This window comes from Saccharothrix sp. BKS2, from assembly GCF_047689505.1.
Lineage (GTDB): Bacteria > Actinomycetota > Actinomycetes > Mycobacteriales > Pseudonocardiaceae > Actinosynnema > Actinosynnema lopnurensis.
In genome coordinates, this window is the sequence record NZ_JAUQOL010000015.1 from 1 (window position 1) to 113,995 (window position 113,995).

Genomic DNA, 113,995 nt, shown 5'->3' on the forward strand with positions numbered 1-113,995 from the left:
GCGGAAAACCCACCCTGCCACCTGTTCTGCACCACGTAATCGACCCCACAGCCAGGAGCGGCCGACGCCACTCCCGCGACCAGGAGGCCGCCCGTCAGCGCGCCGACCGCCGTGGCGGCGGCGATCGCCCGTGCTCTGAACGAGTTGGTGAGCACCGTTGCTCCATTCGTCCGCAGATATTCCGGGAGCGCTCCCAGACGGCGGCAGGGTAACGCCCTGAGCGACATCACAGCACCGCACCCGAACCGCCGTCAAGGATGAAACGATTCATTCAGCGTCTCACCCTGACGCCGACCCACTCATCCGGACCAGCGCTTTCCGCCGTTACAACGGTTCAACGGCTGAACCAATGCGAGTGCACGCGCGGGAGGGTCAGTCGAGGTGGAAGACCTCGGTGAGCGGTCGCATGGCCTCGTCGGGGTCCCGGCCGTCCAGCGCGGTGAAGAACTCGGCCATCTCCGCCTGCCACCGGTCGTTGACCTCGCGGGCCCGCATCCCGCGCTGGGCGGCGTCCCAGTCGGGGGTCTCCAGGTAGCCGACGAGCAGCCCGTCCTCGGCCAGGAAGAGGGTGTAGTTGCCCCAGCCGGTCTCCCGCAGCGCCTCGCGCATCTCCGGCCACACCTCGCGGTGCCGCTCGCGGTACTCCGCCATCCGCTCGGGGCGGACCCGCAGCAGGAAGCACACACGTCGCACGACTACCTCCGGGATCGGGTGTTGGCACGGGACTGTCGGATCAGGACGGTGGCCACCGGGGTCGCAGGTCGTCCGGGACGCGCACGCCGTCGTGGAAGGCGACCCGCACGGTGATCTCCCGCCGCCGGCCGGGTCCCAGCACCAGCGGCCGGTCCCAGGCCAGTGCCGAGCCGATGCCCTGGTACTGCCCGACCCGGACGAACCAGGGGTCGGTCGGTCCGGAGAGCAGGGCCGTCCAGGGCCGGCGCGGGTCGGTCACGACCACCGCCAGCCACGGCGCGGGGCGCCCGTTGACCTGCTCCTCCCCCGTGCCGCCGGGGGTGAGCACGTGCACGGTGGCCGGGTCGAGGTCGGGCAGCCGCCAGAACCAGCCGCCGTAGCCGGCGCCGGCCCGGCCCTTGCTGCCGGGGCTGTGCAGCACGGTCTCGGCGTCGGCGGTCAGCACGCTGGTCCACTCCAGCTCCCAGCCGCCCTCGACCAGCCGGCGGCGCACGCGTCGCCGTTCCGCGAGCAGCACCGTCCCGGCGGAGTCGCACCAGTGCAGCTCGTCGGGGCCGACCTCGCGGACCACGCCCAGCTCGCCGGGCACGTAGCCCCGGCCGGGGACGTAGTTGCGGCCGCCCCAGAGGTTGACGCCGTTGACGTCGGGCAGGGCCAGGCCGATGCCGCGGTGCCAGGGGTGGTCGGCGGGGTGCTCGCCGGTGACCACGACCCCGCCGAGCGTGCGCACCGGGTGCAGCGCGGGTCGGGGCACGACCAGGGGCAGCCGGGCGGTGTCGCGGCCGTGGTGGGCGGCGGCGCCCAGCGGTGACCACGGCACCTCCAGCTCGCCGAAGGTGCGCAGCCCCTCGGTGGCCCGGGTGACGGCGTGGTCGACGCCGTCCACGTCGACCCGGTTGCCGTTGCGGCGCAGCCACGCCGGGTCGACGGGCACGGGGTCGGGGGCGGTGCGCACGGCCTCCACCACGCGCATGAACGCCCCGGTGTCGGCCAGCGGGGCGTTCAGCGGCACGGCGGGGTCGGCCAGGTGGTCGAGCAGGTTGACCAGCGGGGTGTCGTGCCCGAACCGCTCCTCGACGCCGTCGACGACGAGCCGGTGGCGGGTGTAGTGCAGCTCGGCGCGCTTGCGGGTGCCGTGCACGACGAGCACCGGGTCCGCGGGGACCTCGGCGCACAGGGTCACCGCGACCACCACGGTCGTGCCGCGGCGGGTGCGCAGCCGCAGGCAGGAGGTGTCGTCGGCCTCGATGTCGCGGGCGCGCAGCAGCTCCAGCTCGAGGTCGGCCACGTCGTCCACGCCGGTGCTGCCGTCCAGGGCGAGCGCGGTGGCGATGCCGTGGGCGAACGGGTTGGTCAGGGCGCCGTCCACGACGGGGACGCCGTCGAGGGTGCGGCGGCCCGCCCAGGGCGCGCGGGTGTAGTAGGAGTCCTCGCGCGACCACGTGCCGCGCACGCCGATGCCCCGGACCGCGCCCAGCGCGCCCGAGCGGATCAGGTGCGCCAGGCGGCGCACGGCGGGCGAGCCCAGGCCCTGGAAGCCGACCTGCACCACCCGGCCGGTCGAGCGCCGCAGCAGGTCGCGCCAGTCCTCCAGGGTGGCCGTGGGCGGTTTCTCCAGCAGCAGGTGCGCGCCCGCGCCGAGCACCCGGTGGGCCAGGTCGACGTGGGTGTGGATGGGGGTGGAGACGATGCCGATGACGGGGCAGCCGCCGGCCGCCGGCAGCAGTTCGCCCAGGTCGGCGGACACGGGCCGGTCGCCGACCAGGCGCCGGGCCTCGGCGTCCAGCGGTTCGACCTCGCACACGCCTGCCAGCTCCAGCCGCCCGGCCGCCTCCAGGGCGGCGATCTCCCGCAGGTGGAACCGCCCGTACCCGGCGGCCCCGGCGAGCACGACGCGGGGGGTCACCGGCGTTCCACCGCGACCGCGGCGAACACCAGCAGGCCCGGCGCCACGACCGCGAACGCGGGCGCCTGGAGGAGCACCAGCACGATCACGGCCAGCGCGACGACCAGGTAGGCGTGGCCGGCGGGGTCCAGCGGGGGTCGGGTCAGCAGCGCGGCCCAGCGCTCCCCCGGCCGCCACCGCGCGGCGGTGCGCAGCAGCACCAGCGCCGCGGCCGCCAGCGCCAGGCCGATCGCCGGGCCCAGGACCGCCGCGCCGGGCAGCCCGCCGGCCAGGGCGAGCAGGTCCAGCGCGCCGACGGCGAGCACGGCGAGCGGCGCGAGCACGGCCACCGGGTCGCGCAGGACCCGCCCCAGCAGCACGGCGAACCGCCGCGCGGTCGGCGTGCGGCCGTCCTCCACCAGCTCCCGCAGCAGCACCGCCCCGGCCGCCAGCGCGGGCACGGCCGTGACCAGCGGCAACGCCGCCAGGCACACCAGCACCCCGATCAGCAGCACCTCGGCCAGCAGTGCCGGCGGCCGCGCCCACGCGTTCATCGCTACCCCTTCAACCCGGAGGTCGCCACACCGTCCACCAGGAAACGCTGGAAGGCCAGGAAGAACAAGCCGATGGGCAGCAGCGCCAGCACCGACATGGCGAACATCGGCCCGAACGCCGACTCGGTGGCCTGGTCGATGAACAGCTGGAGCGCCAGCGGCAGGGTGAACTTCTCCGCGTCGTTGAGGTAGATCAGCTGCGAGAAGAAGTCGTTCCAGGTCCAGATGAAGGTGAAGATCGCGGTGGTGATCAGCGCCGGGCGCAGCAGCGGCAGGATCACGTGCCGGAAGGTGCCCACCGGGCCGCAGCCGTCCAGGGTGGCCGCCTCGTCCAGCTCGCGCGGCAGGGTGCGGATGAACTGCACCATCAGGAAGACGAAGAACGCGTCGGTGGCCAGGAACTTGGGCAGCACGAGGGGCCAGAACGTGTTGACCATGTCGAGCTGCTGGAAGATGACGTACTGCGGGATGAGCACCACGTGGTGCGGCAGCATGATGGTGATCATCATGAAGCCGAACAGGGGTCCCCGGCCGCGGAAGTGCAGCCGCCCGAACGCGTAGGCCGCGAGCGAGCAGGACACCACGTTGCCGATCACCGCGCCGACGGAGATCAGCAGGGAGTTCCCGAAGTAGTGCAGCACGCCGAACTCGCCCACCCCGTCGAACACCCGGGCGTAGTTGTCCCCGGTCGGCTCCCGGGGCAGCAGCGAGAGCGTGGACAGCACCTCGGTGGCGGGTTTGAACGAGGTGGACACCAGCCACGCCAACGGGTACAGCAGCACCAGCAGCGCGCCGATCACCACGACGTGCCACAGGACCTTCCTGGACAGCGTCACCGGTCCTCCCCCGCGTAGAACACCCAGCGCTTGGAGCTGCGGAACACCAGGGCGGTCAGCAGCGCCACCACGACCAGCAGCACCCACGCCATGGCCGAGGCGTAGCCCATCCGGAAGTCGGTGAACCCGCGCTGGTACAGGTACAGCGGGTAGAGCAGGGTCGAGTCGCTGGGCCCGCCGCGCCCGCTGCTGACCACGAACGCGCCGGTGAACGCCTGGAAGGCGTTGATGGTCTCCAGCACGAGGTTGAACAGGATCACCGGCGAGAGCATCGGCAGCGTGACGCTGAGGAAGCGCCGGGCCGGGCCCGCGCCGTCGATGGCCGCCGCCTCGTAGAGCTCGCGCGGCACCTGCTTGAGGCCCGCCAGGAAGATCACCATGGGCGCGCCGAACTGCCACGCGGCCAGCGCGACCAGGGTGAGCAGCGCGTACTGCGGCTGGTCGACCCAGCCGCCGGTGTCGATGCCGATCCGGGCCAGCAGCCCGTCCACGGTGCCGTCGGTGGAGAACAGCGCCCGCCACGCCAGCGCCACGCTCACGCTCGCGCCCAGCAGCGACGGCGCGTAGAACGCCGACCGGTAGAGGCCGACGCCGCGGCGGGGCCGGTTGAGCAGCAGCGCCACGGCGAGCGCCAGGGCCAGCTTGAGCGGCACCGACAGCAGCACGTACTTGGTGGTGGTCCACGCCGCGTGCCAGAACCGCTCGTCGCCGGTGAACATGGTGACGTAGTTGTCGACACCCACCCAGTCCGGGTCGTCGAACAGGTCGTAGTCGGTGAACGACAGGTACAGCGAGGCGGCCATCGGGCCGATGGTCAGCAGCACCGCCCCGACGATCCAGGGCGACAGGAACAGGTAGGCCACGCCCTGGCCCCGCCGCCGGCGCGCGGGGAGCGCGGGTGCCGGCGGCGGGGTGTCGGGGGTGCCCGCTCGGGCAAGCACGGACTGCGTCATCTCGGTCAGGACCCCAGTGAGGTCTCGGCGTCCTGGACGACGCGGGCGGCGGCCTCGGCGACGCCGACCCGGTTGAAGATCACGTCGTCGTAGGTGCGCTGGAAGTCGCGCTTGACGGCCGAGGAGCCGGTGGGCCAGGCGCCGAAGGCGGGGCCGATCTTGTCCTGCTGGGCCTGCTCGTAGTCGCACACCGCCTTGCTGGCCTCGGTCGAGCCCGCGCAGACCTGCGCGCGGACGTCCTCGTTGGGCGGCACGCCGCGGGAGGCGCCGAGCAGCTTGCCCGCCTCGGGGTCGTTGAGCAGGAAGTCCAGCAGCTTCACCGCGGCCTCCCGGTGCTCGGAGCGGCGGGCGACGGCGAAGGACACCGGGGGCAGCGCGGCCATGCCGCTCTCGGCGACGTCGCTGGGCACGGGGGCGAGCCTGAGGTTCGGGCCGAACGCGCCGAAGTAGCCGGTGGCGGTGGAGTCGTAGCCGATCTCGGAGGCGGACTGCCCGGTGACGATGCCGGAGTTCTGCACCGAGCCGTCCATCTTGGTGGTCACCTCGGCCGCGGACACGCCCTTGCCGGCGCGCATGGCGCCGATCATCTCCCAGTACCCGGCGAGGTCCTCGGCGGTGAAGCCGAGTTCGCCCTCGGGGGTGTAGAGCTGCTTGTCGTGCTGGCGCAGCCAGACCTCGAACCAGTCGATGGCCCAGCCGAAGTCGGTGGTGCCGGCGACGGTCCCGGCCGCGCCGACCCTGCCCATGGCCTCGGCGAACTCGGCCCAGGTCCACTTCTCGCCGGGCGCGGTGGGCACCTCCGCGCCGACCGCCTCGAAGTGGGTGGGGTCGAAGACCAGCACCTGGGTGGTGGCGCCGGCGGCCACGGCGTACTGCTTGCCGTCGACCTTGCCGCCCTCCAGCAGGTTAGCCGGGATCCGGTCGAGCCTGAGCGGGCCGCCCGCGTACTCGTCGAGCTCGGCGAGTACGTTGCGGCCCGCGTACTCGCCCAGGGTGGCCCGGTCCAGCTGGAGCAGGTCGGGCCCGGCACCGCCGGCGACCTGGGTGGACAGCTTCTGGAAGTAGGCGTCGTACCCGCTGTACTCGGTCTCCACCCTGATGTCGGGGTTGCGCCGCTGGAACTCCTCGACGGCGGCCTTGGTCACCTCGGCGCGGTCCTCGTTGCCCCACCAGACGAACCGCAGCGTCACCGGTCCGTCGCCCTGGTCGCCGCCGCACCCGGACAGCGCGGCGGTCGCCGTCAGCAGTCCGACCAGCAGACCGGCCGCGCTCCGGCGAGACACTCGTCCCATCGCCCTCACCTCTCGTTTGAATCGGTTCAAACAACGTAGGTGAGGTGCATCACGGCGTCAAGGATAGCGCTTTCCTGGGAGAACGCCGAGAGGTTCCGGAGGGCTTGCCTTTCGGCTTGAAACGGTTCATCGTGTGGCCTCGTCACGCACCTCGCGCACCGTCGCGCCCCGGGAGGCCCGATGACCCGCTCGCGTTCCCGCCCTCTGCTCGCCGTGCTGGCGGCGACGGCCCTCCTGCTCACCGCGCCACCGGCCGGCGCCACCGGTGGTGGTGGCCCCCGGCTGGAGCGCCTGGACCGGGGCCTGGTGGCCGTGCGCACCGACACCGGGGTGTTCCTCAGCTGGCGCCTGCTGCGCCACGAGGCCACCGGCCACACCGCCACGGGCCTGGCCGGCCCGGCGTTCGCGGTGTACCGCGACGGCCGCCGGGTCGCCACGGTCACCGACAGCACCAACTTCCTGGACCGCCAGGGCGGCTCGCACTACCGGGTGGCGCCCCTGGTGCGGGGCGTGCCGGTGGGCGTGAGCGGGTCGGTGTCGCCGTGGGAGGGCGGTTTCCACGACCTGCCGCTGCGCAAGCCCGCGGACGGCGTGACCCCGGCGGGCGAGTCCTACACGTACTCCGCCAACGACGCGAGCGTCGGCGACGTGGACGGCGACGGCAGCTACGAGTACGTCGTGAAGTGGGACCCGTCCAACTCCAAGGACGTCTCGCAGGTCGGCTACACCGGACCCACCTATGTGGACACCTACCGGTTCGACGGCACGCTGCTGCACCGGGTCGACCTCGGGGTGAACATCCGCTCGGGCGCGCACTACACGCAGTTCCTGGTCTACGACTTCGACGGCGACGGCCGGTCGGAGATGATGCTCAAGACCGCGCCCGGCACCTCGGTCACCTCCTACGACCGGCGCGGCCGGGAGATCTCGAAGCGGCACGTGACCATGCCGCGCGAGGACGTGCGGGCGGGCTACTCGCACCGCGACGACTACCGGCTCGACGCCGCCGGGTACCACGAGCACCTGGTCCGGGTCTTCCGCGGCTGGCACGAGCACCCCGAGGTGGTGGCCGGGCGGTGGCCGGCCACGCTGGAGCAGGCGTTCGGCATCCCCGTGCGCCACACCTACCCCCTCTCCGACGCCGACGCGCGGGCCCTGGTCGACCACTTCGTGGACGTCTACGCGCCGAGCCGCAGCGCGCGCAACAACCTGCGGGCGTTCGCCGGGTTCGTGCTCTCCGGCCCCGAGTACCTGACCGTGCTGGACGGGGCCACCGGCCGGGAGCTCACGACCGCGCGCTACGAACCGGGCCGCCACGACGACGGGCTCATGTGGGGCGACTACGCGCTGGCGCGGATCGAGCCGGGCAACCGGGTGGACCGGTTCCTGGCCGGGGTGGCCTACCTCGACGGCAGGCGCCCCTCGGCGGTGTTCGCCCGCGGCTACTACACGCGCAGCACCCTGGTGGCCTACCGCTGGGACGGCCGGGAACTGCGGCGGGACTGGTTCGTCGACAGCGGGTGGGTGCCGATGGCCAACCCGTTCAACGACCCCGTGCACGGCCGCGACGGCACCTCCCCGGAGTACGGCACGCTGACCACCCAGGGCGCGCACTCGCTCAGCGCGGCCGACGTGGACGGCGACGGCAAGCAGGAGATCGTCTACGGCGCGGCCACCATCGACCACGACGGGTCGCTGCGCTACAGCTCCTTCGCCGAACTGCCGCCGGGCAGCGCGAACCCCGGCGAACGGGCCCGGCTGGGGCACGGCGACGCCCTGCACGTGACCGACATCGACCCGGCCCGCCCCGGCCTGGAGATCTACATGGTCCACGAGGGCGCCCGCTCCGCGCCCTACGGCTACACCCTGCGCGACGCCTCCACCGGTCAGGTGATCTACGGCGGCTACACCGGCGTGGACACCGGGCGCGGCATGGTGGGCGACGTGCTGCCGGCCGAACCGGGGCTGGAGACCTGGGCGTCGGTGCCGGGCGGCGCGGGCGCGGTCGGCCTGTGGTCGGCCGACGGGCGGCGGCTGTCCGAGGCCATCCCCGGCACCAACCAGAGCATCCGGTGGGCGGCGGACCTCACCACCCAGGTCGTCGACGGCTCGGGCACCGCCGAACCGACCGTGCGCGACTGGCGGCGCGGCACGCTGCTGACCGCCGCCGGCACGCTGACCAACAACGGCACCAAGGGCAACCCGTCGCTGGTCGCCGACGTGCTCGGCGACTGGCGGGAGGAGCTGGTGGTGCGCACCGCCGACAGCTCGGCACTGCGCGTCCACGTCAGCACGGAGGTGACCGGCCACAAGATGTACACCCTGATGCACGACCCCCAGTACCGGGTCGACGTGGCATGCCAGCAGACCACCTACAACCAGCCCGCCCACCCGGGTTTCCACCTCGCGTCGGACACCGACTGGGCCCGGGTGCCGCGCTAGGGTTGGCCGGGTGATCACCGTTGCGGTCGCCCAGCCGCGCTGCACCGCCTACGACGTGGCCGCCAACGCGGCGGCCCACGCCGAGGCGGTGCGCGCGGCCGCCGCGCGGGTGGTGGTGTTCCCGGAGCTGTCGCTGACCGGCTACCACCTCGACGCGCCCGAGGTGTCGTTCGACCTGCTCGCACCCCTGGTCGAGGCGTGCGCCGAGACCGGCGCCACCGCGCTGGCCGGCGCCCCCGTGGCGGAGCGGCACATCGGGGTGCTGGAGGTGACCGGCTCCGGGGTGCGGGTCGCCTACCGGAAGGTGTGGCTGGGCCCGCTGGAGGCGGTGTGCTTCGACCCCGGTCCCGGACCCGCGGCCGTCGAGGTGGACGGGGTGCGGCTGGGCCTGGCCGTGTGCCGGGACACCGACGTGCCGCGCCACGCCGCGGACACCGCCGCGCTGGGCGTGCACGCCTACCTGGCGGGCGTGCTGGAGCACGACGTCGACGCCGACGTGGTGGCGGCGCGGGCGCGGCGGATCGCCGTCGGGCACGGGCTGTGGGTGGCGGTGGCGAGCTTCGCCGGCTCGACCGGCGAGGGGTTCTCCCGGGCCGCGGGCGGTTCGGGCATCTGGGACCCGTCGGGCGAGCAGGTGGTCTCGGCGGGCACCGCGGTGGGAGCGGTGGTCTCGGCGGTCCTGGACCGGCGGTGAGCGGCGGAACTCGGTCGATCAGCGGGGACCGCGGCGTCCCCGCGCGGGAGGGTGGATGACGAACTCCGACTTACCCGGCTTCTTCCACGACGCCGACGGCGCGGCACGCCGCGGGCAGCGGCGCACCCTGCGGTGGAACCGGGTCAGGCTGGTGGCGACGGTGGTGGCCGCGATCGGCGGGGCGCTGCCGTGGAAGATCGGGTCGTTCGGGTTCTGGGCCGCGGTGTCCGTCGCGGGCTTCGCGGTCGCGCTGGCCGTGGAGATCCTGCTGCTGGCCACGCACCCCGAGCGGGACTGGTTCAACGGCCGCGCGGTGGCCGAGTCGGTCAAGACGCTGGCCTGGCGGTTCGCCGTCGCGGCCGACCCGTTCCCGCCGGGCCTGCCGCCGAAGCAGGCGCGCACCGAACTCAGGCGCCAGGTCGCGGCCGTGCTCCCCGCCGGCGAGGGCCGGGTGACCACGGGCTCCGACGACCCCTGCGCCACCCCCGGCATGGTGGCGCTGCGGGCCGGGCCGTTCCCCGAGCGCCGCGCCGCCTACCTGACCGGACGGGTGCTCGACCAGAAGCAGTGGTACGCGGACCGGGCCCGCGACAACGAGCGGCAGGCCCTGGTGTGGCGCCTGGTGCTCATCGTGGGCGAGCTGACCGCGCTCGGGCTGGCCGTGTGCCGGGTGTTCGGGCTGTGGGACCTCGACCTGTCCGGGGTGATGGCCGCGGCCGTGGCGGGCGGCGCCGCGTGGCTGGGCCTGCGGCGGCACTCCGGGCTGGCCACCACCTACGGCAAGGCCGCCGCCGACCTGGCGCTGGTCCACGACCACCTGCGCGACGTCGACGAGGACGAGTGGCCCGCCGCGGTGGCGCAGGCCGAGGACGTGATGACCGACGAGCGCACCCTGTGGCTGAACACCCGCCCCGCCGACCAGTGAGCAGGACGGCCGCGGCGTCGTTAGGGTCGCGGGGTGGACGTGGCGGTGGTGACCGGGGCGGCGCGCGGGTTCGGGCTGGAGATCGCGCGGCGGTTGCGCGGACGCGGCTACCAGGTGGTGCTGACCGACGTGGACGACGCCGTGGGCGGCGCGGCGGCCGGGATCGGCGGGCACGGGCTCGTGGCGGACGTGCGGGACCCCGCGGCGCACCGCGCGGCGGCCGCCCGCGCCACCGACCTGGGACGGCTCGCGCTGTGGGTGAACAACGCCGGGGTGCTGGCCACCGGCCCGGCCTGGGAGCACGACGACGACGCGGTGCGGCGGCTGGTCGAGGTCAACGTGCTGGGCGTGGTGCACGGCAGCCGGGTCGCGGTGGAGGCGATGCGCGGGCACGGCGGCACGGTGCTCAACGTCTCCTCCATGTCGGCGCTGGGCCCGGTGCCGGGACTGGCCCTCTACGCGGCCACCAAGGCGGCGGTGCTGAACTTCGGACTGGGCCTCCAGGGCGACCTGAGGCGCGCCGGGGTGCCGGTGCGGGTGCTGACCTGCTGCCCCGACGCGGCGGACACCGACATGGTGCGCGAGGTCCGACCGGACCCGGCCTCGGCGGTGCTGTTCTCCGCCCCCCGCGGGCTGCTGACGGCCGCCGAGGTCGCCGACCGGGCGGTGGGGATGCTCGACGGGCGCCGCCTGGTGCGGGCGGTGCCCGCGTACCGGGCCGCGATGGCGCGGGCCGGCGCGGCGGTGCCGACGATCGGGCTGCGGGCGATCGAGGTGCTGCGGCGGCTGGGCGAACAGCGGCGCTCGGGCGGGTGACCTCGGGCGTGACCACCGGGAGGTGGCTGCTCCGGGGTGACCGCTCGGGCGGGTGACCTCCGGGCGTGACCGCTCGGGCGTGACCTCCCGCCGAGGTCACCGCAACGCGCGAGGACGACGGCGGCCCAGGGCGATGCCGTTGTCGACGTGGTGCCGGGCCTCCCGACCGGTCCACCCCTCCACGCCCTCGTGCACCGAGGCGGCGTCCAGCAGCAGGTCCGCGGCCACGTGCGCGTCCAGCCAGCCCGCGCCGACCAGCTCGCCCAACCGGCAGGCGGCGGTGAACACCACGTGGGCGCGAACCCCCGGCCGGGCCTCCCGCACCCGCTCCAACTCCCCCGCCACCACGGCGTCCCGGTAGGCGCCGACGCGCCGCGGCGAGGGCCGCTGGACCGGGATGTCCAGCTCCTCGGACGGCGGCGGGGCCAGCACGTCCACCAGCCAACCCGGCACCGGCGCCACCGGCAGGTCCCGCAGCACCCGGTAGCGGCGCCCGCCCACCCGCGACCCCGCCGCCACCACGTAACCGCCGATGCCGCGCGTGTCCACGTGCGGCGCGACCCGGCCCACGCTGTTGCCCAGCGGCACCTCCGGGGCCAGGAAGTAGCGGTGCTCTCCCCCGCCCGCCGTGGCCACGGTATAGGTGTCGCGGGGGTCCTCCGCACCGTGCTGCCACGCGCGACGGGCGAACGCCTCGCGGCCGTGGGGCACGTCCAGGTCCACCACCAGCAGCCCGGCCGGACCGCACGCGATGCCGATGTTGTAGGGGCGGTGCACCCACCACTGCCGGATCCGGTCGCGGTCCGTGGTGGCCTCGTGCTCCCAGCCGCGCAGGGCGGGAGCCTTGTCGTGCGGGCGCAGCGGCACCACCGGCCAACCGCGCGCGGCGGCGGCCAACGCCTCCCGGTACCTGGTCACGCGCTCCCCCTCCGGCCGGTGCGGCGGGGGGAGCACCGCTGCACCCAGTGTGCCCGCCCCGACCGGTCCGCGACACCGCCGGGAGAGCGATCCGCGCAGGTGGGCGCGGGTCCCCGGCTCACCGTCGGTCATCGGCCCCACGCCCGGTCCACCGGGAGCACCGCCGCCAGACCGGAACCCCCGGCCGTGCGACCCGGCCGGCCGCTCGCCGAGGGCGGCGGCGCCACCGGGCTGACCTCCGGCACGCCCCGGGTGGCGTTCGAGGACGAGATCGCGGGCCACGAGCCGCGCGGCCTGCGCGTCGCGGTCCACCCCGGCGCGGTTCACCGCACCCCGCTCGGGTAACCGGGCGAGGGGTTCACTCTTTCAGGGAATGGATGGGTGGATCGACACGGAGCGCGCCGACGTTGTGGCACCGTGAGTCGCGATGGGGTTGTTCATGGCAGAGGGCGACCTGGTCGCACGGTTCGCGCGCCGGCTGCGGTTGTTCGACGCCAACGCCGACGGCGCGGTGCGCCACCGGGACGTGGTGGCGGTGGCCGAGCGGCTCGTCCGCGGGTTCCGGCTCGACCCGGCGTCCACCGGCGCGCAACGGGTGCGGATCGCCTACGAAACGCTGTCGCTGGTGCTGGTGTCGGACTACGGCGACCCCGCGCGCGACGAGGTGACCGGGACCGGGCTCGCGGCCGCGCTGGAGGCCGACCCGCGGCGCACGGCCGAACTGGGCGGGCGCCTCGCCCGCGCCGACGCGGTGGCGGTGCGCGAGTGCCTGGCCCGCATCGGCGCGCAGGTGAAGGCGGAGCAGGTGGCCGAGGTCGTGGTGGCGCTGGGGGCGCACCCGGGCGACCTCCCGGTGATCCAGCGGGTGTTGGAGCGGGACGGGGCGCTGCTGCCGCTCGCCTCGGTGGACCGGGTGTTCGCCGACTACTTCGCCGGCTGCGGCGACCCGCGCCTGTACGGCCGCCGGTAGGACCGCCGGCGGGCTTCCGGTGGCGGACCGGGTGTTCGACCAGTAACACGATCGAGTTCACTCGCGCCCGAAAAACCCTGCCGCACACACCCCCACGCTAAGATCACAGCAGGCGCACCCCTGCCACGGCGCCGATTCCGAGGGCGGTCGTCCTCACTCCCCTTCCTGCTCGATCGCGGTCCTCGACCGCCCGAAACCTCCTACGCCGCAACGCTTCCGGCCACGCCGCGTCGGACGACTCCCACCCGTACCCGGATCCCCCCAGGAGACCACCGTGTCGCGCAGGAGAAGGTCCACCGTGGCGATGCTGCTCGGCCTGGGGGTCGGCGCGCTCACCGCAGGCACGTGCACCACCGTGTTCACAATGGACGGTCCACGACCGGCGGAGGCCGACCGCGGGTCGTGGGTCACGCCGGCCGTGCCCCGGATCGACCCGATCGACCGCGTCCCGAGCCGTGAACCGGCGCGGTGGAGCCAGTCCCGGGAGGCATTACCGTGACTCCGCTCCCCGCCTTGTTGAACAGCGTTGCTTTCGAGCAACACTGAAGTTATCGAGCGTACTGACGAAGGGTGGTGGCGACACGGCGGCGGACGACGGCCGGCGGTTGTCAGCCGGTGGTCATCCGGCAGCAGTCGCCGGTCAGCGACCGTCAGCGATCAGTCCCGGAAGGGGATCTCGGCCCACACGGTCGTGTTGCGTCCCTGCGACACCACTCCCCAGCGCTCGGACAGCGCGGCCACCAGCATCAGACCCGCCGCCGTCCGCCACGGCCCGCTCGGGCGCAGGGACCGGTCACGCACGCTGACGACCAGCCGTTCGCGCCAGTGGTCGAGGACCAGCTCGATCACGAAGGGCGGAGCGCCGTGCCGCCGGGCGTTGTCGAACAGCTCCCCCAGGACGACGCCGATCAGCAGCACGTCCGGCGCGGGCCACCCGTCGATCCGGTCGCGCAGCCACGCGGCGACGTCGGCGGGCGAGGTCGTGTCCTCGTCCTGGACGACCAGCACGGCGGTGTCGTTGCCGGCGGTCACAGCTCGCGCTCGGTGGTGTCGAGCGGGCGGACCGGGTGCACCGGCACCGGCGTCGGCTGGTGGGCTGGCGGGGAGGACACGTACGAGCCTCCCACGCACCCCCGCGACCGCACCTGACGATCACCTTGCGATCCCGCGCCACCCCACCGCTCACCGACCCACCGCCTCCCTGCGCCACTCCCTCCCCGCGCCACTCCCTCTCTGCGCCTTCCTCCCTGCACCACTCCCTCCCCGCGCCGTCATCTGGCCGGCCCGCGACCTCGCTTCCCTCCACCTCCCTCCCCGGCGAAGGCGTCTCCCATCGCCTCCGCCGCCGGCACGTCGTGCGTTCGAGTGGTCATCCCGCAACCCCACGTGGAAGGGTCGGGTCCGCTCCCCCTCACGGGGGAGCGGACCGGTTCGCGGCGGGCAGGGCCGTGGTCGCGGCCATAGGGTGGGGTGATCATGGATCCCGATTCCAAGTCGGCGCTCACCCCGGCGGGCGACCCGGCGTCCGTCGTGGCCTGCTTCGAGGAGCTGCCCGCCGCGGTGTGGGCGTTCCGCGGACCCGACCTCGTGGTGGTCGCGGCCAACCGCGCGGCACGCGCGTCCGTCGGTGACCGGCCCGGTCTCGTCGGCCGGCCGGTGCGCGAGTCCGTGCCGGAGGCAGCCGGTCAGCAGGTCTTCGACCTGATCGAGCAGTGCTACACCGGCGACCGGGTGGTGCTGGGCAGCGAGCGGCGGGTGCTGGTCGACCGGGACGGTGACGGGCGGCTGGAGGAGAGGTTCTTTACCTTCACCTGCCTGCCCTCGCGCGACGAGCACGGCGTGGTCACCGGGGTGGTCGCCCACGCGGTGGAGGTGACCGGGCAGGTGACCGCGCGCCGCGACGCGGAGCAGCGCCACCAGGCCGCGCAGCACGTCGTGCACGTGCTGCAACGCGCCCTGCTGCCCGACGCCCTGCCGGTCCTGCCCGGTGTGCGGCTGGCCGCCCGGTACGTGGTCGCGGGTGACGAGCGGGCGGCGGGCGGCGACTGGTTCGACGTGGTTCCGCTCTCGGGCGGTGGGTCGGCGGGGCGGGAGGGTGGCCGGGTGGTGCTGCTGGTCGGCGACGTGGTCGGGCACGGGCCCTCGGCCGCCGCCGCGATGGGGCAGCTGCGCACGGTCGCGCTGCACGCGCTGTGGTCGGGCGCGGGCGTCGAGGGGGCGGTGGCGCAGCTGGACGCCTTCGCCGCCCGCCTGCCGGCGACCCGCGCCGCGACGATGTGCCTGGTGGAGCTGGACACCGCGACCGGGGACCTGTGCGGGGTGAACCGGGGTCACCCGCCCGCGCTGGTGGTCGCCGCCGACGGCTCGACCCGGTTCCTCACGGGCTCCGGCCACGACGCCCCGCTGGGCGTCGGCAGGCCCGCGAGCACGCCGTGGCGAGACCGGCTCGGGTCCGACGACGCGCTGCTGCTGTACTCGGACGGCCTGGTCGAGCGCTCGGGCCGGTCCCTGGCGGCCGGGCTGTCCGCGCTGGCGACCGCGACCGCGGCCGCGGTGTCCGAGACGGTCGACGAGGGCGGCACGCTGCCGAGGAACCCGGCCGACCGGCTGTGCCTGGCCGCGGTGGAGCGCATGGGTTGGCTCGGGTACGAGGACGACGTGACGGTCCTCGTCGCCCGGCGTCCGGGCCTGCGGCAGCCGCCGCTGCACCTGGTGCTGCCCGCGACGCCGGCCGCGCTGGTGTCGCTGCGGCACGGGATCGCGGACTGGCTCGCGGACCTGGACGTCGACCGCGACCGGGTGTTCGCGGTGCAGCACGCGATCGGTGAGGCGGTCACGAACGCCGTCGAGCACGCCTACGCCGGCGGGCCGGGGCCGGGGCCGGGTGAGGTGGTGGTGGTCGACGCGCACCTGTCCGACGACGGCTTCGCCGAGTTCGCGGTGACCGACCGGGGTCGGTGGCGGCCGGTGCCCGAGTCGCCGGGCGGCCGGGGCCGGGGGCTGGCGCTGATGCGCCACTTCGCCGACCGGGTGGAGATGACGCCGTCCGAGGGCGGCACCACGGTGCGGATGGCTTTCCGGCTGACCCGCGTGCCGCACCTCGACCACCCCGAACACCCCGAACAGCCCGCCGCCCGACCGGCGGACGACCTGACCAGCGAGCTGCGGCGCGGCGCGCACCCGGTGCTGACGGTGCGGGGGGCGATCGACGCCCACACGGCGGAACTGCTGCACACCGCCCTGCTCGACGCCAGCCGTGGTGGCGGGCGGCCCCTGGTGGTGGACCTGACCGGGGTGACGCACCTGGCCAGCGCCGGGGTCCGGCTGCTGCACGAGGTCGCCGGCGAACTCGACGCGGAGCTGGTCGCGCCGGTGGACAGCGCCGCCGGGCAGGTGCTGGCGCTGACCGACCTGAGGCACCGACCCGACCTGCCCGAACCGGCTGGTCCACCCGAACCGCCCGCTCGGCCCGGTGGCGACTGAGCGGCGGGCCGGCAGTCCCCGGCCCGCCCCGCCACCACCCCGCCTACTGCGAATCCACAGTGGACATCTTCGGTTCGCTGTCGTCCAGGAACCCGCCCGACTGGTGCCGCCACAACCGCGCGTACGCGCCGTTCGACCGCAGCAGTTCGTCGTGCGTCCCCTGCTCGACGATCCGGCCGTGGTCGAGCACGATCAGCCGGTCCAGGCGGACCACGGTGCTGAGCCGGTGGGCCACCACGAGCGCGGTGCGCCCCTCCATGAGCCGCCACAGGGCTTCCTGGACGAGGAGCTCGCTCTCCGAGTCCAGCGCGCTGGTCGCCTCGTCGAGCAGCAGGATCGGCGCGTCGCGCAGGATGGCCCGCGCCAGCGCCACCCGCTGGCGCTGCCCGCCGGAGAGCTTGACGCCCCGCTCCCCCACCAGCGTGCCGAACCCCTCGGGCAGGGCCTCGGCGAACTCGAACACGTGCGCCGCCCGCGCCGCGTCGCGCACCTCGGCGTCGGTGGCGCCCGGCCGGGCGAAGGCGATGTTGTCCCACAGGGTCCGGTGGAACATGGCCGGTTCCTGCGGCACGTACGCGATGAGGCTGCGCAGGTCCGCCTGGCGCAGCCGGGCGATGTCCTGGCCGCCGACCAGGATCCGGCCTCCCTGGATGTCCATCAGCCGCAGCAGCAGCCGGGTCAGGGTGGTCTTGCCGCCGCCGGAGCGGCCGACCAGGCCGATTGTGGTGCCGCCGGGCACGGTCAGGTCCAGGCCGGCGAACAGCGGCGGCGCGCCGGCGTGGGCGAAGGTCACGTCCTCGAAGCGGACCTCGGCGGTGGACGGGCGCAGCGGCACCGGGTCCGCCGGGTCGACCACCTGCGGCGGGGTGAGCAGCAGCTCGGTGAACTGGGCCGCCTCGGTCAGGGAGCTCTCCAGCCGCCGGTAGATGTTGTTGAACTCGAACATGATCCGGGTCGCGTTGGTGAAGTAGGTGAAGGCGACCACGATCGCCTCCACCCCGAGCGCGCCGCCGCCCAGGCTCACCGCGAGCAGCAGGCCCAGCGCGTTGGTGATCACCAGCATCGGCGCGATGGCGGTGTCGATGCGGAGGTTGGCGTAGTCCCACGACCGGATGGCGATCCTGCGCTGCTCGGCGGCGCGCTCGCGGTGCTCGGCGTTCTCGCGCTCCTCGGCGGCGAAGGCCCGCACCGCGTCCATGTTCGACAGGGTGTCGGCCACGCGGCCCGACACCCGCGCGATGGCCGCCTCCCGCTCGTCGACCAGGCGCTGGCGGCGGCGGATCAGCGGGGCCACGACCAGGGCGGTGACCAGGATGAAGCCGATCAGGACGACCACCAGCAGCGGGTCGTAGCGCCACAGCACCACCGAGGCGAACACCAGCGGTATCAGGTTGGACAGCACGGAGAACGCCATGGCGTCGATGAACTGCTCGAACCTCCCGGCGAAGCTGAGCACCCGCTTGGTGAGCGAGCCGGCGAAGTTGTCGTGGAAGAACGCGGCGTCCTTGGCCAGCAGCTCCTCCATGCCGAACACGGACAGGTGCTCGATGCCGCGCCCGTCGGCGCGGTTGAGGCAGTGCAGCCCGACCCGCCACAGGGCTTCCCCCGCCAGTGCGAGGCCGGCGAAGGTCAGCACGTAGGGCAGGGCGGTGGCGACGTCGACGGTCGCGCCGTCCGCGATGCGGCCCGCGAGCGCGGCGACCACCAGCGGCGGCAGGTAGTAGTGGCAGATGTTGCCCAGCGCGGGCAGCAGGAGCGCCGGTGTGGCGGTCTTCTTCTGGCGGACCAGCTCGCGCAGGTAGTAGCGCAGCGCGAGCAGCACCGCTGTTTTCCTGGTGGTCGGGTCCTCCGCGTCGCCACGTGCTCCGGGCGCGGTCATCCGTCTCCCTCCCGGGGATTACGAACTCGGACCGGCCATGCTGCCGCAGCGGGTGCGGTCGCAGCGATCGATTATCGGCGACGCGGACCCGCCCGTGCGGTCGTGGGCCGGTCCGCGCCGCGCGTGCCTCAGCGGGCGCCGCCGTCCTCCTCGTGGTTCGGGCGGCGGGCGCGCAGCGAACCGGGGTGCGCCTTGGCGGCGGGGTCGCGGCGGGTCTTGAGCAGGCTCGCCACCGTGACCACGACCAGGATCGCGATGATCACCCCGAGGCTGAGGGGGGTGGGGATTTCGGGCACGTCGGGCGAGAGGTCCACGTGGGCCCAGTGCAGGATCAGCTTCACGCCGATGAACCCGAGGATGACGGCCAGGCCGGCGGAGAGGTAGACCAGCCGGTCGAGCAGGCCCTTCACCAGGAAGAACAGGGCGCGCAGGCCGAGCAGCGCGAAGGCGTTGGCGGCGAAGACGATGAACGGCTCCTCGGTCACGCCGAACACGGCCGGGATGGAGTCCAGCGCGAAGAGCAGGTCGATGCCGCCGATGGCGACCAGCACGATGAGCAGCGGCGTGCCGACCCGCCTGCCGTTCTCGCGGGCGAACAGCTTGCCGCCCCGGTACTCGGTGGACAGCGGCAGCAGGCGGCGGGCGGTGCGCACGACCGCGTTGTTCTCCACGTCCGGGTCCTCGTTGCGGTGCCGGAACAGCTGCACGGCGGTGAAGATCAGCAGCAGGCCGAACAGCAGGAACATGAACGAGAACAGCGAGAGCAGGGTCGCGCCGACCGCGATGAAGATGGCGCGCATGACCAGCGCCAGCACGATGCCGAAGGTCAGCACCTTATGCTGGTGCTCCTCGGGCACCGCGAACGTGGTCATGATGATCACGAACACGAACAGGTTGTCGACCGAGAGGGACTTCTCGACGATGTAGCCCGCGAAGTACTCGGTGCCGAACTCGCTGCCGTGGGCCGTCCACATCCAGATGCCGAAGCCGACGGCCACCAGGATGTAGAACACCGACCAGGCGGTGGCCTCGGCGAAGCCGACCTTGTGGGGGCGGACGGCCGCGAGCACCAGGTCCACCGCGAGCAGCACCAGGATCAGCCCCACGGTGACGACCCAGGTGAGGGTGTCGATCTCAAGCACCGGGTTCCTCGCTTTCCTGATCACCCGTCATGTACGAATCGGACATTAGAGGCAAACGGTACCGGCGCGCGAACCGGCACACCGGAATCCGACCCCATCCCGTGCCGGGGCGCATCTCGTGGTGCCCGGCGACCTCACGGTTCACCCGTCGGCACGGGGTCGCGTGACCTCCACCGCCCCGACCGCCGGGCGCCGTGACCCGGCGGGGTGACGCGGCGACCGTTTTCCCGGGCACCGGTCGGGTAGCCGACCGGGTATGAGCAACGACTTGCCGATCCCGGACTACGACCAGCTCCCCCTGGGTGACCTGCGGCACCGCGTCCGCTCGCTGAGCAGGGACGAACTGGCCCTGGTGGTGGAGCACGAACGGGGGCACGGGAACCGCGTCCCGGTCCTGGAGGTGCTCACGGCGCGGTTGGCGGAGCTGGACGACGGCGCCGAGCCGTCGGGCGGCGACCCGCGCAACGCGCCGGGCGCCGGCTCCACGCCCGGCGGCTCCCCCGTGACGCCCGCGACCTCACCCGAGCCGAGCATGCCGCTGCGCCACGCGCAGCCCGGGCAGACCGCCGCGCCCGGCCGGCCCTGACGCGCCGGCCGGGCCGGTCGCTCAGGGGCGCGGGCGCACGCGCGCCCACCGGCGGCCGCGCTGCGACCTGGGCGTGGTGGCGGCCGAGCACTTCGGGCACAGGTGCAGCCCGTGGTCCGTGGTCTGCTCGATCCACACCGCGTCCGCCCAGCTCACGTGCTGGAACCTGCCCAGCCGGCTGCGGCTCAGGGCCAGGCCGCACAGGGTCTGGTTGGTGCCGGGCGTCCACGCGTGCACGTCGCCCGAGGGCTGCCGCACGCCGTCCTCGTCGACCCACAGGCTGGACGCGGCGACCGCTGGTGCTGAACTCATGGTGGCGGTGTACCCGCTGCCCGCCCCGTGACGCGCCGGTGGCCCGGACGGCGCCCGCCGTCCGGGCCACCGGGGCCGGTCTCGGGTTTCTCGTCGGCGGGGCTCCTCGGCAGCCGGGGCTCCTCGGCAGCCAGGGGTCCCCGGCAGCCGGAGGTCCCCCGCGACCGGGGGTCCTCAGCAGCCGAGGGTCCTCAGTAGCCGGGGCCCGTGAACTTCTTCCGGTCGACGAAGTCGCGGACCCGGGCCTCCAGGTCCGACGCCGGGGCCGGGCGCTCGGCGTCGGCGGTCGCGGCGAACGCGCCGTCGGCCGGGACGTCCGGGCGCGGGGCGCCGGGGCACTCCACGCGGCTGCCCGGCAGCACGCCGTCGACCAGGTAGCGGTCGACCAGCGCGGTCACGCACTCGTTGCGGGCGTACAGGCCGTGCGTGCCCTCGTCCGAGACCGAGACCAGCGCGTCGTCGAGCCTGGTCGCCATGGCCGGCCCGCCGTCGTAGTGGGTCTGCGGGTCGGAGTCGGCCTGGACGACCAGGCCGACCGGGTACCTCGTCCGCTTCAGGTCGGTGACCCGGTCGGTGGTCTTGAAGGTGCGGAACGTGCACTCGGTCGGCGCGGCGCGCAGCACGCCGAACCCGTACGGGTACTGGACCCGGTACCGCCGCATGTCGTCGTAGTAGGTGTTCAGGTCGGTCGGCCAGTCGGCCTCGCAGGTGACGGTCTGGAACACGCCCGGCACGGTCTGGGCGATGCCCAGCTCGTAGAGCGCCCTGGTCGCCGCGACCGCGTCGGCCACCCGCTCGGGCGCGACCTCCTGACCCAGCACGTCGCGCCGGATCAGCGCCATGTCCTCGGCCAGCAGGTCCCAGATCTCGCGGTACCGGGCGTTGGCGCCGACGACGACGTCCCAGGTGCTCTGGTCGAGGTACCCCTCCCACGGCTCCACCGCCAGGCGGGCCGACAGCTCCTCGCTGGTGGCGAGCACCTCGGCGGCCGTGGTGCCGAAGCCGTAGCGGCTGTCGCGCTCGGCGACCCAGGCGAAGAAGGTGTCCACGTTGTCGCGGATGGCCCGGGACTGGGCCTTGAACTGCTCGCGCCAGATCCACTCCGGGTGCACCGAGGAGTCCAGGACGTTGCGGTCGAGCCTGGTCGGGAACAGCGTCCCGTACACCGCGCCCAGGTAGGTGCCGTAGGAGAAGCCCAGGTAGTTGATCTTCTTCTCGTCCAGCACGGCCCGGATGACGTCCATGTCGCGGGCGGTGTTCGGGGTGTTGACGTAGGGGCGGATGCCGCCCGCGGCCCTGGCGCACGCCTCCTCGGCGGCCCGCGCGGTGGCGGTCCAGTTCGCGAACTCGGCGTCGGTGGGCCGCGTGGTCAGGGTGCCGACCTGGTCGGCCGCCTCGCACAGCAGCGGGCTCGACCTCCCCACGCCGCGCGGGTCGAAGCCAATCAGGTCGTAGGTCTCCGCGATCCGGTTGGTCGCGAAGTACAGCGGCAGGTCGAGCCCGGGGCCGCCGGGTCCGCCGGGGTTGAGCAGCAGCACGCCGCGGCGCTTGGCCGGGTCGCTCGCGGGCCGCTTGCTGATGGCCACCTGCAACCGCTCGGCGTTCGGCTTCCGGTAGTTCAGCGGAACGGTGATGGTGGCGCACTGCAACTCGGCGAACCCGTCGCACGCGGCCCAGTCCACGTCCTGCTCGTGGAATTCGGTCAGGTTGGCGGCCGACGCCGTCGGCGCGACCGCGATCAGCCCGGACGCGGCCACCACAGCGGTGCCCAACGCCGCGACGAGCCGTTTCACCTTGCTCTTCACCCTGGTCTCCCCCTCATCCAATCGGACGGCACCCGCAAACTAAGGAATTCGGGAAAGGCTCCGGCAGGTCCGAAAGTCACATGGCCGGTGTGACGCCGAACTCATCGGATGGGCGGGCGAAAGGGCGTCCGCACGGATTGCGCCGGAGCGCCATATCACTTTTTCCGGCGGAATTCATCGTCCCCGGGACCTTTTCGGCGACCGCTTTCGACGGATGTCCGCCCGACCCGTCATGATGTCGGGGTGAGGACGTCGCGCGAGGTCACCGTCATCGGTGGTGGGGTCGTCGGGTACACCTGCGCGCACGAGCTGGCGCGGGCCGGGCACGAGGTCACGGTGATCACCGCCGACCCGCCGGGGCGGACCACGTCCGCGGTCGCGGCGGCGGTGTGGTTCCCCTACGAAGCCGCCCCGGCGGACGCGGTGCTGAGGTGGGGCGCGGAGTCGCTGCGCGCGTTCGGCTCGCTCGCCGGGGACCCGCGGACCGGGGTGTCCCTGCGGTCGGGACTGGTGCTGCACCGCAGCGCCTCGCCGGACCTGTGGTGGACGGCCGCCGTGCCGTCGGCGGAGGCGGTCGGGACCGGGCTGCCCGCCGGGGTGGTGAGCGCGACGCGGTGCACGCTGCCGGTGGTCGAGATGGACCGGTACCTGGCGTGGCTGGTGGCGGCGGCCGGGGTGCGCACGGTGGTGGGCGAGGTGCGCGACCTGGCGGAGGTGCCGGGCACGGTGGTGGTCGCCGCCGGGCTGCGGTCGGGCGTGCTGGTCGGGGACGACGACGGGCCGGTGCCGGTGCGCGGCCAGGTCGTGCGGGTGGCCAACCCGGGGCTGACCGACTGGCTGATCGACGACGACAACCCGGCCGGGCTGACCTACGTGGTGCCGCGGGCGGTGGACGTGGTGTGCGGCGGCACGGCGGACCGGGGCGAGCACTCGCTGGAGCCGTCGGCCGAGGTGGAGGCGGCGATCCTGGCGCGGGTCGGGGACCTGGTGCCCGAGCTGCGCGGGGCGGCCCCGGTGAGCCGGGCGGTGGGGCTGCGGCCGGCCCGGTCGGTCGTGCGGCTGGACCGGGTCGTCCGCGACGGCCGGGTGGTGGTGTCCTGCTACGGCCACGGTGGCGCGGGCGTCACGCTGTCGTGGGGGTGCGCCGCCGACGTGGTCGCCCTGGTGTGACCGCCCCGGGGGTGACCGCTCAGGTCGCGCCCAGGTCGCGGGCGCACCGGTCGGCCGTCGGTCTGCGGCGGGCGGACAGCGAGGTCATCAGCGTCAGCAGCCGCACCAGGTCGGCGGGCAGGTCCCGGGGCACCTCCGGCGGCCGGTGCAGCCGGGCGTTGGCGGCGGCCACCACGCCGCCGCCGTACTCGCGCCGCCCGGTCAGGCACTCCAGCAGCACCAGGCCCAGCGCGTAGACGTCGGCGGGCGGGCCCACGTCCTCGCCCCGGATCTGCTCGGGCGCCAGGTAGGCGGCGGTGCCGACGACCTCGTCCACGCGGGTGAGCCGGGTCGCGTCGGCCGAGCGGGCCAGGCCGAAGTCGGCCAGGTGGGCGGCGCCGTGGCGGTCGAGCAGGACGTTGCCGGGCTTCACGTCGCGGTGCACCACGCCGCGCGAGTGGACGTGGGCCAGCGCGTCGGCCAGCCGGGCGCCCAGCTCCCGGACCCGCCCGGTCGGCAGCGGCCCGGCGGCCAGCAGGTCGCGCAGGGTGCCGCCGTCGAGCAGCCGCATCACCACGAACGGCGTCGGGCCGGACTCGGCCAGGTCGTAGACGGGCACGAGCCCGGGGTGGACCAGGGCGGCGAGGGTCCGCGCCTCGTGCGCGAAGCGCCGCACCCCGACCTCGTCGGTCGCGGTGCACACCTTCACCGCGACCGGTCGGCGCAGCCGCAGGTCCCAGCCGAGGTGGACCCGCGCCATGCCGCCCACGCCGAGCACCCCGTCCAGCCGGTACCGGTCCACCAGCACCCGAGCACCGCCCACACCGCTCCCTCCCCCGCCTCCCGGACCCCGGCACAGGTTGCCCGATCGGCGGCCGGTCGTGCTGCGGAGGTCCGAAGCGGTGTCGGACGGGCGCCGGGCGCCACCGCGCACGGGTGGTGTGCGGTGGCGCCCGGCGGCGGTCAGCGGTTCGCGTGCAGTTCGGCCACCTCGGCGTCGCCGAGGGCCCGGTCCACCGCGCGGACCTCGTCCACCGACCCGCGCCAGTGGTCGGTGGGCTGCCCGGCGTACCGGGCCCGGCCGAGGGTCAGCGGACCGGTGCTCACCTCGTCCGGGCCGGCCGGGATGGTCGCCGCCCGCTGCCCGTCGACGTACAGGCGCAGCTCGCCCGCCGCCTCGTCGCGCACGCCGACCAGGTGGTACCAGCGGCCGGGTTCCGGGTTCACCCCGTGGGTGGCCCGCCGGCCGCCCGGCACGCTGAACGCGAAGTTCCCGTGGCCGTACTGGAGGTAGAACGGGTTCTCGGTGCGCCGGCCGTCCTGGCTGACCGCGGTGGCGTAGTTGCCCGGCAGCGAGTCCAGGGCGACCCACGCCGAGACGGTGTAGCTGCCGCGCGTGTCCAGGACCGGTCCCGCGGTCCGGGCGGAGTCGCCGTCGCCGTCGAACCTCAGCGCCTGCCCGCGCACGCCCGGCGCGTACGCCGCGTCCCCGTCGAGCGCGACGGGGTTGCCGCCGCCGCTGGTGTCCTCGCCGCTGCCGTCCAGCGACCACGTGCCGCGGCCCGGGTACACCCGCTGCCCGGCGCCCGCGCCCGCGGCGAGCACCCGGCTGTTGACCTCGCGCACCGGACCGGGGTCGACCTTGATCTCCCGCCGGTCGTAGGTCCAGAAGCCGTTGAGCTCGGTCTCCACGTCGGTGATCTGGGTGTAGACCGAGCCGGACAGCTCGGCGCCCGCACCCTCCAGGTAGTGGGTCTCGGTGTTGGAGACGTACTTCGCGGTCAGCGCCGCCTTGTCCGCCACCCCGCTGTAGATCGCGGCCGGCGCGCCGGGCCACTGGTGGCCGGGCGTGCGGAGGGTGAACCCGCCGTGCTCGCCGTCCATCGCCGCCCGGGTCGCGTCCGGCCACGGCGCGTCGTTGTTGAGGTAGTCGTGGTGGTCGATGACCTCGCCCTTGCCGGAGTCGCCCTTCGACGCGCAGCAGTTGACGCCGCTGTGCGCGTTGACCACCCGGGACGGGTCGGCGGCCTTGACGGACTCGGCGATGCGGCCCGTCTCCTCCCGGTCCCACTCACCCCAGCCCTCGTTGAACACGATCCAGCCGATGATCGAGGGCGAGTCGTGCAGCTGCTCCCGCGCGCGGGCGCCCTCGGTGAGGAACGCCTGCTCGCCGGTCTCGTCGGTGACGTTGACGTTGACGAAGTCCTGCCACACCAGCAGGCCCAGCTTGTCCGCGTGGTGGTACCAGCGGGCGGGTTCGACCTTGATGTGCTTGCGCACCGCGTTGAACCCGAGGTCCTTCTGGGCCTTGAGGTCGAACAGCAGCGCCTCGTCGCTGGGCGCGGTGTTCAGGCCGTCGGGCCAGAAGCCCTGGTCCAGCATGGACAGGGAGAACACCGGTTTGCCGTTGAGGACGAGCTTGGGGAAGCCGCCGACCTCCTGGACGCCGACCGAGCGCATCCCGAAGTAGCTCTCCACCGCGTCGCGGCTCGACCCGTCGACCAGGCTGACGTCGAGGTCGTAGAGGTAGGGGTCCTCCGGGCTCCACAGGCGCGGGGCGGGCACCGGCAGGGTCAGGTCGGCGTTGGGGCGGCCGGTGACCTCGCCGACGCGCTTGCCGCGGTGGTCGCGGGCGGTGACCTTGACCGCGGCGCGGTCCGTGGCGGTCGCGGAGGACACCCGGACGGCGAGGGTGCCCGCGGTGATGTCCGGGGTGGTCTTCACGTCGTCGATGGCCCGGTCGGGCACCGGCTCCAGCCACACGGTCTGCCAGATGCCGGAGGACTGCGTGTAGACGATGCCGCCGGGTCGGCGGGACTGCTTGCCGATCGGCTGGTTGTCGCCGGTGGTGTCGGTGACCGCGACCACCAGTTCGTGCCGGCCGCGACCGCGCAGCGCGTCGGTGACGTCGGCGGTGAAGGCGGTGTAGCCGCCGGTGTGCTCGGCGACCGGCGTGCCGTCCACCCACACGCGCGCGTGGTGGTCGACCGCGCCGAAGTTGAGCTTCAGCCGCTCGCCCCGGCCGATCCTCCAGTTCGCCGGCACGGTGAACGTGCGGCGGTAGAACATGTGGTCCTCGTGGCGCTCCAGCCCGGACAGCTGCGACTCCACCGGGAACGGCACGATGACGCGCTCGGGCAGCCGTTGGCCGAAGGTCGGCTGCTGCCCGGCGGTGGCGGCGGCGAACTCCCACGGGCCGTTGAGGTTGAGCCAGTCCTCGCGCACCTGCTGCGGGCGGGGGTACTCGGGCAGCGGGTGCTCGGTGTCCACCTCCTCGCCCCACGGCGTCCGGAGCCGGTGGGTGGAGGTGTTGGTGGCGTTGCGGATGATCCCGGGCACGACTTCGCCGCCGACGGTCAGGCCGCCCTCGCCGTCGTAGGTGACGCGGACGCGCTGGCCCCGCTGGATCGCGGCGGGCACCTCGACGAGCACCCTGGTCCGGTCGCCCCGGGCGAGGGTTGCCCGGCCCAGGGGGAACGGGACGGTGTCCACCTCGACCTTCAGGTGGGCGGTGAGGTCGCCGAGGTCGGTGACCTCGCGGTCGAAGTCGAGTTCCAGGCGGTCGCGCGAGACGGTCGGCCGCACCGGGTAGACCGGGAAGTCGGCGGGCGGCAGGAAGGCCGACTCGGGCACGGGCTGCTTGGCCAGTGTCGGGGTGGACCAGCGCAGGTACATGTTCGCGCCGCCGACGTCCTGGAACAGCTCCAGCCGGAAGTCGTGCTCCCGGCCCGCTTCCAGGCGGACCGGGGCGCTGTGCTGCTCGACGTCCCAGTCGCCGACCCAGTGGTCGATCACCGGGTTGTCGTCGAGGAACAGGCGGAAGCCGTTGTCGCCGATGGCGTGGAAGGTGTAGTCGCCGGTGGCGGGGGCGGTGAGCCGGCCGGTCCAGCGGGCGGTGGTGTGCTCGGTGCGCCCGGTCAGGGCGGCGAACGTGCTGGTCAGGTCGCTGAAGTTGATGTCGGGGTCGAGGGTGGTGCCGCCGGGTTCGGCGAAGTCGCGCGCGCCGGGCGCGGACATGCGGAAGTACTCGCCCTTCAGGCCGTGCACGGGTGCGGGGTCGGCTCTCGCGGGCTCGGTTCTCGCGGGCAGGGCGGTGGCGGGGAGGAGGAACAGGCTGAGGAGGAGGACGAGGAACCGGCGGGCAGGGCGCATACGGGTTTCTCCTGGACTCGGCGGTGAGGCCCATCACAGCTTTGCTCATCTATCCACACCGTCGCGCAGAAGACAACAACAAAGCTCACTTTGGGAGCGCTTCCACGGGGGAAACGCTCAACTTCCCGCAGAGGTCCGGCCAGGGGGTGACGGTTGGGGTGGTTGGGCAAACAGGCCGAGGTCGAGCAGGCAGGCCGAGGTCCGGGTGCCGGAAAGCCAAAGGGCCGGTGCGACCAGCTGACTGGTCGCACCGACCCACGCGCAAGGGGTGGCCCACCGGGCGAGAGGTGTCGCACCAGGCCCGAGAGGTGGTGCACCGGGCGCGGCCGGGGGTGCTGTCCGGCCGCGCCCGGTCCGGCGGGTCAGGTCGCGGTGCAGCTCACCGCGGTGACACCGCCGGTCGCCTGGCCGTTGGCGACGAACCCGAACGTCGCCGAGGCCGAGGGCGCCAGGGAGCCGTTGTGGGCGGCGTTGGTGACCGTGCCGCCGGTCAGCGTGCCGTTCCACAGGCTGGTGATGGTCCGCCCGCCGGCGACGGACAGCTCGACGCTCCAGCCGCGGGTCGAGGCGGTGCCGGTGTTGGTCACCGCGACCTCCGCCTGGAAGCCGCCCTGCCAGCTGGTGGCGGTGCGGTAGGTGGCGGTGCAGCCGGAGCCGCCGCCGCCCGTGCCCGGCTGGGTCGTGGCCGTCACCGCGGCCGTCGCCGGGGAGAGGTTGCCCGCCGCGTCCTTGGCCCGCAGCGCGTAGCTGTAGCGGGTGTTCGGGGTGAGCCCGGTGTCGGTGTAGCCGGTGCCCGACGCGGTGCCGACCTTGGCGCCGCCGCGGTAGACGTCGTAGCCGACCACGCCGACGTCGTCGGTCGACGCGCCCCACGACAGCGCGACCGAGGAGGAGGTGGTGGCGCCGACGGTCACCGCGGACGGCGCGGTCGGGGCCGTGGTGTCGGCCGGGGCGCCGTCGGTGTAGCGCTCGCCCAGGCTGATGCCGGTGGTGCCGCCCCCACCGCCGAGGCGGACCTGGTGGTCGAGGCCGACGAACTTGCCGGCGTGCTGCCACAGGGCGGGCTTGAGCAGGGCGTACTTGGTCTCGTCCCAGGTCTTCCAGTCGTCGAGCAGCAGGCCGCCCGTGTCACCGGAGTTCGGGTTGAGCACCCAGAACGTCTGGTGCAGGCCCTCCTCCACGATGAGGTCGCGCAGGGCGGCCATCCACCGGTCCTGCCGCTCGTCCTGGCCGAGCCGCCCGCCCCACTCCCCGATCAGCAGCGGCGCGGTGCCCTGCTCGTGGAGGTAGAGCCAGTTCGGCCGCCACACGTCGGCGATCAGCGACTCCTTGGTGAACGGCTTGTCGAACCACGGCTGGTTGAACACCAGCGGGCCGTAGTCGTGCGGCGAGTAGACCAGCTGGTCCTGGTGCGCGCCGAGGTTGACCGGGTGCTCGGCCACGCCGCGCAGGTTCCCGCCCCACCAGGTGTGGTGGTAGTTCGGGGACAGGTCGGGGTCGGTGTCGGGCGACTGCCACGTCTCACCGGCGCGCGGGTAGACCTCGACGCCCTCGCACAGGATGAGCACCTTCGGGTTGATCGCCAGGATGCGCCTGCCCGCGGTCTCGCAGACGTGCTTCCAGTTGTCGACGTCGGTGGAGCCGTCCCACTTGGCGCGCGGCGGCTGGTTGGGGGTGCCGTGCGGCTCGTTCTTGACGTCCATCGCCACGATGGTGTCGTTGTCCCGGTAGCGCGCGGTGACCCATTCCCACGCCTGGTGGAACAGCTCGGTCGTGATCGCGCCCTTGTACCAGACGGGGTGGACGTGGCCGGAGTTGTCGGCCTCGGCGCTGTGCACGTCCAGCAGCACCTTGAGCCCGTAGCGCTCGCAGAGCCCGAGCCAGTGGTCCCAGACCTGGAGGCTGTTCAGGCCGGCCAGCTCGGGGTTGACGTAGGTGTTGACGTTGGGGGCGGTCGCCTGGCCGTTCTTCCACTCCAGCAGCAGCTGGGTGGAGATCGGCACCCGGACGATGTTGATGCCGCGGTCGGCCATCGATCTGGTGACCTCGGCGATGTTGGCCGACCACAGGCCGTGGAACACGCGCTCGGTGGCGTTGAAGCCGAACCAGTTGGCGCCGGTGAGCCACACCCGGTTGCCCGCCTCGTCGACGATCTGGTTGCCCTCGACGTGCAGCCAGTCCTCCTGCGGGGCCGCCGAGGCGGCGGGGGTGGCGGCCGCGCAGGCGAGCGCGGTCAGCGCCGTCGCCGCGACGAGTGCCGCCGCCCGGCGCCACCGCGCCCGGCCCGGTCGTGTCGTCCTCATGTGCTGCTGTCCCGACCTTCCGACGTTGGAACCCGGTTTCGGCGCGGCTGCGGCGGGGGCGCTCCAGCGGCGGCGATTCTTTCTGGGAGCGCTCCCAGTCCTGGCGTAGTGTAGGCATTCGAGGCCGGTTGGCAACATCCCGCACGCACAGTTGTCCACTGTGGACGTGTTGGGCCGATCAGGTGACGAGTGCCGGTCACGTTCGGGTGTTTTGTCGGTCGGGGTCCGGGTACCTGACGGGTCCGACGCGACATCGCAGGAGGTACCTGGTGGAACTCGGCCCGGCCCTGTACGCCGGGGCGGGCGTGGTCACGCTGACGGCGGCGTTGCTGCCCCGGTTGCTGGCCAAGGCGCCGATCTCGATGCCGATGGTGTTCCTGGGGGCCGGCGCGCTGGCGTTCGGCTTCGCGGAGCCGCTGCCGGAGCTGGACCCCGGGTTGCACGGGTCGGTCGTGCTGCACCTGACCGAGCTGTGCGTGATCATCTCGCTGATGGGCGCGGGGTTGGCGCTCAACCGGCCCGTCGGTCTCAGGCGGTGGGGCACGACGTGGCGGCTGCTGGGCGTGACGATGCCGTTGACCATGCTGGCGGTCGGTGTGCTCGGCTGGGGGCTGCTGGGGGTGGGGGTGGCGGCCGCGGTGCTGCTCGCGGCGGTGGTGGCGCCCACGGACCCGGTCCTGGCCGGTGAGGTGCAGGTGGCCGAGCCCGCCGAGCACCCGGAGTCCGACGAGGACGAGGCGCGGTTCGCGCTGACCTCGGAGGCGGGCCTGAACGACGGGCTGGCGTTCCCGTTCACCTACGCGGCGGTGGCGATCAGCCTGGTCGGGGTGGCGCCGGGCGGCTGGTTGGCCGAGTGGGTCCTGGTGGACGTGCTGTGGCGGCTCGCGGCGGGTGTGGGCATCGGGGTGCTGGTCGGCTGGCTGCTGGGCCGGTTGTTCTTCTCCGCGCCGTCGCAGAAGTTCCGGCTGGCCGAGCACGCCGAGGGGTTCGTGGCGCTGGCGGCGACGTTCCTGGCCTACGGGGTCGCGGAGCTGGTCGAGGGCTACGGCTTCATCGCGGTGTTCGTGTGCGCCTGCACGGTGCGGGCCGCGGAGCGCCGCCACGACTACCACCACGTGCTGCACCAGTACGTGGAGCAGGCCGAGCGGATGCTCACCGTGGTGATCATCCTGCTGCTGGGGGGTGCGGCGGCGTCCGGGCTGCTGGCGGGCACGGGGTGGCGCGAGGTGCTGTTCGCGGCGTTGGTGCTGCTGGTGGTGCGGCCGGTGGCCGGGTTGGTGGGCCTGGCGGGCGGGAGCACGGGGCCGCGCGAGCGGATGGCGATCTCGTTCTTCGGCGTGCGCGGGGTGGGGTCGCTGTTCTACGTGGCCTACGCCCTGGAGGAGGGCCACTTCGCCGAGGAGGGCGTGATCTGGCGGGTGGTGGCGCTGGTGGTGATCGGTTCGGTGGTGCTGCACGGGCTGTCGGCGACGCCGGTCATGCGGCTGCTGGACCGGCGGCGCGACCGCGAGGCACGGCGCAAAGGCCACCCGGACGAGGCGGCGGAGACCCCCGTCTGACAGGTTCTCAGGGGCCTCGGGCCAATGCGCTCGGGCCCGAGGCGGTGGCCGAGGGCCGGTCACGCGTAGGCCGGCCGCACAGGCCGATCACGCACAGGCCGATCACTCCGGGTGGTTCCCCGGCTCCGGCGCGCCCTGGCCGTTCCAGCCCAGCAGTTTCGCGCCGAGCACCGCGGTCTGGAGCGTGAACCCCTGCCCGGGGTCGTCGGCGGCGTAACCGGTGAGCTCCCGGACCCGCTGGAGCCGGTAGGTCACGGTGCGCACGCCCACGTGCAGCTCGCGGGCGCAGGCGGTGGCCACCCGCCCGGCCGCGAAGTAGGCGGCGAGGGTGTCCAGCAGCGGTCCGGGGCCGCCGCGGGCCCGCCGCAGCGGTTCCAGCACCGCGTCGACCAGGTCGGCCAGCGCCGCGCTGTCGCGCAGCAGCACCCGGTAGACGAGCAGGTCGGCGGCCCGGTGCACGCGGCCGGGCAGGTCGAGCCGCCGGGCGATGTCCAGGGCGTTGCGGGCCTGCTCGAACGAGCGCACGGGACCGCCGGGGCCGGGCTGCGGGCGGCCGAGGCCGACGCGCCAGGTCGGTTCGGTCCCCAGCGCCGCCGCGACCTGGCGGGCGAACTCCTCGGGCGCCTCCCCCATCGCCTCGGGCGCCACGCACACCAGCAGCCCGTCCTTGGTGGTGACCAGCACGTCGCGGGAGCCCAGCCGCAGGTGCAGGGCGGTCTCCACGTCGCGGGAGACCTCGCCGCCGTCGACGACCGGTTCCGCGGCGCGCGCGGCGGCCACCACGGTGCTGCCGGCCAGCCGCAGCCCGAACCGCTCGGCGCGCTCGGCGAGGTCCCCGGGGTTGCGGCCGTCGAGCAGGTCGTCGACGAACTCGCGGCGGAAGGACTCCTCGCGGCGCACCGCCCAGCGCTGGGCCTCCTCGTAGCCCTCGGCCAGGGCGGTGACCGCGATGTCCGCGGCCCGGAACACGGCCTGGCCGACCGCGCGGACGGCGTCGGCGCCGGTGGCGCGCCGCACGCCGGGCAGCGCGGGCCAGGCCAGCCAGGTGGCGCTCAGGTAGAGGTCGACCAGGTCTCGCAGCGGCACGCCCAGGGTGGCGGCGCGGGCGCCGGTGCCGTGGCGGGCCCGCAGCCGCTCCGGGCCCAGCTGGGCGCCGGTGGCGCTGACCTCGGTGAGGTCCTCCAGGTAGCCGTCGAGGAGTTCGGGTGGCGCGTCCCGCGCGTCGCGGCTCGCCCGCGCCACCACGGTCGCCACGTCCAGCCCGCTTCCGGTTCGGCCGCTCATGGCGCCCAGTCTCGCAAGGGGATCTGCACGGTTTCCGCACCTCCCCACCCCGGTGCGCGCACACGGGTGGTCGAGCATCGGTCGGGTGGAGCACTGGTGGCGGGTGACGGTGGTGTCGACGGCGGTGGCGCTGGGGGTGTTCGCGGCGGGGGTGGCGCCGACGGTGTTGTTCGGTGTGGTGCCGGTCCTGGTGTGGTGCGCCGACCCGCGGCGGTCCCGGCGGGTCGGGGTGCCGGTGGGAGTGGTGCTGCTGGTGCTGCTGGCGTGGTTCGCGCTGCCGCACGGCCTGGGGTGGTCCGGGCGGTGGGTGCCGTCGGCGGCGGAGGTGTGCTGGCTGTACCCGCTGTCGGCGGCGGTGGTGTGCCTGGTGGGTGCGCGGGTGGAGCGGCGGCCGGCGGGCTGCGTGCCGTGGGCGGTGGTGCTGTGCCTGGGGTTCGCGCTGGCCCTGGGCGACCTGGTGCTGCTGGACGAGTCGCCGCCCGGGAACGAGGGGGTCCTGCCGGGTCCGGTGGGGCTGCGGGCCGTGGAGGCGGATCCGGTGTGCGGTTCGGGCGGCTGCGCCCGGGTGGTGGGGTTCGGCGGGGACCGGGCGGCGGTGCGGGCGCACCTGGGGTCGCGTGGCTTCACCACGCCCTCGGGACGCGGCGGCGGGTGGGTGTGCCGGGTGACCGGGGTCGTGGTGGAGCGGCGGGCCTGCGCGGGGCTGCGGGAGCGGGCCGGGGTGGTCGAGGTCACCTGGTACGTGGGGTGAGGGTGCTCAGCCGGCGGCCAGGGCCTGGTCCAGGGTGGGGTGGACCACCAGCAGGTCGCCCAGGCCGGTGAGCTGCACCGAGCGCATCGCGGGGGTGGTGTCGGTGGCCACGATCCGCAGCCGGGTCTCGGGCACCGCCTGGTCGTGCGCGGCGATGAGCGCCGCCAGGCCGGCCGAGGCCAGCAGGGCCACCCCCCTGAGGTCGACCACCACCACGGCGGGTGGCTCTCGCAGGACTTCGCCGAGCACGCGGCGCAGTTCCGGGGCGGTGACCGCGTCCACCTCCCCGGCGACCGACACCACCACCGCGTCGGCGCGGCGGGTGACGTCGAGGGCGAACCGCTGCGGGTCCGTGGGCTGTGTCGAGGCGTGCACGTCGTGGTCGCCTTTCGTCCGGGTCCGGCCGCCCGGCGGGCCTGGTGAGCCGCCCCGGGCCGGTCCCATCGTCACCCGTCCGGACGCGTACCGCCATTCAGCGGCTCGCCACCGGGCCGCCGGCGGCCCGGGATCTCCCTGGTCTCAGGGATGTTCGGGGCGGTCGGGTCCGCGAGGCTTGGGTACATCGCCCGGCAGGCGGGCGGACGAGGGGAGGACGGATGATCGGGAGGAAGGTGCGGCTGGCCCTGGCCGGCGGCCTGGCGGTCGCGGCCCTGGTCGGGGGGTCGGGCGCGGCCCAGGCCGACAGCGGCGGCGAACGGGCGGGCGTCGAGCGGGCGTCGGGCGAGGTGGCCGTCGCCGCGGTGTGGCGCGGCGGCTACTACAACTACTACGACTGCGACCTGGCGGGCTTCCAGGGGATCTACCACGGCTGGTGGACCGGCTACATCTGCTCGTACCGGGCGGGTAGCTCGCCGGCGATCTGGGACCTGTACGCGTGACCGAGAACGGGGGAACGACCATGTGGATCAGGAACGTGGCGGCCGGTGCCGCCATCGCGGCGGCCGTCGGCCTGACCGGGGTGCTGGGCGCGGGGGCGGCGACGGCGGCACCCGCCCCGACCGCGGCGGTGTCGGCGGAGGCGGCGGAGCTGCGCGCGGCCGCCTCGTGGCACCAGATGGAGATGTGGTACGACCTGAGCGCCTGCATGTTCTCGCAGCAGTTCAAGGCGTACCCGACCTACTGCGCCTACGGGCAGTGGGGCAGCACCGGCAGCTACGGCTACGTGCTGTGGGGCTGGTACTGACCTGACCGGCGCGGGGAGGCGGACCGGTTCCGCCTCCCCGCTCACCCGCGTCGGGCGAACTCCGCGGCCAGCGCCGCCCGCGAGGTGATGTCGAGCTTGACGAAGACGTGCTTGAGGTGGGTCTCCACGGTGTAGCGGGACACGTGGAGCCGCTTGGCCACCTCGGTGTTGGTGAGGCCCTCGGCGACGTGGCGGATCACCACGAGCTCGGTCCTGGTCAGCGAGTCCCAGCCGGTGGTGGCGGGGCGTCGGCGGCCGCGCGGTCCCCGGCGCAGGCCGTGGCCGCGCATCATGGCGTGGACGCGCCGGGCCTCGCCGACCGCGCCGCGTTCGTCGAGGGCGTCGAGAGCCCGGTGGAACAGCGGGCGCGCCGCGTCGACCTGCCCGGCGGCGGCGAGCGCGGTGCCCGCCTGCTCGCACGCCAGGGCCAGTTCCACGGGACGGGGCGAGTCGCGGTAGGCGTCGACCGCCTGGAGCGAGTGGTGCGGCGCGTTCTCGACCAGGCCGCGGCAGCGCAGGGCGGCGCCGGCGGCGGAGGCGGTGCCGAAGCGCCGGGCGGCGGCCTCGGTGTCCCCGGTGACCCGGTGCGCCAGGGCGGTGTCGGACGCCGCCAGCGCGATGCGGACCAGGTCCGGTGGCGCCATCCAGTTGGTGTGCAGGAAGCGCAGCTCGGGCAGCAGGTCCCAGGCGCGGGCCGCGGTGGCGGCGGCGTCGGCGGGCCGGCCGCGCTGCTCCAGCAGCAGCGCCTCCACCCACAGCACCCAGTCCGCGCCCAGGACCGCGCCGCAGGCCCGCAGTTCGGTCCGGGCCCGTTCGACGAGGTCGGCGGCGGTGTCCGGTTCGCCTCGGGCGAGCGCGATCCTGGCCAGCACCGCGAGGACGTGGAAGTTCCAGCGGGTCGCGGTGTCGCGGGCCAGCGCCAGGCAGGCCCCGGCCCCGGTGGCGGCGTCGTCCCAGGAGCCGGCGTGCAGCTCGGCGATGGCGAGGTTGGCCTGGTAGTACGGCAGGACGCTGGCGTTGCCCGAGCGGGAGGCGTCGGCCAGACCGCGGTGGTGGGTGGCGCGCGCGTCGGCGAGCCGGTCGGCGTCGGCCTGGGCGACGCCCAGGCACAGGTCGGCGATGAGGAACCCGTCGAACGAGGTGGCGGCCGGTGCGGCCGTGGCGGTGCCCTCCCGACCCAGGACCAGGGCCTGGTCGACCGCGCCGCGGGCGGCGGCGCCCAGGGTGAGCGTCATCAGCGCGGTCGCCTCGGCCACGGCCTTCCCGGCGCGCCGCGCGGCGTCGAGCGACCGCTCCGCCTGCGCCACGGCCTCGGTGACCTCCCCGGTCATCAGCCGCAGGAACGCGCCGGGGCCCAGGGTGATGTCGCGGGCCAGCGGGTCGGCGCACTGCTCGGCGGCGAGGGTGATCCGGTGGCCCGCCTCCTGCCACCGGCCCTGCCGCACCAGGGCGTGGGCGACCAGGACGGCCAGCCGGGCCCTCGCGGGCCGGTCGAGGGTGGTGGTGAACACGGTGCCGGCCAGCGCCTCGGCTTCGGCGACGCGGCCGGACAGCACCAGCAGCGGGGCCAGTTCGACGACCAGGCCGGGTCGCGCGGGGTCGTGCTCGGGCAGCGCCCCCAGGGCGCGCTCGTACCAGTGCAGGGCCGAGGGGACGGAGTGCCGGGCGCACTCGCGGGCGGCGCGCCAGTACCAGGCCGCCGCGTCGGGTGCGGTCGTCTCGGGCGAGGCCGCGCCGGCGACCTCGACGTGCTCGGCGACCCGGGCGGCCGGCGCGCCGGCGGCGGCCAGGGCGCGGACGACCTCGTGGTGCAGGCTGCCGCGCAGCGCGGGCGGCACGTCCTCGTAGAGGGCCTGGCGGAACATCTCGTGCCGGAACGCCAGGCGCTCGCCGGAGCCGTCGACCACGCCGGTGGCCACGGCGGGGCGCAGCTCGGTGAGCAGGTCCACCGCCTGCCGGCCGCTGACCGCGGCCAGTTCGCCCGCCAGGCAGGAGGTGCCGAGCACGGCCATGAGGCGCAGCAGGTCCAGCGTGGTCTCGGGCAGGAAGCTGTAGCGCAGCAGCAGCGTCTGGCGCAGGTCGGGCGGCACCGCACCGGCGGAGGTGTCGACCTGGTTCCCGGCGCGGCGCAGCACCTGCCGCTGGTCGAGGGCCCGCAGCAGCTCCAGCAGGAACAGCGGGTTGCCGCCGGCGGCCCCGGCCAGCCGGCGCAGGCCCGCGCCGGGTTCGGCGTCCAGGGCCCGGTGCAGCAGCTCGACCGCGGCGTCGGGGGTCAGCCCCGCCAGCCGCAGCACCTTCCCGTCGGCGGCGGTGAGCCGGTCGAGGAGCCGGTCCACCTCCTTGCGGCGCGGCACCGGGCGCAGGGTGCCCACGACCAGCAGCGGTCGGTCGGCCAGGTGCCGGACCAGGGCGCCGATCGCGGTCAGGGTCGAGGTGTCGGCCCAGTGCAGGTCCTCCAGCGCGAGCGCCACGGGCGTGCGGGCGGTGCGCTCCTCGAACCACTCCACGATCGTCTCGATCACGGTGAACGACTCGTCCCCGGTGGCCGGGCGGCCGGCGGCGGTCGGGTCGACCGCGTCCAGCGCGGCGCGCAGGCGGTCACCGGACCGGTCGCCGGACCGCAGGTCGGTGAACACCCGGAACGGGCGGCGGGCGTCGAGTTCGTGCGCGGAGCCGGTGAACAGCTCGAACCCGCGCTCCCGCGCCCCGGCCTCGACCTCGCGCAGCAGGCGGCTCTTGCCGATGCCCGGTTCGCCCTCGACGAGCAGCGCGGTCGCCCGGCCGGACAGGGCGCGGGCGAGCGCCTCCCGCGCGTGGTCGAGTTCCGCCGCGCGGCCGACCAAGGGAAGCCCCATCCCCACGCCCCTCCCGCGGGCCGTGCGTGCGACGTCCCCGTTCGTCGGCATCGGCGCGGCCGGAACCGGCAGCGTAACAAGGGGTTCGGGGCGGCGGCCGGCGATTTCCCGGATGCGTCCGGGCGCGGGGCGGCGGCCGGGCCCGGCTCCGACCGGCGGCCGCGGGCGGAGGTGATCTAGCATCCGCTGGGTGGACCGGACGAGGGTGGGCGCGTGGGCCGTGGTCGTGCTGGTGGTGGCGCAGGCGCTCGCCTCGCTGGTGTCGGTGGACGCGGACGGGCTGCGCGGCACCGGGGTCCTGCTCAACGCGGCGGCGGGCGCGTCCGCGGTGTGGCTGCTGCTGCGCCCCGGGCGCAACCGGTGGCCGCTGACCGCGTGGGCGGCCGGGTTCTTCGGCTGGCACGCGGTCGGCCTGGCGACCCTGGCGGGCCTGGTGACCACCGAGCTGGACGCGGTGTTCACCGGCTCGTGGCCGAGGGAACCCGCCACCGCCTACCAGGCGGTGCTGCTCACCCTGGCCGGTTTCGCCGTCCACCTGCTCCTGCCCCGGCCCGCGCGGGACTGACCCCCGCACCCGACAGCACTTCATCGAGGAGGCAATCCCGTGGCTCAGACGGTTCGTGGTGTGGTGGCCCGGAGCAAGGGCGCGCCGGTGGAGGTGGTCGACGTCGTGGTGCCCGACCCGGGGCCGGGTGAGGCGGTGGTCCGGGTGCAGGCGTGCGGGGTCTGCCACACCGACCTGCACTACCGCGAGGGCGGCATCAACGACGAGTACCCCTTCCTGCTGGGCCACGAGGCCGCCGGTGTCGTGGAGTCGGTGGGCGAGGGCGTCTCCGACGTCGCGCCCGGTGATTTCGTGGTCCTCAACTGGCGGGCGGTCTGCGGGTCCTGCCGGGCGTGCCTGAAGGGCAAGCCCTGGTACTGCTTCAACACCCACAACGCCGCCCAGCCGATGACCCTGGCCGACGGCACCGCGCTGTCCCCCGCGCTGGGGATCGGGGCGTTCGCGGAGAAGACCCTCGTCCACGCCGGGCAGTGCACCAAGGTCGACCCCCGGGTGTCCCCCGCGGTGGCGGGCCTGCTGGGGTGCGGGGTGATGGCCGGGCTGGGCGCGGCGGTCAACACCGGCAACGTCGGCCGCGGCGACTCCGTGGCCGTGATCGGCTGCGGCGGCGTGGGCGCGGCGGCGGTGGCCGGGGCGCGCCTGGCCGGGGCGACCACCGTCGTGGCGGTGGACCTGGACCCGCGCAAGCTGGAGTGGGCGACCGGGTTGGGCGCCACCCACACCGTCAACGCCCGCGACGAGGACGTGGTGGCGCGGGTCAAGGAGCTGACCGGCGGGTTCGGCGCGGACGTGGTGATCGACGCGGTCGGCCGGCCGGAGACCTGGAAGCAGGCCTTCCACGCCCGCGACCTGGCCGGGACGGTGGTGCTGGTCGGCGTGCCCACGCCGGACATGCGGCTGGAGATGCCGCTGCTGGACCTCTTCTCCCGCGGTGGCGCGCTGAAGTCCTCCTGGTACGGCGACTGCCTGCCCTCCCGCGACTTCCCCTACCTCATCGACCTCCACCTCCAGGGCAGGCTGGACCTGGACGCCTTCGTCACCGAGACCATCGCGCTGGACCAGGTCGAGGAAGCCTTCGCCAAGATGCACCGCGGCGAGGTCCTGCGCTCGGTGGTGGAGTTCCGATGAGCACCCGCGTCGACCACGGCGTCACCCGCGGCACCTTCAGCCTCGACGGCGAGACCTTCGACGTGGACAACAACGTCTGGGTGATCGGGGACGACGAGGAGTGCGTGGTCGTCGACGCGCCCCACGACGTCGACAAGGTCCTGGAGGTGGTGGCCGGGCGCAGGGTGCGCGCGATCCTGGCCACCCACGCCCACGACGACCACGTCCGGGTGGCGCCCGCGCTGGCCGCGGCCACCGGCGCGCCGGTGCTGCTGCACCCCGACGACCTGGTGGTGTGGCGACTGACCCACCCCGACACCGACCCCGGCGGCGAACTGGCCGACGGGCAGGTCCTCGACATCGCGGGCACCGGGCTGCGGGTGCTGCACACCCCGGGCCACTCCCCCGGCGCGTGCTGCTTCCACGTCCCCGAACTGGGCGCGGTGTTCACCGGGGACACCCTGTTCCGGGGCGGGCCCGGCGCGACGGGGCGGTCCTTCTCGGACTTCGACACCATCGTCGGCTCGATCTCCCGGCGGCTGCTGACGCTGCCCGCCGACACGGTGGTGCACACCGGGCACGGCGACGACACCACCGTGGGCGCGGAGGCGCCGCACCTGTCGGACTGGCTCAGCCGGGGCCGGTGAGCGGGCGGGGAGCGGATCACGCACCCCGCCCGACCGGGTTTGACTGTCACCCGAAGCGGTGAACCGGTGGTGCGTGACCACCGGGAGCACGCGCGTGCAGGACAGTCGACAGCCGCACCGGGTCCGCTGGGACGGCGGGATCCGCAGCCTGGAGGCCGGGTCCGGTCGGGAGGACGGCCCGGTGGTCGTCCTGGTGCCGGGGCTCGGCGCGCTGGGCTACCTGACCGACGCGCTGGCGGGCTGCGGCGGGTGGGCGCGGTCGTTCCTGCTGGACCTGCCCGGGTTCGGGCACCGGCGGCCGCGACCGTGCGCGGCGGAGGTCCGGGCGGTGGCCGCCGCCGCGGCCCGGTGGCTGGACCTGGTGGTCGGCGACACCCCGGTGGTGCTGGTCGGCCACTCGACCGGCGCGCAGGCCGCGCTGCACGTCGCCGCCGACCACCCGGACCGGGTGGGCGCGCTGGTGCTGATGGGGCCGACGTTCCCGCCGGAGCAGCGGCGGTTCCCGGCCCTGTTCCGGGCCCACTTCCGCAACTCCCGGCGCGAGCCGCCCGGCCTGGTGCCCCTGACCTTGCCCTACTACCTGCGCGGCGGACCCCGCGACCTGGCCCGGTTCGTCCGCTCCGCCCAGCACGACCGGCCCGAGCAGGTGATCACCGGGGTGCGCTGCCCGACGCTGCTGGTCCGCGGCGAGCACGACGCGTTCTCACCTCACGGGTGGGTGGAGCGGCTGGCCGAGGCCGCCCGCGACGGGTGGGCGGAGACCACGGCGGGCGCTCACACCTTCCCCCACCAGCACGGCGGGGCCACCTCGGCGCTGATCGCGCGGGCGGCCCGGCGGGCGGGGATGCTCGGCGATGGCTGAACCCGGCGGGGCTGAACCCGGCGGGGCTGAACCCGGCGGGGTTGAACCCGGCGGTGAGGGCTACCCCCCACCATGGGTGCGGAGCGGACCGCGGTGAACCCCCGAGGCTGGCACGAGGTGCTGCGGCGGGTGATCGACGACTCCCACCTCGCCACCGCCGACGACCTGATCGGAATCCTCGACAGGGCCACCGCCGCCGTGGGCGTGGTGGCCCGCCCCTACCTGGTGGACCTGGCGCAGCGCCGGCTGCACCCGGTGGTGGGCGGACCGGCGCTGCCGGTCGACTCGACCGACGCCGGCCGCGCCTACCGCGACCTGGAGATCCTGGGCGACGCGCAACCGCCGGGGCTGTGGCTGCCGCTGCTCAACGGCACCGAACGGCTCGGCGTGGTGCGGGTGGACCTGCCCGCGGGCGCCGACCCGGACGACCGCGAGCTGCGCGGGCACTGCTGGACGCTGGCGGGTCTGATGGGCCACCTGGTGCAGAGCAAGCAGCACTACAGCGACCTGTTCCACCTGGTGCGCCGCCCCAAGCCGCTGTCGGTGGCCGCCGAACTGCTGTGGCAGGTGCTGCCGCCGCAGACCTTCGCCTCCGAGCGGGTCGTGGTGACCGCGACCCTGGAGCCCTACGACGAGGTCGGCGGCGACGGCTACGACTACGCCGTGGACGCCCGCCACGCCTACGTGGCCGTCGTCGACGCCATGGGCCACGACATGCACGCCGGCCTGACCACGGCGGTGACCCTGGCCGCCACCCGCAACGCCCGCCGCACCGGGCTGGACCTGGCCGGGGCCGCCGACCAGGCAGACCGGAGCATCACGAGCCAGAACGCCATCGGCCGGTTGAGCTTCGCCACCGCCGTGCTGGCCCGGCTGGACCTGGCCACCGGGGTGCTGGAGTACCTCAACGCGGGCCACCCGCCGCCCGTGCTGTTCCGCGACGGGCGCGCGGTGGGTCAGCTGGAGGGGGCGCTGCGCACCCCGCTGGGCCTGGGGCACCTGAACCGCGAGGCGGCGCGGCCGGCCTCGGTGCGGCTGCGCCCCGACGACCGCGTGCTGTTCCTCACCGACGGCATCGTCGAGGCCCGCAGCCCGTCGGGCGAGCTGTTCGGCCTGGACCGCCTGATCGGGCTGACCGAGGAGCACGAGGCGGCCGGGCTGCCCGCCCCGGAGACGCTGCGCCGCATCACCCGCGCCGTGCTGGAGCACCAGCACGGCCGCCTCCAGGACGACGCCACCCTGCTGCTGCTGGAGTGGAGCCCGGACCGCGCGCACGCCCTGCTGCCGTCCACCTGACCTGCGTGGTTGCCGCGCCGGACGCCGGGTACCCGAGCGCACCGCTCGCGGACGGCGCGGCGGGCCCGGCGTCGGAGGTCCTGGTCATGGCCCACCCATCCCTCCCCCAACGGGGGTCGATCGTCACCTACCTCAACCCCGACGTGTTCGCCCCGGAGGCGTTCCTCACCGGCGTGGTCACCGGGACACCCCTGGTGGACCCCGAGACCGACCGCGCCTGGGTGTCGGTGCTGCTGCCCGGCCGCACCACGTTCGTGCTCGACGCGGCCAACATCGTCGAGGTGCGGCCCTCGGTCAGCCCCGAGACCTGACCCGGGTCACAGGGGTGAGCAGTCCGGCTTGTCGGTCCACCCCGCCGAGCACCGGTAGAGCGTGAAGGCCGCGAGGTAGCCGTACCGGGCGCCCAGGGTGTTGTAGTCGGCGACGCCGACGCGCCCGGCGACGTAGTGCTGGGTCGCGGTGCCGGAGGCCGTCGCGGTGTACGGGGGTCGCGGGGTGGTGCCCGTGGAGGTCGTGGTCGGGGTCGGCGAGCCCGCGTCCAAGCCCCAGAAACGGCCCATGTGGTAGGCCGAGCAGATGTTGACGTCCAGGACGTAGGCACCGACCGCGCCGCACTGCGCGGGCCCCGAACCGGGGTCGACCGGGTGGCCGTGACCCATGCCGGTGATCCGGTACAGCTCCACCACCCCGCCGTACACGCGGTGCGGGTAGCCGGCCACGGTGTCGCTGACCTCCGGGGTCTGGTCGGTGCCGTGCACGTCGGTCCACTGCTCCACCAGCTCGTCGGCGTTGGCGGGGACGACGGTGGTGTCCGCGGTGCCGTGCCAGATGGACACCTTCGGGCGCGGCCCGCCGGAGTGGGCGGCGCGCACCCGGTCACCCCACTGGGCCGGGGTCAGGTTCACCCCCGGGCTCATGCACCCGTACGCCTGCACCACCGAGGTCGCGCAACCGTGGGGCAGACCCGCGACCACGCCGCCGCCGGAGAACACGTCGGGGTAGGTGGCGAGCAGGACCGAGGTCATCGCGCCACCCGCGGACAGGCCGCTGGCGTAGGCGGCGCCCGCCCCCGTGTCCTGGCGGGTGCGGTCGACCATCTGCTTGATCGACAGCGGTTCCCCCGCGCCGCGCCGCGTGTCGCCGGGCTCGAACCAGTTGAAGCAGGAGTTGAGGTTGTTGCCCGTGCGCTGCTGCGGGAAGACCACCGAGAAGCGCCACTGCTCGGCCAGCTTCGTCCACCCGGTGCCGGCGGCGTAGGCGGTGGCGTTCTGGGTGCAGCCGTGCAGCGCTACGACCACCGGGCGACCGGCGGGCAGGCCGTCGGGCACGTAGCGGAACATCTGGAGGTTGCCGGGGTTGGTGCCGAAACCGGTCACCTCCTGGAGCGAGGCGGCTCGGGCCGGACCCGCCGAGGACAACCCCACGACGGCCACCGCGGCGACCACCGCGGCGGTCAGGACCGCGGTGGCGGGGCGACGAACGGACATGACGCGACCTCCCCGTTGAGGATGAGCGACGACCGCCGCTCGCGTTGCGGTGAATCGTAAGGACCACCGGGGCGGGTTCGCCGTGGTGCGCGCCACCACTCCCGCCGGCGACGGGGTATCGGCACGCCACACTCCACTCAGGACTTGAGGGCCCCGGTCGTGGCGAGCGCGGTGCGGGCGGCGGACGCCCAGTGGGGCGCGCCGGCGCGGTCGGCCACGACCAGCGCGTGGCGGTAGTGGTCGGCCGCCGACCCGTGGCGGCCCAGGACGCGCGCCAGGTCCCCGAGGTGGTGGGCGACGGGCCGCAGCGCGAGCATCCCGCTGCCCGCGCCCGCCACCTCGTCGGCGGCCGGCGCGAGGTCGGCGTACAGGCGCTCGGCGGTCGACCGGTCGCCGCGCCGGACCGCGACGGCGGCGTGCAGGCAGGTGCGGGCCTCGTAGAGCAGGTCGCGCGGCGAATCGGGGACGGCGGTGCCCGCCGCCGGGTCGAGCAGGGGACGGCACCAGGGCTCGTAGGCGCCGAACCCGGTGTCGGGCGCCGGGGGCTCGCCGCGCTGGAGGTGGTGGCACAGCAGGGCGAACGACAGGATGCCGCCGTCCACACCGGACATCCCCGTGCCGGCCAGGTGGGCGGCGGCGGCGCGGTAGGCGGCTTCCACCCCGGCGGTCCGCCCCGTGGCGGCGGCGCGCATCGCCCGGTACCAGCGGGTGAACACGCCCACCAGGGGCAGCCGGTGGTCCTCGCCCAACCGGTCGGCCGCCGCGGCGTGGCGGTCGGCGGCGGTGAAGTCGGCCAGCGCCGAACGGGCCTGGAGCAGGACCAGGTGACCCAGGACCTCGAAGGTGACCAGGTCGTGCCGGCGGGCCAGGTCCACCAGTTCGGCGCCGGTGCGGGCGCGGTCCGGAGCGAGGCCGGCGCGGTCGAACGACTGCATGAAGCGGGCGTTGAGGGCGAAGGCCAGCAGTGCCGGGTTCCCCGACTCGCGAGCCAGCGCCTCGGCCTCGCGGGCGGCGGCGCGGGCGCGGTCACCGCCGGTCGCGCGCAGCTCCAGGGCGAGGGTGGCCAGCAGGCGGCCCCGGGTCTCGGTGCGGTCGGGCGGGAGGGCGGCCAGGGTGCGCTCGGTGATCCCGGCGATCCGGCGGGCCAGGTCGGGGTCGTCGTGGTCGGTCCAGATCGCGGGCACGTCGAAGGCGCCGATCACGCGGGCGGTCAGGTCGGGATCGCCGAGGCGGTCGGCGAGTTCGACCGCCTCGGCGCGGTGGTGGCGGGCCCGGTCGAGGTCCCCGGTGACGGCTTGGGTGCGGACCATGCCCATGACCAGTTCCAGCCTGGTGGCCGGGCCGTGGGTGTCGGCGGGCCGGTCGGTGGTGGGCTGGTCGTGGGCGGCCGCGCGGTCGTGGGCGGCGAGCGCGGCCTGCCACCACCGCGCCGCCTCGTGCGGGGCGCGGTGGCGTTCGGCGCGCTCGGCGGCCTCCCGGGCGTAGCGGGCGGCGCGGGCATCGGTCTCCGGGCTCTCGGCCAGCAGGAAGTGGTGGGCCAGCGCGTCCACCGCCCACGGGCGCAGCCGCTCCAACGCCTCCCCCGCCGCGGCGTGCCACCGGGCCCGGCGCGAACCGGACACGTCCTGGTGCAGCGTGTCGCGCACCAGCGCGTGGGCGAAGCCGAACCGCCCCGGACCGCGCTCGACGAGGAACCCGCGCCGGGCCGACACCTCCGCCGCGTCGAGCACACCCGGACCGAGCAGGACCGCCAACAGCTCCAGGTCGAGGTCGCCGCCGATCACCGCCGCCCACCGCAGCACCTCGCGGACCGGCTCGGACAGGCCCGCCAGCCGCAGCCGCACCACGTCGCGCACCCCCGGCGGCACCGACTCCGCCCAGCCCGACCCCTCCGCCGCGACCAGCCGGGCCAGCTCGCGCACGAAAAACGGGTTGCCGCCGCTGCGCCGGTGGATCGCCGCCGCGGTGGCGGGATCGACGTCGTGGCCGGTCGTGGCGCGCACCAGCGCCGGCACCACCGCCGCGGGCAGACCACCCAGGTAGAGGCGGACCGGTTCGGCACGGGCGACCCGGCCGAGCAGGTCGGCCAGGGCCGCGGGGACGTCGGTGGTGCGGTAGGTCGCCACCACCAGCACCGGGTGGGCGGCCGAGTCGGTCACCACCGAGGCCAGCAGGTCCAGGGTCTCCTCCCCCGCCCAGTGCAGGTCGTCGAGCACCAGCAGCAGCGGGGCGCGGCGAGCCACCCCGGCCAGGTGCGCGCCGACCGCGCGGTGCCGGTGGAAGCGAGCCACCAGCGGATCGCCACCGGCCGGGTCGTCCTCCGCCGGCAGGCCGTGACCGGCGGCGGCCAAGGCCTCCAGCACCCGGCTCCACGGCCACGCCGCGGGCAGCCCCTCCGCATCCGGGTTGGCGCCCCAGGCGGTGATCCACCCGCGCGCGCCCAGGAGCCCGGCGAACGCCTCCGCCAGAGCCGTCTTGCCCGCCCCCGCATCACCGGACACCAGCACCAGCACGGGCCGCCGCAGCCCGGCGGCCCGCTCGGCGGCGGCGACCAACCCGGCCACCTCCTCCGCCCTGCCGACCAACGCGGGCGCGCCCCCACCGCCCGCCGCAGCCTCCGCCGCCCTGCCGACCGACCCGGGCACGTCCCCACCGCCCGCCACCACCCCCGGCGACCCGCCCACCCCGACCAGGTGAGGCGCCTGCGCCAGGACGTCCGCCTCCAACCGCCGCAGGTCCGGGCCCGGGTCCACCCCCAACGCCTCGGCCAACCCCTCCCGCGCCCGGCGCAACGCACCCAGCGCGTCACCCTGCCGACCCGCCCGGTACAGCGCCAGCGCCAGCAGCCGCCACGCCTCCTCCCGCCAGGGGTGCGCGAGGACGTGCGCCTCCAGGTCCGGCACCGCCACCGCCGCCCGCCCCAGCTCCACCAGCGCCCCCGCCCGCCGCTCCAGCGCCAGCAGCCGCAACTCCTCCAACCGCGCGGCCTCACCCCGCGCCCACGGCAGGTCCGCGAACTCCGCGTAGGCGGGCCCGCGCCACCACCCCAGCGCCTCCTCGACCCGCGCCAACGCCGCCCCGGCGGACAACTCCCCCGCCCCGACCACCCCAGCTCCGACCACCCCAGCTCCGACCACCGCCGACCCGACCACCGCCGCCTCGAACCGCCACGCGTCCACGGCCCCCACCTCCGCCCGCAGGGCGTACCCGGGCGGCGCGGTCACCAGCAGCCGAGCCGGGGCGCGCGGCGGCCGATCGGGTTCCAGGGCCCGCCGCAACGCCGCCACGAACGTCCGCAGCGCGCCCACCGCACCCGCCGGCGGCTCCTCCCACAGGTCGTCGACCAGCCGCTCCACCGGCACCACCCGGCCACGCGCGAGCACCAACCGCGCCAGCACCGCCCGGTGCCGCGGCCCGCCCACCCCCACCGGACCCCGGCCGTCCTCGACCACCAGCGGACCGAGCACGCCGAACCGCACCGACACCGACCTCCCTCCCGAGCCGCGCACTCTAACCCGCCCCCACCGCCCCGGCAGCCCCACGCCCGGCCACCGCCCACCGGCCCGCTCACCCAACGCTGACCGGTTCCTCATCGGCCCGGTCCACGCTGGTCACACCGCAGCCCGAGCAACCCAGGAAGGCCCACCATGCGCATCCCCGGCTTCCACTACCGACGAGTGACCGTCGCCGACGGCGTGGCGCTCAACGTCGCCACCGCCGGCGAGGGCGACCCCGTCGTGCTGCTGCACGGCTTCCCCCAGACCCACCTGATGTGGCGGCACGTGGCCACCGACCTCGCCGCCGACCACACCGTCATCTGCCCCGACCTGCGCGGCTACGGCGACAGCGACAAACCCGCCGACACCGACGGCCACACCTACAGCAAGCGCACCGCGGCCGGCGACGTCGTCGCCCTCGCCCGCCTGCTCGGCCACGACCGCTTCGCCCTCGCCGGCCACGACCGCGGCGCCCTGGTCGCCACCCGCCTCGGCCTCGACCACCCGGACGCCGTCACCCACCTCGCCCTGCTCGACGTGCTGCCCACCCTCGACACCTGGGAGGTGCTGCACGGCGTCACCGCCTCGGTCGCCTTCCACCTCTACCTCATGGCCCAACCGCCCGGCCTGCCCGAACAGCTCATCAGCGCCGCCCCCGACGCCTTCTTCGGCCACTTCCTCGACACCTGGACCCGCTCCCCCGACGCCATCCCGCCCGAGGTGCGCGCCGCCTACCTGGCCGCCTCCCGCGACGCCGTCACCTCGATCGTCGCCGACTACCGCGCCTCCGCCGGCGTCGACGTCGAGCACGACACCGCCGACAAGCGCGCCGGCCACCGGCTCACCATGCCCGTCACCGTCCTCCAGCAGGACTGGGGCGCCGCCCTCGGCTACGACGCCACCGCGCGCTGGCGCGCCTGGGCCGACGACCTGGAGCACACCACCGTGTCCTGCGGCCACTTCATGGCGGAGGAGGCCCCCGCCGACATCGTCAAGGCCCTGCGCGACCTGATGAACCGCTGAACCCGGCCCGAGCCCGCCGGCAGGTGCTGCCGGCGGGCCGGCAGCACGCTGACAGCGCACCCCGGCACCGTCCCCGTCATGGACACCCGAGTTCTCATCGCCGGAGCCGGCCCGACCGGCCTCACCCTCGCCTGCGACCTGGCCCGGCGCGGGGTCGACCACCTCGTCGTCGACCGCGACCCCGGCACGTTCCCCGGTTCCCGCGCCAAGGGCCTCCAGCCCCGCACCCTGGAGGTCTTCGCCGACCTCGGGGTGCTCGACCGGGTCCTGGACCACAGCGGCCCGTACCCGCCCGTGCGCGCCTACCGGGGCCGGGAGGTCGTGTGGGAGCGGTCGATGCACGAGGTCGCCCCGCCGCAGCCGGGCGTGCCCCACCCGACCCCGGTCATGCTGCCGCAGTGGCGGACCTGCCTCATCCTGCGCGAACGCCTGGCCGAGCTGGGCGGGCGGGTGGAGACGGGGGTGGAGCTGACCGGGTTCGAGCAGGACGGCTTCGGGGTCACCGCGCACCTGGGCGACCGGCGGGTGCGCGCCGATCACCTGGTCGGGGCCGACGGTGGCCGCAGCGCGGTGCGCCGGGGGCTGGGCGTCGGCTTCGCCGGCGAGACGGACGAGGACCACCGGCAGCTGATCGCCGACGTGCGGATCTCCGGCCTGGACCGCGACCACTGGCACTTCTGGACCGACGACGACGGGGTGCGACCGGTGCTCGCCGCGTGTCCCATGGCGGGCACCGACACCTTCCAGCTCACCACCACGCGGCTGGAGCACGCCTCCGTCGAGGACCTCCAGGCCCTGCTCACCGAGGTGTCCGGGCGCGACGACCTGGTGGTGGGCGACCTGACCTGGTCCAGCTCGTGGCGCCCCAACGTGCGCATGGTGGACCGCTACCGGGTGGGCCGGGTCTTCCTGGCGGGCGACGCCGCCCACGTCCACACGCCGGCGGGTGGCCAGGGCCTGAACACCGGCGTGCAGGACGCCTACAACCTGGGCTGGAAACTGGCCCTCGGCGGCGAGGAGCTGCTGGACAGCTACGAGGACGAGCGGCTGCCGGTCGCCGCCCATGTGCTGGGCCTGAGCACCGCCCTGTTCGGCCGGGCCACGGCGGGCGGGCGGGACGCGGTGGACCGCAGCGACCCCGCGCTCCGGCAGCTGGGCGTGCACTACCGCGACAGCGCGCTGTCGGTGGAGCTGCGCGCCGAACCCCGGTCGGTGCGGGCGGGCGACCGGGCGCCGGACGGGTGGTGCGGCGACCGGCGGGTGCACGAGGTGCTGGCCGGTCCCGGGTTCACCGTGCTGGCCTTCGGCGGGGCCCGCCACGACGGCGCGCACGTGGTCACCGACGCCCCGGCCTTCGACGTGCGCGGTGACGCGCTCGCGGTGGTGCGCCCCGACGGCCACGTGGGGCTGTTCGCCGACACCGCCGACGAGGTCGACGCCTACCTGGAGCGGTGGTCGCGGGCCCGGCTCCCGGTCACCGGCTCCCGGTGACGGCGGCGCGCAGGTCGGGGTTGTCGGTGCCCCGCACCCGCCCGGCGCGCTCCAGCAGCGCGATCGCCGCCGCGCGGTCGCCCCGGGCCGCGCACCACGCGGCCTGGTCCTCCAGCACGGAGGCCAGCGCCGGGCCGTCGTGGCTGCGCCGGGCCAGTTCGACGGCGAGCCGGTGGTGCTCCCCCGCCAGGTCCGGCTCACCGACTACGGCCAGCGTCTTGGCGTAGTTGCTGTGCACCACGGCCCGGAACTGCGTGGTGGCCGCGGCGGGGTCGAGCGCCAGGGCCCCGCGGTGCTGCTCCAGCGCGGTCGCGGTGTCCCCGTTCAGCCTCGCCAGCTCGGCCAGGCCGTTGCGCACGCGGGCCAGGGCCAGCGGGTCGTCCTCGCGCGCGGCGGCGCGCTCCGCCCGCTCCAGGTCGAGCCGGGCGCGGTCGAGGTCGCCCGTGCGGGCCCACAGCGCCGCCGACTGCACGAGCATGAGCACCGGGACGGCGGGCGCGTGGCGCATCGCCTCCGACAGCGAGCGCTGCGCCTCGGCGGTGGCGCCGCGACCCGCCTGGAGGGCCGACAGGAACATCAGCGGGTAGGCCAGTCCGAGGTGGTCGCCGGCGTCCCGGAAGCCCCGGGCCGCGGCGGTGTAGTGCCGTTCGGCGCGGGCCGCGCCGCCGTCGCCGATCTCGGCGGCGGCGTAGCCCCGCAGCAGCTCCGCGACCGCGCGCCGCCACGGGTCGTCCGCGCCGGCGAGCCGGTCGGCGATCCCGGTCAGGCGGGCGCGGTGGGTGTGGTCCCCGAGCACGGCCACGGCCAGGGCCGCCGGCTCGTCACGGGTCGCGAGGCGGTCCAGCAGCTCCGCGGTCGGGTCGAGCAGGCCCCGGGCCAGGTCGGAGTCGATGCCCGCGGCCCGGCTCCGGGCCTCCGCGAGCCGGGTGCGCACCAGCCAGTACCACAGCCGGGCCGCGAACAGCCGCGGCGACATCGCCAGGTCCAGGTTCGCCCCCTCGGCGGTCAGGCGGTCCAGCCACACCGACTGCTCGGGCCCGCGCAGCCGCGGTTCGGCTCGTTCGGCCAGCCCGGTGTAGTGGGCCGCGTGCCGGGCGCGGACCTCCGCCAGGTCGTCGACCGGCTGGGCGGCCGCGTACTCCCGGACCGTCTCCAGCAGGCGGTAGCGCTCGTCGACCTCCACCACCAGCGACTTGTCCACCAGGGACGCCAGCCGGTCCAGCGAACCGCCGGCGACCTGCTCGACGGCGTCCGCGGTGGCGCCGCCCGCGAACACCGAGAGCCTGGCCAACAGCCCGCGTTCGTCCTCGTCGAGCAGGTCCCAGCTCCAGTCGAGCACCGCGCGCAGCGTGCGGTGCCGGGCGGGCGCGGCCCGCACGCCCCGGTCGAGCAGGCCGAGCCGGTCGCCCAGGCGGCGCGCGAGCTGCGCCGGGGTGAGCGAGCGCAGGCGGGCGGCGGCCAGCTCGATCGCCAGCGGGATGCCGTCGAGCGCCCGGCAGACCCGCGCGGTGGAGTCGTCGGGCGCGAACCCCGGCCGCACGGCCCGCGCCCGGTCGGTGAACAGGGCGACGGCCTGCGCCTCGGGCAGCGGGTCGAGCGGGCGCAGCACCTCCCCGGTGACGCCGAGCGGTTCCCGGCTCGTGGCGAGCACGCGCAGCCGGGGGCAGCGGGCCAGCAGGTCGGCCGCGAAGACCGCGACCGCGTCCACCAGGTGCTCGCAGTTGTCCAGCAGCAGCAGGCCGTCGCGGTCCGCCAGGACGTCGGCGGGGTCGTCGGTGGTGCCGAGCGCGGTGCGCACCGCGGACCCGATGCCGTCCCCGGCGGTCACGGTCGAGAGGTCGACCGGCCACACCCCGTCCGGGGCGGTGGCGAGCAGGCGTTCGGCCGCCTCGACGGCCAGCCGCGTCTTGCCCGCGCCGCCGGTGCCGGTGAGGGTGACCAGCCGGGCGCCCGCGAGGGCCCGGACCACCTCGTCGAGTTCCCGCTCGCGGCCGACGAAGCTGGTAAGCCGGGCGGGCAGCGGTGAACGGCGAACCGGTGCGCGCAGGGCTTGCCGGTGGGCTTCGCGCAGTTCGGGGCCTGGGTCCGCGCCCAGCTCCTCGGCCAGCACCGCGCGGGCGCGTTCGTGGGCCGCGAGCGCCTCGGCCTGGCGGCCACGGGCGCACAGCGCGCGCACCAGCCGGGCGTGCAGCCCCTCGCGCAGGGGTGCGGCCGCCACCAGCTCCTCGATCTCGGCGACGAGGTCCGGCGTGCCACCCGCCGCCAGGTCCAGGTCGATCCGGGCCTCCACGGCGCTCAGCCGCAGCTCGACCAGGCGGGCTACCGGAGCCCGCGCGAACCCGGCGTCGGCGACGTCCGCCAGCGGGGTGCCCCGCCAGAGTGCCAGTGCCTCGCGCGGTCGCCCCTCGACCACGGCTCGGGCGAACACCTCGGTGTCGACGTCCTCGGGCGGGAGGTCCAGCCGGTAGCCGGTGGGGTAGGAGGTGATCGTGCGGTGGCCGACGGCGCGGCGCAGCCTGGAGACGAGCGAGTGGAGGGCCGCCGAGGGGTCGGCGGGCGCGGTGCCGGGCCACAGGTCGGTGATCAGCCGGTCGGTGGTGACGACCCGGCCGGTGTCGACGACCAGGCGGATCAGCAGCGCGCGCAGCATGGCTCCGCCGAGGTGGACGGGCGCGCCGTCCGGGCCGGAGACCTCCAGGCGGCCGAGCACCCTGATCCGCACACCGCCATTCTGGCAGCCGTTCGGTCGGGAGCCGGGGGTGGCGGGAGCTGAAGGCCGGCGGGAGCTGGGGTGAAGAGAACTGGGCGGTGGTGGCGCGGGCGGCAGGCGATCCCACCCGCCGCCCGCGCCACCCCCCGATCAGACCCCCGCGGGCGCGGTCACGCTGGCCGACAGGCCGGCCAGCACCTCACCGAGCCGGGCGGTGACCTCGGCGTCGTCGGCCGGGTGCGTCTCGGCGAAACGGGTGACCGAACCGGGCACCGACAGGGTCAGGTCCTCGAGCACGGCGGCCCCCGCGATCCTCGCCGCCTTACGCGCCTCGTCCTGCGCCCACACCCCGCCGTACTGCCCGAACGCCGTACCGATCACGGCCAACGGCTTGCCCTTCAACGCCCCCACGCCATAGGGCCGCGACAGCCAGTCGACAGCGTTCTTGAGCACCGCCGGAATGGTGCCGTTGTACTCGGGGGAGAACAGCAGCACGGCGTCGGCGCGCAGGGTCGCCTCGCGCAGCGCGGTCGCGGCAGCGGGCACGGCACCCTCGACGTCGAGGTCCTCGTTGTAGAAGGGCAGGTCGGCCAGCCCTTCGTACACCTCGATCCCGACGCCCTCCGGGGCGAGCCGGACGGCGGTCTCGGCGAGCTGGCGGTTGTGCGAGCCGGCTCGGAGACTGCCGACGAGCGCGAGGATGTGGACGGTCATGTCTGGAACCCCCATGTGGGTGCGGTCGAACACTGCACCCCGTCTAAACGGGCCGTGTTCCGTTTCTCTTCCGGCTAGGCTGCCGAGGTGACCGACGCCACTCCGCCGCCGGCCGCCGGAGAGCGGTTCGGGATCCGCGACCCGCTGCCCCTGCTCCACCCGGGACCGCGCCTGCGGGCCGACGCGGTGCGCAACCGGGCCCGGCTGCTGGAGGCCGCCGCCCGGCTGGCCGCGGAGCACGGGGCGGCGAACCTGACCATGGAGGCCGTCGCCGTCGCGGCCTCGGTCGGCAAGGGCACGGTGTCGCGGCGCTTCGGCGACCGCACCGGCCTGCTGCTCGCCCTGCTCGACCACCACGAGCAGCGGTTGCAGGAGTCCTTCCTCACCGGACCGCCGCCGCTGGGCCCCGGTGCCGACCCCGTGGCGCGCCTGCTGGCCTTCGGCCCCGCCGCCATGCGCCACGAGCGCGCCCACCTGGACATGTACCTGGCCGCCGACCCCGCCCCGGCGCGCCGCTTCACCGTGCCCGCGTACCGGGTGCGCCTGACCCACGTCACTGTGCTGCTGCGGCAGGCGGGCGCGCCCGTCGACGTGGACCTGACCGCCTACGCGCTGCTGGCGTCCCTGGACACCGCGCTGGTCGACCACCTGATCACCCGGCGGGGCTTTTCCCTGGAGCGCCTGGAGGCCGGGTGGTGCGACCAGGTCGGCCGGGCGACCGCGACCTGACCGCGCGCACCCTCAGCGCAGGCCGATGGCGGGCAGCCAGCCGCGCGGGGCCCCGGCCGCGGTGCGCAGCGCGGCCAGCACCCCGGCGGCCCCGGTGAGCAGCGACATGTCGGTGCGCGCGAGCTCGGCCACCTCCTCGCCGCGTCGGCCCAGGTGCTCCGCCAGTCGCTGCCGCAGCCCGGCGGCCTCCGGCAGGTCCGCGTGGGTGGCGAACGCGTCCGCGACCGCCAGTACCCCGGCGGCGCCGTGGCAGACGGCCACCCGGTCGGTCACCGCCTCGCCGTAGAGGTGGAAGTCCTCGTCGTAGTGGTCGCACAGCGACCGCATCGCCGTCGTGGCGGGCGTGGTGAACCCCGGCTCGTCCAGGGCGTCCCCCGCCTCCCACAGCGCCCAGGCCGCACCGGGGCAGCCGTAGCACCACGCCTGCCGCCGCACGGCCCGCTCCGGCGGCGGCGCGCCCCCGGCGGTCGGCCAGCTCACGATGCCCAGCGGGTCGCGGCGTGCCTGGGCGAGCAGCCACCGCCCCAGCCCGCGCAGCGGTTCGGCCACGTCGGACCCGGCGCGCAGCGCGGCGGCGAGCGCCACGACGACACCGGGCACGCCGTGCGCCAGCCCCGCGTTGATCCGTCCCTGCACCCACCCGAGCAGCTCGTGCCCGTCGTACGCGGTGCACCGCAGTCCCCCGGCCCCCTCCTCGCACAGCGCGGCCAGGCGCGCGGCGACGACGTCGGTCCCGCCGGGCCGGGCGGCCGGGACGCAGTGGGCCAGCAGCACCCCGGCCGGTCCGCCGACCAGGTCGTAGTCGCCGTAGGCGAGCCCGTCCGGCGCACCGGGCGGGGACCGGTGCAGCGCGGCGGAGACGGCCTCCGCCGCCCGCTCCAGGGGTGGGTGGACCGCGGCGAGCAGGCGCAGCCCCGCCAGCTGCCCGGCGAGCCCGCCGAACAGGCCGGGGTGCGCGATCGTCGTCCGGCGCAGACCGCCCAGCCACGCCCGTGCCGCGAGCGCGGCGACCGGGTCGCCGGGCGGCAGGGTCGAGGCCAGCACCACGGGCCCAGGGTCCGGGGTCGGCGCCCCGTGCTCGGCCCACTCGCGCAGGGCGTGGCGCGCGAGCCCGTCCACCAGGGGGTGCTCCCCCACCGCGTTGACCACCGTCCTCCTCCCGCGGGTGGGCGGGTCCGCCTGGACTCGCCCACCCCGGCTCTCATCCGTGCCCGGCTCCGCGCGCGATCAGAACGCCCCGTCGCCGCTGTCGTCGTCGCAGAACGCGATGAGCGAGCACGCGAGGACGCTGCACTGGTCCTGGCTGAACGCCATCGGCTCGGTGGGGTTGACCAGCCGCACCTCGCTGATGCGCTCCTCCAGGTCCGCGATGAGGGTGTCCAGCTCCGCCGGCTCCAAGATCGCCTGGTCCATGTGTTTCTCCCTTTCGAACTGCTCCGTACTGCTCCGGCAAGTGGTCCCGCCGGTCACCGGCGGTGTGGTGGGCAAGGGGAAGGCGCGCCGCCACCGCGTGGGGCGTCCAGCTCCCCGCGGGTCGGCGGGGTCCGCGAGGACCCGATCACCCGGCGCTCGAACGCGGTGGGCTCGACCCGTGGTCAGAACGCCCCGTCGCCGCTGTCGTCGTCGCAGAACGCGATGAGCGAGCACAGGAGGACGCTGCACTGGTCCTGGCTGAACGCCATCGGCTCGGTGGGGTTGACCAGCCGCACCTCGCTGATGCGCTCCTCCAGGTCCGCGATGAGGGTGTCGAGCTCCGCCGGCTCCAAGATCGCCTGGTCCATGTCGTTGTGTCCCTTCACACTGCGTCGGCCACTAGTGCCGCTCCCGCCCGGCCGGGCGGGGAGCTGGGGTCACCGGTCACCGGCAGGCGCAGCAGCAGCTGGCACGCCAGGCGGTCACCGGCGGTGTGGGTGGTGTCGTCGACGGGGAAGTCCGCCGGGGTGGGCAGCATCTCGGTGAGGATCAGCTCCTCGCCGCCGGCGAGGACCCGGTCCAGCACGCGCGACGCGGGCAGCCCGGCCAGGTCCACCGGCACCCGCCGACCTCCCGGCGGGCCGGCGAGGGCGAACCGGGGCAGCGAGCGGGCCCGGGTGAGCCGGCCCAGCGCGCGGAACCTCGCCCCCTGGTCCGCGTCCGGTGCCCACAGCTCGTCCCGGCGCACGCGCCACTGCGCGCGGCAGACGACCAGCGAACCGGCGGTGAGGCGCGGCAGGTGGCGGCGTCCCGGGAACGCCGCGAGCGCGTCCGCCCGGTGCCCGGTGGCGCGGTGTGCCCCGGGCGGCCCGGCGACCAGCAGCAGGGCCAGGGCGACGTCCCACGGCGGGAACGGCATCCGGGTGGCGTGGTGGACCGGCCACAGGCGTTCCCCGCCCGCCTCGGCGATCACGGTCCGCCCCTCGCGGCGCAGCGTGATCGCGTCCAGCGGGACGTGCCGACCGGGGTGCTCCTCCCCGAAGTACGGGCGGTGGTCCGGGTCCCCGGTCCACAGGTCGGTGCAGGCGGGGCGGCGCACGGCGTTGGCCGAGCGCGCGTTGTGCGGCGGCACCAGCACCTCCACCAACCGGCCGCCGCGGGCCCGCTCGAACTCCCGCAGGAACTCCCGGTAGGCGGTCACCGGTCCCGGCTCGACGCCGTGGACCAGCCGCAGGCCCCGCGCGAACCGCGCGTCCAGGGTCCCGGCGGGCACCGCGGTGTCCAGCACGGCCACCGGGGCGCCGGGCTCGGGCGGCAGGGGCCGCAGCAGGCAGTCCACGGGCCAGTCCGGGAGGGACCGGGGCGCGTCCACCGCGTCGAGCAGGTCGTGGGTCAGCTCCACCGCGCCGCCCGGCTCGTCGGGGTGGTCGGCCAGCCACCGCAGCAGCGCCGAGTACCCGGAGCCCGGGTCGTGCGCGACCGGCCACGCGCCGCCGTCCGCGGGCACCGGCCGGTGGTCGGGGCGGTCGGCCAGGAACCGGCGCACCAGCTCCGGCACGGGCGTCGGCCGCTCGTCCACCAGGTCGCGCAGCGGGGACGAGGAGGGCGGGGCGTCGGCCCTCACCAGCGCGTCCAGCCGCCGCAGCACCCCCGTGGCGGTGCGCACCCCGGCCTCGTCGGGGACCGGCGCCGCGCCGGTGAGCCGCCGGTGCACGTCCAGGAAGTCGTCGCCCGTGCGGGGGCGCGCCCGTGCCGGGCCCCACGTCGAGGCGCGCTCGGCGACGTCCCGGGAGCGCCGGAGCACGCCCAGCCGGACGAGGTGGTCGAGGAACGAGGCGAGCGCGGCGCGGCCGGCCGGCTCGCCGGCGCGCGGGCCGAGCAGGGCGGTCACCACCTCGTCGCGCGGTCCGGGCCCGGCGGCCAGCGCCCGGCGCACGGCGCGCAGCGCGGCGGTGTCCCTGACCCGCACCTCGCACAGCAGCCCGGGGTCCCGCTCGTGCGGGACCCACGTGACGAAGTCCCCGCCCTCGGACCAGTGCAGGCCGGTCAGCGCCAGGCCGTCCCCGCACGACCGCGCGGTGTGGACGTTGGGCACCTCGTGCGCGGCGAACGGACCCGCGGTCAGCGGCCCGGTGCCCCCGGGGACCGGGGCCACGTGCGCGAACCAGTTGCGCGGCGTGGTCTCGACCGCGCCGCGCGCGATCAGCCGCCACAGGTGGTCGGCCCGCTGCCGCAGCCGCTTGCCCTCCCACGACTCGCCGGCCGCCACCCGGCGTTCCACGTCCGCCAGCAGGTCCGCGGCGTCGTGGACGAGCGCGGCGGTCCCGACCGGCGAGGACCGCAGCAGCCGCCAGGGCAGCCCCGCCAGCCGGCGCCGCTCGGCCGCCAGGTCGTCGAGCAGCCGCGCGTCGGCCTCCCGCCGCGCGCGGGCGTGGACGACCAGGCGGTCCAGCCCGATCGCCGACGGCGGGTCGACCTGGGCCGCGGCGCGGCGGGCGAGCGCGAGGACGGCCTCGTCGGGCAGCTCACGGCCACCGTGCGCGGCCCGCCGCACCCGCAGCACGGCCTGCCGCTCGGCGGCGGTCACCTCCGGCCGGGGCACGACCCGGTCGCCCAGCCGTGCGGCGAGCGCCCGGCCGTGCTCGCGCTCGGCCTCGGCCGCGGCGTCGGCGTCCGCGAGCGCGGAGAACAGCTCCGGGCACCCGCCGGCCAGCCACAGCCGCACGGGCAGCCCGGCCAGCCGGAGCAGCACCGCCGGGTCACCCACGGTCAGCCTCCCCCGCGGGCGTGCCCTGGGGCAGCCGCGCCCCTCCGTCGCCGGAACCCGTTTCCCCCGCTGGCGTGCTCTGGGGCAGGTGCAGCCGCGCCTCTTCACCGCCGGAACCCGCCTCCCCCGCTGGCGTGCTCTGGGGCAGGTGCAGCCGCGCCTCTTCACCGCCGGAACCCGCCTCCCCCGCTGGTGTGCCCAGGGCTTCGGCCAGCAGGACCTGCCGCTCGGCGGGCAGCGCGCCCCGGTTCCAGTGGAAGACGACGTGGAACGCTGCCGCGTGCCGGGGGCCGGCACCGGTGTCGTGGCCGTCGAAGACCTCCGCCCGCCACCGCGCGCCGATGTCCAGGGCCCGTTCCCGGTGCTCCGCGACGACGTGCCGCGCCCACTCCGGCAGCGACGCCGTGAGCCGGTCCTGGTCCTGCCACAGCGCGCGCAGGCCGCGCACCGCGGCGTCGAGCCCGGCCTGCCCGCGCGCGCCCTCCGGCAGCCGTCGCCCGGCCTCCGAGCGGACCCGGTCCCACACGTCCCGGTCCTCCCACCCGACCACCGACAGGCCGTCGAGCACGGCCCGCACCATCGCCAGCGAGACCACCCACGTGGGCACCCCGCCGCGGCGGTGCACCTCCAGCCAGGCCAGCGAGTCCGCGGTGAACAGCTCGTGGGCGTGCCGCACGGACACCCGGCCGCCGAACAGCCCGGCCTCCGCCTCGTACACCGCGGGCACGACGGTCGTCGTCACGCCACCGGCGGCCAGGCCGTCGGCCCAGCGCAGCACCCGCTCTCGCAGCGCCTCGCGGTCGCCGGGCGGCGCCTGGAACCGGACCCGCAGGCCGGGGCTCTTGTGCATGAAGAAGAACCCGGTCGCCGCGCCGCCGGCCAGCAGGCGGCGCGCGAAGTCGAGCAGCTCGCCCTCCAGCGGGGCGCGGTCCCGGGTGGCGGGCGACAGTCCCACCTGGACCCACCGGCGCTCGTCGGCGGGCGTCGCCAGGGCGCCGAGCCCGGCGGCGAGGAACGCCCGCTGCGCCTCGGCCAGCTCGGGATCGGTCCGCGCCCCGTCGTCGGGGCCGTTCCCGGCGACCATCCGCAGGCACCCGGCCAGCAGGTCCTCCAGGGGCACCCACCGCTCCCCCACCGGCACCGCGCCGCCGCGCGGAGGAGCGACCCGTGGCGCGGCACGGGACAGGAGGCCAGGCGTCATCTCACACCCCTACGTAGGTTGTGCCCCGGGAATACGGTTTTGGCGCGGCCTTAAACGCGGCGGGCTGCCGCTCTCACCGCATCGGGTGGCGCTGTGACCCGGCCGTGAACGCGAGGATCACTCGGCCGGTGAATTGACCCGTTGCCCCTCGCGGAGGGTTATGACGGCGGTGCGTGCCGGGAGGCTCGGGCGCGCCCGAGGACGAGGGCGGAGCGCACGGCGCGATGGGCCGAATTCCGGGCGGGGTTGGACGAACCAGGCGGCACGCGGGCGGATGGCACGCAGGCAGGTGGCAGGCGTGGGTGGCACGCAGGCGGGCCCGACACGCGACCGGACTCGGCACGCCGAACGGCTCGGACCGGCGGCCGCTGGGCGCGGTTGTGCGGTGGGGCGGCTACGCGGTGGGAGCGGTGCCGGCGGTAAGGGCAGTGCGAGCGGGGAAGGCAGTGCGAGCGGTACCGGCGGTGAAGGCGGTGCCGGTGGTCAGAGCGGTGCCGGCGCTCAGAGCCGCCAGTCCGCGCCGCTCGCGATCTCCTCGCCACCACCGAGGTGGAACAGGGTGGCGCGGGCGGCGATGAGGGCAGCCCTGGTGGCGTCCACGTCGCCCGTCACCGCGTGGGTGAAGGCGTTGCCCAGGTAGCCCTGGGCGATCTTGAGCGCGCCGCGGCGGTCGCGCGCGGCCACGCCCGCCAGGTCGCCCTGCACCGGGGCGACGGCGAGGGTGAAGTCGGTGAGCATCAGCTCCAGGGCGTCGGCCCGCGCGGTCGGGGGCAGCGCGGCGATCGCGGCCTCCACGGCCGCGGTCAGCACGGGCAGCGGGTCCCGCTCCGGGTGCCGGCGGGAGACCGTGGCGGATCCGGCGCGCGTCTGTTCCGGGACGGGAACGGACTGCTGGTGGAGGCTCACGGGGACCAGCTTAGAGACCCGCTCGGGCCCTTGCTCACCGTGCATCTGCACGTGCACCCGCACGGGCTAATGCAATCCGCACCAATGCGGCTCCAAACCCCTCCTGACCTCGGTGTCCGCACCCGGGGCACCGATCCGAACCCCACGCGGACGTGTCGCGGCGCGGCGGGAGCACACCACCCCGGACCACGTCGGCGGGCCCCCGCGCCCGGCTGCTCCGCTCACCGGTCGTGGTGATCGAACCTGGCATAGATTGAGTTCATGAGTGGCGACGCCTCGCTTTCCGCGGCCGAGAAGACGCTGAGCGTCCTGGAAGCGCTCGCCGAGCACTCGCGCATCGCCGACATCGCCGACGCGTCCGGACTGCCGAAGCCGACCGTGCACCGCATCCTGCAAACCCTGGTCCAACGCGGTTTCGCGCGCGCCGACGGCCGCGGCGGCTACGTGGGCGGCCCGCGGATCCTCAGCCTCGCCGGCCGCTTCCTCCAGCGCCTGGACGTCGCCGAGCACGTCCGCCCGACGCTGCGCGACCTCCACGAGCGCACCGGGTGGACGGTCCACTTCGCGCTGCTGTCCGGCGACGAAGCCGTCTACGTGGCCAAGTTGGAGGGGGCGCGGCCCTACCACCTGGCCTCCCGCGTCGGCATGAGCCTGCGGCTGCACTGCACGTCCATCGGCAAGGCGGTGCTGGCCGCGCTGCCCGACCACGAGGTGCGGGCGCTGGTCCGCCGCACGGGGCTGCCCGCCCGCACCGGGCGCACCATCACCGACGAGGACGCCCTGCTGACCGAGCTCGCGGCGGTGCGGGAGCGCGGTTACGCCGAGGACCACGAGGAGAACGAGGACGGGGTGCGGGCGATCGGCGCGGCCGTGTTCAACCACACCGGCGAGGTGGTCGGCGCGGTGTCGGCGGCCTCGCTGGTGGACTTCGCCGAGGCGCCCCGCGACCTGCCCGCCCTGGTGGTGGACGCGGCCGGTGAGGTGTCCCGGGCGCTGGGCGCCGACTGACACCGAACCAGACCGTGTGACCCGCTTCACCTCGCCGCCTCCCGCGAGATCGGCGCGGCGCCGGCCGGGTTCTCGCCGCCGGTGGCCGCGGCCGTGGTGACCGGGGAGCGGCGCGGGTCCGGCACACCCTATTGCGGCGCCCCACCCCGCCGGACGATCATGACCTCTGTGCAGAGGCCCCGGGAGATCATCGACCGCGGAGACCTCACCCTGCGGCGGTGGCGGGCGGACCGCGACTTCGAGCCGCTGTCGCGGGTGATCGGGGAATCGCTCGACCACCTCCGGCCGTGGCTGCCGTGGGTCGCCCACCACAGCGCGGCCACCACCAGGGCGTTCCTCGCCGGCTGCGACCCCAAGTGGCGCGCCGGTGAGGCGTACAACTACGCGATCGTCGCCGACGGCGAGCTGGTCGGCAGTTGCTCGATGTACCGGTCGGGCGGCGATACCCGGGGCATGTTCATGGGGTACTGGCTGCACCCCGCAGCCACCGGTCGCGGCCTCGCGACCCGGGCCGCGGAGGCGATGGCGGCCGAGGCGTTCACCCTGCCCGGGGTGGAGTACCTGGAGATCGTGCACGACCTGGCGAACACCGCCAGCGGCGCCGTGCCGCGGCGGCTGGGGTTCACCGAGGTCGGGCGCGAGCGCGCGATCCCGCCCGGGGCACCGTCGGACAGCGGTGTCGACGTGGTCTGGCGGCTGACCCGCGACGCCGGGTCCTGACACGTCCACCGGCACGGGACCGGGGTGGTCGCCCCGATCCCGTGCCGGTGGTCGCGAAGCAGGTCAGCGGCGGAACGGGGCGCGCCGGGTCACTGGTGGTAGCAGCTCTCCTGGATGACCCTGCTGCGTTCGAGCTGGCCCACCGTCCCGTCGTAGCGGGCGAGGTAGTGCAGCGGCCCCCGGTAGTCGAGGATGCGGACCAGCGAGTTCTGGGGCACCCAGATCCCCGAGCTCGGGCTCGTGTAGAGGATGGCGGAGCTGTTGGTGCGGCACAGCTGGTTCGGGCTGGCGGCTTCCGCGCCGCTCGCCACCGACAGGACGAGGGCCGAGGCGAGGGCGGCCGATGCCGCGCCGCGCAGGAGGGTACGCACGTGGTTCCCCGTTTCGGGTCAGGTTCAGCGCGATCTCGCACTGCGGGTGTTCGAGGTGCTGCCCCACCCTGCTGCGCCGCGGTTGACCTGTCCACCCGGGCACTGCGGTACGCCGCAGGCACGTCGCGCCGGCAGCCAGACCTGCGGTGGTTGCGGTTTGGGAACCCGAGCGGATCGTCTCCGCGCGCTCCTTCACCGGCGGCCGGTGGTGCGCTACTTTCGGCACCCGTCCGCCACCTCACGTCGAGCGGGCGGGGGTGGCCGTCCTGCGGAGGTGCTAGCGGTGCGGAGCGTTCGAGGTCTGCTGGTCGTGGTCGCGCTGGCCACGTCGTCCCTGCTGTTGCCGCAGTTCCCCGCGCACGCGGCGCCGGGCGACCTCACCTGCGCGGAGAGCGAGTCGGTGTCCTACTCCCCCGGCCTGCTGACCACCCGCCGGCCGGTGGACGTCAGCGTGCACAACACCCTCTCGTGCACCTCCCTCACCAACCCCGCCGTGACGGGCGGGCACGTGCGCGCGACCATCCGCGGCCTCGACCGCTCGTGCACGGACCTCCTGGCGTCGGGCAGCGGCTCGTACACCATCACCTGGAACACCGGTGACACCAGCACGATCGGCTACACCCGCTCCGCCAACTACGTCCTGGGCACGCTGGTCATCGTGGAGAGCGGGACGGTGACGGCGGGCCGGTTCGCCGGCGACTCCGTCACCCACGTCGTCGAGCTGCTCAACCTCAACCTGTTGGCCTGCCTCGCGGAACCCGGCCTCACCTCGGCCTCCGGCCTCGGCACCTACGTCTTCGCCTGAGCGCGCGAACGGACGGGGGTGCGGACGGGCGGGTCCGCGCCCCCGCCGATCACCGCCCGTCCGGCGGGCCGTCGACGACCGCGCCGACGAGCGGGACGCCGGGGGCGCCCGGCGCGGGGTTCGCCAGGTCGAAGCGGACCCGCTCGACCGGCTCGGCTTCCGCGTCGACCACCGTCCGCACGAACTGCTCCTTGTTCACCTCGCCGGGCAGGAAGATGGTGACCAGCTGCAACCCGGTGGTCGACAACGGGCGCGAGGGCAGCGGGTCCTCCCGGGAGACGCGCTGGCGGAACCACGTCTCGTCGACGTCGGTGGTGGACAGCTCGGTCCCGTCGGGGGCGACCGGCAGGCCCCGGACCGTGACGTTCGAGTCGGCCGGGGAGGAGATCGTCAACCGCCAGAGCAGGGTGCCGCCCTCGGGGACCTCGTCGGTGACCGGGGTGGCGGTGAGGGTCGGCGGCGGGTCGTCGTTGGGCGTGGTCAGCCTGTCCGTGTAGTGGCCGACGACCGCGCCCCGCACGGTCTTGACCAGCACCGTGCGCCTCGTGTCGAAGCTCCAGCGGGTGTTGCCGGTGACCTGCACGGGGACCTCGACCCGGTGCTGCCCCGGCTCGATCGCGACCAGCCGCTCGGTGTAGGTGGTGGCGCCCTGGTCCTGGACGAACACCCGCACGGAGCCCGCGCCGCCGCCGGTGACCGAGACCGGGAACCCGACGGTTCGCGTGCCGGCGTCGCCCTCCTCGACGGTCAGCGACCCCACGTCGACGCGCGGCAGCGCCACCGGGCGCGGGTCCGGCAGGCCGGGGGCCCAGCCGTGGGCGTCGATGAGCCACGCCTGCCCGGCGCCGCCGTGCGGGACGAGTTCCAGCTCGGCGACGCGGCGCAGGTCGACCCCGCGCGCCGGCAGCGGCACGCGGACCTCCTGCGCCCAGCGGGCGGACAGCCGCTCGGTGGCGGGCAGCCCGTCCAGCGTCACCGAGCCCAACCGCGCGCGGCGGCCAGCGCTGTCGGTGACGGCCACGTCGAAGCGGTTGCCGGCGGTGTTCGGCGGCACGGCCAGCCTCAGCGCCAGGTGCCGCGACCCCGCCAGGGACACCGGCGCGCCGGGCCGCACGGTCGCGGCCTGCCCGTCGGCGGTCCACCCCAGCGCCACGGCGAACCGGCCGGGTTCGGGCACCACGCGGTTGAACCGGGTGAAGTGCGGTGACGGGCGGGTGGCGGCCGGGTCGACGCACGCCGCGGCCGGATCGGTCGAGACCTGGGCGCACACCCGCGCGGACCCGCCCGCGGCGGTCGCCTCGTCGGGCACGACGAACGGGGAGCGCGCGCCGCCCACGGCGTGGGCGAGCAAGCGCGCCGGGTCGGCCGAGGGCGCGCGGACGCCCGACCCGTCGAGCAGCGGCAGCACCCGCCGGTCGCCCGCGACGAACAGCCGTGCCGCTGCGGCGATGTAGGTCGCGCCCGCGGTCTGCTGCTGCTCGGCCGTGAGCCGGGTGGCGGTGCCCGGCGAGCACACCGCGTCGGCGGGCGGGGTGCGGAAGTCGTCGGAGGCCGGGGCCTCGGCCTGGCCGGGCGTCCACTCGGTGTTGAAGTAGTTGTGGTTGGCGCCGACGAAGTACAGCGCGCTGTGCAGCGCGGTCCCCCGGCTCACGCCGCGGGTCGCGTCCACGAACAGCTGGCCCTGGAGGTCGGACACGTCGCCGTCGCAGCCGGGCAGGATCGTCACCGACGGCACGTCCGGCGCGGGGTTGTGCCCGAAGATCGTCGGGCCGATGAGCAGGATGCCCCGGATGCCCCAGCGCACCGGGCCGTCGCCCGGGGCCGGGGAGAGGCTGTCGACCGCGGCCCGGTTGACGCCCTCGCCACCGCGGGAGTGCCCGACCAGGAGCACCTCGCCCAGGTCGGCGACCGGCGCGGCGCGGACGACCTCGGGCGCGGCGCCCCGACCGGCGCCCGCCCAGTCCGCCCACCTCGCCAGGTGGGCGCGGACCAGCGCCGACCGCGCGCCCGCGCCCGCCTCGACGTCCAGCGTGTCGTGGGCGTTGACCGCGTTGGCCGACACGGACACGGTCACGTAGCCCTGCGAGGCGAGCAGCCGCTGCGCCTGGAGGTAGCCGCGGTGGCTCGGCACCGGCTTGGCGGGCGCCGGGCAGGGCCACTCCAGCAGCATCTCGACCCCGTTGTAGCAGGTGATGTGCCTGCCGTGCAGGAACAGCGCCAGCGGGCGCCTGCCGGGCGCGTCGGTCGGCGCGACGACCACGGCCCTCATCTCCAGCGGCACCGGGTAGCCGGGCACGGTGATCGGGTCGACCTCGTACTCCCCGGTGCGCGTGGCGAACCGACCCGGCCTGCCGGGATCGGTGTCCCCGGCGGGCAGCGGCGCGGGTGGCGTCGCGGTCGCCGCGGTCGGCGGGGGCGGGGGCTCCTCGACGTCCAGCCGCCGGTCCGACGCCCGCACCTGGAGCTCGTCGTCGTCGACCACCCCGGCCGCGTCCAGGGTGTAGGTGCGCAGGTCGGTGGATGGGCGCGGCACCCCCAGCAGCCGGTCGCCGTCCCAGAACTCGATCGCGGCGCCGCCCGGCGGGATCGGGGCGGGCGCCGTCCACGTCAGCCGGGTGTCGGTGATCGTCCACCCCTGCGGCGACGGGTCCGGCGCCGGTCGGGGTTGGGCCGTCGCCGTGACCGGTGTGGTGAGAGCCGCCACCACCACGGCGGGCAGCAGAAGAGTCGTCCAACGCATGTGCGATCCCCCTGAATCGACCGACTTCCGATCAGTTCTAGCGGGGGCGGACAGCGCGTCACAAGCGTTGGCGAAACTGTTTCGGGAATTGGTCGGAACATGTCCCGAAAGTACGAGCTGAACTTCAACTGGGCGTGGCGCCGGTGGTCGCCTGCGGGGCGGTTCCCGAGCATCGCTGGGCACGACCGGGCAATCTGTTCTGGCCTTCCGGTAGCAGGCGTGCAGAAACAACGTCCAACGGGGTTGGTGCTGGTCCTCGGTGTGCGCGCGGTGCCCAGAGTGGAGTTGGTCAGCCGCGGCGGCGGAAACCGGACAGCGTCTCGGTGGCTTGGTGGACGGCGGCGAGTCCGGGTTTGACGTAGCGCTGCACGCTGCGCGGGGACTTGTGGCCGGTCTTGGCCATGATGACGTTGGCGGAGACGTTGGCCTCGCCCGGGTGCATGGCCGAGCTGTGGCGCAGCTGGTGCAGTTGCACCAGGTCAGCCGCGACCGGACGGCGGCCCGGTCGCGGTTCCATGTCGACGGCGCCCTCCCGCCCCACGACTCGCCCGGCGCGTCGCCGATCTCGTCGTCGGCCAGGTCGGCCGGCGGCCAGTCCGGATCGACCAGCGCGGCGACGCGGTCGAGCACGCCAGCGGGCCCGGAGGTTGCCGCGGTCACCGGAGTACGGGGATCACCAGGCACCCCGGACCCGGCAGCCGGACCGGCGCCTCGGTCACACCCGAAACCACCCAACCGGGAACGTTCCGCCGGCTCGACGGGGTAGCGTGAACCGTGCCCGACGACCTGGACTACTCCCCGCTCGCCGCCCCGGTCGACCCGGCCGCGGCATTGGCGCACGCGAAAGCGAACGGCGACCACCCGGGCCGCGACACGGCGTGCTGCGCACTCGTGTTCGCCGTGATCGTTGCCGCCGTCTTCGGTCTCCTGAGCATTCTGCTCAACATGTACCTCACCGGCGCCTATCCGGACGGCGGCGTGGGCATCCGGCTCCTCGGGCTGCTGCCGCTGGTGATCGGTCTCGGGCTGATCGTCCTGGTCATCGTCCAGGACCGCAGAGGTGGCGGGCGGGTGTGGATCGACCACTACCGCATCATGCAGTTCGCCGCCCGCAACGGCATGGGCTACCGGATGAAGGTGAAAGACCCGGAGCAGCCCGCCGGGGTCTTCGACATCGGCGGCAACCGCTGCGCCGTCGACGTCGTCAGCATCGAAGGGCCACGTCCGGTGGAGGTCGGCCAGTACCACTACATGGCCGGCTACCTCGGCGGGGAAACGTACCAGTTGGGCTACGCAACCACCCCTCTCGACGCCCACCTCCCCCACCTGCTGCTGATCCCGCGGGCGAAAGGCACGGGCGTTCCGCACGTGTCCGGAGGAGCCTCCCTCGGGAACCCCGACCTGCGCGGCCCCGGCACCGAAGCTTTCAAGGTCTTCGGGCCGTTCGGCAGGGCCGGGGAGATCCAGTCCCTGCTCGACCGCACCCTCTTCTCCCCCGACCTCCTGGCCCGGTACACCGAACACCCGGTCCACATCGAAATCGTCGAGAACCGCCTGTACTTCTTCTCCCCCAAGCCGCTCTCCACCACCGACCCGGACACCTGGCGCTGGCTCCTCGCCCTGCTCACCGACACCGCGGAACGCCTGGAATCCTGAGCGCGGCCCACCGGAAACGAAGCTGTGCTTGGTCGCACGCCGTGTGGACGGGTCGGGGTCGCATCCTGTACCGGGGTACAGGCTTGCCGTCATCGGTATGAGCACCGGTACCGAGATGGAGTTCGACGGCTGTTCGCCACGGCGGTGACCAGGGTGGAGCGGCGGGACCGCACCACGCTGCTGTTGGAGCTGGAGCGCACTGCGGAGACGGCCGCGCGGGCGGCGGAGCTGGTGGTCCGGGAGAACGGGTGCTGCTCGTTCTTCGCCTTCACCCTCACGGCCGCCAGCGGTGGTCCGGAGTTGACCGCCGCGGTGCCGCCGGCCCACGTCGACGTGCTGGACGCGTTGGCCGTCCGGGTGTCCGCGGCGGGCGGACCGGCGGCGTGAGCCGCCTGCGCCGCGGGCGGTTGGCCGACGCGGCGGGGGTGAACCCCCAGACGCTGCGCTACTACGAGCGCATCGGCCTGCTCGCCGAGCCGGAACAGACCCTGGGCGGGCAACGGCTGTATCCGCCGGAGGCGGTCACGGTGCTGCAGGTGGTCAAGGCCGCGCAGCGGCTCGGGTTCACCCTGGGCGAGGTGGCCGATCTGCTGGAGACCGGCCGGCACCGGTACGGCACCCGCGCACCGGCGGGGTTGACCGAGCGTGTCACGGCGAAGTTGGCCGACGTCGAGGCCCGCATCACCGACCTCGGGGTCATCCGCGACACCCTGCGCACCGCGCTCGCCGCCGGCTACGCGGACCTGGTCGAGTGCTCCGGCACCCCGTCCTGCCCCATCCCGTTCTCCGACCTCGCCGGGGAAAGGCCCGCCGATGCCCCGTGCTGCCCCCTGACCAGCGTTCCCGCCGTCGGGCCACCCTCCTGACCTGGCTCGGGGTCGGCGCGTGCGCCGACTGCCGCGTCGCCCCGACCGCCCTGATCGCGGCTGGGCTGCTCGGCGGCACCGCCGCCGCCGCGCTCGAACAGGTCCTGATCGCCGCCTCTGCCCTGCTGGTCGGCGCGGCGGCCCTGGCGTGGTGACTGGTCCGCCGACGCCGCGCCGGCACCGGGTACGCCGCCGACACGACCGGTGGCACGGGCGGGGCGTGCGGCTGCTCGACCTCCGGCGGTGGGACCTGCGGCGACACCTCCAGGGCCGGGCCGGAATCGATCGGGCTGTCGTCGCGGTCATAACCCTGGCGCGTTCCCTGGTCCTGTCCGTCCTGGCCGCGGTCGCCGAAGCGCCGGGGAGATGTGCGCGAGCAGGTCGTGGTCGATCCGGCCGCGCCGCTGCGGGAGCCGGTCGAGGGCAAGTTCGAGGTAGGCGGTGTCCCGGGTGACCACCGCGTTCACCGCCAGGGACAGGCGCAGGGCCTGTTCGGTCTGCTGGTCGTGGTGGCGGCGCCGCACCGTGACCCCGTGGGCGAAGAACAGGTCGCGGCGCAGGGAGTGCAGGGTCCAGCCATTGTTGAGCTGGCGGGTGATGCGGCGCCGGTAGGTCTCGTCGCGAGGTAGCGCAGCGCGTAGAGGGTGCGCTGCAACCCACCGAACTCGCCCAGCGCCTGCGCGAGCGCGGAGCGCCGGAACGCGGCGTGCAGCTTGCCCACGACCAGGGAGGCGGCGGCGTGGCCGTACTTCAGCGACGCGGCCAGGCGCGGTATCTCGTCCCATCGCGACCGGATCAGCGCGGTGTCCACAGTGCCGCGCAACAGCTTCCCGGCGTTGGGGAACACGCCGGTCAGGTTGAACGGGGAGAACACGGGGAGGCTCTTGCCGCGCATCGGGAACCGCTGCCCGTCCGACGAGGACACCGTTCCACCGCCCCACACCGACGCTAGCGACAGACGGTGGTGGTCGACGATCGCGGCGTTGGCGGCACGCAGGTTGTCCTCGCGCAGGTACCACTCGGTGGTCCAGGCCAGGGTGTCGTACTGCGCCAAGTGCCCGTGATCACGCGGCAACCGGTCTTCCGGGACGCGGCGGGCGGCCGGCACCCGGTCCATGCCGATCCCCTCCCGCAGCCGCGGCCCGACCTCGGTCGGTGCGACGCCGAGGTCGGTGGCCACCGCCGGCACCTCCTCCAGCAGGTCCAGCTTCTGCTCCGAGGACCGTGCCCGCGCGGCCAGCAGCTCGTCGAGCCTGCGGCGGGCGCGGTTCTCGGTGTTGGACAGCGCACAGGCGGTGGTCCTGGGCCGCGGGGGAGAACGACGGTCCTTGGATGCGGCCGTACCTGGTGGAGGAGGACTGGTCGCCGGAGGAGTGCCTGGACGAACTGGCCGATGAAAAGGCTTCGACCGGCGACCGGAAGGCTCTGGGACGGCTCTGCGTGGAGCGGTTCAAGCCTGAGCAGATCCTTCGCGCGAGCTGAAGAGCTGCCACTTCGTCGAGCCGGTGGTCGCCATGCACCTCGGTCTGGGCAGGGTCGGTTTCCTCTCACAGAAACGACCACCACAGGGCAGGGCTGTTGCGCTACCACTCTGCGACCGGACTCGACCACCACCAGATCCGGGAGTTGGTCCATCGCATCGACCAACTCCGGCCACACCCGAAACCGCAGGTCGGACGGCCTCCCGCGCTGGATCTGCGCCGCTCGGTGCTGCTGACCCCGGTCCTGCTGCGCCAGAACCTGCCCCAGACCGTCGCGGGCGCCCTGTTCGGCGCAGGGCCGTCGGCCGGGCGCGGGGTGGGACGCGTTGTGCGGCGATCTCCACCCTCGGTCGTTGTCAAGGTTCGGCAGCCACCCCCATCGGGTGAGGTTCGAACCCTTTTCCCTGATACCGGATGTCCGCAGCCCGCCAGTACGCTGCCGTTCCCGAACACCCCCGCGTCATCGAACCGAAGAGGAATTCGTCATGTCGGACCGGGTTCTGCACGACAACATCGACCGGGTTTTCTCGATTCTCGACGTGGACGGCGACGGGGTGATCAGCAGGGACGATTTCACCTCCATGGGCGCCGGGGTGGCGGGGGAATTCGGTTTTGCCGTCGACTCACCGCGGGCCCGGGGGTTGATCGCGAAGTACGAGGAGATCTGGGACCAACTCCGCGGCGCGGACCTCGACCTGGACGGCGCGGTGGGCCCGGAGGAGTTCCGGGAGGCCCACACGTCCGGGCAGGTGACCACCGAGGGGCTGGTGGAGAAGTGGGTGTCCGCGACCCGGGGGAACTTCGAGGTGGCCGACCGCGACGGCGACGGCTACCTCGACCTGGACACCTTCGCCGCCATCTACCGGGGAGCCGGGATCCCGGACCGGCGGGTGGCCGAGGCGGCGTTCCGGGCGATGGACGTCGACGCCGACGGCCGCCTCGACTGGAACGAGTTGTCCGCGCAGGCGCGAGGTCTGTTCACGACGAGCGACGGCTCCGCGAAGGGCGCCCACATGGTCAGCGGCGACTGACGGCGACGAGCCCCACCGGGTGGAGGGTGTTCGAGGTCCGTCGGCACGGACGGACCTCGAACACCTCGTTCGACCTGCGGCGCTCGGACCTGCGACCGGTTCGCCCGTCAGCAGGAGCCCCCGTGCCGGCTCACCTTCGCCACGGTCACCGGGACCTCTCCCCCGGGCGTTTCCCGCACGTACCGAGGCCACCGCGCCGGGAGCACGCGAACCGAAGGGCGGCGGGCGGCCCGAGCCCGTTGAGGACCCCGCTCAGGGGCGGTCGTCGAACAGCTGGGCCCAGCGGCCGTCGAACCCGCCGTTGGCCGCGAGGTGCCACCCGGCGGGCAGCCAGGTGCCCGACTCGCGGTGGTCCGCGGTGTCGACGGCGCCGGTGTGGACGAAGAAGTCGTGCTGCCGCCAGTACGCGCCGTGCGAGGCGGGGTCGCCGCTGACCACGCCCCTGCTGCGGCCGGAGCTGTCCAGGCCGGTCCCCTCGTACCCGCCGAAGTCGTCGGAGCCCGCGCTGTCGTCGGCGTTCGCCTCGGCCGAGTACGCGCCGTACAGCCAGCTCTTGGACGGGATGCCCTCGCGGCCGTCGGTGAGGTCGCCCGCGCCGAGGTCGAGCGAGGCGGTGTAGAAGCGCTGGAGACCGGCGGCCACCTCCGCCTGCCCCGTCTCCGAGGTCACCGGGGTCTCCAGCAGCACGTCGCTGGTCTTGGTGTCCCGCCAGTGGAGCTGCCAGTCCCGCCAGTGCGTCGGCAGGACGTCGGCCAGGTCCTGGAGCTCGTAGGTGACGCGCTTGACCGATCGCCAGGCCGTGGAGTCGCCGTTGTCGAGCCGGCTGGCCAGGGCCGGGGCGGAGGCGGAGGTCACGGCCCGCGCCCCCCACGTGGAGACCGCGGTGGACGACGCCTCCGGGACGAACACGTAGTGGACGTTCTTCTCGCTGTCGTTGTTGATGTCGACCTCGGCCTTGCCGGTCCCGTTCAGGCCCGCCGCGACGGTGCTCCACGGCGTGGTGGCGAACCGCAGCTCGTGACCGCGCGTGGTGGTCGGCAGGGCCCCGCTGCCGTCAGCCTGCCACAGCATCAGGTGCTTGCCGGTGGACGTGGTCATGAACTGCACCGCGCTGTCGGTGGAGCGGCGCATGATGTGCTCGTGGTGGGTGGTCACCGTGGCGTAGGCGACGCCCTCACCGGTGCCGGGGTTCCCGGTGACGCCGCGCAGCACGATCTCGACGCGCTCCCAGTCGTGGATCTGGCCGAAGTCCTTGTCCGCCGCGTTGTAGACGTGGTAGAGCAGGACGAGGTTCTTCGTGCCGTTCTCGGCGTACTCCAGCAGTGCGCTGTAGAGCGTCGGCCGGATGCGCCAGTGGGTGTTCGCGCCCTGCGCGTACTGGTTGGCGTTGCGCCAGTTCACCCGGTTGTCGGAGAACCGCCCGTTGCGGTCGAAGTCGTAGTTGGACAGCCAGTCCGTGCCCTCCTGGCCGTTGTTCTCGTCGCCGCGCTTGAAGATCAGCGGCGCGTAGTGGTTCAGGTACGCCTGCCGTTGCGCGGTGGTCAGGGTCCACGAGACGGCCCCGGCGCTCCCGGCGCCGGACCAGGTCACCGCGGTGGTGACCACCAGGGCGGCGAGCAGCAGGCGAATGGTTCTCACGTCACGAGCCCTTCGTCGACGGGCGGGTCCGGTGGTGCGCGCAGTGGGCCAGGGTGCCACCGCGCGGACCCGCGCCGCCCGTGGTTCACCGTCCCGGACCAGCGCTGTCAGCGCAGGGGAGCAACCGGACCTGCGGGTCCCCGAAACCGGTCCTCACCCGCCGTCACCTCGCGCCCGCCCCGTCGTCAACGGGACCGGACCAGGGCGGGACCGGACCAGGGCGGTGAGCCCGCCCAGGACCGAGAGGCCCGCGGCGCACAGGCCCAGGGCGACGGGGTCCGCCGACCCCCTGAGGACCCCGAAGCCGGCGGAACCGACCGACTGCCCGACGGCCAGGGCGATGAACAGCACCGAGGTGCCCGCTCCGGCGGCGTCGGGCCAGACCTGCCTGCTCCACAGGACCAGCACGCCGGACAACCCGAGGTAGCCGGCGCCGAAGACCGCCATGCAGGCGTACGCCACCCAGGCGGTGCGCGTGCCCACGGCCAACGCCAGCGCGACACCGGACAGCGCCAGCGCGCCGGAGCAGAGGCACCACCCCCCGCGCCTCCCCCACCGCTCGACCACCACGCCCGTCAGCGTCCCGAGCACGCCTCCCGACCCCAGGGCGATCCACAGCCAACCCACCCGGTCGGCGCCCACGACCCCGGTCCCGGTGATCGACAGCGGGCCGAACGTCCAGATCAGGGCCGATCCCGCGCCGGCGATCACCGCGGCCGTGCCCGGCACGACCAGGAGCCTCCACGGCCGCGCGGCCGGAGCCGTCCCCGCGCGTCGGGGGGCGGTCAGGTCCGGACACGAACGCACGGAACCCCAGGTCGCCGCCGCGGCCACCGCGCACAGCAGCGCCATGAGCACCCAGGCCCAGCCGACCGAGGGGGCGAGCGGGGCCAGCACGCCCGCGCCGATCACCCCCGCGGCCGTGCCCGAGTTGACCAGGGACTGCCCCGTCGCGGCGGCGCGGCCGGTGACGACCGCGTCGACGATCGGGACCAGCGCGGGGGAGGCGAACCCGCCCCCCATCCCCCCGACGAACACCGCGAGCACGAACACCACCGGGTCGGTGGCCACCGCCACGCCGAGGCAGCCCGCGGTCGCGGTGGCGCCGGCGAGGAGCACCCCGGCGCGGGGGTGGCGGTCGACCAACCGGGCGGCCACCGCGGCGGCCAGGGCGTACGAGGTGAACTGCGCGGCCCCGGCCCACCCGAGGACGGCGGTCAGGTCCGGGCGCTGCGCACCCAACCGCGGCGCGAAGAGGCCGATCCCGAACCTGGCCATCCCGTAGGTGGCGGCGATCAGGGCCATCCCCGCCACCGCCGTGCCCAGGCCGGACCCGGCCCGGCGCTCCTCGGTGGTCGTCGGCATCCGGCACCCCGTTCGGTATAACGATCGTTTCAGTGTAACGAGCGTTATAGTAGGACCATGGCCGGTCGCCCGCACACCAGGGAGCGCATCCTCGACGCCGCCGAGGCGCTCTTCTTCCGCAACGGCATCGCGGTCACCGGCGTGGACCAGGTCGCCGCCTCGGCGGGCGTGGCGATCGTGACCCTCTACAAGCACTTCGGCGCGAAGGACAACCTGCTGCGCGAGGTGCTGGCGCGCAGGCTGGAGGCGTGGACCCGGCACTGGGACGCGGCCGTCGACCGGGCCGGCTCACCGGAGGACCGCCTGCTGGCGGTGTTCGAGGCCGTCGAGACCTTCCGCGCCGCCTCCGGTCCGACGCAGTGGTGCTGCTTCCTGGCCACCGCCTCCGAGCGCTCGGCACCGGCGGACGGGCGGGACGACCCCGTGTTCGACCTGATCCGGCAGGACACGCGACTGGTGACCGAACGACTCGCCCGGCTGGCCGAGGACGCCCGGTGCGGCGACCCGGACGGCGTGGCGTCGGTGCTGCTCCTGCTCTACAACGGGGTGCTCGCCAGCCTGCTGCGGGGAAGCCCCTCGGATCCCGTGGGCCGGGCCCGCACCGCCGCGCGGTCGGTCATCTCCTCCTCCTGACCCCGCGCCCGGCGGGGTCAGAAGGTCGCGTACACCAGGTAGGCGTGGTGGTCCGAACCCCACGTGGGCTGGCGCTGCGCCTGGCTGTGCTCGATGTTCGACGGTGCGTACACGTGGTCGAGCGGCACGTCGCCGCCACCACTCACCGGCACGTACCGGATGGGCGTCGGCAGGTCGACGGCCCGGTGCCGGTTGAAGTCACCGACCACGAAGATCGGCGTCGCCGGGTGGTTCTGCCGCATCTCCGCCACCTTGTCGCGCAGGACCTCGTAGTGCCGGTTCCACCGGGCCTGGCGCTCGGGGTGCGGACCCCAGGCGCCGGAGATGAAGTGCGTGTTCACCACGATGAAGCGCTTGTCCGTGCCGCGCAGCTCCAGGACGACCCAGTTGACGTAGCGCGCCGGGGTGACGCCCGCTTCCCCCTCGTGGGTGCGGATGCTGCCCGAGTTCGCCAGGCGGAACCGCTCCACCCGCCAGGAGATGGGTACCGCCTTGGCCGGCTCGGCCGCGGGGAAGAACGTGTCGTACTCGGCGCCCAGCCGGTTGCCGAGCTTGGCGCGGTCCTCCGGCTCGTTGACCTCCTGCCACCCGATGACGCCGGCGAAGCGCTCGAAGCTCGCCGCGCCGCGCAGGGTGTTGTGGGTGCCGATGGAGATCGTGTCGAGCGCGGCCGCGGCCGGGTCGGCGGAGGCGGGCGCCCCGGACAGGGTCAGGGCGGTCAGGACGGCGGCGATCACGGTGGTGATCGACCTGGTCGACTTCACGGCGTTCCTTCCGGATGGACTGTCGGTGATTAACCACCTAAGCGCACCCGCAATACGTCAACAAGCCTCCAAACCGGCACGCGCGTCCGCGGCCAGGACCACCGCCGGTGGATCGCGACGGCCGCGCGCCGCCTGCCCTGTTCGCGGCGGAACCCGTGACCTTCCCCCGGCGTCGTAGCCGCCGAACGGGTGGTGTCCGTACGCCCGGATGACGTGGTGGATCGGGCAGACGGTCCGGGAGGGATGCAGTCCAGATGTCGCACATGTCGTCGCCACCGCCGTACCCGCGGGGTTCCGGGTCCGGAGGTGGGCAGGTACCCGCTCACGGGGCGCAGCCGGGTCACGGGCCGCAGCCGGGTCACGGGCCGCAACCGGCTCACGGCCCGCAACCGGCTCACGGCCCGCAGCCCGGCCACTGGGTCGCCTACCCGACCGGGCCGGGGCACGGCGGGCCGCAGTGGGGCCCGCCCCCGAAACCGAAGCGCGGGGCGTTGTGGCTGGTCCTGACCCTGGTCGTGGTGCTCGTGGCCGCGGGGGTCGCGGTCTGGTTCACCCTCCGGAACGACGAGTCCCCCTCGGCCGGCGGCCGGGAGATGGCCGCCGACGAGGGGTGTTCGGGGGACTACTGCGTCGGCCGGTACGCGTACGTCAACGCCTGCGGGGTGCTGGACCCCGGCAGCGCGGCCGCCCGGATCGGCCCGATCGGGAACGACGGCCTGCTGGTGCAGGAGACCTTCGCCGACCCGCTGCCGCCCGTCGACGCGGAGGCGGCGCCTTCGTGGACCTACGGGACGCGGTCGTCGTGCCACATCAGCCCGAACGACTACGAGGAGGCGGTGTTCCGCAGCCTGACGCTGGAGCTCCAGCAGTACGGCGAGGACGGGGTGGTGGAGGAGGAGCCCGCCGAGGAGGGGCGGGCGCTGCCGGGTGCCGAGGGGGTCGCCGTGCGGGACGGGGACGGCGGCGCTGAGGTGTTCGGGTGGACGCGCAACACCCGGTTCAGGCTGAACCTGGTCTGGGGGAACAGGAAGGCGGCCATCCCCGACGCCACGCTGGCCTCGCTCGTCGACGCGGTCGTCAAGGGGGTGGTCGACGGTCCCGGCGCGGCGGCCGAGCTGGGCACGCTCCGCCAGGACGGCCGACCGGTGGTCGTCGACGCCTGCACCGTCTTCACCGGCGCGGACTTCCAGGACGCGGTGGACCACGTCGTCGACCCGACCAACGTCGACCGCACCTACGGCACCCTGCTGACGGGGCCGATCACCAGCAGGTGCCGGCGGACCACCGCCGCGGCCGGCCGCGGGCTGCCGGTCCCCGAGGGCACCACCCACCTGGACGGCGCGCTGTCCCCGAACGTCACCGTCACCCCGCACCCCGACGCCGCGGCGGCGCGGGCCGCGCTGGCGGCCGACCGCCGCCGCCTCGCGGGCGCCGTCGACATCCCCGGCCTCGGGGACGGGGCGGTGTTCGGCACCAACACCTCCCTGTTCAGCCTGGAGTTCACCACGGGCTTCCACCAGGTCCGCATCGACTGCGGCCTGACCAACGGCACCTCGGACTGGACCCCCGACGACGTGCGCGCCCGGCTGGAGCCGATCGCCGCCGCCGTCCTGGCCCGGATGCCCTGATCCCACCCCCGGTACCGGGGTGGGGTCGGGGCCGCCCCCGGTCGGCAGGTCCTAGGCGGCCGTTCCGGTCCAGGTGACCGGCAGTTCGTGGACGCCGTAGATGTTCATGTCGGTCCTGAGCCTGACCTCGTCGGCGGGGATGGCGAGGCGCAGGCTCGGGAACCGGCGCAGCAGTCCCCCGAAACCGGCCCGCATCTCGATGCGGGCCAGTTGCTGGCCGAGGCACTGGTGGATGCCGTGGCCGAAGGACAGGTGACCGCGCGCCCCGCGGCGGACGTCCAGGGTGTCGGGGTCGTCGAAGCGGCCGGGGTCGCGGTTGGCGGCCAGCAGCGAGAAGACGACGGTCGACCCCTTGCCGATGGTCTCGCCGCCGAGCTCGACGTCCTCCGCCGCGTAGCGGAACAGGACGTCGACGACCGACAGGTAGCGCATGAGCTCCTCGACGGCACCGGGCAGCAGGTCCGGCTCGGCGCGCAGGGCGGCCGCCTGCTCGGGGTGCTCCAGGAGCGCGAAGGTGCCCAGGGAGAGCATGTTGGCGGTGGTCTCGTGGCCCGCGAACAGCAGCAGGAAGGCGATGCCGGTCAGCTCCTCGACGGCGAGCTCGTCGTGGCGGGCCAGGTAGGACAGCAGGTCCTCGCCGGGGTCGGCGCGCTTGCTCGTGACCAGCTCGCCCAGGAACGTGGTCATCGCGGTGTAGGCGGCCAGCTTGTCCTCCAGCCGGATGTCCTTCTCCAGGAATTTGGCGGAGTTGACCTGGAAGGTCTCCCGGTCCTCGTAGGGCACGCCGAGCAGTTCGCAGATCACCAGCGAGGGCACCGGCAGCGCGAACTCCTGGACCAGGTCGACCGGCGGGGTGAGGCGCGCCAGCTCGTCCAGCTGCCGCTCGACGACCTCGGCGATGCGCTCTTCGAGCTGCTTCATGCGCTTGACCGTGAAGGCGCCGGTGAGCATCCGCCGCAGCCGGGTGTGGTCGGGCGGGTCCATGGCGATGAACAGGCCCGGCACCTGCGGGGACGGTTCGGTGAAGGCGGGCATCCCGGGGGTCTCGTACGGCACGTGGAGGACGCCGAGGTCCTGGCGGGAGCTGAACCGGGTGTCGGCCAGGAGCTGCCGGACCGCGTCGTGGCCGGTGACGACCCAGCCCTGGTGGCCGTCGGGGAAGGTCAGAGGGCTGACGGGGCGGGTCTCGCGCAGCCGGGTGGTCTGGCTCGGCGGGTCGAAGGGACCCGCGTCGCGCTCCGAGGAGAGGCCCTGCGGGACGGGAGCCGTTGAGGTCATGGGACTTCCTTTCGCGGTGGTCTGGCGGGGATGGGCCGGCGGTGCGGCTACGCCCGGTCCCAGGTGACCGGGAGGCTGTGCGCGCCGTGGATGTTCATGTTGTGGCGCATCGGCACGTCCTCGGCCGGGACCGCCAGGCGCAGGGTGGGGAACCGGGCGAGCAGCGCCGGGAACGCGATCCGCAGCTCGACCCGGGCCAGCTGCTGGCCGAGGCACTGGTGGATGCCGTGCCCGAAGGTGAGGTGGCCGGTGGCGTCGCGGCGCAGGTCGAGGGTGTCGGGGTCGGCGAACTTCGCCGGGTCGCGGTTGGCCGCCTGGAGCGCCAGGGTGACCGTCTCGCCCGCCTTGATCACGTGACCGCCCAGCTCCACGTCCTCCAGCGCCCCCCGCGCCCCGGTGTGGGTGATGGTCAGGTAGCGCAGCAGTTCCTCCACCGCCCCGGCGACCAGCCGGGGGTCGTCGCGCAGGGCGGCGAGCTGGTCGGGGTGGGTCAGCAGGGCGTAGGCGCCGAGCCCGATCACGTTGGCGGTGGTGTCGAGGCCCGCGCCGAGCAGGAACGTGCCCAGGCCCGCCACCTCCGCGTCGCCCAGGTCGCCGGCGGCGAGTTCGCTGAGCACGTCGTCGGTCGGGTTCGCGCGTTTGGCGGGGACCAACCGGTGCACGTAGTCCTGGAGGGCGCCGTAGGCGGCGTACATGTCCTCCAGGGAGGCGTCCACGGAGGTCAGCGCCTTCACGTGGCGGTTGAAGGTCTCGCGGTCCTCGTAGGGCACGCCGAGCAGTTCGCAGATCATCATCGCCGGGACGGGGTGGGCGTACGCCTCCACCAGGTCCGCGGGCCCGCCCCGCTGCTCCAGGGCGTCCAGGTGCTCGGCGGTGATCTGTTCGAGGCGCTCGGTGAGCACCCGCATCCGGCGGACGGTGAACCTGCCGGTCAGCAGCTTGCGGTAGCGGGTGTGCTCGGGAGGGTCGATCCCGGTGAGGTCGCCGACCGGCGCCGGTGGCATCGTCGCGCCGTCGGGCAGCGGCTGCGGGAGGTGCAGGAGTTCGTAGCGGGAGGTGAACCGGGGGTGGGCCAGGACCGCGCGGGCCTCGGCGTGGCCGGTGGCCAGCCAACCGACGTGCCCGTCCGGGTAGCGCATCCTGGTGAGCGGGCCCCGCTCGCGGATCCGGGCCAGCTCCGGGGGCGGGTCCAGGGGGCGGCCCTCGGGACGGGCGGTGGGTAACGACTCCACCACCGGGGTCTGCTGGTGCTGCACGTCTTCTCCTCGCGGGGTCGGGTTATCGGGTGGATTCGCGGTTGAACAGCTTCTTGGACCACAGGTAGCCGACGAGGGCGATCAGGACGCCCCAGCCGAGCGCGATGACCGCGTTGTCGCCGATCGGGGTGCCCATCAGCAGGCCGCGCAGGGTCTCGATGAACGGGGTGAACGGCTGGTGCTCGGCGAACCAGCGCAGCGCGGTGGGCATCGAGTCGGTCGGGACGAAGCCGCTGCCCAGGAACGGGAGCAGGACCAGCGGCATACCCACGTTGCTCGCCGCCTCGACGCTCTTGCTCGCCAGTCCGAACGCGACGGACAGCCAGACGAGGGCGAAGGACATCAGCACCAGGACGCCGGCCAGGGCGAACCAGTCCCCGACGCCCGCCGCCGGCCGGAACCCGATGAGCAGCGCGACGCCGATGACCGCGGTGATGCTCAGCACCGTCTGGAGAACGCTGCCGACGACGTGTCCGGTCAGGACGGAGACGCGGGCGATGGACATCGTGCGGAACCGGTCCACGATGCCCTCGGTCATGTCCATCGCGACCGAGATCGAGGTGCCCTGAACGGCTGAGGCGACCGCCATCAGGATTATCGCGGGGGTGACGTAGTTGACGTACTCCGCGCGCCCGCCGGAGGGTCCGCCGAGGCCGGCGCCGAGCGTGCCGCCGAAGACGTAGACGAACAGCAGCAGGAAGATGATCGGCATCCCGATCAGCATCACCGTCATGGACGGGTAGCGCACCATGCGCCGGAGGTTGCGGCGCAGCATCGTCGCGGAGTCGGTCAGGGCCAGGGTCGCGGTGCTCATCGCGCGGTCACCTTCTCGTGGTCGGGGTTGCCGGTCAGGGCCAGGAAGACGTCGTCGAGGTCGGGGCTGTGCACGCTCAGGGAGTCGACCTGGACCGCGTCCTCGTCGAGCCGGCCGAGCAGGGCCTTGAGCGAGCGGAGGCTGCCGTCGTGCGGGACCCGCAGCGCGAGGGCGTCGCTGTCGCGGCTCGCCCGGCCCACGGCCCGCGCGGCGGACTCCAGGTCGCGGGGGTCGGTGAACCGCAGCAGGACGTGGCCGCCGGGGACGCGGCGCTTGAGCTCGTCCGGGGTGCCCTGGGCGACGATCCTGCCGTGGTCGAGCACCGCGACCAGGTCCGCGAGCTCGTCGGCCTCCTCCAGGTACTGGGTGGTGAGGAAGATGGTGACGCCGCCGGCCACGAGTTCCCGCACGATCCGCCACGTGCTCCGGCGGCTGCGCGGGTCGAGGCCGGTGGTCGGCTCGTCCAGGAAGATCACCCGGGGCGAGCCGACCAGGGTCATCGCGAGGTCGAGCCGGCGCCGCATCCCGCCGGAGTAGGTCGCCGCCGGTTTCCCGGCCGCCTCGACCAGGTCGAACCGCTCGACCAGCTCGGCGACCCGGCGCCGGCCCTCCGCGCGGCCGAGGTGGTGCAGGTCCGCCATCAGCCGCAGGTTCTCCCGGCCGGTCAGCAGGTTGTCGACCGCGGAGAACTGGCCGGTGACGCCGATCGCGGCGCGGACGGCGTCGGGGTCGCCGGCGAGGTCGTGGCCCGCGACGCGCGCGCTGCCGCCGCCGGCCCTGATCAGGGTGGACAGGATCTTGACCGTGGTGGTCTTGCCCGCGCCGTTGGCGCCGAGCAGGGAGAACACGGTCCCGGCTGGGACGTCGAGGTCGATGCCGTCGAGCACGACGTGGTCGCCGTAGGACTTGCGCAGCCCGGTGGCGGTGATCGCCGGCGGGGTGGACGGGGTCATGGGGATCTCCTCGGGGAGGTCAGGGACGGCGGACGGTGATGTCGCCGTAGGAGGTGTGCGCGCGGACCTCGACGGTCCGTTCGGAGCCGTCCGGCGCGCCGTCGACGGCGTCGAGCGAGTTGCGCACCCGGCCGTGCCCGGTGGCCAGGTCCAGCCACGCCGCCACGCCCTCGGCCACGGCGATGTCGAGGTCCCCGCACGCGGTGTCCAGCACGACCGCGTCGCGCGTGGCCTCGCCGATGCGGATGTGGCCGTTGGCGGTCTTGGCCTCCACCTTGCCGCCGGCCCGGCCGACGGAGATGTCGCCGTTGGCCGAGCGCACCCGCAGCTCGCCGGCGACCGCGCCGATGTCGGTGTCGCCGTTGGAGTTCTTGATGACGGCGCCGCCGCCGATCCCGCCGACGCGCAGTTCCCCGCTGCCGGTGGTGATCTCGGCGTCGCCGCCGACCTCCTCCACGGTGATGTGGCCCGCGGAGGTGTCCAGGTGCAGCGGGCCGGTCCGGTCGAGGCGGACGTGGCCGACCGAGGTCTTCACCCGGCACTCCCCCAGCACGCCGGTGCCGAGGCAGTCGCCCACCGACATGTCGACGTGCACCCGCGACCCCGCGGGCAGCTCGATCAGCACGTCGACCGACCTGGTCTTCCCGGAGAAGTCGAGCATCCGGGACTTCGGCCCGCGCACCGTCAGCGCGCCGTCGGCGAAGTCGACGCGGGTCGCCCGCGCGGCCTTGACGTCCGATTCGTCCGACTCGTCCGTGGGCCGCACCTCGACGACGGTGTCCGCCCGGTCGGCCGCGACGATCCGCACCTCCCCGACGGAGAGTTCGACGGTCGCGGAGATCGGTTCCGGGGTGGCGTATTTCGGCATGGCTGTCCCCTCGGGATGGGTGGGAGGAACATCCCCGCAGGTGGTGCGGGGCGAAGGAGGTGTGGTGCGGCGGGAGCCGGGCCCGGTGGAGGAGGTGCGCCGGGCGCCGGGGCTAGCGCACCCAGCCCTGGTAGTGCTGCGCGCCGCGCTTGGCGGGCCGCTCGGCCCCGCGCTCGCGCTCGGGGCCGCGCAGCGCCGCCGCGGCCGCCCGGACCAGCCACGCGTTGACCGACCGGCCCTCCTCGGCGGCCGCCTCCTCGATCGCGGCCTTCAGCTGCTCCGGGAGGCGCACGTTGATCCGCACCGCGGGGCCGTCCTCGAAGCCCGCCGCGGTGTCGGCGGCCGGCGCCGCGGTGCGGTCCGGGGTGGGCTCGACCGGCTGCTCCGGCCGCGGGACGGTCACGACGAACTGCGGGTCGCGGCCGCGCAGGCGCACCTGGGCCGAGCCGGGGGCCAGGTCGCGGGTGATCTCGTCGGCGGCGGCCGACAGCACTTCGAGCAGGGACAGTCGGATGGCCGACTCCATCGCCACCGTCAGCCGCTCGACCACGGCGCCGGCGTCGTCCCCGCCGGTCTCGACGACGGTCAGCAGCTCGCGGCCGAGGGAATCAACGTACGGCGTCAGGTCCATGGCACCACTGTGGCACACAGTGATGCCACAGGCAAGCCACAATGACTCAAGGTGGCTCACCCTGGCTCGGGGCGGCATCACGTTGGCACATCGCGGTCGGGGCGGTGCGGGTGGCGCGGTCGACTACGCTGCGCTCCCGTGCAGATCGCCGCCGACGTCCTCACCGCGCTGGTCGCGGCCATCCACGTGTACATCGTCGTGCTGGAGGTGTTCCTGTGGAACACCCCGCGCGGGAGGGCGGTGTTCGGCACCACCGAGCGGTTCGCGGCCGAGTCGAAGGCGTTGGCCGTCAACCAGGGCCTCTACAACGGGTTCCTGGCAGCCGGACTGGTGCTGGGGATCGTCCTGCCCGGCACCGCCGGCTTCACCCTCGCGGTGTTCTCCCTGGCCTGCGTCGTGGTGGCGGGCCTGGTCGGCGCCGCCACGGTGAGCCGCCGCATCCTGTTCGTGCAGTCGGTGCCCGCCGCAGTCGCCCTGCTGGTGGTCCTGCTCGCGCGGTGACGCCCGGCGAGGGCTCCCTGACCGGGGTCGTTCGACCGACACCGCGGCACCGGGAGGACGCGTAGGGTCACCCGGCCCTGATCGGCTGATCGGGGCACACGACCGAGGGAGTCGCCGAATGACCACCACCAGCCGGATCGCCGCGGGGCTCGCCACCGCCGGCCTGGTCGCCGCTGCCGCGGTGCTCACCGCCGTCCCTGCGACCGCGGCGAGCAAGGGCAGCATCAGCATCTACAACAACTGCGGGCGCGCCGTCTCCACCACCATCCACCGCCTCGGCGGTGCGATGATCGCCGGCACCGCCGCGGCCCCGGCGGGCAGCCGCTACTCCTACCCGGTCTACGCGGGCAGCTACCTGGTGCGCGTGCCCGCCGGACAGCGCACGGTGACCGTGCTGGACGTGCCGGGCAAGGTGCACGTCGTGTCGGTCAAAGCCTGCTGAGGTCCCGGGTCCGCGCGCGGCGGTGCGGGGGCGGCCACCTACCTCGTCGTGGCACGCCCCCGCACCGCCGTCGGTCACCTGAACAGGCGCAGCGGCACCGCCTGGGCCATCGCGGCCATGCCGGCGTCGTTCGGGTGCAGGTGGTCACCGCTGTCGTAGTCGGACCGCAGGCGCTGCGGGTCGGCCGGGTCGCGCACGGCCCGGTCGAAGTCGATCACCGCGTCGTACTCGCCGCTGCCGCGGATCCACCGGTTGACCTCCGCGCGGGCCGCCTCGTTCTCGGGGCTGTGGAAGCCCAGCGTGTCGCCCTTGAACGGGGTGATGGTGCCGCCGTAGACCCGCAGGCCGGCCGCGTGCGCGCGGTCGATGAGCTGGCGGTGCGCGCCGATGATGTCCTGCGCGCTCACCCTCTCCGACAGCGGCGCGCTGGTGCCGGGATGGCCCAGGTCGTTGACGCCGAGCAGGACCACCACGTGGCCGACGCCCGGCTGGGCGAGCACGTCCCGGTCGAAGCGGCGCAGCGCGGAGTGCCCGAAGTGGTTCGCGTAGCCCTCGGCCGGGTGCCCGGCGGGCGGGTTCGGGTCGTGCAGCAGCCGGTTGCCCGCGATGCCCTGGTTCACCACGCCCAGGTGCCGCAGCTCCCGGTCCTCCTGGAACCGGCGGGCCAGGACGTCCGGCCAGCGCCGGTTGGCGCCGCGCGTGGTCTCCGCGCCGTCGGTGATCGAGTCGCCCAGCGCGACCACCGCCGCGCCGCGGCCCGACACGCTGACCCCGGTGAGGAAGTGCCACTTGCCCAGCACGCCGGTCGGCGTGATGTCGCGCGCGCCGGTCACGTTGCCCGCCGCGACCCAGCCGTCCTGGTACGGGAAGGCGTGCACGGTGCTGCCGGGCGTGCGGCGCGGCAGGTGGATGCTCACCACCAGGTCGGTGCCCGCCTGCACGGGCAGCGCCACCGGGTCGCTGAGCAGCGGCGCGCCCGCCGGGACGGTGACGGACGTGCGACCGCCGAAGGTCAGCCGCCGGTCGGTGCGCGGCTCGACGGCGGAGCCGGCGCCGTCGCGCCTGGCCACCCGCGCCTCGCCGACGACCAGCGGGCCGGTGCCGAACTCGTTGGACAGCTCCACGCGCAGGCTCGGGCCGCCGACCGACAGGTGGACGACCTGCCGCAGCGTCTGGTCCTCGAAGGACGTCCGGTCCGAGGCGGGCACGGTCGTGGGCGAGGTGCCCCACGAGCCGACCCACGTCACCGCGCCGCGCGGGGTCGCGGTCGCCGGGAACGGCACCAGCAGCAGGACCGCGACCAGCAGCGCCTTCCAGGCGTGCCCGCGCACCGGGATCGACCTCATCCGGGTCACCGCCTGGCCGGCAGGTCGAAGCGCCAGCCACCGGCGCGCAGCTCGGGGATGACCCGGTCGACGGCCTCGACCGTCTGGGCCCGGTCGTCCGGGCCGTCGTGCAGCAGGACCACGGCGCCGGGGGTGACGCCCTCGCGCAGCCGCCGGACCAGCTCGTCGGTGCCCGGCGGCTCCCAGTCGGAGATGGTCAGCCGCCAGCCCAGCGACCTCATGCCCAGCTTCGCGGCGACGGCGGGCGACTGGCCCCAGGAGCCGTAGGGCGCGCGGAAGTAGCGGATCGGCGGCGCCCACGGCACGGCGCGGCGGATGGCGGCGCTGGTCTGCCTCAGGTCGGCTTCGATCCGCTCCGGCGTCCAGGTGCCCAGGTCCTCGTGGTGCATGGTGTGGTTGCACAGCACGTGCCCGTGGGCGACGATCGAGCGGACGATCCCCGGGTGCTGCTCGACGAAGTCGCCCCACAGGCAGAAGGTCGCCTTGACGTGGTGCTTCCGCAGCACCCGCAGCAGGCGCGGGGTGTCCTCCGGGTTGGGGCCGTCGTCGAAGGTGAGCGCGACGGTGCGACCGCCGTGGCGAGTCGAGTCGATGATCCCGGTCTCGTCCGCGCCGCTCGCTCGGGCCGAACCGGCGGCCAGGCCCAGGACCAGGCCGGTGGTCAGGACAACCGCTCTCCACCGCATGGGGCAACCTCTTTTCGCTCGGACACCGCAGCGGGCCGCACCACTATCCGGTCAGGTGGTCCCCTCCTCCAGGTGTTTCGCGGATGTTTCGAGTCTCAACTGGGGCCTCGTCCGGGTCGGCCAGCACGCGCCGCGCGACGGCGAAAGCGGCGTTGGCGCGCGGCACGCCCGCGTAGACCGCGGTGTGCAGCAGCACCTCGCCGATCTCGTCCGGGGTCAGGCCGTTGCGGACCGCCGCGCGCACGTGCAGCGCCAGCTCCTCGTGGCAGCCCAGGGCGGTGAGCAGGGCGAGGGTGAGGCAGCTGCGGGTGCGGCGGTCGAGGCCCTCCCGCGCCCACACCGCGCCCCACGCGGTCTCGGTGATGTAGTCCTGGAACGGCCGGGTGAAGTCGGTCGCGGCCGCGGTGGCGCGGTCCACGTGGGCGTCGCCGAGCACCTCGCGGCGGACCTTCGCGCCCTGGTCGTGCCGTGCGTTCAAGGGTTCTCCTCCAGGTGGCGCAGCACCGCCCCGGTGAAGCGCCCGGGTCGTTCGGCGGTGCCCAGGTGGGCCGCGCCCGCCACCACCTCCAGGCGGGCGCCCGGGACGGCGCGGGCGATGCGTTCGCCGTGCTCCGGCGGGGTGGCGGGGTCCTCGGCGCCCGACAGGACCAGCGTGGGCGCGGTGATGCGCGGCAGCACGTCGGTCAGGCGCATGGTGGCGATGGCCTCGCAGCACGAGGCGTAGCCCTCGGCGGGCGTCGCGGCGACCACGGCCCGGTGGCGCGCGGTGCGCGCCGGGTCGGCGGCCCGCCACCCGGGCGTGAACCAGCGCGCCACCACGGCGTCGGCGACCGCCTCGGTGCCGCCCGCGCGCACGGCGGCGGCGCGGCCGGTCCAGCCCTCGGCCGGTCCCGGCGCGGCCGAGGTGCAGCACAGCACGAGGCGGCCGACGCGCTCGGGCCGGTGCGCGGCCAGCCACATGCCGACCATGCCGCCCAGCGACAGGCCCACCCAGTGCGCGCGCCGCACGCCGAGCCGGTCGAGCAGGGCGGTGGCGTCGCCGGCGAGGTCGGCCAGGCGGTAGGGCCCCGGCGGGACCGGTGACGCGCCGTGGCCGCGGTGGTCGTAGCGCACCACCCGGAACCCGGCGGCCACCAGGGGCCCCACCTGCGGGTCCCACATCGTCAGGTCGCTGCCCAGGGAGCCCGACAGCACCACCGCGGGCCCGTCGGGCGGCCCGTGCTCCGCGTGGTGGACCTCGGCGGGAACGCCGTCGAACGGGTCAGACATCGAAGAACACGGTCTCCCCCTCGCCCTGCAACCGCACGTCGAACCGGTAGCCGTCGGCCGCGCGGGTGGCGATCAGCGTGGACCTGCGGTCGGCGGGCACGGCCCGCAGCACCGGGTCCGCCGCGTGCGCGTCGGCGTGCTCGGGGAAGTAGACGCGGGTGACCGTGCGGTGGAGCATCCCGCGGGCGAAGACCGACACGTCGAGGTGCGGCGCCTGCGGCGCGCCGCCCGGACCGGGCACGGGGCCCGGCAGCACGGTGTGGACGGCGTACTCGCCCGAGCGGGTGTCGGACCGGCCGAAGCCGCGCCAGCCCGCCGCCGGGCCGCGCGGGTCGTCGGGGTGGTCGAACCGGCCGTCCGGGTCGGCCTGCCAGGTCTCCACCAGGGCGTCGGCGACCGGCTCGCCCGCGCCGTCGAGCACCCGCCCGCGCAGCCACACCGCGCCGGGCGTGCCCTCGGGCACCACGTGCGGGCCGTCGTCCCAGACCAGTCCGATGTGGAGGAACGGGCCCGCGGTCTGCGACGGGGTGGTGGGCAGGTCCGCGCGCGCCGGGTCAGTGGTCGTCATCCTCGTCCTCCTCCTCGAACGGGGTGGCGGCCGACCCGCGCAGCACGATGTCGAACTCGAACGCGAGCGCCCACTCCGGTCGCGTGCGCCCCAGGTCGAAGCGGGACACCAGGCGGCGCCGGGCGGCCTCGGGCACGGAGTTGAAGATGGGGTCCTGGCCGAACAGCGGGTCGTCCGGGAAGTACATCTGGGTGATCAGCCGCTGGGTGAACGACCGGCCGAACAGCGAGAAGTGGATGTGGGCGGGCCGCCAGGCGTTGTCGTGGTTGCGCCACGGGTACGCGCCGGGCTTGACGGTGACGAACTCGTAGCGCCCCAGCGGGTCGGTGACGGTGCGGCCGACGCCGTCGAAGTGGGGGTCGAGCGCGGCGGGCCACCGGTCGGCGGTGTGCCGGTAGCGGCCGCCCGCGTTGGCCTGCCAGATCTCCACCAGCGAGTCGGGCACCGGGCGGCCGTCGCCGTCCAGGACGCGGCCGAAGACGACGATCCGCTGCCCGACCGGCTCGCCGGCGTGCTGCCGGGTCAGGTCGTGGTCCAGCTCCCCGATCCGGCCGGGGCCCAGCAGCGGCCCGGTCACCTCGGTGAGCAGGTGCGGCAGCAGCACCAGCGGCTGCCGGGGGTGGCGCAGCGAGGTCGACCGGTAGCCCGGCGAGTCCAGCGGCGGGTGGCTGTCGGGGTCGCGGCGGTAGCTCGGCAGCACGAGCCGGGCCTGCCCGGTCACCGGTTCTCCCGGGGTCGTGGTTCCTCCTGCGGTCACCGGTCCTCCCGGACTTCCGGCACGGTTCCCCCCGTTCACCCGGACGCACCCCTGAGGGCGCGCAGCGCGGCCAGCTCCTCGTCGGTCGGCGCGGGGTTGACCACCAGGTCGGGCGAGACCACCAGCTCCCAACCGGTGGCCGCGCGGACCCGGTCCACCCGGACGCCGGGGTGCACGGCGGTCAGCACCAGCTCGCGCGTCACCGGGTCGGGTCGCAGCTCCCCCAGGTCGGTGACCACCAGCGTCGGCCCCCGGCCGGGCAGGCCGAGCGCCTCCCGCTCGCCGGGGCCGCGGCCCTGCCCGAAGGAGGTGACGAAGTCGACCCGGTCGACGAACGACCGCACGCCCTGCCGCACCACCACGAACACCTCGCGGCACGACGCGGCGATCTCCGGCGCGCCGCCCGCCCCCGGCAGCCGCACCCCCGGGTTGGCGTAGTCGCCGCCGATGACGGTGGTGTTGATGTTGCCGAACCGGTCCAGCTGCGCCGCGCCGAGGAAGCCGACGTCGATGCGGCCGGGCTGGAGCCAGTAGTTGAACACCTCGGGCACGCTCACCACGGCGTCGGCGGTCTCGGCCAGGACGCCGTCGCCGATCGAGGCGGGCAGCCGGTCCGGTTTCGCGCCGAGCGCGCCGGACTCGTAGACCAGCACCAGGTCCGGGGCGTGGGTGCGCCGGGCCAGGTTGGCCGCGGTGGAGGGCAGGCCGATGCCGACGAACACGCGCTGCCCGCCCGACAGCGCCCGCGCCGCGGCCACGGACATCATCTCGTCGGGGCTGAAGCCGCTCACGACGCCACCCCCCTGATCCCGGCGAGCCAGTCGCCGAACCGCTCGCGGTCGCGGCTGATCGCGTCCCACGCGGCGTAGTGGTCGTTGTCGCGTTCGGAGTAGCCCTGCGCGTAGGAGGGGTGCGCGCCGCCGGGCACCTCCGCCACCCGCGTCACCACCCAGGAGGGCAGCACGACCGCGCCCGGCACGGGCTCCAGCTCGTCCACCACCTCCTCGACGGTGACCAGGCTGCGCTTCGCGGCCAGCACGGCTTCCTTCTGCACCCCCGGCAGGCCCCACAGCTGCACGTTGCCCGCCCGGTCGGCGCGCTGCGCGTGGACGACCGAGACGTCCGGGTTGACCGCCGGCACCGCGGTCAGCCGCTCGCCGGTGAACGGGCAGGTGATCGGCTTGACGTTGGCGGTCACCCGGGGCAGGTCGGTGCCGGTGTACCCGCGCAGCACCGCGAACGGCAGGCCCGAGGCGCCCGCCACGTAGCGGTTGGCCATGCCCGCGTGGCTGTGCTCCTCCAGCTCCAGCGGCGCGGGCCAGCCGTGCTCGACCGCGTCGCGGAACCGGTGCAGCGAGCCGACGCCGGGGTTGCCGCCCCAGGAGAAGACGAGCTTGCGCGCGCAGCCGGCACCGATGAGCTGGTCGTAGACGATGTCGGGCGTCATCCGCACCAGGGTCAGGTCGCGCCGCCCCTGCCGGATGATCTCGTGCCCGGCGGCGACGGGGATCAGGTGCGTGAACCCCTCCAGCGCCACCACGTCCCCGTCGCGCACCAGTTCGGCGACCGCCTCGGCCAGTGTTCCGATCAGGGCCATCCCGCCCCCTCCCGTGTTCGGTGGTCGTGCCGGTCTCACGGTTCGAGGGGCCAGCCGGTGTAGGACTCGGCCAGGTGGGTGGCCGCGGCCGTGCTGCCCGCGACCAGCTCCAGCTCGCCCAGCTGTCGCCGCAGGTCGAACGGCGAGCCGACCGGGTCGAGGTGCAGCATCGAGGTCATCCACCAGGAGAAGTGCTGGGCCCGCCACACCCGGCGCGCGGCGGTGGGCCCGTAGTCCTCCAGCGCGTCGGCGTCGCCGGTGGCGAAGAACCGCTCCAGCACGCGGGCCAGCACCACCACGTCGGCCACCGCCAGGTTGAGCCCCTTGGCGCCGGTCGGCGGCACCACGTGCGCGGCGTCCCCGGCCAGCAGCAGCCGGCCGTACCGCATGGGCTCGCAGACGTAGCTGCGCATGGGGATGACGCTCTTGTCGAGGATGCGGCCCTCGTTGAGGGTGAAGCCGTCCTCGCCCGCGACCCGGGCGCCCAGCTCCGCCCAGATCCGGTCGTCGCCCCAGTCCCCGGGCCGCTCGTCGGGCGCGCACTGGAAGTACATCCGCTGCACGTCCGGGGTCCGGGTGCTGATCAGCGCGAACCCGCGCTCGGAGTGGGCGTAGACCAGCTCCGGCGACGAGCGCGGCGCCTCGGCCAGGATGCCGAACCAGCCGAACGGGTAGGCGCGGAAGTAGTCGGTGCGCCGCCCGTCGGGCACGGCGCGCCTGCTGACGCCCGAGGAGCCGTCGCAGCCGGCCACCACGTCGCACCGCAGCTCCACCGGGGTGCCGTCGGCGTCGGTGAAGGAGATGACCGGTTCGTCGGAGGCCACCTCGCGCAGGACCACGTCCCGCGCCCCGAACCGGAGGTCCGCGCCGGTCCCGACCAGCGCGGCGATCAGGTCCTTGAGCACCTCGTGCTGGGGGTGGAGCCACACCGCCCGCCCGGTCAGGCCGGTGAAGTCGATCCGGTGGCCCCGCCCGCCGAACCGCAGCTCGATGCCCTCGTGCCGGGCGCCCTCGGCGTGCACGCGCGCGCCGACGCCCAGTCCCGTCAGCAGCTCCACGGTGCCCTGCTCCAGCACCCCGGCCCGCATGGTCCGCTCGATCTCCGCGCGGTCGCGGGTCTCCACCACGACCGAGTCGATGCCGCGCTCGGCCAGCAGCAGGGACAGCACCAGCCCCGCCGGACCGGCGCCGACGATCCCGACTCGCGTTCGCATGTCCCCGAGCCAAGAGCGGAGCGGCGCGGACCGCCAGGAAGTCCTTCCGCCCAGTGGAAGGACGGGCAGATCCCGTGCCGATCCCGCGGTTAGGGTCGCCCCGAGCGGTGATCGCGGCGGGGTTCACGCCGGAGTTCGCAACGGTGCTCACGCCGCAGTTCGCGGCGGTGCTGCGGCGGTGCTCGCGCCGGGGTTCGCCGCGGTTGTCCACGACGGTGTTCGCGCGGGAGGAGGCCGGCATGGCGGTCCGCGACGGTGCTCCCGGGCGCTCGGTGACCGGGCGGGCGCTGGCCCTGCTCGCCGCGTTCGACGCGGAGCACCCGAGGCTGACCATCACCGAGCTGGCGCGCCGCGCCCACCTGCCCCTGGCCACCGCCCACCGGCTGGCCGCCGAGCTGACGTCCTGGCAGGCCCTGGACCGCGCCGCGGACGGCCGCTACGCCATCGGGCTGCGGCTGTGGGAAACCGCCGCGCTGGCCCCGGTGTCCGGCGGGCTGCGCGAGACCGCGCTGCCGTTCATGCAGGACCTGTACGAGGCGACCGGGGAGAACGTCCACCTCGCCGTGCGCGACGGCTTCGACGCCCTGTACGTGGAGAAGCTGTGCGGCCACCGCTCGGTGCCGCTGGTCTCGCGCACCGGCTCCCGCCTGCCGCTGCACCCGACCGGGGTCGGCAAGGCGCTGCTCGCGCAGGCCGACCCGGGGTTCGTGCGCGACTACGCCGAACGCCCCCTGGCCCGCTTCACCCCCTACACCATCACCCAGCGCGGGCGGCTGCTGCGCGAGGTCCACGCCACCGCGACCCGGGGCTACGCGCTGACCAGCGAGGAGATGACGCTCGGGTCGTGCTCGGTCGCGGTGGCCATCCCGGGCGGCGGTCCCGGGCCCGCCGGCGCGCTGGGCGTCGTGGCGCGCTCGGTGCGCACCGACCTCCAGCGCCTGGTGCCGGACCTGCGGGCCGCCGCCGAGGGCGTCGCGCGCCGGTTGGCCGACACCGCCGCCGCGGAGCGCCGCCGGTCCCGCCGGACCTGATCAGCCCACCAGCAGCCGCCGGAACCGCGCGTCGTCCCCGTCCACGGGCGGGTCGTCCGGGGAGGCGAGGAAGAAGACCAGGAAGGTGCTGTCGGGCGTCGCGCCGGCCAGCAGGTCGCGCCACGACCACAGGTTCGGGTGCCGGAGGTGGGTGGCCGCCTCCGCCGGGGCCAGGCGGTCGACGGCCTCGGCGAACCGGTCGCGGTCGAGCCGGAAGACGGCGGTCGTGGCGACGTAGCCGCAGACCGACGCCAGCACGGCGGTCGGCAGCGGGCGCACCTCGCCGAGCCGGTTCACGTGGCCGAAGGTCAGGTCCCCGGCGTCCGCGCGCGCCACGCCGCAGGCCGCGGGCATGGCGAAACCGGGTATCCCGGCGATGAACCGCTCCCGCGCCGCGCTCAGGTCGTCGTCCGTGGCCCAGGCTTCCCGCTCCGCCGCTCCCGCTGTCATGACCGGGATCGTAGGGCCCACGACCCGGGCGCACCGGCGCGGGACCGGACGGGAGCCCGGCCCCGCGACCCCGGGGAAGCCCGTGGTCCCCCACGGGCTCACCCGGCCGTCACCGCCCCCAGGCCCCCGCCGCCGCGGCCCGCACCACGTAGTCCTCGAAGGTCCGGGGCGCCCGGCCCACCACGGTGGCGAGGTCTTCGGACGTCGCGGCGAGGAGACCGCGCTCCATCAGCACGAACATCGCGGCGACGTGGTGGGCGTCGTCCTCGCCCACGCCCTCCGCGACCAGCGCCGCGGCGTACTCGGCCGGGGAGGTGCGCCGGTAGGCGATGGCCCGCCCGGAGGCCCGGGAGATCAGCTCGACGGCCTCGGCGAAGGGAATCGCCCGCGGTCCGGTCAGCTCGTAGACCCGCCCGGCGTGCCGACCGGGCTCGGTCAGCACCGCGGCCGCGGCGTCGGCGACGTCCTCGACGTCGATGAACGGTTCGGGGACCTCGCCGGCGGGCAGCGCCAGCTCCCCCGCGACCAGCGGGGCGCGGAAGAGGTCCTCGTCGAAGTTCTGGTTGAAGTTCGACGCCCGCAGGACGGTCCACTCCAGTGCGGAGCCGCGCACGGCGTCCTCGGCCGAGCGCATGTCCAGCCCGAACGCGGAGTCGCCCCAGGTGTCGGCGGCGTGCCCGGAGAGCAGGACGAGCCGCCGCACGCCGACCGCCCCGGCCCGCGCCACGAACTCGTGCACCGGGCCCGGCACGCCCGGGGCCACCACGTAGACGGCGTCGACGTCCCGCAGGGCCGCGTCCCAGCCGCCGGGGTCGGACCAGTCGAACCGGGTCGGACTCGATCGGGAGGCCGCGCGCACGGGGGTGCCGTGCAGCCGCAGCCGGGCGGCGACCCGCCGGCCGGTCTTGCCGGTCGCGCCGAGGACGAGAGTGGTGCCGTTGCTCATGGGATCGAGTGAACCCGGTCGGCTCGGACAATCCCATAGGCGAGAAGCCGGACTCCCTACGTGATCGTCTAACCTGGAGGACGTGGACGCCTTCAGTGACCTGATCCGCGGGGTGCGGGCCCACGGCTCGCTGTTCGGCAGCACGACCCTGTCCCCGCCCTGGGCGCTGCACTTCGTGGACGGCGCGCCGCTGACCCTGTGCACCGTGCTGACCGGGTCGGGCTGGATCGTGCCGGAGCACCACCGGCCGGAGCCGCTGCGGGCCAGGGAGACGATCGTCGTGCGCGGCCCCGCGACGTTCACCTTCGTCGACGAGGTCGGCAGCCGGGCCGAGCCGATCGCGTGCGGCGAGGACTGCGCGACGCCCGAGCAGGGCGGGACCCGACACCGGCGCGGCTGGCACGACAGCTGCGGGGCCACCGAGGAGGACCGGGGCGCGACGACCCTGATCGTCGGCGCCTACCCGGTGCGCGGCGAGATCAGCCGACGGCTGCTGGACGCGCTGCCGGTCGTGCTGCGCGTGGACGCCGGCGGCACGGCCGACGCCGTGCTGGACCACCTCGCCGCCGAGCTGTCCGTGGACACGCCGGGGCAGCAGGTGGTGCTCGACCGGCTGCTGGACTGGATGCTGGTGTGCACGCTGCGCGAGTGGTTCGACCGGCCCGGCGGCGAGCCGCCGTCCTGGTGGGCCGCCCAGCGGGACCCGGTGGTCGGCGACGCGCTGCGCCTGCTGCACGCCGAACCGGCGGCGCCGTGGACGGTCGCCGCGCTGGCCGACCGCACCGGGGTGTCGCGTTCGACGCTGGCCAAGCGGTTCACCGACCTCGTCGGTGAACCGCCGCTGACCTACCTCACCCGCTGGCGCATGACGCTCGCGGCGGACCTGCTGGTCGAGCGGGAGGCCGCGACCGTCGCGGACATCGCGCGCACCGTGGGTTACGCCAACCCGTTCGGGTTCAGCGCGGCGTTCAAGCGGGTGCGGGGCGCCAACCCGAGCGAGTTCCGGCGCGCCGCGACCACCGCTTCCCCGGTGGGGTGAGGAGGAGCTCCCCACCCCGGTCGGCTCGTCAGAGGTGGGGCAGCTCGACCTGGACGGTGCGGCCGTTCAGCGGCTGCACGGGGCGCGAGTTGCCGTTGTAGAACAGGTTCTGGAAGCGGGTGACGGTGGCCTGGGTGACCGTCTTCTCGCTCATCAGGAACCACTGCACGCCCTCGGTGAACGGCGCGGTGGTGAGCGAGCCGGTGTAGCGGGCGGTGGCGCGGTTGACCGGCAGCAGGGTGTTCAGGTCGATGTCGGCGACGTGCACCTCCTCGCCGCACTCAGGGGCGAGCTGCGCCAGCACCGTGTCCACGGTGGACGCCGCGCCGACGCGCAGCGGCACGCCGATCACCAGCAGGGCGCCCGCGGCGCTGCGGTGCACCAGGTGCATCTCCAGCGGGTCGGAGTGGCCGGCGAGCCGGTGCTCCGAGGGGGTGTGGAAGTGGAACTGCACGAGGTCGTACCGGACGTTGGAGAGCGTCACGTGGCCGGCGCCGGCCTCGACCTCGAACTCCTCGGTCTCCTCGTGGTCGCGCACGGCGCAGCCGTTGGCGGCCACGGCGTCCTTGCGGACGTAGTGGAGGTCGCCGGCGGCGTGGTGGCCGTAGGAGATCTGCAACTGGGGGAGGTGGGGGTTGATGCGGATCGACGCGGGCGAGATGTCGATCGGGCTCTGCAACGGCACCTGCGACTGGGCCGGGGCGACACCGCCGATCAGCAGCGCGGAGAGGACGACGGGGACGGCGGCGACAACGATGCCTTTTCTTGCCACTGGGGTGCAGCCCTTCGAGAACCTGGGGCCCAGGCGGGGATCGACCCGCCGGGCGGGACCGCACCATCTTCACCCGATCGAGTGGTGGACAAAAGATCAACAAATCACTCGAAAAGACCAGAAAAGACATAACAACTGTGCCATCGGTCACAAACAGCTATTTCTAGACTATTCGGTCTCGCGCGAACGGACTAAGAGCCGGTCTCACGTGGCGGTGACGGTGCTGGGATGATGTGGTGCCGTGGTCGATCAGTTGTCGTCGCGGTTGGTGCCGGACGAGTTATGGGCGCTGGTGCAGCCGCTGATTCCCAAGTTCAGACGGCGCCCGCAGGGTGGTGGGACGGCTCCGGTGGACGACCGGGCGGTGTTCACCGCGATCGTGTTCGTGCTGACCAGTGGATGTAGGTGGCGGGATCTGCCGCCGTCGTTCGGCGTGTCGGCGCCGACCGCGCATCGTCGGTTCACGCAGTGGACGCAGGCCGCGCTGTGGCGGCGACCGCACCAGGCGGTACTCGACGAACTCGGCGGCCGGGGATTGGTGGACTGGTCGCGGGCGATCCTGGACAGCGCGTCGGTCCGGGCGAAAAAGGGGGCGACACGACCGGGCCGAACCCGGTTGACCGTGGCAAGTCCGGCTCGAAGATCCATGTCGTGACCGACTGCACCGGGTTGCCGCTCGCGGTCGGCGTCTCGGCCGCGAACCTGCACGACAGCCAGGCGTTCCAGCCGATGCTCCGGGCGATCCCGCGCATCCGCTCCCGACGCGGTCCGCGCCGCTTCCGGCCCGCGAAGCTGCACGCGGACAAGGCCTACGACATCGACCACCTCCGCCGTTGGCTGCGCGACCGCGGCACGATCCCACGCATCGCCCGCAAAGGCATCGAGTCCTCACAACGACTCGGCCGCCACCGCTGGGTGGTCGAACGCACGATCTCCTGGTTGTTCGGCTACCGCAGGCTCGTCGTCCGCTACGAACGCAAGGCCGTCAACTACTGCTCCTTCGCCACTCTGGCCGCAGCGCTGACCTGCTTCAAGCAACTCGTCAAAGCAACCACGTGAGACCAGTTCTAAGGCTCACGATTTCCGGCACTTTCCGCAACCAACCTGTGGCCACTCGAACAGCGGAAGACCAGATCAGCGGATGACCGGGTGGGCGGACGGCGGTTCGGCGGACGGCCGGCCCGGCGGGCACCCGGTCCGGCGGATGGCCGATCCGGCGAACGACGGCACTGCCCCGGCACTCGTACTTCAGGCCGATCTGCCGCGGCGCGGGCTCGCCTACCCTGGGCCGGTGCACGAGTTCCTGCGCTCCGTGTGGGCCGAACAGCGTCCCCCTCACCCACCCTCGCGCGCCCGGTGGGACTGGGCCCTCGTCGGCGTGCTCGCGGTGGCCGCGGTGCTGGAGGGGGTGCTGCGGCGGGACCTCCGGTCACCGGTCGTCTCGGTGGTGGTCACCGCGGGACTGCTGCCGGCGCTGCGGTGGCGGCGGACCCGGCCGCTGCTGGTGGTCGGGATCGCCTTCGGCGTCTGCGCGGTGGTCCCGGTGCTGACCGGCGCCGAGCCCGAGCTGAACACGCTGGTCTACCTGTTGCTGCTGCCGTTCTCCCTGTTCCGCTGGGGTTCCGGGCGCGAGGTGGTGCTCGGTTCGCTGGTCCTGTCGGCCAAGCTCGGCTCCTCGCTGGTGCTCGGCACCACCAGCCCGGCCGACGCGGTCGCCGGCGTGGTCGTCCTGTCCACGGCCGCCACCCTCGGCGCGGCGCTGCGGTTCCGGGCCGGCGCGCGGGTGCGGGAGCTCGACCGGGTCACGCTGCTCGAACGGGAGCGGCTGGCCCGCGACCTGCACGACACCGTCGCGCACCACGTCTCGGCGATGGCCATCCGCGCCCAGGCCGGGCTCGCCACGTCGACCTCGCACCCGGAGGCCGCGGCCGACGCGCTGCGGGTGATCGAGGCCGAGGCGTCGAGGGCGCTGACCGAGATGCGCGCCATGGTCCGCGTCCTGCGGCGGGGCGAACCGGTCGACCTGGCGCCGAACCCGCGCGTCGCCGACCTCGAACGGCTCGCGGGCGGGTCGGCACCCGGCCCGGCCGTGGACGTGGAGATCGTCGGGGACGTCGAGGACCTGCCCCCGGTGGTCGGGACCGCGGCCTACCGGCTCGCCCAGGAGTCGGTCACCAACGCCCGGCGGCACGCCCGGCACGCCTCCCGGATCGGGGTCCGGGTGGTCGTCGACGAACGGGCGGTGCGCCTGTGGGTGACCGACGACGGCGAGCGCCCGGCCCCGCCGACCGCGGCGCGGGGCCACGGGCTCATCGGCATGGCCGAGCGCGCCGGCCTGCTCGGCGGCACCTGCGAGGCGGGCCCGAACCCGGACCGCGGGTGGACCGTGGCCGCCGTGCTGCCGCGCACCGGGGGTGCCGCGTGAGCGTCAGCGTGGTCGTCGCCGACGACCAGGAGATCATCCGCACCGGTCTCACCATGATCCTCGACGCCCAGCCCGACATCGAGGTGGTCGGCGCGGCGGCCGACGGTCGGCGCGCGGTCGAGCTGGCCCGGGAGCTGCGCCCCGACGTGTGCCTGTTCGACATCCGGATGCCCGTGGTCGACGGCATCGAGGCCACCCGCGCCCTCGCCGGGCCTGGTGTCGCCGACCCCCTGGCGGTCGTCGTGATCACCACCTTCGACCTCGACGAGTACGTCTACGCGGCCCTGCGCGCGGGGGCCAGGGGGTTCCTGCTCAAGGACGCCGGACCCGCCCTGCTGGCCCAGGCCGTCCACGCCGCCGCGAACGGCGAGGCGCTGATCGCCCCGAGCGTCACCGCCCGGCTGCTCGACGCGTTCGCCGGCTCCCGACCGCCCGGCCCGCCGGCGCAGCCCGTGGAGGCGCTCACCGACCGGGAGGAGCAGGTCGTCGCCGCGGTCGCGGCCGGGCTCACCAACCTGGAGGTCGCCCACCGGCTCCACATCACGCTCAGCACCGTCAAGACCCACGTCACGAGCCTGATGAACAAGCTCGGCGCCCGGAACCGGGTGGAGATCGCCATCTGGGCCCACGACACCGGCCGGGTCCGGCGCGGCGAGGCCCACCGGTAGCCGGAAGTACGACCCCGGTCCCGGTCTTCCGGCCGGCACATCCCGGCCTGATTCCCGATGAGCCGGCACCGCCGCACCGACCACCATCCAGGCATGACGACGACACCACCGCGCCTCGCCTCCCCCCGGGGTGGGTGGCGCGTGCCGGCCGGGCTGATGGCGCTCGGTCTCTTCCCGGTGCTGGCGGGCGCCCTCCGGCTGGTCGAGCTGGCCGGCGGCCCCCCGCTCGCGCCGAACGGCGAGCGGTACCACCCCGTCGCGCCGGTCCCCCTGGTGGCGCACATCGTCGCCGTCAGCGCGTACTCCGTCCTGGGCGCCCTCCAGTTCGCGGCCCGGTTCCGCGCCCGGCGGCCCGGGTGGCACCGGGCGGCGGGACGGCTGCTGGTGCCGTGCGGGCTCGTCGGGGCCCTGTCGGCGCTGTGGCTGGCCCTGGTCCACCACGGCCCGGACGTCGAGCCGCTCCTCACCGGCCCCCGGCTCGTGTTCGGCACGGCCTGGGTCCTGTTCCTCGTCCTCGGGACCGCCGCGATCCGGCGCCGCGACGTCGCCCGGCACCGCGACTGGATGATCCGCGCGTACGCGGTCGGCCTGGGCGCGGGCACCCAGGTCCTCACCCTGGCGGTCGGGGCGCTGGTCCTCGGCGAACCCGGACCGCTCGCCGAGGCGCTGTTGATGCTCACCGGCTGGCTGGTCAACGTCGTGGTGGCCGAGCGGGTCGTCCACCGCTCCCGCCGCCCGTCCCCGGCGCTCCGACCGGCACCGGCGCTCCGACCGGCGGGTGCGCGATGAGGGCGATCGTCCAGGACCGGTACGGCTCCCCCGACGTGCTGGTGCTCCGGGAGGTGGAGCGGCCGGCGCCGGCGGACACCGAGGTGCTCGTGCGGGTGCGCGCGGCGGCGGTGAACGCCCGCGACTGGCACGTCATGCGCGGCGACCCGTACCTGGCGCGGCTCGTGCCGGGCGTGATGGGGCTCCGCGCGCCCCGGGTCGGGATCCGGGGCACGGACTTCGCGGGCGTGGTGGAGGCGGTGGGCCGGCGGGTGAGCCGGTTCCGACCGGGCGACGAGGTGTACGGCGAGGCCGGGGGCGCGTTCGCCGAGTACGCGTGCGCGCCGGAGGACGCCGTGGACCGCAAACCCGCCGGCCTGACCTTCGAGCAGGCGGCCGCGATGCCGCTGGCGGCCACCACCGCGCTCACCGGCCTGCGCGACCTCGGGCGGGTGCGGGCCGGGCAGCGGGTCCTGGTCAACGGCGCGTCCGGCGGTGTCGGCACGTTCGCCGTGCAGCTCGCCGGGTGGCTCGGCGCCGAGGTGACCGCGGTGTGCGGCGCCAGGAACGCGGAGCTGGTCGCCTCGCTCGGGGCGCACCACGTCGTCGACTACCGCCGGGACGACTTCACCCGGGACGCGGGACGCCACGACGTCGTCCTCGACCTCGTGGGCAACCACCCCCTGACCCGGCTCCGGCGCGCGCTCGAGCCCGGGGGCACGCTCGTCCTGTCCGGCGGCGGCGTGTCCACCGGCGGCAGCCTCGTCGGTCCGATGGGCCTGATCATCCGGGCGAAGCTGTGCGCTCCCCTGGTCCGCGGGCACCGGGTGCTCGTCCTCGACGCGCGGCCGAGCGCGGAGGGCCTGGCGACGCTGCGGGAGCTCGCCGAGGCCGGGCGGCTGGTGCCGGTGGTCGACCGGACCTACGCGCTCGACGAGGTGCCCGACGCCATCCGGTACGTCGAGGACGAGCACGCGCGGGCCAAGGTCGTCATCACGGTGTGAGCGTGCCGTGGTGGTCGCGGGTCGCGCGACCACCACGGCACGGGGAGCGGTTACGGCGCCCAGGGGGCCGCGAGGGTCCAGCTGCTGTCGGCGGTCAGGGTCTGCGGGCGGTTGGCCCCGGTGTCGCCACCAGAGGCGATGTGCACCTGCGAATCGTGGTGGCGCAGGTAGGAGCCGGGGACGTTGATCGACTCGAAGGTCACGCCGGTGCCGCTCAGCCCGGGGCGGGCGCAGAACGTGGCGTCGTCGCGGAACAGCGCCGTGCCGTCGTTCGGGGAGTTGCGCACGCGGCCGGCCGCGTGCCGGAGGAACTGACCGGGGAAGTTCACCGACTCGAACGAGTAGCACGACGAGTCGGCCAGGCCGCGCCGGACGGTGTAGGTGGCGTCGGCCTTGAGCAGCGCGCTGCTGCCGCTGGTCACGACCTCGGTGTAGGCCAGGCTGTCGGCGTGCCGCAGGTACCGGTCGGTGTAGCCCCAGGTGGTGACCCGCAGCGACTGGCGCACGTCCGTGGCCAACCGCACCGAGCTGCGCCACAGCGCCGGGTCGGCGGTGTTCCAGGTGGCGTCGGCGGCGAAGCCGGTCGCGGTGTCCCAGGCGTTGGGGCCGCCGCTGCGCGCCAGGTACACGCCCTCGGCGTAGTGCCGGAGGTAGGTGCCCGGGAAGTTCAGCGACTCGAAGGACGTGCCGCCCGCCGCGAGGCCCGGCCGGGAGCACCAGGTGGCGTCCGCGCGGAACGAGCCCCCGGTGTCGCCGTCCAGGCGCACCCGGCTGTCGGCGTGCCGCAGGTAGCGGCCGGGGAGGGAGACCGACTCGAACGAGTGGCAGCGCGGGTCGGCCAGGCCCGGCACGGTCCGGTAGGACGCGTCCTGGCGCGGCCCGTCGGCGCTCGCCGCGCTGATCACGTCGGTGCGGGCGGCGGAGTTCAGGTGCCGCAGGTACCGGTCGGTGTAGCCGGGCGTGGTCACGCGGAACGAGCGGACGTGCCCGAGCGTGAGGGGCACCGGGGCGTTGAGGTTGCGCGAGGCGTTGATCAGGTCGGCGTGCGCGGCGCGCAGCTGGTTGGTGTCGACCTTCTGCACCCGCCGGTCGTAGGTGAACAGGCCGTTGTACTCGCCCTCCACGTCGGCGATCTCGGTGTAGACGTAGGCGGAGACGCCCTTGGTGGTCATCAGCTGCCGCACGTCGCGGACCATGCCGGTGTAGCGGTCGTTGAGCTGGGCGGTGCTGAAGACCTGCTCGTAGGCGAAGAACTGGCCGTTCGGGCTGTGCTCGTGGCCCGGGTTGCGCAGGCCGATGCCGCCGAACTCGCCCAGCACGGAGAACCGCGTCGAGCTCGGGCGCGGCGCGTCCGGCCCGGTGTAGACGTGCCAGTCGATCATGTCACCGGTGCCCGGGTCGCCCTTGGACGCGCAGCAGTTGTAGCCGCTGTGGGCGTTCATCAGCCGGGTGGGGTCGTGGTTCTCCAGGCTCGTGGTGACGCGCTGGGTCTCGGCGAGGTTCCACTCGCCCCAGCCCTCGTTGAACGGCACGTAGGCGATCACCGCCGGGGAGAACCGGTGCTCGTCGACGATCTCGCGGGCCTCGGTCTCGAACTGGGCGATCTGCGCCGGGGTGCGGTTGGCGTCGGAGGTCGGGGTGGACGGGACGTCCTGCCACACCAGCAGGCCGAGCCGGTCGGCGTGGTGGTACCAGCGGGCGGGTTCGACCTTGATGTGCTTGCGGATCATGTTGAAGCCCAGGTCCTTGTGCTTCTGCACGTCGAAGGCCAGGGCCGCGTCGGTCGGCGCGGTGTAGAGGCCGTCGGGCCAGAAGCCCTGGTCCAGGGTGCCGACCTGGAACACGAAGTCACCGTTGAGCGTGGGCCGCATGACGCCGTTGAGCATCTTCTTGCCCACCTCGCGCATCCCGAAGTAGTTCACCACCTGGTCGACGGTGGCTCCGGAGGCGTTGCGCAGCGAGACCCGCAGGTCGTACAGGTGGGGGTCGTCGGGCGACCACCGCCGGGCGTTCGGGACGGGCACGGAGAACTCGGTGAAGCCGCCGGTGGCGCTGCCCACGACGGTCGAGCCGGACAGGGCCTCGGCGAGCACGGTGTGCCCGGTGACGTCGCCGCGGGTGAAGACCCGGACCCGGGCGGTGTTGTTCGCCAGGTTCGGGTAGACGTCGACGGAGAAGACCGACGAGGTCGGCGTGGGTTCCAGCCAGACGGTCTGCCAGATGCCCGACGACGGCGTGTAGAAGATGCCGCTGGGGTTGTTGACCTGCTTGCCGACCGGCTGCTTCTCGCCGCGGCCGTCGGTCGGGTCGTAGACGCGCACCACCAGCTCGTTCGTGCCGCCGTTGAGCTGCGGGGTGATGTCGACCTCGAACCGGTCGTAGCCGCCCCGGTGCGCGGTGACCTGGGTGCCGTTGACCCAGACGGTGGCCTCGTAGTCGACCGCGCCGAAGTGCAGCTGCACGCGCCGGCCGCCCCAGGACTGCGGGACGGTGAAGGTGCGCCGGTAGAACATCAGGTCGCGGTTGTCGTTGCGCATGATGCCCGACAGCGCCGACTCGATCGGGTAAGGCACGAGGACGCGCTCGGGCAGGGTCTGGCCCAGCGGCGGCGCGGCGTTGCGGTTGACGTTGCCCGCGCCGTCGGTGGCCGGGTTGAGGAACTGCCACTCGCCGTTGAGCGACTGCCAGTCCGGTCGGGTCATCTGCGGGCGCGGGTACTCCGGCAGGGGGTTGGTGGTGGACACCTGGCCGGTCCACGGCGTGGACAGCGGCGGTGTCTTCGGCACGATCGCGGCGGACGCGGTCGGGGTGGCGACGGGCACGGCGACGAGGCCGGCGGCCAGTGCCAGCACGGCCGCCGCCGGGGCGACGAGGCTGCGCATGGAACTCCTTCGGGTGCGGAGGGTGGAGGAGCCGGGTTTTCGCGGGGTGGTGCGGTCGTGCGCCGAGGGGGCGGCGGTCAGCCGAACACGCGCAGTTCGTAGATCCGCGTCGCACCGTCGGTCGTGCCGGTCGGCGTGCCGACGTCCAGGCGGACGTGGCGCCCCGACACGCCGGACACCGGGTGGACCGTGGTGGCCGCGCTGTTGCCGGCCACGTCGACCACCCTCGTCCAGGTGGTGCCGTCCTGGGACACGGACAGGCCGAACGCCCTGGTGTTGAAGCCGGCCTGCTCGCCGCCGGCCTGGGCGTGCGCGATCTCGAACCGGGAGATCGACCTGCTCGCGCCGAGGTCGACGCGCAGCCACGCGCCGGGGGTGGAGGAGCAGAACTTGTCGCCGTTGCCGCCGGTCACGGTGCCGTTGACGGCCTTCTCCGGCCCCTCCCCCGGCGCGCACGCCGGGGTGCCGGTGGCCGGGCGGCCCTGCGCGAGGTTCGCGACCGGTCCCACCGCCGGGCCCACCGCGACGTCGTCGAAGGTCGCCGCCGCGTTGAACGCGCGCACGCCGTTCGCGCCGGAGGCGAAGGCCGCGTCGACGACGTCGAGCCGCGGGGTGGTCATGTCGTCGACGTACACCCTGATCGACGCGCCGACCGCGGTGACCCGCAGCCGGTGGGCCGTGCCGACGGCCGTGGTCAGCGGCGCGGAGCCCAGCGGGGTCCAGGAGTTGTCGGCGCGGCCGAGGACGACCCGGCCGGCCGGGCTGATGCCCGCGTAGTAGCCGGCGTAGGCGTCCGCCCCCACCGCCGGCCTGGTCGCGCGGAACACCAGGCCCGCGTCACCGCCGCCGGAGGTGACCGTCACCTGCGTGTCCTGGGTGAAGTCGCCGAAGTTGGTGTCCAGCAACGCCTTGCCCCCGGCGGAGGCGTCCGTCCGCAACCGCCCGCCCGAGGCCGTCCACGTGCCGCCGTGGGTCTTCCAGCCGTGGGTGTTGTCGTCGGCGAAGTTGTCCTGGACCTTCATCGCCACGCGCCGGATGGTGCCGTCGGCGTTGAAGTACATGCGGTCGTAGGCGAGCTGGCGGTGGTTGCCGTCGGTCTCGCCCAGCGGCCGGCGGTGGTAGACGATGTACCAGGTGTCGGTGCCCGGCACGTTGAGCACCGCGTTGTGGCCCGAGCCGCGCGCGACCGCAGGGTCCTGCGCCAGGACCTTGTCCAGCTTGGTGAACGGGCCGGTGGGCGAGTCGGCGATGGCGTAGGACACCGAGTAGTCCGGGCCGGTCCAGCCGCCCTCGGACCACATCAGGTAGTACCGGCCGCCGCGCTTGAACATCTGCGCGCCCTCGACGTAGCCCGAGGGGGTGATCTCCCGGTACGTGCCGCCGTCGGCGAACCTGCCCAGGCTGACCATGTCGGGGTTCAGCTTCACCACGTTCGCGTGGCTGTGCCCGCCGTAGTACATGTACGCCTGGCCGTCGTCGTCGATGAAGACGTCCTGGTCGATCGGTTGCGCCCCGTTGTGGAACGCGTCGACCAGGGGACGCCCGATCGCGTCGCGGTAGGGCCCCTCGGGACGGTCGGCGACGGCCACACCGATGCCGCCGAGCTGCGTGTCGCCCTGGATGTCGTTGGCGGCGAAGTACAGGTAGTACCGGCCGTTGCGGGCGACCGGCGCGGGCGCCCACACCGCCTCCTCGGCCCACGACACGTCCGCCGTGGTCAGCACGTTCGGGTGCTTGGTCCAGTGCACCAGGTCGGTCGAGGAGAACGCGTCGAGGTAGGTCTGCTCGGCGTAGCGCTTCGACGTCGTCGGGTACACCCAGTACCGGTCGCCGTACACCGCCACGTCCGGGTCGGCGTACCAGCCGTCGACGAACGGGTTGCCCGCCACGGCGGTCGGGAGGTCGGGCGCCGCGGCGGCGACCGCCGGTGGTGAGGAGGTCGTGAGCACGCCGCCGACGAGCAGCGCGGCCAGGGCGGTCGAGACGGGTTTCGCGAGAGCGGTCATCGTGGGCGCCTCCGGGTTGCAGGGGGAACGCGGCGGGAGAACACGGCGGGGAGCTCGCGCGGGGGCGGGCAGGATCCGCCCCCGCGGTCATCTCCTGTCCGGATCCTTGGCCAGCGAGCGCTGGAGGACGACCACCACCAGGAGGAACGCGCCGCTGACCACGGACTGGTAGTTGCTGTCGAGCGTGCCGATCTGGTTGATGACGTTCTGGATCACGGTGCGCAGCGCCACGCCGATCACCGTGCCCAGGACCGTGCCCATGCCGCCGGTCAGCAGGGTGCCGCCGATGACCACCGCGGCGATGGCGTCGAGCTCCAGGCCGACCCCGATCACCGTGACACCGGACTGGAGGTAGGCGGCGGTCATCGCGCCCGCGAGGCCGGACAGCAGGCCCGACATCACGTACACCAGGACCTTGGTCCGGGCCACCGGCAGGCCCATGAGCAGCGCGGAGTGCTCCGCGCCGCCGACCGCGAACACCGACTGGCCGAACGCGGTGCGGCGGAGCAGGACCCCGCCCGCCACGCACAGCGCCAGCGCGACGAACACCGGGTAGCCGAAGCCGAGGAGCGTGCCCCGGCCCAGCTCCAGGAACGCCGAGTCGTCCGCGATCCGGTAGGTCGTGGCGCCCTCGGAGGTGATCGCCAGCAGCAGCCCGCGGGCGAACAGCAGCGTGGCGAGCGTGACGATGAACGGCGCCATGCCCGTCCGCGCCACCAGCAGCCCGTTGAGCAGCCCGATCGCCCCGCACACCGCCAGCGGCAACAGCAGGGCGGCGAGGAAGCCCCACTGGGAGCCGTAGGCGGCGAGCACCCCGCCCAGCGCGTAGACCGAGCCCACCGACAGGTCGATGCCGCCGGTGATGATCACGAACGTCATGCCCAGCGCGATCACGGCCAGGAACGCGCTCTGCAACGCGATGTCGCGCAGGTTGTCCGGGCTGCCGAAGCGGGGGAAGCTGAACCACGCGACCGCCACCATCAGCACCAGCGCCACGGCCGCGCCCTGGCGTTGCAGCACGCTCACCCAGGACGCCCGGCGAACACGGGTCTCGACGGTCATCGGCTGCTCCGCTCGCGTGCCGCGTAGACCGCGCCGACGATGATGGCGGCCTGCGCCATCTGCGCGGTCGAGTAGGGCAGGTCGTGCTTGATCAGGGTGGCCGCCACCAGCTGCATCAGCAGCGCCCCCGTCACGGTGCCCAGGACGCGGACGCGCCCGCCGGTCAGCGGGGTGCCGCCGACGACCACCGCGGTGATGGCCGACAGCTCCATGAGCAGGCCGACGTCCGCCGGGTCCGACGCCGACAGGCGCGCGGTGGCCAGCACGCCCGCCACCGCCGCCAGCACCGCGCAGATGGCGTACACGCCCAGCAGCGCGCGCTTGACCGGCAGGCCGGCCAGCGTGCTCGCCACCCGGTTGCCGCCGATCGCCACGATCTGCCTGCCGAACGTGGTCCGCCCCACCAGCAGCGCCACGACCACGGCGAACACCCCGGCCAGCAGGACGCCCACCGGGACGCCGAGCACGTCGCCGGAGCCCAGCCACAGGAAGGTCGGGTCGTGGACCTGCACGAGCTGCCCGTCGGCGATCACGAGCGCCAGGCCGCGCCCGCCGACCAGCAGGGCCAACGTCGCCACGATGGGTTGGATGCCGAGGTAGGCGACCAGGACGCCGTTGAACGCGCCCGCGACGAGTCCCGCGACCAGGGCAATGGCGACGGCGGGCAGCGGGCCGTAGCCGAGGTAGAGCGGGATGACGGCGGCGGACAGCGCCATGACCGCGCCGACGGAGAGGTCCACGCCCTCGGTGCCGATGACCAGGGCCATGCCGAGCGCGACGATGCACACCGGCGCGGCCTGGACCAGCTGGGTGCGGAAGTTGCCGACGGTCAGGAAGTTCGCGGTGAACGCGATGTTGAACAGCAGCAGCGCGGCCACGGCGGCGTACACGCCGTACTCCTGCAACCACCGGGCGGTGCGGCGGCGGTCGAACCGGGCCGGCGCCGGGGCGGTCACGACGCCTCCGCCACGGGCTGCCCGGCGGCGATCGCCGTGAGCACGTTGTCCTGGGTGAGCTGGTCACCGACCAGCTCGTCCACGACCGCGCCGTCCTTGAGCACCAGGAGCCGGTCCGCGCCGTCGAGCAGCTCGTCCAGTTCCGAGGAGATCAGCAGCACCGCCAGCCCGTCCCGGGCCAGTTCGTCGACCAGCGCCTGGACCTCGGCCTTGGCGCCGACGTCGATGCCCCGGGTGGGCTCGTCGAGCAGCAGGACCTTCGGCTGGGTGCACAACCACCGGGCCAGCAGCACCTTCTGCTGGTTGCCGCCGGAGAGCTCCGAGACCTTCTGCTCCGGGCTCGACACCTTGATCCGCAACCGCTCGACGAACGTGGCCACGATCCGGTCCTGCTCGGCGCGGCTGACCACGCCGAAGCGCGACAGCCGGGGCAGCGCGGCGAGCACGATGTTCTCCCGCACCGACAGGTTCGGGATGATCCCCTCCGCCTTGCGGTCCTCCGCGAGCATGCTGATCCCGGCCCGCATCGCGCCCGGCACGCCCGAGCCGACCTCCACCCCGCCCACCAGGACGGTGCCGGAGTCCAGCGGCAGCGCGCCGACGATGGCCCGCGCGGTCTCCGTGCGACCGGAACCGAGCAGTCCGGCCAGACCGACCACCTCGCCGGGCCGGACCGACACCGACACGCCGCGCAAACGCTGCCCGCTGGTCAGGTCCCGGGCCTCCAGGACCGGTTCGGTGGCCGCGCGGTGCTCCTCGCCGAACGCCGTCGCCCCGTGCTCGCGCAGGTCACCGACGGTGCGGCCCAGCATCATCGACACCAGTTCGATCCGGGGCAGGTCCCGCAGCGGACCGGTGTGCACGCGTCGGCCGTCCCGCAGCACCGTCACCCGATCGCAGATCCGGTACAGCTCATCCATCCGGTGGCTGACGTACACGACCGCGACACCCCGTCCGCGCAACCGCTCCACCACCGAGAACAACGTCTCCACCTCACGCGGCTCCAACGACGACGTCGGCTCGTCCATCACCACCACACCCGCCTCCGCCGACACCGCCCGCGCCAACGCCACCACCTGCTGCGCGCCCACCGCGAGCGTCCCCAGCGGACGGCGCACGTCCTCGCGGATGCCGTAGGTCCCGAGGATCTCGGCGGCCTCGGCGTTCATCCGCTTCCGGTCCACCAACCCGAACCGACGCGGCTCCCGACCCAGGAACAGGTTCCCCGCCACGCTCATCAGCGGGACCAGGTTCACCTCCTGGTAGATCGTCGAGATCCCGGCCCGCTGCGCATCGACCGGCCTGGCGAACTCCACGGGCTCGCCCCGGTGCAGCACCGTGCCGGAGGTGGGGCGGTGCACGCCCGTCAACACCTTGATGAGGGTGGACTTGCCGGCGCCGTTCTCGCCGACCAGGGCGTGCACCTCCCCCGGTTCCAGCGCGAACGACACCCGGTCCAGGGCGCGCACGCCCGTGAACTCCTTGGTGACGTCGACGACCTCCAGCACCATCAGTACGCGTTCCCCAGCTTGGCGGCGGCGTTGGACTCGTCGTACTGGTCGTCGGAGATGATCACGTTCTCCGGGATGCCCTTGCCGTCGGCGAAGTCCTGGAGCGCCTGGAACGCCAGCGGACCGAAGCGCGGGTTCGACTCGATCACCGCGTTGTAGGCCCCGTCCGCGAGCAGCCGCACCGCGTTGCGCGTGCCGTCGACCGACACGACCTTGACGTCCCGGCCCGGCGACCTGCCCGCCGCGCGCAGCGCGGTCACCGCGCCGATGCCCATCTCGTCGTTCTCCGCGTACACCGCGGTGATGTCGGGGTTGGACTGGATCAGCTGCTCCATCACCGACTGGCCCTTGGACCGGTCGAACTCGCCGGTCTGCTCGGCCACGACCTCCAGGCCCGCGGGCAGGTTGTCCTTGAACCCCTTGGTGCGGTCGGTGGTGACGTTGTTGCCCGACGCCCCCAGCAGGATCGCCACCTTGCCGGAGCCACCGGTCACCTCGACCATCGCCTCGGCGGCCCGCTTGCCCTGCTCGACGAAATCCGAACCGATGAACGTCAGGTAATCCCCGCACGGCTCGGAACTGACCTTGCGGTCGATGGTGATCACCGGCACCTTCTTCGCCTTCGCCGCCTCCAGCGCCGGTTGCAGGCCGTCGGAGTTCAACGGGGCGACGATCAGCAGTTGCGCGCCCCGGTCCAACAACGACTTGATGTCACCGACCTGCTTGTTCACATCGCTCTGCGCATTCGTCACCAACAGCCTGTCCTCGGGGACGCCGAGTCGGGCCGCCTCGTCCCTGATCGACTGCGTCTCCGCGGTGCGGAAGGGATTGGCATCCTTCTCCGACTGCGAGAAACCGACCACGGCGTCCTTCACGTCGACCTTCGGATAACCGATCGCCTCGCGGGCACAACCGGGGCCGGCGACCTGCGAGGCGGCGGCGGACGCGGCGGGACCGCCGGTGCCGCTCGTGGTGGTCGGGCTCTCGCGGGCGGTGCAGGCGGTCATCAGGAGAGTCACCGCCGCCAGGGCGGCTCCGGCGCGGACGGACTGCGACATGGGGTGCTCCTCATCCGGGTGTGCGTGACTCGCGTCACGAGCAGTTTTTTACATCGTTGGTACAACGTTGTAAAGGACCGGTGGTGCCGATAGCATCCCGCTCGACCCCAGCACCGACGGTCGGGTGGAGGTAGTGGTTGGCCACGCTGAAGGACGTCGCCGCGCTCGCGGGCGTGTCGGTGAAGACGGTGTCCAACGTGGTCAACGGCCACGCGTTCGTCCGGGGCGACAACCGCCGGCGGGTCGAGGAGGCCCTGCTCGCCACCGGGTACCGCCCCAACCTCGGGGCGCGGAACCTGCGTCGCGGGCGCACCGGGTTCCTGGGGCTGGTCCTGCCGGAGCTGGGCATCCCGTACTTCGGCGAGCTGGCCGGGCTGGTGCTCCGGGCGGCCCAGTCCCACGAGTGGAACGTGCTCATCGAGCAGACGCTCGGCACCCGCGAGGGCGAGCGCGCCACCCTGGCCTCGCTGGGCACGCACCTGATCGACGGCGCGATCGTGAGCCCGGAGGCGCTGCTGGAGGGCGACTTCGCCGAGCTGGCCCCCGGCATCCCGGTGGTGGTGCTAGGCGAGCACAGCGTGGACCTGCCCATCGACCGGGTGGGCATCGACAACGTGCGCGCGGCCCGCGAGGCGGTGCGGCACCTGCTGTCGCTCGGGCGCACGCGGATCGCGGCGATCGGCGCGCACCCGCACCGCGGCACGGCCGCGCAGCGCCTGGAGGGCTACCGGTCGGCGCTGGCCGCGGCCGGGTTGCCGCCGCGCGACGACCTGGTGGCGACCGCCCTGAACTACCACCGCCGCGACGGCGCGGCGGCCATGGCGGCGCTGCTGGCGCTGCCCGAACCGCCCGACGCGGTGTTCTGCTTCAACGACCTGCTCGCCGTCGGCGCCCTGCGCACGGTGGCCGAACACGGCCTGCGCGTGCCCGAGGACGTGGCCGTGGTCGGGTTCGACAACAACGAGGAGGGCAGCTACAGCCGCCCCTCGCTGACCACCGTCGCCCCCGACAAGGCCGCCATCGCCGGAGCCGCCGTCGACCTGCTGCTCCGGCGGGTGGAGACCGCCGACCTGCCGCCCGAGCAGGTGCAGACGCCGTTCCGGCTGGAGGTCAGGGAGAGCACCGGGGGCTCCGGAGGCTGACGCGCGGCCTGAAGCCGGCCGGGCCGCCCATCACCTCGCGGCGACAGGCGGCCCGGCCGGAAGCACGGGATCAGAGCAAGGACGTCAGCGCGTCCCGCGTGAACGGCGCGACACCCGCCACATCGCCCTTCTCCACCTTGCGAGCCCACTCGGGATCAGCCAGCAGCGCCCGGCCCACCGCGATCAGGTCGAACTCGTCCGAGGCCAGCCGCTCCAGGAGTTGGTCGATACCGGTGGCCGAGGGGGTCTGCCCGGCGAAGGTGGCCAGGAACTCGCCGTCCAGGCCGACCGAGCCCACGGAGATCGTGGGGCGGCCGGTGATCTTCTTGATCCAGCCCGCGAAGTTCAGGTCCGAGCCCTCGAACTCGGGCTGCCAGTAGCGGCGCGTCGAGCCGTGGAAGATGTCCGTGCCCGCTTCCACCAGGGGCGTCAGGATCGTCTCCAGCTCCTGCGGCGTGTGCGCCAGCTTGGCGTCGTAGGCGCCGGGCTTCCACTGGGACAGGCGCAGGACCACCGGGAAGTCCGGCGACGTCGCGGCGCGCACCGCGGCCACGACCTCCGCCACCAACCGGGTCCGGGCGAGCGCGCTGCCGCCGTAGCCGTCGGTGCGGCGGTTGGTGACCTCCCACAGGAAGTTGTCGAGCAGGTAGCCGTGGGCGCCGTGCAGTTCCACGCCGTCGAAGCCCAGTCGCCTCGCGTTGGCGGCGGCCTCGGCGAAGGCCGTCACGACGGACTCCAGGTCGGTGGTCGTCGGCACCGGGCCGGCTTCGCCGATCGGGGCGCCCTCCAGGTCCAGGCCCGACGGCGTCAGCACGGGCGCCTCCGGCACGGGCGGCGAACCCGGCTTGCGGGACGCGCCGACGTGCCACAGCTGCGGCACGATCCGGCCGCCCTCGGCGTGCACGCGCTCGACGACGCGCGCCCAGCCCGCCAACGCGTCCTCGCCGTGGAAGCGCGGGACGTCGGCGCTCTCGCCGGCGCTGGGGTGCCCGACGTAGGTGCCCTCGGTGACGATCAGGCCCACACCGCCGGCGGCGCGCCGGCCGTAGTAGTCGGCGACGTTCTCGCCCGGTACCCCACCCGGGGAGAACTGCCTGGTCATGGGAGCCATCACGACGCGGTTCGGCAGGTCGAGCGAACCGGCGGTGAAGGGGCGGAACAGCGGCGCGGTGTCGACGGCGGTGCGCGCGGGCGTGGTCATGGCCATCCTCGGTGGTCGAAGCGGAGCGTTTGCTCCTCTTGACGCTAGCACAAGCGGAGCGTGCGCTCCGTTACGTCCGAAAAGCGACTATGCTGGGGCTGTGGCCACCGACCCACCGCCCCGGCGACCCCTCCGCGCCGACGCCGAGCGCAACCGCGCCGCGATCATCGAGGCCGCCGCCGAGGTGCTCGCCGAGCAGGGCAGCGCTGTGGACGTCCGGGAGATCGCCCAGCGCAGCGGCGTCGGCATGGGCACGCTCTACCGGCACTTCCCCACCAAGGAGGACCTCCTCGAAGAGGTCCTCGACCGCGAGTTCACCGCGTGGGCGGGCGCCGCGCGCGAGGCGGCCGACACCACCGACGACCCGAAGGCCGCGCTGGAGGGGTTCTACGAGCACGCCCTCGCCACCCAAGCCCGCCACCGGGCCGTCGTGGAGGCGTACGGCCACAACTGGAGCGGCCCGCCCCTGGACTGCGCGCGCCTGCTGCACCCCGTGCTCGACGACCTGCGCACCCGCGCCCAGGACGCGGGGGTGCTGCGCGCCGACGCGACGACGACCGACCTGGCGCTGCTGCTGGCCACGTTGAGCCACACCGCGCAACTGGTGGCCGACCACGGCGCGTGGGTGTGGCGGCGGCAGCTGCGCATCGCCCTCGACGGCCTCTCGGCAGCGCACGGCACGCCCCTGCCGACGGCGTGAGGGACGCGGCCGGCGACCGCCCGACCGCGCGTCTCGAGGCGTCTTAAACGCGAATTCACCCTGAACTTCTAGGCCGAACGAGTGATCCTGGCCCCTGCGGATAACCGACAGCGACGTCTGCCGATGTAAGAATCCGTGCGGGCATCGCTTCGCGTGTGCGCCGCATGATCACTCGCGAGCGGGTGGTCTTGCGCACCCGTCACCACCGGAGGCGATCAGGATGTCACTGACCAGCGACGAGCGAACGCCGCACGGGCCGGTTCTGCCGGGGGCCGAGGGCCACCTCGCCGTCACCGCGCCCGCCCGCGTCGTCCTGGGCATGTCGTGCGAGCTCGACGACCTCGACGCCGCGCTGTGGGCCTCGGCCTACGCGAAGCGCCTCGGTCACGGCCTCGCCGTTCTGCGAGCCGACGACGCGGCGCACGAGCCGGCGGACCTGCTGCCGGCGGGCTCGCGGGAGCACGTCCGCGCGTCCACCGCACGCGCCCTGGTGGCCGAGTCCCGCACCGCGGACGTGGTCGTCGTGAGCTCGCGGACCGCGGCGGACAGGGCGCTCGCGCTCGTCGTGGCCGCCTCGGCGTGGTGCCCGGTGGTCGTCGTCCCACCCGGCGCGGGGCTGCGCGACGACCTGCCCGTCCTGGCCGGCGCCAACGGCGACGCCCTGTCCGAGGCCACCCTCCTGGCCGGGTTCGCGCTGGCCAGGGCCCTGAACACCGGGGTGCGCGCGGTCTGCTGCACGCGCGAGGCACTCGACGCCGGACCGCTGCCCACGCCGACCGCGCGCGCCGCCGCGGACCTGGTCGACCGGTGCGCCCGGCGGTACCCCGACGTGCCGGTGGACACCAGGGTGGCCAGGTCCCAGCCGGTCACCGGGCTCACCCGCCACGCCGGGTCGGCCTCGCTGCTCGTCGTCGGCTGCACCCCGACCACCGAGGCGTCCACCAGCCGCCGCCTGCTCGACCGGTGCGCCGGCCCGGTCGCCCTGGTCGGCCCCCGGGTCGCGGTCCGGGCAACGACACCCGCCGAGGTGGGCCGGTAGCTCGACCGGGGGGCTCAGGCCGGCGGAACCGGTCCGGCCGGTAGCGCGGGCCGGGCTCAACCCGGCGGGAACCGATCCGACCGGTAGCCCCACCGGGCTCAGCCCGGCGGGGACCGGTCCGGGCCGAACGCGAGCACCACCTGCATCACCAGGTCCGGTCGGGAGTCGACCAGCTCGTACGCCGCCGCCGCGTCCGCCACCGGCAGGACGTGCGAGACCAGCGGGCGCAGCCGGAGGTGCCCGGCCACCGCCAGGTCCAGCACCGTGTCGGCCAGGCGCTTGCGGTCCCAGCGGTGGGCCAGGGCGGGCGCCACGCCGGAGATCTGGGAGCACACCAGGGTCACCCGGTTGTGGTGGAACTCCTCGCCGAGCAGCAGGCCGAGCGCCTCTCCCTGGTAGAAGCCGCCGGCGACGACGCGGGCGTTCCGGGCGACCGCGCGGACGGCCTCGTGCAGGGCCCGGGGGTTGCCGCTGACGTCCAGGGCCACGTCCGCGCCGCGACCCCCGGTCAGGTCGCGGACCCGCTCGGCCACCTCACCGCCACGGACGTCCAGCACCTCCTCCGCGCCGAGCCGCGCGGCCAGGTCCAGGCGCTGCGGCACGGCGTCCACGC

General features: G+C 74.5%; 106 protein-coding genes and 1 pseudogene (1 of these 107 cut by a window edge). 46 read left to right on the forward strand and 61 right to left on the reverse strand.

Annotated elements, in window-relative coordinates; all coding sequences use genetic code 11:
- Positions 1–372: 372 nt before the first annotated feature.
- From Q5530_RS29030 to Q5530_RS29055, 6 genes are read right to left on the reverse strand one after another with little or no spacing between them, the layout of a single operon-like run.
- Positions 373–693, reverse strand: coding sequence for an L-rhamnose mutarotase (locus tag Q5530_RS29030; RefSeq protein ID WP_415365986.1), 321 nt, complete (start codon positions 691–693; stop codon positions 373–375).
- A gap of 40 nt (positions 694–733) precedes the next feature.
- Positions 734–2,599, reverse strand: coding sequence for a DUF6807 family protein (locus Q5530_RS29035; protein WP_415365988.1), 1,866 nt, complete (start codon positions 2,597–2,599; stop codon positions 734–736).
- On the reverse strand, positions 2,596–3,132 hold the full coding sequence (locus Q5530_RS29040) for a hypothetical protein (protein ID WP_415365989.1): 537 nt from the start codon (positions 3,130–3,132) through the stop codon (positions 2,596–2,598). The genes Q5530_RS29035 and Q5530_RS29040 overlap by 4 nt, the downstream gene beginning before the upstream one ends.
- Positions 3,133–3,134: 2 nt before the next feature.
- Complete coding sequence (locus Q5530_RS29045; RefSeq protein ID WP_415366179.1) at positions 3,135–3,962, reverse strand: carbohydrate ABC transporter permease; 828 nt, start codon at positions 3,960–3,962, stop codon at positions 3,135–3,137.
- A 2-nt stretch (positions 3,963–3,964) separates the two neighbouring features.
- Positions 3,965–4,921, reverse strand: coding sequence for a carbohydrate ABC transporter permease (locus tag Q5530_RS29050; RefSeq protein ID WP_415365990.1), 957 nt, complete (start codon positions 4,919–4,921; stop codon positions 3,965–3,967).
- 5 nt (positions 4,922–4,926) lie between these two features.
- The gene (locus Q5530_RS29055; RefSeq protein ID WP_415365991.1) at positions 4,927–6,213 is read right to left on the reverse strand and encodes an ABC transporter substrate-binding protein; all 1,287 of its coding nucleotides are present in this window, start codon (positions 6,211–6,213) and stop codon (positions 4,927–4,929) included.
- 180 nt (positions 6,214–6,393) lie between these two features.
- On the opposite strand from Q5530_RS29055, the gene Q5530_RS29060 reads away from it, so the two are divergent.
- From Q5530_RS29060 to Q5530_RS29075, 4 genes are read left to right on the forward strand one after another with little or no spacing between them, the layout of a single operon-like run.
- Positions 6,394–8,655 carry a rhamnogalacturonan lyase gene (locus tag Q5530_RS29060; RefSeq protein ID WP_415365992.1) on the forward strand — a complete coding sequence of 754 codons (2,262 nt, stop codon included), beginning with the start codon at positions 6,394–6,396 and terminating at the stop codon, positions 8,653–8,655.
- A gap of 10 nt (positions 8,656–8,665) precedes the next feature.
- Positions 8,666–9,349: a carbon-nitrogen hydrolase family protein gene (locus Q5530_RS29065; RefSeq protein ID WP_415365993.1), complete on the forward strand. Its 684-nt coding sequence runs from the start codon at positions 8,666–8,668 to the stop codon at positions 9,347–9,349.
- 55 nt (positions 9,350–9,404) lie between these two features.
- Complete coding sequence (locus Q5530_RS29070; RefSeq protein WP_415365994.1) at positions 9,405–10,274, forward strand: DUF4231 domain-containing protein; 870 nt, start codon at positions 9,405–9,407, stop codon at positions 10,272–10,274.
- Between the two features lie 33 nt (positions 10,275–10,307).
- On the forward strand, positions 10,308–11,090 hold the full coding sequence (locus tag Q5530_RS29075; protein ID WP_415365995.1) for an SDR family NAD(P)-dependent oxidoreductase: 783 nt from the start codon (positions 10,308–10,310) through the stop codon (positions 11,088–11,090).
- 96 nt (positions 11,091–11,186) lie between these two features.
- Here the strand turns inward: Q5530_RS29075 and Q5530_RS29080 are convergent, their stop codons facing one another.
- On the reverse strand, positions 11,187–12,008 hold the full coding sequence (locus Q5530_RS29080) for a bifunctional DNA primase/polymerase (RefSeq protein WP_415365996.1): 822 nt from the start codon (positions 12,006–12,008) through the stop codon (positions 11,187–11,189).
- A 186-nt stretch (positions 12,009–12,194) separates the two neighbouring features.
- On the opposite strand from Q5530_RS29080, the gene Q5530_RS29085 reads away from it, so the two are divergent.
- The 3 genes from Q5530_RS29085 to Q5530_RS29095 all read left to right on the forward strand — a co-directional run bounded on the left by Q5530_RS29085 (position 12,195) and on the right by Q5530_RS29095 (position 13,477).
- Positions 12,195–12,353, forward strand: a complete 159-nt coding sequence (locus Q5530_RS29085) for a hypothetical protein (protein ID WP_415365997.1) — start codon at positions 12,195–12,197, stop codon at positions 12,351–12,353.
- 94 nt (positions 12,354–12,447) lie between these two features.
- Positions 12,448–12,978: a hypothetical protein gene (locus Q5530_RS29090; protein WP_415365998.1), complete on the forward strand. Its 531-nt coding sequence runs from the start codon at positions 12,448–12,450 to the stop codon at positions 12,976–12,978.
- Positions 12,979–13,252: 274 nt separating this feature from the next.
- The gene (locus Q5530_RS29095; RefSeq protein ID WP_415365999.1) at positions 13,253–13,477 is read left to right on the forward strand and encodes a hypothetical protein; all 225 of its coding nucleotides are present in this window, start codon (positions 13,253–13,255) and stop codon (positions 13,475–13,477) included.
- A gap of 158 nt (positions 13,478–13,635) precedes the next feature.
- On the opposite strand, the gene Q5530_RS29100 is transcribed toward Q5530_RS29095, so the two are convergent.
- On the reverse strand, positions 13,636–14,010 hold the full coding sequence (locus Q5530_RS29100) for an ATP-binding protein (RefSeq protein ID WP_415366000.1): 375 nt from the start codon (positions 14,008–14,010) through the stop codon (positions 13,636–13,638).
- A gap of 444 nt (positions 14,011–14,454) precedes the next feature.
- On the opposite strand from Q5530_RS29100, the gene Q5530_RS29105 reads away from it, so the two are divergent.
- A complete protein-coding gene (locus Q5530_RS29105) occupies positions 14,455–16,461 on the forward strand; it encodes a SpoIIE family protein phosphatase (protein WP_415366002.1) in 2,007 nt (668 codons plus the stop codon).
- A gap of 43 nt (positions 16,462–16,504) precedes the next feature.
- Here Q5530_RS29105 and Q5530_RS29110 read toward each other — a convergent pair whose 3' ends face one another.
- A complete protein-coding gene (locus tag Q5530_RS29110) occupies positions 16,505–18,340 on the reverse strand; it encodes an ABC transporter ATP-binding protein (protein WP_415366003.1) in 1,836 nt (611 codons plus the stop codon).
- A gap of 128 nt (positions 18,341–18,468) precedes the next feature.
- Entirely contained in the window at positions 18,469–19,482 is a 1,014-nt protein-coding gene (locus Q5530_RS29115) for a TerC/Alx family metal homeostasis membrane protein (protein ID WP_415366004.1), read from the reverse strand.
- 256 nt (positions 19,483–19,738) lie between these two features.
- Here Q5530_RS29115 and Q5530_RS29120 point away from each other — a divergent pair, with 256 nt between their 5' ends.
- Entirely contained in the window at positions 19,739–20,068 is a 330-nt protein-coding gene (locus tag Q5530_RS29120; RefSeq protein WP_415366005.1) for a hypothetical protein, read from the forward strand.
- A gap of 21 nt (positions 20,069–20,089) precedes the next feature.
- Here the strand turns inward: Q5530_RS29120 and Q5530_RS29125 are convergent, their stop codons facing one another.
- Together Q5530_RS29125 and Q5530_RS29130 are read right to left on the reverse strand one after the other, a co-directional pair.
- Positions 20,090–20,380, reverse strand: coding sequence for a hypothetical protein (locus Q5530_RS29125; RefSeq protein WP_415366006.1), 291 nt, complete (start codon positions 20,378–20,380; stop codon positions 20,090–20,092).
- A 191-nt stretch (positions 20,381–20,571) separates the two neighbouring features.
- Positions 20,572–22,185: an alpha/beta fold hydrolase gene (locus tag Q5530_RS29130; protein WP_415366007.1), complete on the reverse strand. Its 1,614-nt coding sequence runs from the start codon at positions 22,183–22,185 to the stop codon at positions 20,572–20,574.
- 243 nt (positions 22,186–22,428) lie between these two features.
- Here Q5530_RS29130 and Q5530_RS29135 point away from each other — a divergent pair, with 243 nt between their 5' ends.
- A complete protein-coding gene (locus tag Q5530_RS29135) occupies positions 22,429–23,355 on the forward strand; it encodes an NAD(P)/FAD-dependent oxidoreductase (protein ID WP_415366008.1) in 927 nt (308 codons plus the stop codon).
- A gap of 19 nt (positions 23,356–23,374) precedes the next feature.
- On the opposite strand, the gene Q5530_RS29140 is transcribed toward Q5530_RS29135, so the two are convergent.
- From Q5530_RS29140 to Q5530_RS29150, 3 genes are all read right to left on the reverse strand, one after another.
- Positions 23,375–24,157, reverse strand: a complete 783-nt coding sequence (locus tag Q5530_RS29140) for a serine/threonine-protein kinase (protein ID WP_415366009.1) — start codon at positions 24,155–24,157, stop codon at positions 23,375–23,377.
- A 140-nt stretch (positions 24,158–24,297) separates the two neighbouring features.
- Entirely contained in the window at positions 24,298–27,486 is a 3,189-nt protein-coding gene (locus Q5530_RS29145; RefSeq protein ID WP_415366010.1) for a LamG-like jellyroll fold domain-containing protein, read from the reverse strand.
- Between the two features lie 362 nt (positions 27,487–27,848).
- A complete protein-coding gene (locus tag Q5530_RS29150) occupies positions 27,849–29,789 on the reverse strand; it encodes a cellulase family glycosylhydrolase (RefSeq protein ID WP_415366011.1) in 1,941 nt (646 codons plus the stop codon).
- Between the two features lie 269 nt (positions 29,790–30,058).
- On the opposite strand from Q5530_RS29150, the gene Q5530_RS29155 reads away from it, so the two are divergent.
- Positions 30,059–31,348, forward strand: coding sequence for a cation:proton antiporter (locus tag Q5530_RS29155; protein ID WP_415366012.1), 1,290 nt, complete (start codon positions 30,059–30,061; stop codon positions 31,346–31,348).
- Positions 31,349–31,450: 102 nt separating this feature from the next.
- Here the strand turns inward: Q5530_RS29155 and Q5530_RS29160 are convergent, their stop codons facing one another.
- The gene (locus Q5530_RS29160) at positions 31,451–32,632 is read right to left on the reverse strand and encodes a PucR family transcriptional regulator (RefSeq protein WP_415366013.1); all 1,182 of its coding nucleotides are present in this window, start codon (positions 32,630–32,632) and stop codon (positions 31,451–31,453) included.
- Positions 32,633–32,717: 85 nt separating this feature from the next.
- Here Q5530_RS29160 and Q5530_RS29165 point away from each other — a divergent pair, with 85 nt between their 5' ends.
- A complete protein-coding gene (locus Q5530_RS29165; RefSeq protein WP_415366015.1) occupies positions 32,718–33,383 on the forward strand; it encodes a hypothetical protein in 666 nt (221 codons plus the stop codon).
- Positions 33,384–33,389: 6 nt separating this feature from the next.
- Here Q5530_RS29165 and Q5530_RS29170 read toward each other — a convergent pair whose 3' ends face one another.
- Positions 33,390–33,758 carry an anti-sigma factor antagonist gene (locus tag Q5530_RS29170; RefSeq protein WP_380632070.1) on the reverse strand — a complete coding sequence of 123 codons (369 nt, stop codon included), beginning with the start codon at positions 33,756–33,758 and terminating at the stop codon, positions 33,390–33,392.
- Between the two features lie 221 nt (positions 33,759–33,979).
- On the opposite strand from Q5530_RS29170, the gene Q5530_RS29175 reads away from it, so the two are divergent.
- On the forward strand, positions 33,980–34,261 hold the full coding sequence (locus Q5530_RS29175; protein ID WP_415366017.1) for a hypothetical protein: 282 nt from the start codon (positions 33,980–33,982) through the stop codon (positions 34,259–34,261).
- Positions 34,262–34,281: 20 nt separating this feature from the next.
- Positions 34,282–34,566, forward strand: a complete 285-nt coding sequence (locus Q5530_RS29180; RefSeq protein ID WP_415366018.1) for a hypothetical protein — start codon at positions 34,282–34,284, stop codon at positions 34,564–34,566.
- A gap of 41 nt (positions 34,567–34,607) precedes the next feature.
- On the opposite strand, the gene Q5530_RS29185 is transcribed toward Q5530_RS29180, so the two are convergent.
- Positions 34,608–37,421, reverse strand: coding sequence for a helix-turn-helix transcriptional regulator (locus tag Q5530_RS29185; protein ID WP_415366020.1), 2,814 nt, complete (start codon positions 37,419–37,421; stop codon positions 34,608–34,610).
- Between the two features lie 190 nt (positions 37,422–37,611).
- Between Q5530_RS29185 and Q5530_RS29190 the strand changes: the two genes are divergently transcribed.
- The 6 genes from Q5530_RS29190 to Q5530_RS29215 all read left to right on the forward strand — a co-directional run bounded on the left by Q5530_RS29190 (position 37,612) and on the right by Q5530_RS29215 (position 42,209).
- Positions 37,612–37,986, forward strand: coding sequence for a hypothetical protein (locus Q5530_RS29190; RefSeq protein ID WP_380632066.1), 375 nt, complete (start codon positions 37,612–37,614; stop codon positions 37,984–37,986).
- A 39-nt stretch (positions 37,987–38,025) separates the two neighbouring features.
- Positions 38,026–39,114, forward strand: a complete 1,089-nt coding sequence (locus tag Q5530_RS29195; protein WP_415366021.1) for an S-(hydroxymethyl)mycothiol dehydrogenase — start codon at positions 38,026–38,028, stop codon at positions 39,112–39,114.
- Complete coding sequence (locus Q5530_RS29200) at positions 39,111–39,740, forward strand: MBL fold metallo-hydrolase (protein ID WP_415366022.1); 630 nt, start codon at positions 39,111–39,113, stop codon at positions 39,738–39,740. The genes Q5530_RS29195 and Q5530_RS29200 overlap by 4 nt, the downstream gene beginning before the upstream one ends.
- Before the next feature lie 94 nt (positions 39,741–39,834).
- Entirely contained in the window at positions 39,835–40,602 is a 768-nt protein-coding gene (locus Q5530_RS29205; protein WP_415366023.1) for an alpha/beta fold hydrolase, read from the forward strand.
- A 93-nt stretch (positions 40,603–40,695) separates the two neighbouring features.
- Complete coding sequence (locus tag Q5530_RS29210) at positions 40,696–41,898, forward strand: PP2C family protein-serine/threonine phosphatase (RefSeq protein WP_415366024.1); 1,203 nt, start codon at positions 40,696–40,698, stop codon at positions 41,896–41,898.
- 86 nt (positions 41,899–41,984) lie between these two features.
- On the forward strand, positions 41,985–42,209 hold the full coding sequence (locus Q5530_RS29215) for a hypothetical protein (RefSeq protein ID WP_415366025.1): 225 nt from the start codon (positions 41,985–41,987) through the stop codon (positions 42,207–42,209).
- Between the two features lie 6 nt (positions 42,210–42,215).
- Here Q5530_RS29215 and Q5530_RS29220 read toward each other — a convergent pair whose 3' ends face one another.
- Together Q5530_RS29220 and Q5530_RS29225 are read right to left on the reverse strand one after the other, a co-directional pair.
- Positions 42,216–43,385 (reverse strand): alpha/beta hydrolase family esterase, encoded by a 1,170-nt coding sequence (locus Q5530_RS29220; RefSeq protein WP_415366026.1) that lies wholly within the window; start codon positions 43,383–43,385, stop codon positions 42,216–42,218.
- A 137-nt stretch (positions 43,386–43,522) separates the two neighbouring features.
- Entirely contained in the window at positions 43,523–46,864 is a 3,342-nt protein-coding gene (locus Q5530_RS29225) for a BTAD domain-containing putative transcriptional regulator (RefSeq protein ID WP_415366180.1), read from the reverse strand.
- Between the two features lie 168 nt (positions 46,865–47,032).
- On the opposite strand from Q5530_RS29225, the gene Q5530_RS29230 reads away from it, so the two are divergent.
- Positions 47,033–47,905, forward strand: coding sequence for an alpha/beta fold hydrolase (locus Q5530_RS29230; protein ID WP_415366027.1), 873 nt, complete (start codon positions 47,033–47,035; stop codon positions 47,903–47,905).
- A 78-nt stretch (positions 47,906–47,983) separates the two neighbouring features.
- A complete protein-coding gene (locus tag Q5530_RS29235) occupies positions 47,984–49,396 on the forward strand; it encodes an FAD-dependent monooxygenase (protein ID WP_415366028.1) in 1,413 nt (470 codons plus the stop codon).
- Here the strand turns inward: Q5530_RS29235 and Q5530_RS29240 are convergent.
- A complete protein-coding gene (locus Q5530_RS29240) occupies positions 49,380–52,118 on the reverse strand; it encodes a BTAD domain-containing putative transcriptional regulator (RefSeq protein WP_415366029.1) in 2,739 nt (912 codons plus the stop codon). The genes Q5530_RS29235 and Q5530_RS29240 overlap by 17 nt on opposite strands.
- Positions 52,119–52,256: 138 nt before the next feature.
- Entirely contained in the window at positions 52,257–52,820 is a 564-nt protein-coding gene (locus tag Q5530_RS29245) for an NADPH-dependent FMN reductase (RefSeq protein ID WP_415366030.1), read from the reverse strand.
- 87 nt (positions 52,821–52,907) lie between these two features.
- Between Q5530_RS29245 and Q5530_RS29250 the strand changes: the two genes are divergently transcribed.
- The gene (locus Q5530_RS29250) at positions 52,908–53,549 is read left to right on the forward strand and encodes a TetR/AcrR family transcriptional regulator (RefSeq protein WP_415366031.1); all 642 of its coding nucleotides are present in this window, start codon (positions 52,908–52,910) and stop codon (positions 53,547–53,549) included.
- Between the two features lie 12 nt (positions 53,550–53,561).
- On the opposite strand, the gene Q5530_RS29255 is transcribed toward Q5530_RS29250, so the two are convergent.
- The 6 genes from Q5530_RS29255 to Q5530_RS29280 form a co-directional block, all read right to left on the reverse strand.
- Positions 53,562–54,698 carry a lanthionine synthetase LanC family protein gene (locus Q5530_RS29255; RefSeq protein WP_415366032.1) on the reverse strand — a complete coding sequence of 379 codons (1,137 nt, stop codon included), beginning with the start codon at positions 54,696–54,698 and terminating at the stop codon, positions 53,562–53,564.
- A gap of 78 nt (positions 54,699–54,776) precedes the next feature.
- The gene (locus Q5530_RS29260; protein WP_415366033.1) at positions 54,777–54,962 is read right to left on the reverse strand and encodes a hypothetical protein; all 186 of its coding nucleotides are present in this window, start codon (positions 54,960–54,962) and stop codon (positions 54,777–54,779) included.
- A gap of 182 nt (positions 54,963–55,144) precedes the next feature.
- Positions 55,145–55,330: a hypothetical protein gene (locus Q5530_RS29265; protein ID WP_415366034.1), complete on the reverse strand. Its 186-nt coding sequence runs from the start codon at positions 55,328–55,330 to the stop codon at positions 55,145–55,147.
- Between the two features lie 14 nt (positions 55,331–55,344).
- Entirely contained in the window at positions 55,345–57,729 is a 2,385-nt protein-coding gene (locus Q5530_RS29270) for a hypothetical protein (RefSeq protein WP_415366035.1), read from the reverse strand.
- Positions 57,722–58,849 (reverse strand): thiopeptide-type bacteriocin biosynthesis protein, encoded by a 1,128-nt coding sequence (locus Q5530_RS29275; RefSeq protein ID WP_415366036.1) that lies wholly within the window; start codon positions 58,847–58,849, stop codon positions 57,722–57,724. The genes Q5530_RS29270 and Q5530_RS29275 overlap by 8 nt, the downstream gene beginning before the upstream one ends.
- 582 nt (positions 58,850–59,431) lie before the next feature.
- Positions 59,432–59,836, reverse strand: coding sequence for a hypothetical protein (locus Q5530_RS29280; protein WP_415366037.1), 405 nt, complete (start codon positions 59,834–59,836; stop codon positions 59,432–59,434).
- A 261-nt stretch (positions 59,837–60,097) separates the two neighbouring features.
- Between Q5530_RS29280 and Q5530_RS29285 the strand changes: the two genes are divergently transcribed.
- Together Q5530_RS29285 and Q5530_RS29290 are read left to right on the forward strand one after the other, a co-directional pair.
- Positions 60,098–60,844: an IclR family transcriptional regulator gene (locus Q5530_RS29285; RefSeq protein ID WP_415366038.1), complete on the forward strand. Its 747-nt coding sequence runs from the start codon at positions 60,098–60,100 to the stop codon at positions 60,842–60,844.
- Between the two features lie 159 nt (positions 60,845–61,003).
- Positions 61,004–61,564 carry a GNAT family N-acetyltransferase gene (locus Q5530_RS29290; protein ID WP_415366039.1) on the forward strand — a complete coding sequence of 187 codons (561 nt, stop codon included), beginning with the start codon at positions 61,004–61,006 and terminating at the stop codon, positions 61,562–61,564.
- Between the two features lie 89 nt (positions 61,565–61,653).
- Here Q5530_RS29290 and Q5530_RS29295 read toward each other — a convergent pair whose 3' ends face one another.
- The gene (locus Q5530_RS29295) at positions 61,654–61,935 is read right to left on the reverse strand and encodes a hypothetical protein (protein ID WP_415366040.1); all 282 of its coding nucleotides are present in this window, start codon (positions 61,933–61,935) and stop codon (positions 61,654–61,656) included.
- 283 nt (positions 61,936–62,218) lie between these two features.
- Here Q5530_RS29295 and Q5530_RS29300 point away from each other — a divergent pair, with 283 nt between their 5' ends.
- Positions 62,219–62,740 (forward strand): hypothetical protein, encoded by a 522-nt coding sequence (locus Q5530_RS29300; protein ID WP_415366041.1) that lies wholly within the window; start codon positions 62,219–62,221, stop codon positions 62,738–62,740.
- 49 nt (positions 62,741–62,789) lie between these two features.
- Here the strand turns inward: Q5530_RS29300 and Q5530_RS29305 are convergent, their stop codons facing one another.
- Entirely contained in the window at positions 62,790–65,480 is a 2,691-nt protein-coding gene (locus Q5530_RS29305) for a hypothetical protein (RefSeq protein WP_415366042.1), read from the reverse strand.
- Between the two features lie 289 nt (positions 65,481–65,769).
- Positions 65,770–65,955 carry a hypothetical protein gene (locus Q5530_RS29310; RefSeq protein ID WP_415366043.1) on the reverse strand — a complete coding sequence of 62 codons (186 nt, stop codon included), beginning with the start codon at positions 65,953–65,955 and terminating at the stop codon, positions 65,770–65,772.
- A gap of 299 nt (positions 65,956–66,254) precedes the next feature.
- Between Q5530_RS29310 and Q5530_RS29315 the strand changes: the two genes are divergently transcribed.
- The 4 genes from Q5530_RS29315 to Q5530_RS29330 all read left to right on the forward strand — a co-directional run bounded on the left by Q5530_RS29315 (position 66,255) and on the right by Q5530_RS29330 (position 68,157).
- The gene (locus tag Q5530_RS29315) at positions 66,255–67,136 is read left to right on the forward strand and encodes a hypothetical protein (RefSeq protein ID WP_415366044.1); all 882 of its coding nucleotides are present in this window, start codon (positions 66,255–66,257) and stop codon (positions 67,134–67,136) included.
- Positions 67,137–67,280: 144 nt separating this feature from the next.
- A complete protein-coding gene (locus tag Q5530_RS29320) occupies positions 67,281–67,523 on the forward strand; it encodes a hypothetical protein (RefSeq protein ID WP_415366045.1) in 243 nt (80 codons plus the stop codon).
- The gene (locus Q5530_RS29325) at positions 67,520–68,002 is read left to right on the forward strand and encodes a MerR family transcriptional regulator (protein ID WP_415366047.1); all 483 of its coding nucleotides are present in this window, start codon (positions 67,520–67,522) and stop codon (positions 68,000–68,002) included. Before Q5530_RS29320 ends, Q5530_RS29325 begins: the two co-directional genes overlap by 4 nt.
- Entirely contained in the window at positions 67,957–68,157 is a 201-nt protein-coding gene (locus Q5530_RS29330) for a hypothetical protein (RefSeq protein WP_415366048.1), read from the forward strand. The genes Q5530_RS29325 and Q5530_RS29330 overlap by 46 nt, the downstream gene beginning before the upstream one ends.
- A gap of 147 nt (positions 68,158–68,304) precedes the next feature.
- Here Q5530_RS29330 and Q5530_RS29335 read toward each other — a convergent pair.
- A pseudogene (locus tag Q5530_RS29335) lies at positions 68,305–69,119 on the reverse strand (Tn3 family transposase).
- 215 nt (positions 69,120–69,334) lie between these two features.
- Here Q5530_RS29335 and Q5530_RS29340 point away from each other — a divergent pair.
- Positions 69,335–69,484, forward strand: coding sequence for a hypothetical protein (locus tag Q5530_RS29340; RefSeq protein ID WP_415366049.1), 150 nt, complete (start codon positions 69,335–69,337; stop codon positions 69,482–69,484).
- Positions 69,485–69,968: 484 nt separating this feature from the next.
- Positions 69,969–70,514, forward strand: a complete 546-nt coding sequence (locus tag Q5530_RS29345) for an EF-hand domain-containing protein (protein ID WP_415366050.1) — start codon at positions 69,969–69,971, stop codon at positions 70,512–70,514.
- 252 nt (positions 70,515–70,766) lie between these two features.
- Here Q5530_RS29345 and Q5530_RS29350 read toward each other — a convergent pair whose 3' ends face one another.
- Together Q5530_RS29350 and Q5530_RS29355 are read right to left on the reverse strand one after the other, a co-directional pair.
- Positions 70,767–72,152 (reverse strand): hypothetical protein, encoded by a 1,386-nt coding sequence (locus Q5530_RS29350; protein ID WP_415366051.1) that lies wholly within the window; start codon positions 72,150–72,152, stop codon positions 70,767–70,769.
- Positions 72,153–72,305: 153 nt separating this feature from the next.
- A complete protein-coding gene (locus Q5530_RS29355; protein WP_415366052.1) occupies positions 72,306–73,517 on the reverse strand; it encodes an MFS transporter in 1,212 nt (403 codons plus the stop codon).
- Positions 73,518–73,574: 57 nt separating this feature from the next.
- Here Q5530_RS29355 and Q5530_RS29360 point away from each other — a divergent pair, with 57 nt between their 5' ends.
- The gene (locus Q5530_RS29360; RefSeq protein ID WP_415366053.1) at positions 73,575–74,150 is read left to right on the forward strand and encodes a TetR/AcrR family transcriptional regulator; all 576 of its coding nucleotides are present in this window, start codon (positions 73,575–73,577) and stop codon (positions 74,148–74,150) included.
- Positions 74,151–74,167: 17 nt separating this feature from the next.
- Here Q5530_RS29360 and Q5530_RS29365 read toward each other — a convergent pair whose 3' ends face one another.
- On the reverse strand, positions 74,168–74,914 hold the full coding sequence (locus tag Q5530_RS29365) for an endonuclease/exonuclease/phosphatase family protein (protein WP_415366054.1): 747 nt from the start codon (positions 74,912–74,914) through the stop codon (positions 74,168–74,170).
- A 491-nt stretch (positions 74,915–75,405) separates the two neighbouring features.
- On the opposite strand from Q5530_RS29365, the gene Q5530_RS29370 reads away from it, so the two are divergent.
- Positions 75,406–76,542, forward strand: coding sequence for a hypothetical protein (locus Q5530_RS29370; protein WP_415366055.1), 1,137 nt, complete (start codon positions 75,406–75,408; stop codon positions 76,540–76,542).
- Positions 76,543–76,593: 51 nt separating this feature from the next.
- Here Q5530_RS29370 and Q5530_RS29375 read toward each other — a convergent pair whose 3' ends face one another.
- The 6 genes from Q5530_RS29375 to Q5530_RS29400 form a co-directional block, all read right to left on the reverse strand.
- Entirely contained in the window at positions 76,594–77,820 is a 1,227-nt protein-coding gene (locus Q5530_RS29375; protein ID WP_415366056.1) for a cytochrome P450, read from the reverse strand.
- Positions 77,821–77,867: 47 nt separating this feature from the next.
- Positions 77,868–79,076: a cytochrome P450 gene (locus tag Q5530_RS29380; protein WP_415366057.1), complete on the reverse strand. Its 1,209-nt coding sequence runs from the start codon at positions 79,074–79,076 to the stop codon at positions 77,868–77,870.
- 22 nt (positions 79,077–79,098) lie between these two features.
- Positions 79,099–79,890: an ABC transporter permease gene (locus tag Q5530_RS29385; protein WP_415366058.1), complete on the reverse strand. Its 792-nt coding sequence runs from the start codon at positions 79,888–79,890 to the stop codon at positions 79,099–79,101.
- Entirely contained in the window at positions 79,887–80,843 is a 957-nt protein-coding gene (locus Q5530_RS29390) for an ATP-binding cassette domain-containing protein (RefSeq protein ID WP_415366059.1), read from the reverse strand. Before Q5530_RS29390 ends, Q5530_RS29385 begins: the two co-directional genes overlap by 4 nt.
- Before the next feature lie 19 nt (positions 80,844–80,862).
- Positions 80,863–81,711 carry a DUF4097 family beta strand repeat-containing protein gene (locus tag Q5530_RS29395; protein ID WP_415366060.1) on the reverse strand — a complete coding sequence of 283 codons (849 nt, stop codon included), beginning with the start codon at positions 81,709–81,711 and terminating at the stop codon, positions 80,863–80,865.
- 112 nt (positions 81,712–81,823) lie between these two features.
- Positions 81,824–82,342: a YlcI/YnfO family protein gene (locus tag Q5530_RS29400; protein ID WP_415366061.1), complete on the reverse strand. Its 519-nt coding sequence runs from the start codon at positions 82,340–82,342 to the stop codon at positions 81,824–81,826.
- Positions 82,343–82,480: 138 nt separating this feature from the next.
- Here Q5530_RS29400 and Q5530_RS29405 point away from each other — a divergent pair, with 138 nt between their 5' ends.
- Entirely contained in the window at positions 82,481–82,843 is a 363-nt protein-coding gene (locus Q5530_RS29405) for a DUF1304 domain-containing protein (protein ID WP_415366062.1), read from the forward strand.
- 118 nt (positions 82,844–82,961) lie between these two features.
- Positions 82,962–83,285 carry a hypothetical protein gene (locus Q5530_RS29410; RefSeq protein ID WP_415366064.1) on the forward strand — a complete coding sequence of 108 codons (324 nt, stop codon included), beginning with the start codon at positions 82,962–82,964 and terminating at the stop codon, positions 83,283–83,285.
- 74 nt (positions 83,286–83,359) lie between these two features.
- Here Q5530_RS29410 and Q5530_RS29415 read toward each other — a convergent pair whose 3' ends face one another.
- The 9 genes from Q5530_RS29415 to Q5530_RS29455 form a co-directional block, all read right to left on the reverse strand.
- Complete coding sequence (locus tag Q5530_RS29415; protein ID WP_415366065.1) at positions 83,360–84,631, reverse strand: SGNH/GDSL hydrolase family protein; 1,272 nt, start codon at positions 84,629–84,631, stop codon at positions 83,360–83,362.
- A 5-nt stretch (positions 84,632–84,636) separates the two neighbouring features.
- Positions 84,637–85,317, reverse strand: coding sequence for a polysaccharide deacetylase family protein (locus Q5530_RS29420; RefSeq protein ID WP_415366066.1), 681 nt, complete (start codon positions 85,315–85,317; stop codon positions 84,637–84,639).
- A 43-nt stretch (positions 85,318–85,360) separates the two neighbouring features.
- A complete protein-coding gene (pcaC, locus tag Q5530_RS29425) occupies positions 85,361–85,795 on the reverse strand; it encodes a 4-carboxymuconolactone decarboxylase (RefSeq protein WP_415366067.1) in 435 nt (144 codons plus the stop codon).
- Positions 85,792–86,586 (reverse strand): 3-oxoadipate enol-lactonase, encoded by a 795-nt coding sequence (pcaD, locus tag Q5530_RS29430; RefSeq protein WP_415366068.1) that lies wholly within the window; start codon positions 86,584–86,586, stop codon positions 85,792–85,794. The genes pcaC and pcaD overlap by 4 nt, the downstream gene beginning before the upstream one ends.
- Complete coding sequence (pcaG, locus tag Q5530_RS29435; RefSeq protein ID WP_415366069.1) at positions 86,579–87,154, reverse strand: protocatechuate 3,4-dioxygenase subunit alpha; 576 nt, start codon at positions 87,152–87,154, stop codon at positions 86,579–86,581. The genes pcaD and pcaG overlap by 8 nt, the downstream gene beginning before the upstream one ends.
- A complete protein-coding gene (pcaH, locus tag Q5530_RS29440) occupies positions 87,141–87,875 on the reverse strand; it encodes a protocatechuate 3,4-dioxygenase subunit beta (RefSeq protein ID WP_415366181.1) in 735 nt (244 codons plus the stop codon). Before pcaH ends, pcaG begins: the two co-directional genes overlap by 14 nt.
- Before the next feature lie 71 nt (positions 87,876–87,946).
- Positions 87,947–88,678 carry a CoA-transferase subunit beta gene (locus Q5530_RS29445; RefSeq protein ID WP_415366182.1) on the reverse strand — a complete coding sequence of 244 codons (732 nt, stop codon included), beginning with the start codon at positions 88,676–88,678 and terminating at the stop codon, positions 87,947–87,949.
- A 20-nt stretch (positions 88,679–88,698) separates the two neighbouring features.
- A complete protein-coding gene (locus Q5530_RS29450) occupies positions 88,699–89,508 on the reverse strand; it encodes a CoA transferase subunit A (protein WP_415366070.1) in 810 nt (269 codons plus the stop codon).
- 35 nt (positions 89,509–89,543) lie between these two features.
- Positions 89,544–90,722 (reverse strand): 4-hydroxybenzoate 3-monooxygenase, encoded by a 1,179-nt coding sequence (locus Q5530_RS29455; protein WP_415366071.1) that lies wholly within the window; start codon positions 90,720–90,722, stop codon positions 89,544–89,546.
- 143 nt (positions 90,723–90,865) lie between these two features.
- Here Q5530_RS29455 and Q5530_RS29460 point away from each other — a divergent pair, with 143 nt between their 5' ends.
- Positions 90,866–91,753, forward strand: a complete 888-nt coding sequence (locus Q5530_RS29460; RefSeq protein WP_415366072.1) for an IclR family transcriptional regulator — start codon at positions 90,866–90,868, stop codon at positions 91,751–91,753.
- Here the strand turns inward: Q5530_RS29460 and Q5530_RS29465 are convergent, their stop codons facing one another.
- Both Q5530_RS29465 and Q5530_RS29470 read right to left on the reverse strand, forming a co-directional pair.
- Positions 91,754–92,203: a hypothetical protein gene (locus tag Q5530_RS29465; RefSeq protein ID WP_415366073.1), complete on the reverse strand. Its 450-nt coding sequence runs from the start codon at positions 92,201–92,203 to the stop codon at positions 91,754–91,756.
- A 109-nt stretch (positions 92,204–92,312) separates the two neighbouring features.
- Positions 92,313–93,149, reverse strand: a complete 837-nt coding sequence (locus Q5530_RS29470) for an NAD(P)H-binding protein (protein ID WP_415366074.1) — start codon at positions 93,147–93,149, stop codon at positions 92,313–92,315.
- A gap of 82 nt (positions 93,150–93,231) precedes the next feature.
- Here Q5530_RS29470 and Q5530_RS29475 point away from each other — a divergent pair, with 82 nt between their 5' ends.
- Positions 93,232–94,188 carry an AraC family transcriptional regulator gene (locus Q5530_RS29475; RefSeq protein WP_415366075.1) on the forward strand — a complete coding sequence of 319 codons (957 nt, stop codon included), beginning with the start codon at positions 93,232–93,234 and terminating at the stop codon, positions 94,186–94,188.
- A 28-nt stretch (positions 94,189–94,216) separates the two neighbouring features.
- On the opposite strand, the gene Q5530_RS29480 is transcribed toward Q5530_RS29475, so the two are convergent.
- Positions 94,217–94,960 carry a carbonic anhydrase family protein gene (locus tag Q5530_RS29480; protein WP_415366076.1) on the reverse strand — a complete coding sequence of 248 codons (744 nt, stop codon included), beginning with the start codon at positions 94,958–94,960 and terminating at the stop codon, positions 94,217–94,219.
- Positions 94,961–95,213: 253 nt separating this feature from the next.
- On the opposite strand from Q5530_RS29480, the gene Q5530_RS29485 reads away from it, so the two are divergent.
- From Q5530_RS29485 to Q5530_RS29505, 5 genes are all read left to right on the forward strand, one after another.
- Positions 95,214–96,019, forward strand: a protein-coding gene (locus Q5530_RS29485) for an IS5 family transposase (protein ID WP_415366183.1) whose coding sequence is annotated in 2 segments (ribosomal slippage) — positions 95,214–95,550 and positions 95,550–96,019 — 807 coding nt in all. Because the reading frame shifts where the segments join, the coding sequence is not laid out codon by codon here.
- Positions 96,020–96,251: 232 nt separating this feature from the next.
- The gene (locus Q5530_RS29490; protein WP_415366077.1) at positions 96,252–97,385 is read left to right on the forward strand and encodes a sensor histidine kinase; all 1,134 of its coding nucleotides are present in this window, start codon (positions 96,252–96,254) and stop codon (positions 97,383–97,385) included.
- The gene (locus Q5530_RS29495) at positions 97,382–98,053 is read left to right on the forward strand and encodes a response regulator (protein ID WP_415366078.1); all 672 of its coding nucleotides are present in this window, start codon (positions 97,382–97,384) and stop codon (positions 98,051–98,053) included. The genes Q5530_RS29490 and Q5530_RS29495 overlap by 4 nt, the downstream gene beginning before the upstream one ends.
- 93 nt (positions 98,054–98,146) lie before the next feature.
- Complete coding sequence (locus tag Q5530_RS29500) at positions 98,147–98,842, forward strand: DUF2306 domain-containing protein (protein WP_415366079.1); 696 nt, start codon at positions 98,147–98,149, stop codon at positions 98,840–98,842.
- Entirely contained in the window at positions 98,839–99,825 is a 987-nt protein-coding gene (locus tag Q5530_RS29505; RefSeq protein WP_415366080.1) for an NAD(P)-dependent alcohol dehydrogenase, read from the forward strand. Before Q5530_RS29500 ends, Q5530_RS29505 begins: the two co-directional genes overlap by 4 nt.
- 50 nt (positions 99,826–99,875) lie before the next feature.
- Here the strand turns inward: Q5530_RS29505 and Q5530_RS29510 are convergent, their stop codons facing one another.
- The 6 genes from Q5530_RS29510 to Q5530_RS29535 form a co-directional block, all read right to left on the reverse strand.
- The gene (locus Q5530_RS29510) at positions 99,876–102,707 is read right to left on the reverse strand and encodes an AbfB domain-containing protein (protein WP_415366081.1); all 2,832 of its coding nucleotides are present in this window, start codon (positions 102,705–102,707) and stop codon (positions 99,876–99,878) included.
- Between the two features lie 77 nt (positions 102,708–102,784).
- The gene (locus Q5530_RS29515) at positions 102,785–104,713 is read right to left on the reverse strand and encodes a family 43 glycosylhydrolase (RefSeq protein ID WP_415366082.1); all 1,929 of its coding nucleotides are present in this window, start codon (positions 104,711–104,713) and stop codon (positions 102,785–102,787) included.
- A gap of 87 nt (positions 104,714–104,800) precedes the next feature.
- Positions 104,801–105,775 carry an ABC transporter permease gene (locus Q5530_RS29520; protein WP_415366083.1) on the reverse strand — a complete coding sequence of 325 codons (975 nt, stop codon included), beginning with the start codon at positions 105,773–105,775 and terminating at the stop codon, positions 104,801–104,803.
- A complete protein-coding gene (locus Q5530_RS29525) occupies positions 105,772–106,731 on the reverse strand; it encodes an ABC transporter permease (protein WP_415366084.1) in 960 nt (319 codons plus the stop codon). Before Q5530_RS29525 ends, Q5530_RS29520 begins: the two co-directional genes overlap by 4 nt.
- Positions 106,728–108,242 carry a sugar ABC transporter ATP-binding protein gene (locus Q5530_RS29530; RefSeq protein ID WP_415366085.1) on the reverse strand — a complete coding sequence of 505 codons (1,515 nt, stop codon included), beginning with the start codon at positions 108,240–108,242 and terminating at the stop codon, positions 106,728–106,730. Before Q5530_RS29530 ends, Q5530_RS29525 begins: the two co-directional genes overlap by 4 nt.
- Complete coding sequence (locus Q5530_RS29535; RefSeq protein ID WP_415366086.1) at positions 108,242–109,300, reverse strand: ABC transporter substrate-binding protein; 1,059 nt, start codon at positions 109,298–109,300, stop codon at positions 108,242–108,244. The genes Q5530_RS29530 and Q5530_RS29535 overlap by 1 nt, the downstream gene beginning before the upstream one ends.
- Before the next feature lie 137 nt (positions 109,301–109,437).
- Between Q5530_RS29535 and Q5530_RS29540 the strand changes: the two genes are divergently transcribed.
- Complete coding sequence (locus Q5530_RS29540; RefSeq protein WP_415366087.1) at positions 109,438–110,442, forward strand: LacI family DNA-binding transcriptional regulator; 1,005 nt, start codon at positions 109,438–109,440, stop codon at positions 110,440–110,442.
- A gap of 70 nt (positions 110,443–110,512) precedes the next feature.
- Here Q5530_RS29540 and Q5530_RS29545 read toward each other — a convergent pair whose 3' ends face one another.
- On the reverse strand, positions 110,513–111,643 hold the full coding sequence (locus tag Q5530_RS29545; protein ID WP_415366088.1) for an NADH:flavin oxidoreductase: 1,131 nt from the start codon (positions 111,641–111,643) through the stop codon (positions 110,513–110,515).
- A 100-nt stretch (positions 111,644–111,743) separates the two neighbouring features.
- On the opposite strand from Q5530_RS29545, the gene Q5530_RS29550 reads away from it, so the two are divergent.
- Both Q5530_RS29550 and Q5530_RS29555 read left to right on the forward strand, forming a co-directional pair.
- On the forward strand, positions 111,744–112,343 hold the full coding sequence (locus tag Q5530_RS29550; protein WP_415366089.1) for a TetR/AcrR family transcriptional regulator: 600 nt from the start codon (positions 111,744–111,746) through the stop codon (positions 112,341–112,343).
- 220 nt (positions 112,344–112,563) lie between these two features.
- Entirely contained in the window at positions 112,564–113,382 is an 819-nt protein-coding gene (locus Q5530_RS29555) for a hypothetical protein (RefSeq protein WP_415366090.1), read from the forward strand.
- Between the two features lie 98 nt (positions 113,383–113,480).
- Here Q5530_RS29555 and Q5530_RS29560 read toward each other — a convergent pair whose 3' ends face one another.
- A protein-coding gene (locus Q5530_RS29560) for a zinc-dependent alcohol dehydrogenase (protein WP_415366091.1) crosses the window boundary here: on the reverse strand, positions 113,481–113,995 show its end. 541 nt of this gene lie beyond the right edge of the window; the window shows 515 of its 1,056 coding nt (coding positions 542–1,056); the start codon falls outside the window, past its right edge; its stop codon occupies positions 113,481–113,483.

Coding starts and splice junctions, on each gene's coding strand:
- Q5530_RS29545 (WP_415366088.1), bottom strand. CDS start 111,643: ATGACCACGCCCGCGCGCACCGCCGTCGACACCGCGCCGCTGTTCCGC.
- Q5530_RS29235 (WP_415366028.1), top strand. CDS start 47,984: ATGGACACCCGAGTTCTCATCGCCGGAGCCGGCCCGACCGGCCTCACC.
- Q5530_RS29375 (WP_415366056.1), bottom strand. CDS start 77,820: ATGACCTCAACGGCTCCCGTCCCGCAGGGCCTCTCCTCGGAGCGCGAC.
- Q5530_RS29355 (WP_415366052.1), bottom strand. CDS start 73,517: ATGCCGACGACCACCGAGGAGCGCCGGGCCGGGTCCGGCCTGGGCACG.
- Q5530_RS29555 (WP_415366090.1), top strand. CDS start 112,564: ATGTCACTGACCAGCGACGAGCGAACGCCGCACGGGCCGGTTCTGCCG.
- Q5530_RS29110 (WP_415366003.1), bottom strand. CDS start 18,340: ATGACCGCGCCCGGAGCACGTGGCGACGCGGAGGACCCGACCACCAGG.
- Q5530_RS29175 (WP_415366017.1), top strand. CDS start 33,980: ATGATCGGGAGGAAGGTGCGGCTGGCCCTGGCCGGCGGCCTGGCGGTC.
- Q5530_RS29070 (WP_415365994.1), top strand. CDS start 9,405: ATGACGAACTCCGACTTACCCGGCTTCTTCCACGACGCCGACGGCGCG.
- Q5530_RS29505 (WP_415366080.1), top strand. CDS start 98,839: ATGAGGGCGATCGTCCAGGACCGGTACGGCTCCCCCGACGTGCTGGTG.
- Q5530_RS29410 (WP_415366064.1), top strand. CDS start 82,962: ATGACCACCACCAGCCGGATCGCCGCGGGGCTCGCCACCGCCGGCCTG.
- Q5530_RS29230 (WP_415366027.1), top strand. CDS start 47,033: ATGCGCATCCCCGGCTTCCACTACCGACGAGTGACCGTCGCCGACGGC.
- Q5530_RS29105 (WP_415366002.1), top strand. CDS start 14,455: ATGGATCCCGATTCCAAGTCGGCGCTCACCCCGGCGGGCGACCCGGCG.
- Q5530_RS29450 (WP_415366070.1), bottom strand. CDS start 89,508: ATGGCCCTGATCGGAACACTGGCCGAGGCGGTCGCCGAACTGGTGCGC.
- Q5530_RS29345 (WP_415366050.1), top strand. CDS start 69,969: ATGTCGGACCGGGTTCTGCACGACAACATCGACCGGGTTTTCTCGATT.
- Q5530_RS29215 (WP_415366025.1), top strand. CDS start 41,985: ATGGCCCACCCATCCCTCCCCCAACGGGGGTCGATCGTCACCTACCTC.
- Q5530_RS29530 (WP_415366085.1), bottom strand. CDS start 108,242: ATGGTGCTGGAGGTCGTCGACGTCACCAAGGAGTTCACGGGCGTGCGC.
- Q5530_RS29415 (WP_415366065.1), bottom strand. CDS start 84,631: ATGAGGTCGATCCCGGTGCGCGGGCACGCCTGGAAGGCGCTGCTGGTC.
- Q5530_RS29160 (WP_415366013.1), bottom strand. CDS start 32,632: ATGAGCGGCCGAACCGGAAGCGGGCTGGACGTGGCGACCGTGGTGGCG.
- Q5530_RS29305 (WP_415366042.1), bottom strand. CDS start 65,480: ATGCGTTGGACGACTCTTCTGCTGCCCGCCGTGGTGGTGGCGGCTCTC.
- Q5530_RS29265 (WP_415366034.1), bottom strand. CDS start 55,330: ATGGACCAGGCGATCTTGGAGCCGGCGGAGCTCGACACCCTCATCGCG.
- Q5530_RS29400 (WP_415366061.1), bottom strand. CDS start 82,342: ATGGACCTGACGCCGTACGTTGATTCCCTCGGCCGCGAGCTGCTGACC.
- Q5530_RS29150 (WP_415366011.1), bottom strand. CDS start 29,789: ATGAGGACGACACGACCGGGCCGGGCGCGGTGGCGCCGGGCGGCGGCA.
- Q5530_RS29055 (WP_415365991.1), bottom strand. CDS start 6,213: ATGGGACGAGTGTCTCGCCGGAGCGCGGCCGGTCTGCTGGTCGGACTG.
- Q5530_RS29120 (WP_415366005.1), top strand. CDS start 19,739: ATGAGCAACGACTTGCCGATCCCGGACTACGACCAGCTCCCCCTGGGT.
- Q5530_RS29515 (WP_415366082.1), bottom strand. CDS start 104,713: ATGACCGCTCTCGCGAAACCCGTCTCGACCGCCCTGGCCGCGCTGCTC.
- Q5530_RS29520 (WP_415366083.1), bottom strand. CDS start 105,775: ATGACCGTCGAGACCCGTGTTCGCCGGGCGTCCTGGGTGAGCGTGCTG.
- Q5530_RS29395 (WP_415366060.1), bottom strand. CDS start 81,711: ATGCCGAAATACGCCACCCCGGAACCGATCTCCGCGACCGTCGAACTC.
- Q5530_RS29360 (WP_415366053.1), top strand. CDS start 73,575: ATGGCCGGTCGCCCGCACACCAGGGAGCGCATCCTCGACGCCGCCGAG.
- Q5530_RS29455 (WP_415366071.1), bottom strand. CDS start 90,722: ATGCGAACGCGAGTCGGGATCGTCGGCGCCGGTCCGGCGGGGCTGGTG.
- Q5530_RS29050 (WP_415365990.1), bottom strand. CDS start 4,921: ATGACGCAGTCCGTGCTTGCCCGAGCGGGCACCCCCGACACCCCGCCG.
- Q5530_RS29510 (WP_415366081.1), bottom strand. CDS start 102,707: ATGCGCAGCCTCGTCGCCCCGGCGGCGGCCGTGCTGGCACTGGCCGCC.
- Q5530_RS29245 (WP_415366030.1), bottom strand. CDS start 52,820: ATGACCGTCCACATCCTCGCGCTCGTCGGCAGTCTCCGAGCCGGCTCG.
- Q5530_RS29260 (WP_415366033.1), bottom strand. CDS start 54,962: ATGGACCAGGCGATCTTGGAGCCGGCGGAGCTGGACACCCTCATCGCG.
- Q5530_RS29535 (WP_415366086.1), bottom strand. CDS start 109,300: ATGTCGCAGTCCGTCCGCGCCGGAGCCGCCCTGGCGGCGGTGACTCTC.
- Q5530_RS29385 (WP_415366058.1), bottom strand. CDS start 79,890: ATGAGCACCGCGACCCTGGCCCTGACCGACTCCGCGACGATGCTGCGC.
- Q5530_RS29465 (WP_415366073.1), bottom strand. CDS start 92,203: ATGACAGCGGGAGCGGCGGAGCGGGAAGCCTGGGCCACGGACGACGAC.
- Q5530_RS29185 (WP_415366020.1), bottom strand. CDS start 37,421: ATGGGGCTTCCCTTGGTCGGCCGCGCGGCGGAACTCGACCACGCGCGG.
- Q5530_RS29390 (WP_415366059.1), bottom strand. CDS start 80,843: ATGACCCCGTCCACCCCGCCGGCGATCACCGCCACCGGGCTGCGCAAG.
- Q5530_RS29500 (WP_415366079.1), top strand. CDS start 98,147: ATGACGACGACACCACCGCGCCTCGCCTCCCCCCGGGGTGGGTGGCGC.
- Q5530_RS29125 (WP_415366006.1), bottom strand. CDS start 20,380: ATGAGTTCAGCACCAGCGGTCGCCGCGTCCAGCCTGTGGGTCGACGAG.
- Q5530_RS29180 (WP_415366018.1), top strand. CDS start 34,282: ATGTGGATCAGGAACGTGGCGGCCGGTGCCGCCATCGCGGCGGCCGTC.
- Q5530_RS29340 (WP_415366049.1), top strand. CDS start 69,335: ATGCGGCCGTACCTGGTGGAGGAGGACTGGTCGCCGGAGGAGTGCCTG.
- pcaG (WP_415366069.1), bottom strand. CDS start 87,154: ATGACGACCACTGACCCGGCGCGCGCGGACCTGCCCACCACCCCGTCG.
- Q5530_RS29090 (WP_415365998.1), top strand. CDS start 12,448: ATGGCAGAGGGCGACCTGGTCGCACGGTTCGCGCGCCGGCTGCGGTTG.
- pcaD (WP_415366068.1), bottom strand. CDS start 86,586: ATGTCTGACCCGTTCGACGGCGTTCCCGCCGAGGTCCACCACGCGGAG.
- Q5530_RS29145 (WP_415366010.1), bottom strand. CDS start 27,486: ATGCGCCCTGCCCGCCGGTTCCTCGTCCTCCTCCTCAGCCTGTTCCTC.
- Q5530_RS29470 (WP_415366074.1), bottom strand. CDS start 93,149: ATGAGCAACGGCACCACTCTCGTCCTCGGCGCGACCGGCAAGACCGGC.
- Q5530_RS29040 (WP_415365989.1), bottom strand. CDS start 3,132: ATGAACGCGTGGGCGCGGCCGCCGGCACTGCTGGCCGAGGTGCTGCTG.
- Q5530_RS29060 (WP_415365992.1), top strand. CDS start 6,394: ATGACCCGCTCGCGTTCCCGCCCTCTGCTCGCCGTGCTGGCGGCGACG.
- Q5530_RS29290 (WP_415366039.1), top strand. CDS start 61,004: ATGACCTCTGTGCAGAGGCCCCGGGAGATCATCGACCGCGGAGACCTC.
- Q5530_RS29285 (WP_415366038.1), top strand. CDS start 60,098: ATGAGTGGCGACGCCTCGCTTTCCGCGGCCGAGAAGACGCTGAGCGTC.
- Q5530_RS29220 (WP_415366026.1), bottom strand. CDS start 43,385: ATGTCCGTTCGTCGCCCCGCCACCGCGGTCCTGACCGCCGCGGTGGTC.
- Q5530_RS29420 (WP_415366066.1), bottom strand. CDS start 85,317: ATGCGGTGGAGAGCGGTTGTCCTGACCACCGGCCTGGTCCTGGGCCTG.
- Q5530_RS29200 (WP_415366022.1), top strand. CDS start 39,111: ATGAGCACCCGCGTCGACCACGGCGTCACCCGCGGCACCTTCAGCCTC.
- Q5530_RS29445 (WP_415366182.1), bottom strand. CDS start 88,678: ATGATGTCCGTGGCCGCGGCGCGGGCGCTGTCGGGCGGGCAGCGCGTG.